Origin of the sequence: Halomicronema sp. CCY15110, assembly GCF_016888165.1 — a bacterium.
Taxonomy (GTDB): domain Bacteria; phylum Cyanobacteriota; class Cyanobacteriia; order Phormidesmidales; family Phormidesmidaceae; genus Halomicronema.
The window spans coordinates 57,672-167,367 of the sequence record NZ_JACSWC010000433.1 but is presented as its reverse complement, the minus strand read 5'-3'; the positions used below and the strand labels follow the sequence as shown (position 1 = coordinate 167,367).

The 109,696-nt window shown below is 55.0% G+C and carries 95 protein-coding genes, 1 tRNA gene and 1 pseudogene (1 of these 97 running past the window's edge); 45 read left to right on the top strand and 52 right to left on the bottom strand.

From position 1 onward, the window contains the following. Positions 1 to 298 precede the first annotated feature (298 nt). Entirely contained in the window at positions 299 to 685 is a 387-nt protein-coding gene (locus JUK32_RS25550; RefSeq protein WP_204141693.1) for a hypothetical protein, read from the bottom strand. Positions 686 to 808: 123 nt separating this feature from the next. Here JUK32_RS25550 and JUK32_RS25545 point away from each other — a divergent pair, with 123 nt between their 5' ends. Then, positions 809 to 1,621, top strand: a complete 813-nt coding sequence (locus JUK32_RS25545) for a TIGR01548 family HAD-type hydrolase (protein ID WP_204141692.1) — start codon at positions 809 to 811, stop codon at positions 1,619 to 1,621. Then, on the top strand, positions 1,618 to 2,364 hold the full coding sequence (locus tag JUK32_RS25540; RefSeq protein ID WP_204141691.1) for a class I SAM-dependent methyltransferase: 747 nt from the start codon (positions 1,618 to 1,620) through the stop codon (positions 2,362 to 2,364). The genes JUK32_RS25545 and JUK32_RS25540 overlap by 4 nt, the downstream gene beginning before the upstream one ends. Before the next feature lie 57 nt (positions 2,365 to 2,421). Here the strand turns inward: JUK32_RS25540 and JUK32_RS25535 are convergent, their stop codons facing one another. The 6 genes from JUK32_RS25535 to JUK32_RS25515 all read right to left on the bottom strand — a co-directional run bounded on the left by JUK32_RS25535 (position 2,422) and on the right by JUK32_RS25515 (position 13,301). After that, positions 2,422 to 4,320, bottom strand: coding sequence for a bifunctional diguanylate cyclase/phosphodiesterase (locus JUK32_RS25535; protein WP_204141690.1), 1,899 nt, complete (start codon positions 4,318 to 4,320; stop codon positions 2,422 to 2,424). A gap of 107 nt (positions 4,321 to 4,427) precedes the next feature. After that, a complete protein-coding gene (locus JUK32_RS25530; RefSeq protein WP_204141689.1) occupies positions 4,428 to 5,129 on the bottom strand; it encodes a PAS domain-containing protein in 702 nt (233 codons plus the stop codon). Between the two features lie 348 nt (positions 5,130 to 5,477). Beyond that, positions 5,478 to 8,426, bottom strand: a complete 2,949-nt coding sequence (locus JUK32_RS25525; RefSeq protein ID WP_204141688.1) for a chemotaxis protein CheB — start codon at positions 8,424 to 8,426, stop codon at positions 5,478 to 5,480. A 141-nt stretch (positions 8,427 to 8,567) separates the two neighbouring features. Further along, positions 8,568 to 12,650 (bottom strand): CHAT domain-containing protein, encoded by a 4,083-nt coding sequence (locus JUK32_RS25520; RefSeq protein WP_204141687.1) that lies wholly within the window; start codon positions 12,648 to 12,650, stop codon positions 8,568 to 8,570. Between the two features lie 381 nt (positions 12,651 to 13,031). Beyond that, positions 13,032 to 13,145 carry a hypothetical protein gene (locus tag JUK32_RS28880; protein ID WP_375541608.1) on the bottom strand — a complete coding sequence of 38 codons (114 nt, stop codon included), beginning with the start codon at positions 13,143 to 13,145 and terminating at the stop codon, positions 13,032 to 13,034. 12 nt (positions 13,146 to 13,157) lie between these two features. Further along, a complete protein-coding gene (locus JUK32_RS25515; RefSeq protein ID WP_204141686.1) occupies positions 13,158 to 13,301 on the bottom strand; it encodes a hypothetical protein in 144 nt (47 codons plus the stop codon). Between the two features lie 307 nt (positions 13,302 to 13,608). Here JUK32_RS25515 and JUK32_RS25510 point away from each other — a divergent pair, with 307 nt between their 5' ends. Continuing rightward, the gene (locus JUK32_RS25510; RefSeq protein ID WP_204141685.1) at positions 13,609 to 14,868 is read left to right on the top strand and encodes a response regulator; all 1,260 of its coding nucleotides are present in this window, start codon (positions 13,609 to 13,611) and stop codon (positions 14,866 to 14,868) included. 193 nt (positions 14,869 to 15,061) lie between these two features. On the opposite strand, the gene JUK32_RS25505 is transcribed toward JUK32_RS25510, so the two are convergent. The 8 genes from JUK32_RS25505 to JUK32_RS25470 all read right to left on the bottom strand — a co-directional run bounded on the left by JUK32_RS25505 (position 15,062) and on the right by JUK32_RS25470 (position 23,761). Next, complete coding sequence (locus JUK32_RS25505) at positions 15,062 to 17,281, bottom strand: AAA family ATPase (RefSeq protein ID WP_204141684.1); 2,220 nt, start codon at positions 17,279 to 17,281, stop codon at positions 15,062 to 15,064. Positions 17,282 to 17,512: 231 nt separating this feature from the next. After that, positions 17,513 to 17,932 carry a peptidylprolyl isomerase gene (locus tag JUK32_RS25500; protein WP_204141683.1) on the bottom strand — a complete coding sequence of 140 codons (420 nt, stop codon included), beginning with the start codon at positions 17,930 to 17,932 and terminating at the stop codon, positions 17,513 to 17,515. Between the two features lie 215 nt (positions 17,933 to 18,147). Beyond that, positions 18,148 to 19,476 (bottom strand): dicarboxylate/amino acid:cation symporter, encoded by a 1,329-nt coding sequence (locus JUK32_RS25495; RefSeq protein ID WP_204141682.1) that lies wholly within the window; start codon positions 19,474 to 19,476, stop codon positions 18,148 to 18,150. Positions 19,477 to 19,578: 102 nt separating this feature from the next. Continuing rightward, on the bottom strand, positions 19,579 to 20,586 hold the full coding sequence (locus tag JUK32_RS25490) for an ABC transporter substrate-binding protein (RefSeq protein ID WP_204141681.1): 1,008 nt from the start codon (positions 20,584 to 20,586) through the stop codon (positions 19,579 to 19,581). Positions 20,587 to 20,600: 14 nt separating this feature from the next. After that, a complete protein-coding gene (locus JUK32_RS25485; RefSeq protein WP_204141680.1) occupies positions 20,601 to 21,392 on the bottom strand; it encodes an aspartate/glutamate racemase family protein in 792 nt (263 codons plus the stop codon). 528 nt (positions 21,393 to 21,920) lie between these two features. Then, positions 21,921 to 22,721 (bottom strand): DUF1350 family protein, encoded by an 801-nt coding sequence (locus JUK32_RS25480; protein WP_204141679.1) that lies wholly within the window; start codon positions 22,719 to 22,721, stop codon positions 21,921 to 21,923. Positions 22,722 to 22,858: 137 nt separating this feature from the next. Next, positions 22,859 to 23,092 carry a hypothetical protein gene (locus JUK32_RS25475; protein ID WP_204141678.1) on the bottom strand — a complete coding sequence of 78 codons (234 nt, stop codon included), beginning with the start codon at positions 23,090 to 23,092 and terminating at the stop codon, positions 22,859 to 22,861. A gap of 363 nt (positions 23,093 to 23,455) precedes the next feature. Beyond that, positions 23,456 to 23,761: a Uma2 family endonuclease gene (locus JUK32_RS25470; RefSeq protein WP_239113072.1), complete on the bottom strand. Its 306-nt coding sequence runs from the start codon at positions 23,759 to 23,761 to the stop codon at positions 23,456 to 23,458. A gap of 218 nt (positions 23,762 to 23,979) precedes the next feature. Between JUK32_RS25470 and metH the strand changes: the two genes are divergently transcribed. The 3 genes from metH to JUK32_RS25455 all read left to right on the top strand — a co-directional run bounded on the left by metH (position 23,980) and on the right by JUK32_RS25455 (position 29,426). Continuing rightward, entirely contained in the window at positions 23,980 to 27,687 is a 3,708-nt protein-coding gene (gene metH, locus JUK32_RS25465) for a methionine synthase (RefSeq protein ID WP_204141677.1), read from the top strand. Positions 27,688 to 27,778: 91 nt separating this feature from the next. Continuing rightward, positions 27,779 to 28,894 carry an AI-2E family transporter gene (locus JUK32_RS25460; RefSeq protein ID WP_204141676.1) on the top strand — a complete coding sequence of 372 codons (1,116 nt, stop codon included), beginning with the start codon at positions 27,779 to 27,781 and terminating at the stop codon, positions 28,892 to 28,894. A 73-nt stretch (positions 28,895 to 28,967) separates the two neighbouring features. After that, positions 28,968 to 29,426 carry a GatB/YqeY domain-containing protein gene (locus JUK32_RS25455; protein ID WP_204141710.1) on the top strand — a complete coding sequence of 153 codons (459 nt, stop codon included), beginning with the start codon at positions 28,968 to 28,970 and terminating at the stop codon, positions 29,424 to 29,426. A gap of 255 nt (positions 29,427 to 29,681) precedes the next feature. Here the strand turns inward: JUK32_RS25455 and JUK32_RS25450 are convergent, their stop codons facing one another. The 7 genes from JUK32_RS25450 to JUK32_RS25420 form a co-directional block, all read right to left on the bottom strand. After that, complete coding sequence (locus JUK32_RS25450; protein ID WP_204141675.1) at positions 29,682 to 29,879, bottom strand: hypothetical protein; 198 nt, start codon at positions 29,877 to 29,879, stop codon at positions 29,682 to 29,684. Between the two features lie 210 nt (positions 29,880 to 30,089). Continuing rightward, on the bottom strand, positions 30,090 to 31,235 hold the full coding sequence (locus tag JUK32_RS25445) for a low-complexity tail membrane protein (RefSeq protein ID WP_204141674.1): 1,146 nt from the start codon (positions 31,233 to 31,235) through the stop codon (positions 30,090 to 30,092). 5 nt (positions 31,236 to 31,240) lie between these two features. After that, on the bottom strand, positions 31,241 to 34,198 hold the full coding sequence (gene infB / locus JUK32_RS25440; RefSeq protein WP_204141673.1) for a translation initiation factor IF-2: 2,958 nt from the start codon (positions 34,196 to 34,198) through the stop codon (positions 31,241 to 31,243). Positions 34,199 to 34,459: 261 nt separating this feature from the next. After that, positions 34,460 to 34,753: a YlxR family protein gene (locus JUK32_RS25435; protein ID WP_204141672.1), complete on the bottom strand. Its 294-nt coding sequence runs from the start codon at positions 34,751 to 34,753 to the stop codon at positions 34,460 to 34,462. Positions 34,754 to 34,772: 19 nt separating this feature from the next. Continuing rightward, positions 34,773 to 36,317, bottom strand: coding sequence for a transcription termination factor NusA (nusA, locus tag JUK32_RS25430; protein ID WP_204141671.1), 1,545 nt, complete (start codon positions 36,315 to 36,317; stop codon positions 34,773 to 34,775). A gap of 98 nt (positions 36,318 to 36,415) precedes the next feature. Continuing rightward, complete coding sequence (gene rimP, locus JUK32_RS25425) at positions 36,416 to 36,886, bottom strand: ribosome maturation factor RimP (protein ID WP_204141670.1); 471 nt, start codon at positions 36,884 to 36,886, stop codon at positions 36,416 to 36,418. A gap of 157 nt (positions 36,887 to 37,043) precedes the next feature. Next, positions 37,044 to 38,477, bottom strand: a complete 1,434-nt coding sequence (locus JUK32_RS25420; protein WP_204141669.1) for a hypothetical protein — start codon at positions 38,475 to 38,477, stop codon at positions 37,044 to 37,046. A gap of 235 nt (positions 38,478 to 38,712) precedes the next feature. Between JUK32_RS25420 and JUK32_RS25415 the strand changes: the two genes are divergently transcribed. Next, on the top strand, positions 38,713 to 39,615 hold the full coding sequence (locus JUK32_RS25415; RefSeq protein ID WP_204141668.1) for an alpha/beta fold hydrolase: 903 nt from the start codon (positions 38,713 to 38,715) through the stop codon (positions 39,613 to 39,615). Positions 39,616 to 39,703: 88 nt separating this feature from the next. Here the strand turns inward: JUK32_RS25415 and JUK32_RS25410 are convergent, their stop codons facing one another. The 5 genes from JUK32_RS25410 to JUK32_RS25390 all read right to left on the bottom strand — a co-directional run bounded on the left by JUK32_RS25410 (position 39,704) and on the right by JUK32_RS25390 (position 45,655). Beyond that, positions 39,704 to 40,657 (bottom strand): aldo/keto reductase, encoded by a 954-nt coding sequence (locus JUK32_RS25410; RefSeq protein WP_239113071.1) that lies wholly within the window; start codon positions 40,655 to 40,657, stop codon positions 39,704 to 39,706. 297 nt (positions 40,658 to 40,954) lie between these two features. Further along, on the bottom strand, positions 40,955 to 41,158 hold the full coding sequence (locus tag JUK32_RS25405) for a phycobilisome linker polypeptide (protein WP_204141667.1): 204 nt from the start codon (positions 41,156 to 41,158) through the stop codon (positions 40,955 to 40,957). A gap of 253 nt (positions 41,159 to 41,411) precedes the next feature. Further along, entirely contained in the window at positions 41,412 to 41,897 is a 486-nt protein-coding gene (gene apcB / locus JUK32_RS25400) for an allophycocyanin subunit beta (RefSeq protein WP_204141666.1), read from the bottom strand. 57 nt (positions 41,898 to 41,954) lie between these two features. Then, positions 41,955 to 42,440: an allophycocyanin subunit alpha gene (gene apcA / locus JUK32_RS25395; RefSeq protein ID WP_204141665.1), complete on the bottom strand. Its 486-nt coding sequence runs from the start codon at positions 42,438 to 42,440 to the stop codon at positions 41,955 to 41,957. A gap of 524 nt (positions 42,441 to 42,964) precedes the next feature. Continuing rightward, on the bottom strand, positions 42,965 to 45,655 hold the full coding sequence (locus JUK32_RS25390; RefSeq protein WP_204141664.1) for a phycobilisome rod-core linker polypeptide: 2,691 nt from the start codon (positions 45,653 to 45,655) through the stop codon (positions 42,965 to 42,967). Between the two features lie 1,080 nt (positions 45,656 to 46,735). Between JUK32_RS25390 and JUK32_RS25385 the strand changes: the two genes are divergently transcribed. From JUK32_RS25385 to JUK32_RS25350, 8 genes are all read left to right on the top strand, one after another. Next, entirely contained in the window at positions 46,736 to 47,167 is a 432-nt protein-coding gene (locus tag JUK32_RS25385) for an ATP synthase subunit I (protein WP_309224637.1), read from the top strand. Positions 47,168 to 47,261: 94 nt separating this feature from the next. Next, complete coding sequence (gene atpB / locus JUK32_RS25380) at positions 47,262 to 48,005, top strand: F0F1 ATP synthase subunit A (protein ID WP_204141663.1); 744 nt, start codon at positions 47,262 to 47,264, stop codon at positions 48,003 to 48,005. Between the two features lie 153 nt (positions 48,006 to 48,158). Next, the gene (gene atpE, locus JUK32_RS25375) at positions 48,159 to 48,404 is read left to right on the top strand and encodes an ATP synthase F0 subunit C (RefSeq protein WP_039725670.1); all 246 of its coding nucleotides are present in this window, start codon (positions 48,159 to 48,161) and stop codon (positions 48,402 to 48,404) included. Between the two features lie 92 nt (positions 48,405 to 48,496). Continuing rightward, on the top strand, positions 48,497 to 48,961 hold the full coding sequence (locus JUK32_RS25370; protein ID WP_204141662.1) for a F0F1 ATP synthase subunit B': 465 nt from the start codon (positions 48,497 to 48,499) through the stop codon (positions 48,959 to 48,961). A gap of 62 nt (positions 48,962 to 49,023) precedes the next feature. Next, on the top strand, positions 49,024 to 49,542 hold the full coding sequence (locus JUK32_RS25365) for a F0F1 ATP synthase subunit B (RefSeq protein WP_204141661.1): 519 nt from the start codon (positions 49,024 to 49,026) through the stop codon (positions 49,540 to 49,542). Between the two features lie 6 nt (positions 49,543 to 49,548). After that, the gene (atpH, locus tag JUK32_RS25360; protein WP_204141660.1) at positions 49,549 to 50,094 is read left to right on the top strand and encodes an ATP synthase F1 subunit delta; all 546 of its coding nucleotides are present in this window, start codon (positions 49,549 to 49,551) and stop codon (positions 50,092 to 50,094) included. An 88-nt stretch (positions 50,095 to 50,182) separates the two neighbouring features. Then, complete coding sequence (gene atpA, locus JUK32_RS25355; RefSeq protein ID WP_204141659.1) at positions 50,183 to 51,700, top strand: F0F1 ATP synthase subunit alpha; 1,518 nt, start codon at positions 50,183 to 50,185, stop codon at positions 51,698 to 51,700. Positions 51,701 to 51,775: 75 nt separating this feature from the next. Beyond that, the gene (locus JUK32_RS25350; protein WP_204141658.1) at positions 51,776 to 52,723 is read left to right on the top strand and encodes a F0F1 ATP synthase subunit gamma; all 948 of its coding nucleotides are present in this window, start codon (positions 51,776 to 51,778) and stop codon (positions 52,721 to 52,723) included. Between the two features lie 135 nt (positions 52,724 to 52,858). Here JUK32_RS25350 and JUK32_RS25345 read toward each other — a convergent pair whose 3' ends face one another. After that, positions 52,859 to 55,441, bottom strand: a complete 2,583-nt coding sequence (locus tag JUK32_RS25345) for a GH116 family glycosyl hydrolase (RefSeq protein ID WP_204141657.1) — start codon at positions 55,439 to 55,441, stop codon at positions 52,859 to 52,861. 388 nt (positions 55,442 to 55,829) lie between these two features. Here JUK32_RS25345 and JUK32_RS25340 point away from each other — a divergent pair, with 388 nt between their 5' ends. Next, positions 55,830 to 57,764, top strand: coding sequence for an ATP-binding protein (locus JUK32_RS25340; protein ID WP_204141656.1), 1,935 nt, complete (start codon positions 55,830 to 55,832; stop codon positions 57,762 to 57,764). A 26-nt stretch (positions 57,765 to 57,790) separates the two neighbouring features. Here JUK32_RS25340 and JUK32_RS25335 read toward each other — a convergent pair whose 3' ends face one another. Beyond that, entirely contained in the window at positions 57,791 to 59,461 is a 1,671-nt protein-coding gene (locus tag JUK32_RS25335; RefSeq protein ID WP_204141655.1) for a CocE/NonD family hydrolase, read from the bottom strand. Positions 59,462 to 59,742: 281 nt separating this feature from the next. Beyond that, positions 59,743 to 60,249: a hypothetical protein gene (locus tag JUK32_RS25330; RefSeq protein WP_239113069.1), complete on the bottom strand. Its 507-nt coding sequence runs from the start codon at positions 60,247 to 60,249 to the stop codon at positions 59,743 to 59,745. 158 nt (positions 60,250 to 60,407) lie between these two features. Here JUK32_RS25330 and JUK32_RS25325 point away from each other — a divergent pair, with 158 nt between their 5' ends. Further along, positions 60,408 to 61,139 (top strand): GAF domain-containing protein, encoded by a 732-nt coding sequence (locus JUK32_RS25325; RefSeq protein ID WP_204141654.1) that lies wholly within the window; start codon positions 60,408 to 60,410, stop codon positions 61,137 to 61,139. Positions 61,140 to 61,458: 319 nt separating this feature from the next. Here the strand turns inward: JUK32_RS25325 and JUK32_RS25320 are convergent, their stop codons facing one another. From JUK32_RS25320 to JUK32_RS25305, 4 genes are read right to left on the bottom strand one after another with little or no spacing between them, the layout of a single operon-like run. Beyond that, a complete protein-coding gene (locus JUK32_RS25320) occupies positions 61,459 to 62,013 on the bottom strand; it encodes an alpha/beta hydrolase (RefSeq protein ID WP_204141653.1) in 555 nt (184 codons plus the stop codon). Next, complete coding sequence (locus JUK32_RS25315) at positions 62,010 to 62,705, bottom strand: hypothetical protein (protein WP_204141652.1); 696 nt, start codon at positions 62,703 to 62,705, stop codon at positions 62,010 to 62,012. Before JUK32_RS25315 ends, JUK32_RS25320 begins: the two co-directional genes overlap by 4 nt. Positions 62,706 to 62,712: 7 nt before the next feature. Further along, positions 62,713 to 63,987, bottom strand: coding sequence for a sulfite exporter TauE/SafE family protein (locus tag JUK32_RS25310; RefSeq protein ID WP_204141651.1), 1,275 nt, complete (start codon positions 63,985 to 63,987; stop codon positions 62,713 to 62,715). A gap of 7 nt (positions 63,988 to 63,994) precedes the next feature. Next, positions 63,995 to 64,753, bottom strand: a complete 759-nt coding sequence (locus JUK32_RS25305) for a tetratricopeptide repeat protein (protein ID WP_204141650.1) — start codon at positions 64,751 to 64,753, stop codon at positions 63,995 to 63,997. Between the two features lie 310 nt (positions 64,754 to 65,063). On the opposite strand from JUK32_RS25305, the gene JUK32_RS25300 reads away from it, so the two are divergent. The 7 genes from JUK32_RS25300 (at position 65,064) to JUK32_RS25270 (ending at position 70,303) form a co-directional block, all read left to right on the top strand. Next, entirely contained in the window at positions 65,064 to 65,324 is a 261-nt protein-coding gene (locus JUK32_RS25300) for an AbrB/MazE/SpoVT family DNA-binding domain-containing protein (RefSeq protein WP_204141649.1), read from the top strand. Next, positions 65,318 to 65,641, top strand: a complete 324-nt coding sequence (locus JUK32_RS25295) for a type II toxin-antitoxin system PemK/MazF family toxin (RefSeq protein WP_239113067.1) — start codon at positions 65,318 to 65,320, stop codon at positions 65,639 to 65,641. Before JUK32_RS25300 ends, JUK32_RS25295 begins: the two co-directional genes overlap by 7 nt. Positions 65,642 to 65,742: 101 nt before the next feature. Beyond that, on the top strand, positions 65,743 to 66,381 hold the full coding sequence (locus JUK32_RS25290) for a GIY-YIG nuclease family protein (protein ID WP_309224636.1): 639 nt from the start codon (positions 65,743 to 65,745) through the stop codon (positions 66,379 to 66,381). A gap of 289 nt (positions 66,382 to 66,670) precedes the next feature. Further along, positions 66,671 to 67,936: a GTP cyclohydrolase II gene (locus JUK32_RS25285; protein WP_204141647.1), complete on the top strand. Its 1,266-nt coding sequence runs from the start codon at positions 66,671 to 66,673 to the stop codon at positions 67,934 to 67,936. Continuing rightward, positions 67,936 to 69,168, top strand: coding sequence for a URC4/urg3 family protein (locus JUK32_RS25280; RefSeq protein ID WP_204141646.1), 1,233 nt, complete (start codon positions 67,936 to 67,938; stop codon positions 69,166 to 69,168). The genes JUK32_RS25285 and JUK32_RS25280 overlap by 1 nt, the downstream gene beginning before the upstream one ends. A gap of 170 nt (positions 69,169 to 69,338) precedes the next feature. Further along, positions 69,339 to 69,965, top strand: a complete 627-nt coding sequence (gene upp, locus JUK32_RS25275; protein ID WP_204141645.1) for a uracil phosphoribosyltransferase — start codon at positions 69,339 to 69,341, stop codon at positions 69,963 to 69,965. Between the two features lie 20 nt (positions 69,966 to 69,985). Continuing rightward, on the top strand, positions 69,986 to 70,303 hold the full coding sequence (locus JUK32_RS25270; RefSeq protein ID WP_204141644.1) for a DUF2283 domain-containing protein: 318 nt from the start codon (positions 69,986 to 69,988) through the stop codon (positions 70,301 to 70,303). Between the two features lie 17 nt (positions 70,304 to 70,320). On the opposite strand, the gene JUK32_RS25265 is transcribed toward JUK32_RS25270, so the two are convergent. Both JUK32_RS25265 and JUK32_RS25260 read right to left on the bottom strand, forming a co-directional pair. After that, complete coding sequence (locus tag JUK32_RS25265) at positions 70,321 to 70,638, bottom strand: type II toxin-antitoxin system RelE/ParE family toxin (RefSeq protein ID WP_204141643.1); 318 nt, start codon at positions 70,636 to 70,638, stop codon at positions 70,321 to 70,323. Next, positions 70,635 to 70,898 (bottom strand): type II toxin-antitoxin system ParD family antitoxin, encoded by a 264-nt coding sequence (locus JUK32_RS25260; RefSeq protein ID WP_204141642.1) that lies wholly within the window; start codon positions 70,896 to 70,898, stop codon positions 70,635 to 70,637. Before JUK32_RS25260 ends, JUK32_RS25265 begins: the two co-directional genes overlap by 4 nt. 87 nt (positions 70,899 to 70,985) lie before the next feature. Between JUK32_RS25260 and JUK32_RS28875 the strand changes: the two are divergent. Both JUK32_RS28875 and JUK32_RS25250 read left to right on the top strand, forming a co-directional pair. Then, positions 70,986 to 71,063 (top strand): annotated as a pseudogene (locus JUK32_RS28875) (uracil phosphoribosyltransferase); the annotation flags it as partial. Positions 71,064 to 71,175: 112 nt separating this feature from the next. Further along, the gene (locus JUK32_RS25250) at positions 71,176 to 72,204 is read left to right on the top strand and encodes a restriction endonuclease (protein WP_204141640.1); all 1,029 of its coding nucleotides are present in this window, start codon (positions 71,176 to 71,178) and stop codon (positions 72,202 to 72,204) included. 214 nt (positions 72,205 to 72,418) lie between these two features. On the opposite strand, the gene JUK32_RS25245 is transcribed toward JUK32_RS25250, so the two are convergent. From JUK32_RS25245 to JUK32_RS25235, 3 genes are all read right to left on the bottom strand, one after another. Next, on the bottom strand, positions 72,419 to 72,757 hold the full coding sequence (locus JUK32_RS25245; protein WP_204141639.1) for a type II toxin-antitoxin system PemK/MazF family toxin: 339 nt from the start codon (positions 72,755 to 72,757) through the stop codon (positions 72,419 to 72,421). After that, positions 72,744 to 72,968 carry a CopG family transcriptional regulator gene (locus tag JUK32_RS25240; RefSeq protein WP_204141638.1) on the bottom strand — a complete coding sequence of 75 codons (225 nt, stop codon included), beginning with the start codon at positions 72,966 to 72,968 and terminating at the stop codon, positions 72,744 to 72,746. The genes JUK32_RS25245 and JUK32_RS25240 overlap by 14 nt, the downstream gene beginning before the upstream one ends. Before the next feature lie 155 nt (positions 72,969 to 73,123). After that, positions 73,124 to 73,795, bottom strand: coding sequence for a glutathione S-transferase family protein (locus JUK32_RS25235; protein WP_204141637.1), 672 nt, complete (start codon positions 73,793 to 73,795; stop codon positions 73,124 to 73,126). A 126-nt stretch (positions 73,796 to 73,921) separates the two neighbouring features. Here JUK32_RS25235 and JUK32_RS25230 point away from each other — a divergent pair, with 126 nt between their 5' ends. Further along, positions 73,922 to 75,772, top strand: coding sequence for an ABC transporter ATP-binding protein (locus JUK32_RS25230; protein ID WP_204141636.1), 1,851 nt, complete (start codon positions 73,922 to 73,924; stop codon positions 75,770 to 75,772). Positions 75,773 to 75,986: 214 nt separating this feature from the next. Here the strand turns inward: JUK32_RS25230 and JUK32_RS25225 are convergent, their stop codons facing one another. After that, complete coding sequence (locus JUK32_RS25225) at positions 75,987 to 76,784, bottom strand: MlaE family lipid ABC transporter permease subunit (protein WP_204141635.1); 798 nt, start codon at positions 76,782 to 76,784, stop codon at positions 75,987 to 75,989. A gap of 242 nt (positions 76,785 to 77,026) precedes the next feature. Next, on the bottom strand, positions 77,027 to 77,419 hold the full coding sequence (locus JUK32_RS25220; protein ID WP_204141634.1) for a hypothetical protein: 393 nt from the start codon (positions 77,417 to 77,419) through the stop codon (positions 77,027 to 77,029). 657 nt (positions 77,420 to 78,076) lie between these two features. Between JUK32_RS25220 and JUK32_RS25215 the strand changes: the two genes are divergently transcribed. The 5 genes from JUK32_RS25215 to JUK32_RS25195 all read left to right on the top strand — a co-directional run bounded on the left by JUK32_RS25215 (position 78,077) and on the right by JUK32_RS25195 (position 85,070). Beyond that, entirely contained in the window at positions 78,077 to 79,405 is a 1,329-nt protein-coding gene (locus JUK32_RS25215) for a glycosyltransferase family protein (RefSeq protein ID WP_239113066.1), read from the top strand. Positions 79,406 to 79,574: 169 nt separating this feature from the next. Then, positions 79,575 to 80,834, top strand: coding sequence for a glycosyltransferase family 4 protein (locus JUK32_RS25210; protein ID WP_204141633.1), 1,260 nt, complete (start codon positions 79,575 to 79,577; stop codon positions 80,832 to 80,834). Positions 80,835 to 80,838: 4 nt separating this feature from the next. After that, on the top strand, positions 80,839 to 82,059 hold the full coding sequence (locus tag JUK32_RS25205) for a glycosyltransferase family 4 protein (protein WP_204141632.1): 1,221 nt from the start codon (positions 80,839 to 80,841) through the stop codon (positions 82,057 to 82,059). Between the two features lie 70 nt (positions 82,060 to 82,129). Further along, entirely contained in the window at positions 82,130 to 83,959 is a 1,830-nt protein-coding gene (locus JUK32_RS25200; protein WP_204141631.1) for an ABC transporter ATP-binding protein, read from the top strand. Between the two features lie 76 nt (positions 83,960 to 84,035). Beyond that, on the top strand, positions 84,036 to 85,070 hold the full coding sequence (locus JUK32_RS25195) for a phosphotransferase (protein ID WP_204141630.1): 1,035 nt from the start codon (positions 84,036 to 84,038) through the stop codon (positions 85,068 to 85,070). A 61-nt stretch (positions 85,071 to 85,131) separates the two neighbouring features. On the opposite strand, the gene JUK32_RS25190 is transcribed toward JUK32_RS25195, so the two are convergent. Continuing rightward, entirely contained in the window at positions 85,132 to 85,716 is a 585-nt protein-coding gene (locus JUK32_RS25190; RefSeq protein WP_239113065.1) for a fasciclin domain-containing protein, read from the bottom strand. 399 nt (positions 85,717 to 86,115) lie between these two features. Between JUK32_RS25190 and JUK32_RS25185 the strand changes: the two genes are divergently transcribed. Then, a complete protein-coding gene (locus tag JUK32_RS25185; protein WP_204141628.1) occupies positions 86,116 to 87,501 on the top strand; it encodes a cell wall metabolism sensor histidine kinase WalK in 1,386 nt (461 codons plus the stop codon). After that, on the top strand, positions 87,498 to 88,166 hold the full coding sequence (locus JUK32_RS25180) for a response regulator transcription factor (RefSeq protein ID WP_204141627.1): 669 nt from the start codon (positions 87,498 to 87,500) through the stop codon (positions 88,164 to 88,166). Before JUK32_RS25185 ends, JUK32_RS25180 begins: the two co-directional genes overlap by 4 nt. A 1,034-nt stretch (positions 88,167 to 89,200) precedes the next feature. On the opposite strand, the gene JUK32_RS25175 is transcribed toward JUK32_RS25180, so the two are convergent. Then, complete coding sequence (locus tag JUK32_RS25175; RefSeq protein WP_204141626.1) at positions 89,201 to 89,740, bottom strand: hypothetical protein; 540 nt, start codon at positions 89,738 to 89,740, stop codon at positions 89,201 to 89,203. A 386-nt stretch (positions 89,741 to 90,126) separates the two neighbouring features. On the opposite strand from JUK32_RS25175, the gene JUK32_RS25170 reads away from it, so the two are divergent. Next, entirely contained in the window at positions 90,127 to 91,368 is a 1,242-nt protein-coding gene (locus JUK32_RS25170; RefSeq protein ID WP_204141625.1) for a PQQ-dependent sugar dehydrogenase, read from the top strand. A gap of 235 nt (positions 91,369 to 91,603) precedes the next feature. Here JUK32_RS25170 and purE read toward each other — a convergent pair whose 3' ends face one another. Further along, on the bottom strand, positions 91,604 to 92,128 hold the full coding sequence (purE, locus tag JUK32_RS25165) for a 5-(carboxyamino)imidazole ribonucleotide mutase (RefSeq protein WP_204141624.1): 525 nt from the start codon (positions 92,126 to 92,128) through the stop codon (positions 91,604 to 91,606). A gap of 32 nt (positions 92,129 to 92,160) precedes the next feature. Next, the gene (locus tag JUK32_RS28165; protein ID WP_255538381.1) at positions 92,161 to 92,292 is read right to left on the bottom strand and encodes a hypothetical protein; all 132 of its coding nucleotides are present in this window, start codon (positions 92,290 to 92,292) and stop codon (positions 92,161 to 92,163) included. On the opposite strand from JUK32_RS28165, the gene JUK32_RS25160 reads away from it, so the two are divergent. From JUK32_RS25160 to JUK32_RS25145, 4 genes are all read left to right on the top strand, one after another. Next, positions 92,291 to 92,572 (top strand): hypothetical protein, encoded by a 282-nt coding sequence (locus JUK32_RS25160; protein WP_204141623.1) that lies wholly within the window; start codon positions 92,291 to 92,293, stop codon positions 92,570 to 92,572. The genes JUK32_RS28165 and JUK32_RS25160 overlap by 2 nt on opposite strands. Positions 92,573 to 92,613: 41 nt before the next feature. After that, positions 92,614 to 93,303, top strand: coding sequence for an energy-coupling factor ABC transporter ATP-binding protein (locus JUK32_RS25155; protein ID WP_204141622.1), 690 nt, complete (start codon positions 92,614 to 92,616; stop codon positions 93,301 to 93,303). A 118-nt stretch (positions 93,304 to 93,421) separates the two neighbouring features. Continuing rightward, positions 93,422 to 93,991, top strand: a complete 570-nt coding sequence (locus JUK32_RS25150) for an NYN domain-containing protein (protein WP_204141621.1) — start codon at positions 93,422 to 93,424, stop codon at positions 93,989 to 93,991. Between the two features lie 84 nt (positions 93,992 to 94,075). Next, positions 94,076 to 94,147, top strand: a tRNA-Asn gene (locus JUK32_RS25145). A gap of 5 nt (positions 94,148 to 94,152) precedes the next feature. Here JUK32_RS25145 and JUK32_RS25140 read toward each other — a convergent pair. Both JUK32_RS25140 and JUK32_RS25135 read right to left on the bottom strand, forming a co-directional pair. After that, entirely contained in the window at positions 94,153 to 95,271 is a 1,119-nt protein-coding gene (locus JUK32_RS25140) for a tocopherol cyclase family protein (protein WP_239113064.1), read from the bottom strand. Beyond that, positions 95,246 to 96,013: a M48 family metallopeptidase gene (locus tag JUK32_RS25135; protein ID WP_204141620.1), complete on the bottom strand. Its 768-nt coding sequence runs from the start codon at positions 96,011 to 96,013 to the stop codon at positions 95,246 to 95,248. Before JUK32_RS25135 ends, JUK32_RS25140 begins: the two co-directional genes overlap by 26 nt. A 402-nt stretch (positions 96,014 to 96,415) precedes the next feature. Here JUK32_RS25135 and JUK32_RS25130 point away from each other — a divergent pair, with 402 nt between their 5' ends. Both JUK32_RS25130 and JUK32_RS25125 read left to right on the top strand, forming a co-directional pair. Further along, a complete protein-coding gene (locus tag JUK32_RS25130) occupies positions 96,416 to 96,808 on the top strand; it encodes a hypothetical protein (RefSeq protein WP_204141619.1) in 393 nt (130 codons plus the stop codon). A 513-nt stretch (positions 96,809 to 97,321) separates the two neighbouring features. Further along, positions 97,322 to 97,480, top strand: a complete 159-nt coding sequence (locus tag JUK32_RS25125) for a hypothetical protein (RefSeq protein ID WP_204141618.1) — start codon at positions 97,322 to 97,324, stop codon at positions 97,478 to 97,480. Between the two features lie 169 nt (positions 97,481 to 97,649). Here the strand turns inward: JUK32_RS25125 and JUK32_RS25120 are convergent, their stop codons facing one another. Then, the gene (locus JUK32_RS25120; RefSeq protein ID WP_204141617.1) at positions 97,650 to 98,069 is read right to left on the bottom strand and encodes a hypothetical protein; all 420 of its coding nucleotides are present in this window, start codon (positions 98,067 to 98,069) and stop codon (positions 97,650 to 97,652) included. Between the two features lie 244 nt (positions 98,070 to 98,313). Between JUK32_RS25120 and stpA the strand changes: the two genes are divergently transcribed. Together stpA and JUK32_RS25110 are read left to right on the top strand one after the other, a co-directional pair. Further along, positions 98,314 to 99,573 carry a glucosylglycerol 3-phosphatase gene (gene stpA, locus JUK32_RS25115; RefSeq protein ID WP_204141703.1) on the top strand — a complete coding sequence of 420 codons (1,260 nt, stop codon included), beginning with the start codon at positions 98,314 to 98,316 and terminating at the stop codon, positions 99,571 to 99,573. Positions 99,574 to 100,159: 586 nt separating this feature from the next. Next, on the top strand, positions 100,160 to 101,248 hold the full coding sequence (locus tag JUK32_RS25110) for an aromatic ring-hydroxylating dioxygenase subunit alpha (protein ID WP_204141616.1): 1,089 nt from the start codon (positions 100,160 to 100,162) through the stop codon (positions 101,246 to 101,248). Between the two features lie 194 nt (positions 101,249 to 101,442). On the opposite strand, the gene JUK32_RS25105 is transcribed toward JUK32_RS25110, so the two are convergent. After that, entirely contained in the window at positions 101,443 to 101,892 is a 450-nt protein-coding gene (locus JUK32_RS25105) for a hypothetical protein (RefSeq protein WP_204141615.1), read from the bottom strand. A gap of 55 nt (positions 101,893 to 101,947) precedes the next feature. Here JUK32_RS25105 and JUK32_RS25100 point away from each other — a divergent pair, with 55 nt between their 5' ends. Next, on the top strand, positions 101,948 to 103,690 hold the full coding sequence (locus JUK32_RS25100; protein WP_204141614.1) for an SWIM zinc finger domain-containing protein: 1,743 nt from the start codon (positions 101,948 to 101,950) through the stop codon (positions 103,688 to 103,690). A 190-nt stretch (positions 103,691 to 103,880) separates the two neighbouring features. Here the strand turns inward: JUK32_RS25100 and JUK32_RS25095 are convergent, their stop codons facing one another. From JUK32_RS25095 to JUK32_RS25085, 3 genes are read right to left on the bottom strand one after another with little or no spacing between them, the layout of a single operon-like run. Continuing rightward, entirely contained in the window at positions 103,881 to 104,480 is a 600-nt protein-coding gene (locus JUK32_RS25095) for a Uma2 family endonuclease (protein WP_204141613.1), read from the bottom strand. 17 nt (positions 104,481 to 104,497) lie between these two features. Then, positions 104,498 to 105,049 carry a Uma2 family endonuclease gene (locus JUK32_RS25090; protein ID WP_239113062.1) on the bottom strand — a complete coding sequence of 184 codons (552 nt, stop codon included), beginning with the start codon at positions 105,047 to 105,049 and terminating at the stop codon, positions 104,498 to 104,500. A gap of 22 nt (positions 105,050 to 105,071) precedes the next feature. Beyond that, the gene (locus JUK32_RS25085; protein WP_204141611.1) at positions 105,072 to 106,208 is read right to left on the bottom strand and encodes a pentapeptide repeat-containing protein; all 1,137 of its coding nucleotides are present in this window, start codon (positions 106,206 to 106,208) and stop codon (positions 105,072 to 105,074) included. A 142-nt stretch (positions 106,209 to 106,350) separates the two neighbouring features. On the opposite strand from JUK32_RS25085, the gene JUK32_RS25080 reads away from it, so the two are divergent. After that, positions 106,351 to 109,696, top strand: partial view of a hydantoinase B/oxoprolinase family protein gene (locus tag JUK32_RS25080; protein ID WP_204141610.1) — the 5' portion only. Its footprint extends 650 nt past the window's final position; the window shows 3,346 of its 3,996 coding nt (coding positions 1–3,346); its start codon is at positions 106,351 to 106,353; the stop codon falls past the right edge of the window.

The window sequence follows — 109,696 nt, the reverse complement described above, 5'->3', positions numbered from 1 at the left end:
GGGAGCTGCAACTAAATAAAGTACCCGTTCAATCCGGTTTCGACTTCGCTCAACCTACCAGTATCGAGAGTTGAGCGAAGTCGAAACTCGGTTCATGGGGATCTTTTTTGCGCGCAAGTCCCTTATACTCAGCTCTCGCTGACCCTCGTTAGTCATCCGCATCCAAGCCGAAGAAGGCGCGACCGAGAGCCCGTGAGCATTGAGGGCCGCTGAAGTTGACGGGGGCGTGCTCGAACTGCCAGCGGGCTTTGTAGCAACGCTCATATTTGCCGCCATCCTGCCAATAGTCAATGACTGCTTACGCCGTGTTGAGTATCTCGATGCGGTACTCTTCTGGCATATCGGGACCAAAACGGGCCTGAATCGCTTCGATCTTAGCGGCTCGTTCGCATAACGATGTCCTGAGCTGTTCGATCGGATCGGGTTCTATTCGCTGACTGGGCGTTAGCGATTTTTCACTCTGGGATTTGTCCGCACTGCTATGTTTCGCCTCTGGGGGCCAACGAGTCTTGACGGAAATACAGCGAGGGTGCTCCCAGCGGATGCCGAAGTGTTTCCAATGCGGGAGTTGTGTAGTGTCGCCTTTTTTCTGCTGAACGGATAGCCAGAGGCAGTCTTCTGCCCAGCGGACATCAAGGTAATACTGGTAGCGCCAGTGCGTCCAGGTTTGCGCCAGTTCTTTCATGGGCCAGGTTGATCGTTTACTACGGCAATTGGCGGTTTATCAGACAGACGTCGAGGCCCAATTTTGGGTTGCCAATCAGGAATTCATTGTGTTTACTAGCTTAACTACGTTGAGGCAGGGCCAATGTCCGTGAAGGCGATCGCAATCTTTGACATTGATGGCGTGATTCGAGATGTGGGCGGATCGTATCGTCGAGCCTTGGCCGATACCGTTGAGCATTTCACCCAAGGGCGCTATCGCCCCACGCCGACGGACATTGATCAGCTCAAGGCGGAAGGGAGTTGGAACAACGATTGGGAAGCCTCGCAGGAGTTTATTTGGCGCTACTACGAGAGCCAGGGACAGTCGCGGGCGGCGATCGCCCTCGACTTTGACGAGATCGTGGACTTCTTTCAGCGCCGCTATCGGGGGCCAAAGCTGGAAGATCCCACTCAGTGGACGGGATACATCACCCAAGAGCCACTGCTGGTAACGCCGCAGTATTTCGAGCATCTGACAAAGGGCGGGATCAGGTGGGGATTTTTTAGTGGCGCGACTCGCGGCTCTGCGCAGTTCATCCTCGAACAGCGGTTGGGGTTGGTGGAGCCCTTGCTGATTGCGATGCACGATGCGCCGAGTAAGCCCGACCCGACGGGCTTCTTTCAAGCGGCGGCACAACTGGGGAGCGCCCCCGATTTGCCGATTCTCTATGCGGGCGACACCGTGGCGGACATGCAGACCGTGCAGCAAGCCAAAACCCAGCGTCCGGACGGGTGCTGGTTGGGAGTGGGCATTTTGCCGCCCCACGTGGTGGCAGCGGGGAAAAGCTATGCGGCTGAATACGGCGATCGCCTCCAAGCAGCCGGGGCCAATATCGTGTTGCCCCAACTCACCGCGTTGACCGTCACTGCCATTACCCACCTCGGCGAGCAGGCATCGGGCCGGGCCGAGCGATGACGTTCAAGGATTACTTTTCGGGGCAGGCTGCCGACTATGCCCAATACCGCCCCCACTATCCGGCGGAGTTGTTCACCTGGTTAGGGCAGCAGTGTGCAGCCCGCGATCGCGTTTGGGATTGTGCCACGGGCAATGGGCAAGCGGCGATCGCCTTGGCCGAACACTTTACCCAGGTGATTGCCACTGATGGCAGTGCCGCGCAACTCCGGCAAGCCCCGCCCCATGCTCGGATTACCTATCGGGTCGCCCTCGCGGCAGCTAGCGGCATTGAGGGGCATAGCCTGGATTTAGTCACGGTGGGCCAGGCGATTCACTGGTTTTCACTAGCAGCGTTTTATGCCGAGGTGCAGCGGGTCTTAAAGCCCAACGGCTGCTTGGCGATTTGGGGTTACGGGCGGCCCCAAATCGCGGTTCCGGCTCTGGAAGCGTTACTCCAAACTTACTATGGCGAAACGTTGGATGACTTTTGGACGCCAGAGCGGCGGCTGGTTGAAACGGGCTATGCGACCCTGGATTTTCCCTTTGCTGAGCTAACGGCCCCGGCTTACACCCTGCGGGTGGCGTGGACGTTGCCGGAGTTGATGGGGTATTTATTCACCTGGTCGGCAACCCAGCGGTTTATCGCCACCCATGGGGTGAATCCGTTAGCAGCATTGGCGGCGCAGATGGCCCCGCACTGGCCGGGCGATCGCGTCCCCATGACCTGGCCTATTACCCTGCGATTTGGGCGGTTGAGCGGCTGACCCACAACCCCGGAGGACGCTGGTCGCGGCTGGGGGGAGGCCAAGGCACCAGTGAGGTTATGGCGGGGACGCATGAGGTGGGGTGGGTCGCTGCCGGAGAAAATCCAAGACCTGAGCAGCGGCCATGGGGCGGGCAAACCAATCGCCTTGCATTTCCCGCAGTCCGAACTGTTGAAGAATGGGAACCTGCTCAGCGGTTTCTACTCCCTCAACGACAATTTGGAGATTGAGCTGCTGGGCGAGGGTCATGGTGGCGGCAATAATGGCCTGGTTGCAAGGGCTGGTAGAGAGGTCGGCCACAAAGGAGCGATCGATTTTGAGCTTTTGCAACGGTAGCTGCTTGACCAACGTGAGGGACGAATACCCGGTGCCAAAGTCATCCAGACTGATGGTAATGCCCAGCTCGGCCAACTGTTGAAGGGTCGTATGAGTTTCTTGGGGATGGGTAATGGCGGATGTTTCGGTAATCTCAAATTCGAGCAGCGTGGGGTCGTACTGGGCAGTTTCCAGGCATTGCTGCACGTGCATGACCAGCGACGGGGATCGGAGTTGGCGGGCCGATAGGTTGATGGCGAGCTTGATGTTCTCAAACCCAGCCTGGTGCCAGATAGTCGCCTGACGGATGCCGGCTTGCAGCACCCAATCGCCAATCTCGACAATTTGGCCATTATTTTCCAAGATGCCTAAGAAGGCGGCGGGAGCTAACAGCCCTAAGTGCGGGTGCTGCCAGCGCAAGAGCGCCTCAAAAGCAGTCACAGCTCCACTGACCACATCCACTTGGGGCTGAAAATACAGACAAAACTCTTGATGGTTTCGGGCTTCGTGCAGCTCATGCTCCAGTTGGAAGGTCTCAAGAGCATGTGCCCCCCTGTCCTCTTCAAAAAAGCAATAGCTGTTGCGACCGTGGGCTTTGGCCTGATACAGGGCTTGATCCGCATATCTGATAAGCGTTTCAGCATCTTGGCTATGGTTTGGATAGACGGCGATCCCCAGACTGCTACTAATATGCAACTCATGTTGGTGAATGGGAAAGGCGAGCGCAAAACTCGCCAAAATACGATCGCACAGGTGCTCAATTGACTGCCGAGTCATCGCTTGAATAATCACGAAGATAAATTCATCGCCGCCCCAACGCACCAGGCAATCGCCCTGCCGCAGACAGTTTTGCAGTCGCTGGGCCACCTGCTGCAAGAGCTGATCACCGGCCCAATGCCCCAAGGAATCGTTAATCCCTTTAAAGTTGTCTAAATCCAAAAAGACGATCGCCAGTCGCGTATTATCCCGCTGGGTCTGGGCGATCGCCTGCGCCAGGTAGGTCTCAAAATAGGCGCGATTCGGTAACCCCGTTAAGGCATCATGAAAGGCCAGCTGGCGAATCTCAGTTTCGGCGCGTTTTTGCTCGGTGATGTTGCGAATGAGCCAACGTAAGGTTGAGGCGTCTGCGGCCATGGGTAAACCGATGGAGGTCATGATGGCCACATCTATCGTCCCGCCCTGGCGATGCCGCAATTGGGTCTCCCAAGGAGAGGCCAGAGACACATTGGCGACAGCCGTTTGATGCAGTTGGGCTAACAGCGCGTAGAAAGCGCGGCGATCAGCCTCTGGCAAATACAGGACTAACGGCTTACCGCTGAGTTGTTCTTGGGCCACGCCGAGTAACTGGGCGATCGCGACGTTGGCAAATTGAATGACGCCTTGATGATCAGTCACCAAATAGCCATCGGGAGCCCAGTTATAGAGATCCCAGTAGCGTTGTTTTTCCACTTGCAATTGCTGCTGTACGCTGGCGAGGCGACGATTCTGCACCGCGAGTTCTTCATGGGTGGCTTGTAGTTCTTCTAAGACCAAGTGGAGATCTTGTAACGCCGCCGCCAAAGCTGGCTGAGCCGGATCGATCTGGGTCTGCAACTCCACAGTTCGTTGATAGACCTCATCAATACGATGAAAGATATCCATGCAGCCTCCAAGAGGCTAATAGTATTTGAGTAGACTCCGCATACACCCGACAGTAACTCTCGCCCCCCCCATTGACCGTAGCCAACCTCACCTTAATTTTGCCCGTTTTAGGTTTGCCCGTCTAATCGGGTTTGCTCTCCCTGGTTCCGTCTAGCAATTTCAGTTTGCAATTGCGCCTGCACTTGAGCGAGTTCAGCCTTGTACTGAGCTACCTGCTGTTCTAAGGTTTGCGTGGCCGTCTGCAACGTCTGGAGCTGCGCCTGGTGAGCAGTCATATCTCGCAGTAGCCACAATATGGCAACCCCTTCGCTGTTGGGGTTCGTCATCAAGGTGGTGGTGACAGCGACGGTAACGAGCTCGTGATCAGGACGGAGCAGGGTCACTTGCCAATCTTGCGGCGGGTTTGGCTGGGTTAAGTAATTAAGAATTCGAGGCCGATCCTCGGCGGCCACTAACACGGTCAACGGTTTCCAGATCAGCATCGGGCGGGATCGAGAAAATAAGGTTTCGGCGGCTTGGTTGGCCCGATGCACAATCCCACGACCGTCAGTCACCAGATAGGCATCGGGAGCCAGCTCAAAGAGGGCTTGGTAGCGTTGCCGTTCGGCTTGCAGGGTTTGATGCGTGGCCGCCAACTGCGCATGTTGCTGACGAATATCTTCGTCCGCCGTGTGCAATTCTTCGAGGACAAAATAAAACTCTTTGAGCGCCGCTTCGAGCAAGTCAGGCTCGACAAACTGGGCTTCAGCGCGTTCTTTCAACAGTAGTGCCCGCTGATAAACCGCTTCGATTTGTTGTGAGATTCCCATGATCGCGCCCTTCCCTGACAACGGGGGCAATAATTGCTGTGGAAGAAAACATGGTTAATTCAATACTCTTAATTCAACACTCCTAATTCCATGCTCACAGACAATCCACCAAACACTACAGATAACCTGTCAACTGTTACAGAAAATCCATCAACTGTTACAAGTTTAGTGAATTGAATAATGATCGTCCTGGCAAGGGACCTGCCACTAAATAAAGTACCCGTTCAATCCGGTTTCGACTTCGCTCAACCTTCCAGTATCGAGAGTTGAGCGGAGTCGAAACTCGGTTCATGGGAATCTTTTTTACGCGCAAGTCCCCAACCTGGCTAGCGTGATGCTGGACCAGCTTTAAGTTTCACTCGGGGGCTTGGCGGCCCGTTCTTCGATCGCGAGTAAAATCAAATCTTCCCCATCGGGTTGAGCCATGGTTTGGGCATTGAGCATCATGGTTTTGGGGCCGATGTGTTCGAAGTTGTGGGTGACCTCAAAGCCTTCGATGCGATGATTTTCGGGCAAAATTTCTTCTAGCAGCGATCGCAGTTGGGGGATATTCCACTGGCCATTGCCGAGTTCAAAAATTGAGCGATTTTCAGTATCGGTAGAGGCGACTTGAAAGGTTTGGTAAAACTGCCCATTCGCCATCACCACATGCAGGTCACCGTTGAGCACCACCAGCGCCTCCCGGACGGTTTGCACAATGGCATCGGCAAAGTCACGGGCCACCTGTAGCGCCGCCGTATTGCGTTTGAGGCGATCGATATCAATCAAAATAATGACTGCGCCATCAATCCGATGATCCAGGGTGCGATAGGGCCGCAGTTGCAGCTGGTACCAACGCCCCGTGTCGTCTTGAATTTCTTGAGTGGTTTGTGACAGGGTGTCGATCACCGCGAGGATTTGCGCCTCTAGATCGGCGATCGCCAGGCAGTGATTAATGTCGCCCAGGGGACGGCCAATGTCGCTGGGAATCAAATTAAACAGAGGCACCGCCGCTGGGGTAAAGCGCCGAATGTGCAGATCGTTGCCCACCATCAGCACGGGAATGTTGATACTGCCGAGGAGGTTTTGAAAGTCATCGCCGATGCGGGAGGCCTCGGCATTGCGCCGATACAGTTCGTCGTTGATGGTGCCCAGTTCTTCATTCGTCGCTTGAATCTCTTCTTTCGCCGTTTGCAGTTCTTCGTTCGTGCTCTGCAACTCTTCATTGCTGGAGAGAATCTCTTCATTGGCGGCCCGCAGGTCTTGATTGGCAAATTCCCGCTCTTCAATGATGGCTTGTAGGTGAGAGCGGGTGGTTTCGAGATCTTGCTGTAGCCGTTCGATCTCCTGGCGGTAGCGCGTGGCTTCGGGAGATTCCTCGGCCCCCTGGATCAAGGGCGGCAGTGTGGTCGCGGTCGCGGACGGCGGCACCGTGCAATCTTCGAACAACACGAGGTAGTAATTTTCGTAATTGCTCACGCTAAAAGGAATGACATCAATGCGAATTTGCCGCTGGCGATCGCCCTCATGAAAGGCGATGCCTTCCCGACTCTCGGCCTGCCCCGACTGCTCCGCCTGATAAATGAGGGTGCGGAGATCGAGCCGGAGGGGATCTTTGACCAGTTGCAGCAGGTTTAAGCTGGCGCGGCCGGGGGTGGGTTCTAGATAGGGGCCGGTTTGGCCGCGAAATTGCACAATGGCTAGCTTGCCATTAATCACTACCCCGGTCGGTTGATAGCGGCGGCAGATGGCGTCGTTGGTGGCTCTTTCTACATCTCTTTCCCGTTCGGATACCGAGCGGCCCTCGGGTAGCACCCCAGAGGTGATCTGGGCGAGCGGGCTATCTTGCAGATCGAGGGGAAGCCGGAAGGCAGCGGCCTGTTTGACATAGAATTTGTGGCTGCGATCGACCAGGGTAAACAAGCCACCAAAGTCACCGACGGTTTCTGACGACCCCAACAGGAGAACCCCCTGGGGCTTCAGTCCGTAGTGGAACATGGGCAGCACTTTGGCCTGCAACGCCGACCCAAAATAAATCAGCACGTTGCGACAGCTAATGAGATCAAGCCGCGAAAAGGGGGGATCGCTGATGAGATTTTGGCAGGCAAAAATGCAAATTTCCCGCACCATTGAGTTGACGTGATAACCGCCTTCAGTCGCGACAAAAAAGCGCTGTAAGCGATCGGGAGAGAGATCAGCGACCTGGGCTGACGAATAGAGGCCCTGGCGGGCAATCCCGATCGCGGTTTCGCTAATGTCGGTGGCAAAAATTTGAATCGGGGGGCTGACCGGCTGGTTGGCCAGAACCTCTAGGAGCACGATGGCAATGGAGTAAGCTTCTTGTCCCGTCGAGCAGCCGGCTACCCAGACGCGAATGGGGTCGTGGCGATCGCGGTTTTGCAGCAGTTGGGGCAACACCTTTTGTTTAAGGGCCTCAAAGGTGGCCGAATCGCGGAAAAAACTGGTGACACTAATGAGGATTTCGTGGCACAGGACTTGCACCTCTTCGGGATGCCCCTGGAGAAACTGTAAGTAGTCGGCCAACCCGGGTAAGTGGTGTAGGGCCATGCGCCGGGCCATGCGCCGTTGTAGGGTGGTGGGCTTGTATTGCGAAAAGTCGATCCCCGCTCCCACTCGGAGCATATTGAGAATCGCCGTAAAGGAGTCTGGTTCGCTGGTCTCAGCAGGCGCGGCCTTGGGGGGTATAGCCTGCGTGAGGTAAGCTTCCGACCCCATGGTGACCAACTTTTGGGCGATCTCGGCGGGGGGCAGAACAAAGTCCACTTGGTGGGTGGCGATCGCCCGTTGCGGCATCCCGCTACTCTGCGCCGAGTCTTCGGTCTGGGCCATGGTGATGCCCCCCGCCGCTTTGATCGCTTCTAGCCCTAAGGCCCCATCATCGCCAAAGCCCGAGAGCACAATGCCAATCGCCTGGTTGCCTCGATCTTGGGCCAATGACTCAAAGAAAATATCCACGACCCGATTGACCCGTTGCGACTGCTGTCGGGGTTGCAATCGCAGTTGCCCCGAGGCGATCGTCATCACAGTATTCGGCGGAATCACGTAAATCTGATTGGGGGCAACGGCGAGCCCATCCATCACGACGTGCACCGGCAGTTCAGTCACTCGGGCCAAAATTTCGCCCAAGGCGCTAGGTTGGTGAGGCTCCAAATGCTGCACTAAGACGAACGCCATACCCGGATTTGGCGGTAAGTGGCTCAGCAATTCGGTATACGCTTCTAACCCGCCAGCAGAGGCACCAATACCCACCACCGGAAATAAGTCGTCGGTATTACTAGGGACGTTTGCACTGGTCATAAATACAGAAAGTTCGCTACAGGGAAAGGAATACCCAGTGAAATCACTGGGCCTAATAGTCTAATTTTTAATCGTCGAAGTGCTCGTCAATGTTCACAACACACATGGTCAACGCCGGAACCTTGATCAGCCCATCATTCTTTACCAGGGGTTGCCCACCAGGGTAAACGCCGCCCAGTAGTAAGGATGCTGAGTATCGGCCAAACCTCGTCCGCTAAATGCATCTGGCAGAGGTTCGCTGCCGCCGCTCCAGATCAGGGTGTCATCTTGAATGACGACATCGCCGCGCAACATGGCGAGCTGTGCCTGCTGCAATGCCGCTGCCTTGTAGGTCACCTGCCCCACCTGGGTATAGAGTTCGGCCATGAGGCCAGCGGTTTCCAGGTCGCTCACTTGCCAGAGGGCCGCGATCGCGCTTTTCGCCCCTGACTTAATCGCCAGTCCGGCAAAGCCCAGTTCGGCCTCGGAGTCTCCCAAGACAGTGCGGCAGGCGCTCAGCACCATCAGTTCGACAGCGGGATCCCCCAGTTGTAGTTGGGGCAACTCATCGAGCCCCAAGCGCTGATCCCAAAACTGAATGTAGGAGTTGCTCAATTCGCCACTGGTAAATTGACCGTGGGTGGCTAAGTGCAAGATGGGATAGGCCGCTGCGGAACGCTGTGCCACCAGGGTCTCGGGCGTAAATGTTTCGTTGAGATAGGCTTCACTCACGCGCAACTCACCGATGGTCGCGATTTCGAGGGGCACGGCGGGCAGCGGCGGCTGATCGCTAAATTCTGAAGCCCCCATCGCCAGCACCGCCGCATTCCGGATGTTGCCAATGCGCGTATCGGTGAGGGAGAGACTCGGCATGAGCCCCACACTGTAGGTTTCGATGATGAATTGCTCGCCATCATGCAGCGCCGCGATGGGGAGCGATCGCAATCCTTCATCCAACACAAACGAAATATGACCGATATCCTCTGCTTCCAGGGCAGTAGCTAAGGGCGTTACTAGCCAGCGATACAGCGCTTGGGATGGCACCAGGTAATTATCCAAACGGCGGCGGGTGCGGTCAGTGAGTTCGATTTGCAATTGCTGCACGGCGGCCAAGACTTCGCTGCGGGGCACGCCCGTGTTGATGCGCCGGGGCGTGTTATCAGCAGTGACGAGCACCAACTGCAAGACATCTTCATCGGCGATCGCGGCGGTACGCTCTTGCCGTCCCTCCGCCTGGGCCACAATCTGCTGCCCGAGGGCATCATCAATAACCAGTGACTTGTTGGCAGCCCTGGCATCTGCAATCAGCGTGGTATCTAGGGTGGCGATTTCGACCTCGTCGCTAGGGGGCACAAAGCTGGCATAGATGATGGCGGGGGTCACGCCCGTAATGGTGCGAGCGCGATCGAGGGCGTCAAGATCTTCAAAGGCGCTGGCCTCTACCCCCAGGTGCTCTTCAAATTGCTGTACGTAGCTGGCCTCTGAGTTGCCCCGACGAGCCCGAGGCCCAGTCTCAAAAGGTAGTGTGGGCGGATTGCAGTCCCCAGCGATGCATTCAAAGTCATCCCCACTACCTTCTTCGCTACCGCCTGAGTAGCCGCTACTGCCCTGAAACTCAAACGCCCCGATGTCACGGGTCCCCACCAGCGGCAAGCCCCGTTGGTCAGTTCCCGAGCCGCTGCCAGTATCAATCGCTGGACTGCCTGCGACGAGGGCCAGGGTTGGGGTGGAGCCGCCGTTATCGGCCAGCGTGGTAGAAATGATGGCCGATAATGGCACGGCTGGCACGATATCACTCGCCGCTGGCGAAAATCCCAGAACCCCCGCTGTGTTGTTAGCCCCAAACAGATTGTTGCCGCCAGCCAGACTGCCACCATTGAACACATTACTGCCCGAGCCACTGGTCGCCGTGTTGCCACTAATCAAGCTGCTGGTAATGGTCAGTGTGCTGCCGTTGAGGGTGTTCGAAACGCCACCCCCGATCGCCGCTGTATTGCCCACGATGGTGCTGTTAGCGATCGTCATCAAGCTATCGTTTTCGATGCCACCGCCCTCCCCAGCGGCGACGTTGTTCACAATAGTGCTGTTGCGAAGGGTGACAGTGCCGCCATCATTGTTGTTATCCACGCCACCGCCATCATCGCCAGCCGTATTGTTGTGAATCGTGCTGTTATTGATCGTGACAGTACCCCCTGCATTGCGGATGCCGCCGCCATCTCCCACCGATTGGTTGTTGCGAATGGTGGAATTGTTGATGACCAGGGTGCCTTCATCGGGGGTGAAGGTAAACTCAGAGCGCGTATTGGCAATGCCGCCGCCAGTCGTGGCCTGGTTATCGCGAATCACACTGTTGTTGATGGTGAGGTTCCCAAAGTTGCTAATCGCCCCGCCCGCCCCAGTACGGTTCACGCTGTTGGCGATCGTCAGGTCATTGATTTGGGTCGCCAGCACGTCAGGTAGGCTGACCGCAGAGACGGAAATCGGGCCGCTCCGTGAACCGTCAATGATGGTGTTAGCCGCCCCACTGCCTTGCAACCGCATGCCGGAACTCAGGAAAATTTGTTCGGGTTCTTGATAAGTGCCAGGGCCGAGGTTAATTTCGGTGATGCCATCCACGGAACTGATGGTTCGCAGAGCGTCGTTGATGGTCGGATTCGTGGGGGCTGCCAACCCTTCTTGGTTGAGACTGAGCACCAAGTTACCGCCTGTAATTGAGATAAACGGGAATACCCCATCGTCCTCGACAGCTTGAATGTAGCGGGAGGCCGTCAGCGTCAGCGTCGCGTTGTTAGTGGCAGTCGCATTGATATCGCTCAGGAGAAAAATATCGCCATTGCCAGGGGTGCCAATCGCATCTGTTGGAGCTCCGTCAATCGTCGATGCAGTGAAATTAGTCCCTGCCGCTAGGGCATTTTGAATCGTGATGGCGAGGGCGGCATCAATATTGATGTCATTGGGGTCAACGAACCAGAGGCCCGCTGTGCCTTGGGTGGCGCTGGCGTTGACGCTGCCGCCGTCGATGTCGATCGCTTGACGACCGGACGTTTCCACCAGGCCCCCATCACCGCCGTTGGGGCCGCCACGAGCCGTAATCAGCCCCTGAAATAGAGTGGTGTCATCGGCCCAGACAATGACTTCACCACCATTGCCAGTGTCAAGGGCGTCCGCCTGAATCTGGCTGTTGGCATCAATCCAAGTGGTCTGAGCGCGGGGCAATACGCCCTGGCCCTGGTAGTTGCCGCCAATGCGGACAGTGCCGCCAGCGTCTGCACCAGAGGCGGCAATCAGCGCATCGGTGAGGGTCAGGTCACGGCCCAGCACCAGCACCTGACCGCCTTGCACTTGTTCCACATCGATCGCCCCTGAGACGATCGCGCTCCCCGGCTGCGCCTCCAACGGCGTCGCGCCCAGTTGAATAGTGCCGTCGGCATTGACCGTCACGTTCGTTGCCGCCGCGATCGCACTGCCCGTCAACAACTCCGGCAACGTCAGCGGCGAAAACGGCGTCGCCCCACCCTCCGCCGTCGCCAAAGTGGCGAGTTCGAGATTCAGCAGCGATCCCGTTTGGGTAATGCGGACTAGATTGCTGCCTGCCACGGCACTGATCACAACCTCCCCACCGGGCGCGGTGAGCGTGCCCGTGTTCAACACTTGCCCGCCCAGCAGCAGAATAGTTTCGCCTGGGGCGACGGCCAAATCGCCTGCATTGACCACACTGGCGGGGTTCTCTAAGGTGAAGCCAAAGCTTTGTGGCGCACCGACGAGCGTGGCGTAGTCGGAGGTGCCGGCCAGATCCAACAGACCGTCGGCGAAGTTTACCTGATCAGCCGTCGTCGCCGTAAAGCTGCCCTGGAGATTCAGCGCCGAATTTGGCCCCATGAGGATGCCATTAGGGTTGATCAAAAACAGGTTGGCATTGGAGCCGCTGACCTGCAATAGCCCATCAATGAGGGACGGGTTGTTGCCGGTGACGCCACTTAAGATGTTGAGAATTTCCGGCTGGGTGATAAAAGTGGCAGTTTCGCCCGTGAGCAAATTGAAGTCGGTGAAGCGATGAAACAGATTTTGCTGGTCGGCGGCGGTGCTACCCCCGGTGATGATGTGGTTAGGGCCATTGGGGGTGACTTGGGTGCCCGTGCCGTCTGCCGCTGGCACGATGCCCTGGGCCTGGGCGGGCCATCCATTGAGCGTGAGTAAAAGGGTGGCGCTCGTGCTGGCGATCGCCCCCATTATTAGGAATCTCATGTTTCTTTCCCCGCGATCGCCCCGTTGGCGTTGATATCAATGCAATGGTACCCAGGGTTATTACAGACGATTTATCGGGCCATGGGTGCTGTTCGCAACGAGAATTAGTAATTTTTAGCGATCAAAAACTATGAATGGGATGCCCTAGGACTCACCACGGATTGCCCACCCGCGTGAACGCGGCCCAGTAGTCCGGCGGTTGAGGATTCCCGAAGCGCCGGTTAGCTCAGGGACGTGCTTGCAATAAAAGTACCGGCTCCTCACTTGAATCGATCCCACCGACCCACCACCTCATCCACTCACCGACCCTCACCACCGGGATCTTATTTTCCCGCTAATCCCTAAGTGCTCCGGCAGCGGCCTGGCCGCAGCACGCCAGGTCTACACGCCATCTGGCATCCTGACCTCCCCCCACAACATGGTCACCTGGGCTTGGCGCAGGGCTGCGGCTTTGTCGGGCTGCTGACGCAGCTGGGCCTCAAACTCGGCCATCAGGGCGGCGGTTGCTCAATCGCTCACCGGCCAGAGGGACGCCAGGGCGGAGCGGATGCCCGCCAGCAGCAAATCCACGCCATACTTCCGCTCCCATGAAGGTGGCCCTTTGTAGCATTTCTTTGCCGCCGCGAGATTCGGCGCGTCATGACCGGACAAACCGCATGACCTCAACCGCTAGCGTCGTTGCTCAGGCTCCGGTCGGGGGGGCGATCGCCAAGCCGAATGCCGACTCGCGAGACATTCCCCCTCGAAGGCCATATGATTGTAGACAACTCAAGCAATCCGGGGGTTAATTACCGTCGGAAGCCTGCCCCCGATCAAGTGCCTACCTAACGCAACTCGTGAGTCGGCGAAGGAAAATCCGCTCAATTGATTTGAGCTCGGCTATCCATCAGCATTTCTTTCCGACCCTAACGACGTTAAATTGAACCCACAGCTTTTTACAGAACACGGTCACAGATTTATGCAGGGCCAGCTGGCAGAAATTGATATTCGGAGCATTTTGCAGCTCATAGAACTCGGCCAACGCACTGGCGAACTCTATGTCGAAGCCTACATGCCAGCGCTGCCTGCCATGGGAGCTGACAGCGCTCAGCCCAAGACCCAGTCGCCCCATTCCTGGTTGGTCTTTTTTCTCAATGGGCAAATCGTCTACGCGGGCACCACTGACGGCAATCTCGATCGCCTGCGGGGGTACTTGCATCGTTACAACCTGGACAAATCGCTCAAAGATTTGGATGTGCCCGCGATCGCGACCTTCAACTCGCCAGAATATGGCTACTTGTGGGCACTGCTCGAAAACCACCGCCTGACCCCAGAACAAGGACGGCAAATTCTCAATGGCATGGTGCAGGAAACCCTGTTTGATCTGCTGAGTCTGCATCAAGGGGCGTTTGTGTTTAAGCTGTCTGCTGCGTTGAGCCCGCAGCTCACAACCTTTGAAATTAGTTCGCTCGTCGCCACCATTACCACGCAAATTCAAGCGTGGAACCAGTTCTACCCCCACATTCAATCGCCCCATCAGTGCCCCAGCATTTTGCAAAAATTGCATTCCCAGGACGCCGATGATGAAAAAACGGCGCGCATGTTGCGCTGGATGGATGGTCAAACGTCCATTCAACAGATTTCGCGGTATTGGAATAAGGGCGTCGTGACCGTCGGGAAGGCGATTTATCCTTACGTGCGGCAAGGCATCATCCATCTATCAGAAGTCACGAGCCCACTCGCCCCGCCAGAATCCGTCGAAGATTGGCAGGCCACCCAAGTGCCACGCATTGTCTGTGTAGATGATGGGGTGACCATTCGCCAAGCGATCGAGCAAATTTTGGACGAGCACGGTTACGAAGCGACCTCCATTGGCAATCCGCTCCGCGCCCTCAGTTTGCTGTTTCAGCTCCGGCCAGACTTGATCCTCTGTGACATTGCCATGCCTGAGTTGGAGGGGTACGAACTCTGCGCCATGCTGCGCCAATCCAGCGTGTTTCGGCAAACGCCCATCATCATGCTGACCGGCAAAGATGGCTTTATCGATCGCGTCAAGGCCCGCATGGCTGGTGCCACCGACTACTTAACCAAACCCTTCGGTGCCCATGAGTTGCTCACCCTGGTGGAAAAGTACGTGGGCGTCGGCAATCCCACCCGCCCCCAACCCAATCGCCTGCTCGAACAAGCCATTCAAGACGATCTGGAGCTAGAGCCACGTTCTTCAACCCCCAGCCGCTAGCCGTCTGACGCAGCCATTGCTCTGGCTGATGCAGCTCGGCAAGCTGACACACCACTCAAGGCCAGTTTGGGACACGTTTTCGATGGGTAGGCCAGGGATCACCAATTGGCGTAATGACTGGCTCAACAACCCATCAGCCGTGAAGTTTACCAGGTGATGACGACGCGCTCCCGCGATCGCCGCTGGGAACCCATTAGTCGGCATACCAGCCCGTGAGCAAGAGTTGGGTAGACTGCCAGCTCACGGTTTGATTTTGGACTTGGCGGCGCAGTGCGGGCTCAATCGCCTGCCGATCTTCAGGCGCTAACGTGACCGCCAGCTTGGCACTGTAACTGTGGGGGTTACTCATGTCGAACCAGCGATCGCAGAGCTTTTCGCTAACCAATAAGTCACTGTGGACAGTTTCTTGAGTCCACGTCACGGCTAGCCCCGCCGCTTCTAGCTGCTGCACCAGCGTCTCTGCCGTCCAGGCAAAGCGGGGATCGGTGTCGTCGGTATAGAGCTGTTCTTCGGCATGACGCCAGCGCCCATGGAGCGAGTCAGGCAATTTTTCCGCTGGCACCAGTTGCCACAACCGTTGACTGTGGCAGGGGATGGTCTCTGCCAGGGCACAGCTACCAGCGGGATGCAGTACTGCGACGATCGCCTCGATTAAGCCCGGAGTCGGGGCGATCGCCCCAAACACATTGCGCCCGATGATGCGATCGAACTTAATGCCGGGGGCGATCGGGCTGAGCTGGGCCGTCAGAGCCGACAACTCGGCTTGAAAAATGATGGGGCGAGCCAGCGCTGGCAAGACGTTGGCCTGCTCCGTGAGCGCGGCAAAATCTTGAGCCGTCTCCGTCCGGCTGTAAACGCCGCCTTCGGGCACTTGTCGCACAGCTTCCCAGGTGAGCAAACCGCTGCGAGCATTGAGATCCAGCAGGGTGTGATGGCGCTGGATCGCTAGCGAGTTGAAGAGGCGATCGCGCACCTGCCCCAGCCGTTCGCCGGCTTGGCTCAGGGTGCGCTGTAGCCAGCGATCGCGGGCCGGATCCTGGGGACTGTAAGTGAGCGCTTCCGTGGTCGGCGTACTCGTGCCTTCCACCATGGCGGCGAGTTGGGCCTCCCGTCGTCGCACCACCTGCTGCTGAATCGAGCGCTCATATCCCTGATCCGACGGCTGGTAAAACACCTGCCCCTGCAACCCCGACGGCAAATACTGCTGCGCCACCCAATGCTCGCGGTAGGAATGGGGATAGAGATAGCCTTTGCCATGACCGAAGCCCTCTTTATCCCGGCTGGGATCGCGTAAGGGATTGGGAACTTCTTGCTGTTGCTCCTTTTCCACCGCTGCCAGCGCATCAAAAAAGGCCATCGCACTGTTGGATTTGGGGGCCGTCGCCAAATACAAGGTCGCTTGGGCCAGGGGATAACGACCTTCGGGCATGCCCACGCGATCGAACGCTTCCGCACAGCTCATGGCGACTGCCACCGCTTGGGGATCGGCCAAGCCCACATCCTCACTCGCCAGAATGATCAGCCGCCGGAAAATGTAGCGCGGGTCTTCTCCGGCATAGATCATCCGCGCCAGCCAGTACAAAGCGGCATCCGGGTCGGACCCGCGCAGACTTTTGATGAAAGCGCTGATGGTGTCAAAGTGGGCGTCGCCTTCTTTGTCGTACAGCACCGCCCGCTGTTGAATCGACTCTTCGGCCACGGCCAGGGAAATCCGCAGGGTACCGTCGGGCTCTGGCTCAGTGGTTTCGACGGCGAGTTCCAGCGCATTCAGCAGTGCCCGCGCATCGCCATTAGCCACATTGACGAGATGCGCGATCGCCTCCTCATCCATTTGTACAGAGCGATCGCCATATCCCCGCGCCCCGTCTGCCAAAGCTTGCGCCACCACTCGATACAAGTCGTCCCGCTCTAAAGATTTGAGCTGGAACACCCGCGATCGACTGACCAGCGCCTTGTTCACCTCAAAGAACGGATTCTCCGTTGTTGCCCCAATCAGAATCACCGTGCCATTTTCCACCCACGGCAACAGCGCGTCCTGCTGGGCTTTGTTGAAGCGATGGACTTCGTCGATAAACAGAATCGTGCGACGACCAAATTGCCCGCGCAGCGCTTGGGCTTGGGCGATCGCCTCCCGAATATCTTTGACTCCCGCCAGCACCGCATTCAGCGCAATAAATTGGGCACTCGTCGTATTCGCAATAATTCGCGCTAGCGTCGTTTTGCCCGTCCCGGGTGGGCCAAAAAAGATGAGGGAAGAGAGCTGATCCGCCTGAATCGCCCGTCGCAGTAACCGCCCCGGCCCCACCACCGCATCCTGACCAATAAACTCGTCCAACGTGCGCGGTCGCAGCCGCGCCGCTAAGGGAGCCTCGGCGTCAATCTGCGCTTCACGATGGTGATCAAACAAATCCATACAGCCATGCTAAACGCGAATGCTGACTTTCCTACCAACAACGGTACCGAATGGGAACACTGACTCAGGCAGACTTGACATCCGCTGCCATCGTTGGCTGGATAGGCGGGCGATCGCCCCTCAAAATTGTCCCCCATCAAAACCAAAGCCCTCGAAGCGCCAATGTCTTCGAGGGCTAGTTCACGACTTTAATTGGTGTGATTCATCACCAATGTGATCCGACAGCGCGCCTTAGGCGGCCTCGACGAGGGTGAGGTCAAAGATCAAATCTTTTCCTGCCAGGGGATGGTTACCATCAATCACCACGCCTTCGTCTTTAACGTCGGTGACCCGGACGGGCAGGGCTCCCTCTGGGGTTTTGAGCTGTAGGGTTTGCCCAACTTCGGGATTGATCCCTTCGGGAAACTGGGTATGGGGCACGACCGCAATCATCTCTTCGCGCACCTCTCCATAGGCTTCATTGCTGGGAATGGTAATGGTCTGAGACGCGCCCACATCCATTTGCTGAATGGCGGCATCAAAACCAGGAATGACTTGTCCAACGCCGACCTGAAATTCTAAGGGGTCGCGCCCTTCCGAAGAATCGAAGACGGAGCCGTCGTTTAACTTACCCGTATAGTGAACTTTGACTGTTTTGCCACTTTCTACCATGAAAAATATCTCTTGAGTGAATTTACACTAAGGGTAAGCCTAGCTTACATTTTGGCAAGCCGGGGAAGATTAGTTTGCGAAAGATGAAGCATCGAGACCACCGCTAAGGGCGGGTAGCAACCGCAGATTGAATCATCGGCGATCGCCCACCTCGTGCTCATTCAAGCATGGTTGCATGGTGCGCCCAGGGCGATCGCGTTAGCTGACTTTGCCCATTACACAGATTGATTAATCGGCGCGACGTCGAGTTGCGGCTCCGTCTGCACATTGGCGATCATCGCCGTGGTGGCCATGCCCGTTTGCACGATGCTGAGGGTTCTAAAGGGATTGATGATGGGGTCGATCGCTACAAACAACACCAAAACCGCATCCAGCGGCAGCTTGAGGGGATCGAGTACCAGCCCCAACATCGTCAACGTCAAAATACCCGTGACTCCAGAGGTTGCCATACCCGCAAATACGGAACCGACGATGATGATAAAGAGGGTGCCAACATCGAGCGGTTTTTGATAGAGCTGCATGACGAATACAGTGGCCGCCGCAAAGTAAATGATGGAGCCAAAGCGGCAGAGGGTAATGGAGAGCGGGGTCACCAAGTCGGTCGTTTGCCGATCAAAGTGCAAATCTTCGTGCAGGCTAGCGATCGCGGCGGGCAGGCAAGCCAGACTACTGGTGGTGGCCAGCGCCAAAATAGTCGGATCTTTTTGGGCTCTGAGTACAGCCAGGAGCGATTGCTGCGCTCGCCAGCTAATGATGAACGTGCTCAACACATACACCGCCGCAAAAACCGCTAAGGTGACGACCACAAAATTGACCATGGAAAACAAGACATCCAAGCCAATGCGTGAGAGTTGCACCGCCAGCAAACTGCACAGACCAAACGGCAATAAATAGGTCAGCCAGTGAATGACTTGGTTAAAGGCGCTGTAAATGCTGTCCAAAATATTGAAGAGTGGTTCTGTGTTGGCGTTTTTGATCAGGCCCAGAGAAATGCCAAACACAATGGCAAAAATGAGCACTTTCAGCGTTTGCCCTTCACTCAAGGCGAGGAAAATATTTTCCGGCACCATGTTGAGGATAAAGGACGCCAGATTAGTGCCCGACTCTTCCACCGGAATCGGTCCCGTCAACGACATTTCCAAATCAATGCTGGATTGGTTGACCAAGCCTCCCAAGCTCTCCAACGTCGCGGCAGACAGGTTACGACCCGGGCCAGTCAAAATTGCGATTACAGCGGCTAACGCACTCATGCCAAACATGGCGACGGGAAACACAATTAAGATGCGCTGCACATATTGCTTGGCATCATGGCTCTGCATCAGCCGCCCAATACTGTTGGAAATTGCAGATAACAAAATCGGCAGCACACACATTTTCAATAAGCCGAGATAGAGATTGCCAATGGGGGCGATCGCTTCCGCGACCGGGGGGAGTGAGGTGCCAATGTAAACCCCCAAAACAACACTCACCAAAATGCACCACGGACTCCGTAACCATTCCACCGAAATGTGGGGCAGTCGGCTTTTTTTCAGATAAGTCGTCATGGCAGTGAGATGTCCAGTGATGGTTTGGGGCAGCGTTCAGGGGGCGACTTCAGGCGTGGGCAAGTGTTTTGCCAACAAGTTCCGTAGCTTATGGGGCGATGATTAAAGGGTGGGTGGCTGAGTGTTTAAGTAAGTGGCAAATTCTTCCAAAATGCTGTCGACGGTGTATTCCGCATCCAAAGTGTCGAGGTACTGATTGGCAAACGCCAGCAGATGGGCGCTTTCCCACGGAAAGACCATAGCGAGGGCGTCTTGGGTATCCGTGAGGACGGCAGTCTTCAGCTGTAGGGCCGCGTCCGGTTTCGTTTTGACCACCTTTTTGATTTCCAATTCATCGCGGTAGCCCGCCAAAATATCTCCTTGGCTCACGGCGGTCACAATGTCCTCCCAAGAGTCCAGTTCCACAATGCTGGCTTGCGGAAATCTTTGCTGTAAGAACCCCACGTAAGAAGATCCCTTGATGACGCCGACATCCCCCGTCAACTCCCGAATGGTTTCAATCACGTTGTCGCTGTTAGTCTGTTGAGCCAGCAGCAAGCGGTTGATCAATAACCCCTGACGCATGGTGAGGTAAGGATGGGAAAAGCGCACCCGCACGGCACGCTTCATCGTGCGGCTGATTTTGGAAATCGCCATGTCGGCACCGCGATAGTAGACGGTATCGACCACGGCATTGAAGGTATCGGGCGAGCGGTTCAGTTCCAGATCAACGCCCAACTGGTCGGCTAGGGCTTGCGCCAATTGAATATCGAGTCCTGCTGCTTGGCCGGTTTCGTCAGTCATAAAAAAAGGCGCGTTGCTGTTGCCCAATACCGCCACGATCAGCTTGCCCCGGTCCACAATGCGTTGGATATCGGGAGGCATGAGGGCGATTTCAGCTTGCTCGTTGTTGACCGCTGCCGCTGCCGACCGGGAAGCCTGATCGCTTGCGGCAGCGCTGCGATTGGTTTGGGCGATCACCGTGGGCGGCTGGGCGGCGATCGCCGTCGGCGTAGTCAGGCTGCTCCCACCGCCCCATAGCAAGAGGCAACAGACACTAATGGTCGCACAGCGTTTCAAGAGTCTTGCTAGCACAGCCAGCGGTTGGGGGGCAAAAAAGCAGCTATACACGATGCAACACCTCATTAGGCAGCCAATAAAGAATGGACAGCGCGATCGCCATGGGCCAAATCCAGCGTGATATCGGCGATCGCCGTTAACGGATCAATCCACGGCAGCGATAGGGACTCAATTTGGGCGAGCCCCACCGAGAGCTCAGTACAGCCAGCAATGACAATGTCAGCGCCTTGTTCTTTGAGCCAGTGGGTCGCATGGGCGAGAGCCGCTAAAGCCTGCTCAGTGACCTTGGCCCCAGTGGTTTTGATGCCCCATTGGGGATGATAAATCGACTGCATCACCCGCTTTTGCATGGGCGAACCCACCGCCGGGCAAATGGACGTGAGGCCCGCCCGGCATAAGCTCTGGTGATAAAGTTGAGTCTGCAATGTGCCATCCGTCGCTAATATGCCCACATTGAGTGCCGAAGGAAACTGTTCTACGATCGACTGAGTGGTCGCCTGCATCAGCGGAATCCAAGGAATGTCAAGCTGGGTCTGCACTTGGGCGTAAAAAGCATGGGCGGTATTGCACGTCACAATCAAAAAATCGGCCCCGGCTCGCTGTAGCCTTTGTCCATATTTCACGAGGTACGGCGTACAGTCAGGAACAATCCCTTTGATACTTTTGGTGCGATCGGGGATCTGGGTCGCATTCATCAAGATCCACTCGGGATGGGCTTGGTCACACGTCGCCCCCCGCCGACAGCTACGCTCCAACAAAATCTGCTCAAATTGAATGTGGGCTAGCGGCCCTAAGCCACCAATAATGCCCGGCAGGGCGATTTGCTCATTGACCGCTGTGGAAACATAGAGTGTCATAGGATTTTCCCGGAAGGAGGAGCAACAGCAGCAGGTGTCTGGCGAGTCACCTCGCATTGGCCAGGGCAACCCAGCCAATTCGCAACACCCCACAGTCAGAACTACTCGTATATTTCCCTGTCATCCAGAGAAATTTGAGTGTTCTTGATCACGTAACACCACAATCAACACTGAGATAACGACGCCATCTCCCCATTCGTAACCGCTTTAAATTGTGGCAACTTCCTAAAATCCCCCCGGAAGTTAGACAAGAAACAATATCAACCGACACATCTGGATACTGGCTAGGCGAACAACTCTCGCCGTAAGTAGTCCTTGCCGATGGACAGAAATGCCAGTCAGAAGAGAGAAAATTGGCGGCGTTGGAGAAATCTAACGCCCTAACGCTCGCACCTCGTCTTTCAGGCATGGCAGTCCTAACCGCCCCGTCAAATTTAATACAGGGCTTTCGCATGGATGCCCTGCACACTAATTGCCTATGTTTTCTGAAAAGGGCGCGCTCAGTGCTCAGTATGAACGCATGGCTCTTTAGAAATCGCGGCGCGATCGCATAGCCCCGAGGGGATTCAGCCACATGAGAATGGTGTCTTCTAATTGTCGGAGGTCACGGGTGAATTCTTGTTTAACAAACTGCCCGATCGCATCCAACGCGCTGAACTGCCGCCCCGGCTGCCAGGACAAATCTTGGGCCATGGGGGTGGTGTGAGTGCCAGCCAAAATTTGCACCGTCGTCAGGTCGGCAAAGTGGTGATACAGCACCTCATGCAAGGGCCGGGTCTGATCGAGGTCGTCTTTACGGAATTTGATTAGCAGGTTGCGCTCAACGGGGTAGTAGCGATCGATTAACTCCAGCGTCTCCGCCGGCGAGGGAGTGAATTCCATGGTGGTCATCGCCTCTTTAACCGGGGTAAAGGCCATCATCTGCTCTAAAAAGGGAATCGAGCGCTGTGCCGAGTAGTTGTTGAACGCCATGAATATGTTGCCAGCCCGCTCGACTTCGTACAGGCTGTTGATGAGTAGATGAACTTTGCAGCCCATGCTGTGGCCCAGGCCATAAATGGGGAGGCGTTTCAGGGTGACGCGATTTTCGAGATAGTACCGAGCTTGGTCAAAGGTGACGAGCACTTCGTGGGCGATCGCTTTGTGGTCAAAGGTGTTGATAAACGGGGTCGCCACAATCACATAGCCCCGCTGGCCCAGCGCCTCTAGCAATAGCTTGTAGGTCACGTTGGGAGCAGCCGCCACAAACGCCCCACCCAGAAAGTGAATGATGGCTCGGGGACTCTGCGGCACGTATAGCCAATTGCCCGATACCTCACGCCATGCCATCGCGATCGCTCCGCTCATTCTTCTGCTCTAGTGTGGCGCAAATCAGCGAGGGCGGGGAAGAACCCCGGTGGCTCGGATCGCGAGCCCCCCATTGGGGCAACGCCTAGTTACGAAACCGGGATTCTGCGGCAGCTTGGTTACGACAGAGTGCGCTTGCGGGTCATGACGCTGATGTACTCACCATGACGCCCGGTCGGGAGCGGTTCGCTCCAAGCGAGTCTTTCGCAGTAGCCGAGCACAGTCATGCGGTTAATGCTGTCGACAATCGCGCCATAATCGCCCAGCAAAATATGGCGCACGGCCTCTTGATTAAAGGCAGGTAAATTAAACTGGGGTGCAGTCTGCACTGCCCCGGTGGGTGGTTGAAACATACGGGTGTCTCCGGTTTCGGGTTGAAGGAAAACGGGGAACTCTCCAGATCCCTGATTGAGACGTAAGGACAACACAGCGGAAATACAATAGATTCCAGTCATCCCGACTTACTCGCACTAAGCGGGATGATGAGGGGAAGAGAGAAGCGGCAACTTCTCTCTTCCCCACCTAGAATCATTCCCCGTGCAACAAAATTACACGATGTCCGGTGAGAGTGCAAGCCTGGTGATGGTGCTGTTGACGCAGGCCGCTCATCCCGACATGACCATCACTGGCATGTAAAACCTGCTCAGAAACTCCGCGCCGGGGACCCTTCACCCCAAAAGAGCGCGACTACAACGATCTCGCCCTCGTCATCACCCTCAATCACATCCTCGAACACCTCGAGACTTTGGTGGTCGGCGATCGCGCAGCGTCTCTGAAGGAAAATCGAAGGCTGCCGTTGAGTCCGACAACACCGCCACCATTAGCTGCGGCAAGCGCTTGTAGGTCGAGGTCTCCGCGTCACAGGTGACCACCACATCAGGATAGTAGAGGCAGTTCCGTGCTTCAACGCGCACTTTCATAGCAGCAATGTAAACCCGACATCCCGTCCCCCGAACGTGACTGCGCAAGAGGGCGAAAAGGTTGACCGCGATCGCGACAGGCACATCGCTCGCCCCCGCCATCGAAAACGCTTAGCCATCAATATGTTCGGGCTCTCCGCTTCTAGACCCAGACACTCATCCGGCGTCAGTATGGGAGACGCCATCATCGGGCCATCACCAAATCACTGACTCGATTTTAAGCAGCATTCACTGGGAGAACCTGCATCGCCTAAACAATCGTGTAAAAATGGATTTTATCGCGATTTTTTTGACCATCACCTACGGCTGACGCTTCTGCTATGACCCACGCCTTTTTACAGCACCTTCATCGCCCCGATCGCCCCGTTGTGGTATTTGACGGCGCAATGGGCACCAACCTGCAAGTGCAAAATCTGACCGCCGAAGATTTTGGTGGCCCAGAGTATGAAGGCTGTAACGAGTATCTGGTGTTTACCAAGCCCGAAGCCGTCGCCAAAGTGCATCGCGGCTTTTTAGAAGCCGGGGCCGACGTCATCGAAACCGACACCTTCGGCGGTACCTCCATCGTGCTGGCGGAATATGACCTGGCCGACCGAGCCTACGAACTCAACAAAGCCGCTGCCGAACTCGCGAAAAGCGTCGCCGCTGAATTTTCGACCCCCGCCAAACCCCGCTTCGTCGCCGGTTCCATGGGGCCTGGCACCAAGCTGCCCACCCTCGGCCACATCGACTTCGATACGCTGAAAGCCGCCTACGTTGAGCAGGCGAAAGGACTCATCGACGGCGGCGTCGATCTGATGCTGGTGGAAACCTGCCAGGACGTGCTGCAAATCAAAGCGGCGCTGAACGGCATCGAAGAAGCGTTTGAGGAAACGGGCGATCGCCTGCCCATCATGGTCTCCGTCACGATGGAGCAGCAGGGCACCATGCTCGTCGGCACCGAAATGGCCGCCGCCCTCGCCATTCTCGAACCCTACCCCATCGACATTCTGGGCCTGAACTGCGCCACCGGCCCCGACTTGATGAAAGACCACGTCAAGCATCTGGCCGAGCAGTCCCCCTTCGCCATTTCCTGCATTCCCAACGCGGGACTGCCGGAAAACGTCGGCGGCCAAGCCGTCTATCACCTTTCCCCGATGGCGCTGCGCATGGCGCTGATGCACTTTGTGGAAGATCTCGGCGTGCAGGTCATCGGCGGCTGCTGCGGCACCCGACCGGAGCACATCGCCCAACTGGCGGAGCTGTCGAAGGATCTGCACCCGAAGGAACGACCCGTGAGAGGGTGTGAGGGTATGAGGGTAGTAGGGTATGAGGGTAGCAGCGTAACCGAGTCACCCAGTCACCCAGTCACCCCGACCCCCAGCCACCCCGACCCCCGTCCGGCCTTCAACTACATCCCCTCTTCCGCGTCCATCTACAGCCCCCAGCCCTACGACCAGGACAATTCTTTCCTGATTGTGGGGGAGCGGTTGAATGCCAGCGGTTCCAAGAAGTGCCGCACGATGCTGAATGCCGAAGACTGGGATGGACTGGTGGCGCTGGCGCGATCGCAGGTGAAAGAGGGAGCCCACGTCCTCGATGTGAACGTGGACTATGTGGGCCGCGATGGCGAGCGCGACATGCACGAACTCGTCTCCCGCCTGGTCACCAACGTCACCCTGCCGCTGATGCTCGACTCTACCGAGTGGCAAAAAATGGAAGCAGGGCTGAAGGTGGCGGGGGGCAAGTGCATCCTCAACTCCACCAACTACGAAGACGGCGACGATCGCTTCTTCAAGGTGCTGGAGCTGGCAAAGACTTACGGCGCGGGCATCGTGGTCGGCACTATCGACGAAGATGGCATGGCCCGGACGGCGGAGAAGAAATTCCAGATTGCCCAACGCGCCTATCGCGATGCGTTGGAGTACGGCATTCCGGCCCGCGAGCTATTCTTCGATACCTTGGCACTGCCCATCTCTACCGGCATCGAAGAAGACCGGGTAAACGGCAAAGAGACCATCGAATCGATTCGCCTGATCCGTGAAAATCTGCCCGGCTGCCACATCATGCTGGGGGTGTCCAACGTGTCCTTTGGTCTGAATCCGGCGGCGCGGGTGACGCTAAACTCCGTGTTTTTGCACGAAGCGATGCAGGTGGGGTTGGATGGGGCGATCGTCAGCGCCGCCAAAATTCTGCCCCTCGCTAAGATCGATCCCGATCACCAAAAGATTTGCCGCGACCTGATCTACGACAACCGGGATTACGACGGCGATATTGTCACTTACGATCCCCTGACGAAGCTGACCACGCTGTTTGAAGGCAAAAGCCTGAAGAAGAAAGAGGCGATCGCCAAAGACCTGCCCATCGAAGAACAGCTCAAGCAGCACATCATCGACGGCGAACGCATCGGTCTGGAAGACGCCCTGGCCAATGCCCTGAAACAGTACGAACCCCTCCACATCATCAACACCTTTTTGCTCGACGGCATGAAGGTCGTCGGTGAACTGTTCGGCTCCGGGCAGATGCAGCTGCCATTCGTACTGCAATCCGCCCAGACTATGAAAGCCGCCGTCGCCTATCTGGAGCCCTTCATGGAGAAATCCGAGGATGACGACGACTCGGGCAAGGGCATCTTCATCATCGCCACGGTCAAGGGCGACGTGCACGACATCGGCAAAAACCTGGTGGACATCATTCTTTCCAACAACGGCTACAAGGTGGTCAACCTGGGCATTAAGCAGCCCGTGGAGAACATCATCCAGGCGTACCGCGAGCACCACGCCGACTGCATCGCCATGAGCGGTCTGCTGGTGAAATCCACCGCCTTCATGAAAGACAACCTGGCCACCTTCAACGAAGCGGGCATCAGTGTGCCCGTCATCCTCGGCGGCGCGGCCCTCACCCCCAAATTCGTCTACGAAGACTGCCAGAACACCTACAACGGCAAGGTCGTCTACGGCAAAGACGCCTTCGCCGACCTGCACTTCATGGACAAGCTCATGCCCGCGAAGTCAGCGGGGAACTGGGATGATCTCCAGGGCTTTTTGGATGAAGCGGCAGCAGAAATTCAAAATGCCAAATTAGAAATGCAAAATTCGGAGGAGGTAGAAACGGTTGCTGAAGACCCAGCCACCCAGCCACCCAGCCACCCAGCCACCCAGGACACCACCCGCTCCGACGCGGTCGAGATCAACATCCCCCGGCCCCAACCGCCGTTCTGGGGCACCAAAATTCTCAATCCCGAGGACATTCCCCTGGACGAAGTGCTTTCGTATTTGGATTTGCAGGCGCTATTCGTCGGGCAGTGGCAGTTCCGCAAGCCCAAAGAGCAGTCGCGGGAAGAGTACGATGCCTTTTTGCAGGAAACCGTGCATCCGATCCTGGACAAGTGGAAAGCTCGCATTCTGGCCGAAAAGCTGTTGCATCCGCAGATTGTCTATGGCTACTTCCCCTGTTTAGCAGAGGGAAATTCGCTGCACATCTACGATTCTGAGCTAGTGACCCATCCGGAGGTGGCGAAAACTATTTCGGCGTTGCCCGACCCGATCGCGACCTTCACCTTTCCCCGCCAAAAATCCCTGCGCCGCCTCTGTATCGCTGACTTCTTCTTGCCCAAGGATCAGGCGAAGCCGGGCGAATTTGACGTGTTTCCCATGCAGGCGGTAACGGTGGGCGAAATTGCGACAGAATTTGCCCAAAAGCTGTTTCAGGCCGATCAGTACACCGACTATCTCTACTACTACGGGCTGTCGGTGCAGACGGCGGAAGCGATGGCGGAATGGTGCCATGCCCGCATCCGGCAGGAACTAGGCTACGGCGATCGCGAACCCGATACCCTCCGCGAGATCCTCCAGCAGCGCTATCAGGGATCGCGCTACAGCTTTGGCTACCCCGCCTGTCCCCACATTCCCGATCAGTTTATTCAGCTCGACTTGCTCAAGACCGATCGCATCGGCATGCACATGGACGAGAGTGAACAGCTCTATCCCGAACAGTCAACCACCGCGATCATCACTTACCATCCCGTGGCCAAATACTTCAGCGCTTAACGTGTGACCGCGCATTGTGACTCATTTGCCGCGCAACTTTCCAAGAGTCGCGTAGAATCCAGTCATGCCGATGTGCTGGAGGAGTGATGCTGTGAAACTTTCAGATTGGATTAGCCTCATCTGTTTCGTACTGTCTTTGATTATTCTTTGGCAGTTTCGCGGCATTTTGCTGCTAGTGTTTGCCGCAATTGTCTTAGCCATTGCCCTCAACAGTTTGGTGCGGCGCTTCATGCAGCGGTACAATTTGCCGCGATCGCGGGCCGTGCTCATGTCCATGGGAATTGTGCTCATCTGCCTGGCGCTGTTTAGCGTCCTGGTCGTACCGTTGTTTGCCAACCAGTTTGAGCAGTTGCTGGCACTGGTGCCCCAGGGGTTCAATCGCCTGGATGGGTGGGTGACCGGGTTGTCAGAAACGCCCCCCGACTGGGTACCCGAATTTTTCACCGAATTTGAACTCCCCCGGCTGAACAATCTGATCCAGCAGTTTCTGTCATTTAGCGGTCAGTTCTTTGGGAACTTCGTTAGCTTTTTCTCGGGTTCGGTCGTGACCATCCTGCAGGTTTTGCTGCTGTTTGTGCTCACGATGATGTTCCTGAGTGATCCCACCGCCTATCGCAACCTGCTGCTGCGACTGTTTCCGTCACACTATCGGCGGCGGGCCGATGAGATTTTGTCGAAATGTGAATGGTCGCTGCTGTCCTGGCTGGGGGGCGTCTCGGTCAATTCGGTGTTTGTGGCAACCCTGAGTTTTGTGGGGTTGGTAGTGCTGCGAGTCCCCTATCCCTTCCCCAATGCCATGCTGGCGGGACTGTTTAACTTTATTCCCAATATTGGCCCGGCCCTAAGCGCAATTTTTCCCATCATTGTGGCGCTGTCGCAATCTTTTGGCAGCGCGATCGCCGTGCTCATTCTCTACGTGGTCATTCAAAACCTCGAAAGCTATTGGTTCAGCCCGATGATGATGCGCAAGCAAGTGTCGCTGCTGCCCGCCGCAACGTTGGTGGTGCAAATCTTCTTTGCCAACTTTTTAGGGCCGGTCGGGTTGATTTTGGCGCTGCCTCTGGCGGTAGTGTGCAAAACTTGGATCGAGGAAGCCTGGATTATTGACATCTTAGATATCAGTCGGGCGGACTCGCCGGAAAACGCCACCATCTCTCTGGCATCCGAAACGGAACCAGCCATTGAAGCCGCGAGCCAATCGGAATAGCGATCGCAGTGATAGACGAGATAGGAGGCGATCGCTACGATAAAGAATGGATTTTGTTCAACCAATTACCATCATGAGCCTCAAAGACCGCATTTCTGAAGACATCAAAACCGCGATGAAGGCCAAGGATAAACTACGACTGGAAACGGTGCGCAGCATCAAAAAGGTCATCCTCGAAGATGAAAGTACGGCACGGGGCAAGGGACAGGAGGGGCTGACTGAAGAGGCTGAGCTGGGCATTTTGACCCGATTGGCCAAGCAGCGCAAAGATGCGATCACGCAATACACCGATGCCAACCGTACCGACCTGGCTGATAAAGAAGCTGCCGAACTCGCCATCATTGAAGAGTACCTGCCCACGCAAGTCTCTGACGCCGAAATTGAGGCGATCATCGACGGCCTAATTACGAAAACCGGAGCCGCGTCAGCCAAAGACATGGGCAAAGTGATGGGGCCAGCCATGAAAGAACTGCAAGGCCGTGCTGATGGAGGTAAAGTACAGGCCCTGGTCAAAGCCAAGCTAGCAGGGTGATCCGGCCAACACGATGCTGCATTACTTGACACATGCTCAGCTGGCAATCGAGCTGATCTGCCCCAGAGGGTCGCCATAGCGGGGGATCGAGCCGTAGCGGCTGTTCTGTAGCATTCGCAAACCATCCATCAGCAACGCTTGACATCAAGTAGCGTTGCCCCCAGAACAACACCCTCGACCTTAGGGAAAACTCCGATAGATCGAGGGTGCTACTGAAGCTGATGGGTTTTAAACGCCGCAACCCAGGATGAAGGGTTAGTAAGCAAGAGTTTCTAAAGTTTCACGCAAATAGAGGCGAACTTGCTTATCGAGGGAGAAATTGACAAGATCTGTAGATTGTTGCTGCTTCCAGCCTTGAAAACCAGAGCTGTTGGCGATCGCCTCTCTGAGATTAGCCCAAATTTCGCTATCTTCAGAGGCGTTGCGCATCGATACCGAAGGAAAACTGGCCATACGCGCTTCCATAGTGAGAGAACAAACGGTGATTAAGTCTTGGCCCAGCGGATCTCTTTATAGTCTCGCCCAGCATTAACTCATCAACCTCAGCATAACGCACCTAATCTCGGCTTCATTGTGCGTAGAACCACACTTTCATGACAAATTAGGGCGGAAATTAAGATTTCCTAAACAGGTTTTTAATTTATGACATTGACTAACTTTTATCTAGCTCGGGTCTAGACCTGAATGTACTGAATGCCAACCATTCATAGACTGCTCCGATGCACAGTTGCTATTGCCTGGGGGAGTTACCAACTCAGACTCATCTAGTGCATCAGTCCGTTCCTCGGCTATGTCGGCATCAGTGTGGATAGCCTCTGCGTTCTGAAGTGGAGCCTCGAGCTGAGTCGGCTCTTCTAAACGCGCGATCGCATCAGCCGAGTGGGAGTATGGAAGCGCTGGGCTGTAAGCTATTGCTGCCGTTGTCGGTATATCGACCAACTGCGAGTCATCATCCATTCCATCCCTGGACTCTGCCGCCGCCGTGTGAGTAATGCTGTCTTCTTCAGCATCAGATGACGACCCTGTGTGGTGAGCATAACGGGATAACTTATGCGAGGAAACAGTCGAAAAACTCTCCCTTGATTCAGCACTGTCAGGCTCTTCAGGTGGGGCCTCAGCTACCTCATCCGTGCCCAACAGGAAAGATTGCATGTCACCACTGCCAGCATCAGCTTTGAGCGAGGGCGCTATAGACTCCGAGTCCGAGCTCTCCGCTGCTGGGCCGACCTCGGGCAAAATCCGGCTCAGCCGCAAGCCCAGCACCAAAAACTTCGACAAAATGTGACTGACTTCAAAAGGTGTAGTGTTTTCCAGTTGCCGAGGTGACGCCAGCAAGAGAGGCACAACTGTCGCAGGCACTAATGCGAATAAGTTGGCTAGCCCAAACGCGCCCGCACAAATCGCCCATCCTGTCGCCCGAGATTGACCCGCTAATCCCGGCAGGTCAATCGCCATCGGGGCCATCTGATACAGACGATACAGAACCCCCCAAAGCGCTATCGCAGTGAGTAAAAGCAGCCCTCGACTCCACCAACTTCGCTGGAGAGTCAATAAACGTCGCCGCTCTTCCGACAGTCGATCAGGGCGCAGGGCGAGCCCCGGCACACCAAAGACATAAACCGGACGCCGCAATTGCAGCCACAGAATTGGCAGCGTACCGATCAACGTCAATGTCGTGATCTCTAGCCACGGAGGAGCAATAGGCTCGCCGATCGCTAACCCTGCCAGACACACATCTAACCACAGCGGCACCGTAGCCAGACCCGCCAGATGTAGCCAAAGGTAGGGATCGCGACGATGAGAAGACATGAAGGTTATACCGGTGACAGTTTACGGCGTTGAGTGACAAGCTTAAAGGCTTCAATGCGATCGCCTTCTTGCCAACCGTTAAAGTTATCTACACCGATACCACATTCAAAGCCCGAGGCCACTTCTTTGACATCATCTTTCATCCGCTTGAGGGAATCAAGGGTGCCTTGATAGACCACCTCATTGCCGCGGAGAACCCGAATCCGGCAGTTGCGAGTCACTTTACCTTCTGTGACATAAGAGCCCGCTATCGTGCCCTTGCGCACTGAGAACACGGCCCGAACTTCGACTGCCCCCAAGGGCTCCTCGACCAGTTCCGGTTCCAACAAACCTTCCATTGCCCCTTGAATATCATCCAAGAGGTTATAGATGATGTCATAGTCACGGACATCTACGCCTTGGCGATCAGCCGCTTGACGCGCCCCCGAGGCCAAGGTTGTGTTAAAGCCAATCAGCACGGCACCGCTAGCCGCAGCCAGATCGACATCCGTTTCACTAATTTCGCCAGGAGCCCCTAGCAATACGCGAATCTGCACCTCATTTTGAGGCATTTGCTGCAGCGCGGCCAAAATTGCTTCGACTGAACCCTGAACATCCCCTTTCAGAATGATGTTCAGCTCTTTGAGTTCACCTTCTTGCGCCTGAGCTGACAAGCTGCTTAAAGTGACCCGGCGAGACGCCATAGCCTGTTGCAAACGAGAACGGCGCTGTTCATCGGAACGAGAATTCGCGACACTGCGAGCCTCGCGCTCATCCGCAAACACTTCAAACTCATCCCCAGCGGCCGGCACATCATTGAGACCAAGCACCTCCACCGCAAAGGATGGCGTGGCTTCTTTGACGCGATCGCCGCGATCGCCGATCATAGCCCGGACTTTACCAAAGACGGAACCCGCCACGACGCTATCCCCGACTCGTAGGGTGCCATTTTGCACCAGCAAGGAAGCCACCGGGCCACGGGCTTTGTCCAGGTTGGCCTCAATGATCGTGCCTTTGGCCAAACTATCCGGGTTGGCGTGCAAGTCTTCAACTTCCGACACCAAGAGAATCATTTCCAGCAGGGTGTCGAGGTTATCGCCATTAATGGCACTTACCGGCACCGTGATGGTGTCACCGCCCCATTCTTCTGGGACTAGACCATGTTCCATCAGCTCCTGCTTAACGCGATCCGGCTGAGCCGACTCTTTATCAATCTTGTTGATCGCCACCACGATAGGTACTTCTGCGGCCTTCGCGTGACTGATGGCTTCGATCGTCTGGGGCCGGACACCATCATCAGCGGCAACCACCAAAATCGCAATGTCAGTGACTCGCGTTCCCCGGGCTCGCATCGCGGTAAAGGCTTCGTGCCCCGGTGTATCGAGAAAGACAATCTGCTGTTTATTGCCATCATGCTCCACATCAACGTGGTAAGCACCGATGTGCTGGGTAATGCCACCCGCTTCCCCTTGAGCGACTTTAGTTTGTCGAATTGAGTCCAGCAGCGTAGTTTTACCATGGTCAACGTGGCCCATGATCGTCACGACTGGGGGTCGCTTCGACAGGTTCTCCAAATCTGCCGCCGAGAGCATCTCGGTGACTTTCTTCGCCTCCGATTCAAGTTCAGCAGTTTCCACTAGGATTTCAAACTCTTCTGCCACCATCTTGGCCGTTTCGACATCCAAGGTTTGGTTGATATTGGTCGCAATTCCTTTGAAGAAAAGTAGCTTAATGATTTCCGTTTCGGGCACGAGGATCTGATCCGCCAATTCATGGACGGACAAACCACCCCTCAACGTAATCATTTCAGGCCGCTCGGGCTCATTATTCTGATTACGGCGATCGCGCCGCTGACTGCGACTGCTATCGCGCTGCTGGGGCTTGTGAGATTTAGGCGTGCTGACAGGTTTAGGGCCACCACCCTTTGACTTGGGTTTTGGCGGCCGCGCGAGGGACATACTCAGGGCAGCGGTCGCACCGTTGCTACTGTTTTCCCCCGTCACCTCGTCAAGATCAGCCAGGATTTCCTCTTCCTGATCCTTGAGGAGATCATTGCCCCGTCGCTTGGTCTTCTTAGTTGTCTTCTGCTGTTCTTGCTCGTCGTCCTCGCGCTCTTTAGTCTTACGCTTGTGGCGCGGGGGCGAGGGACGGCGTAGGATAGGCTCTTCAGTGGCCGAATCAGGGGCTGACGTGTTGTCCTCATCCGCTGATTCGCTGGCCTCATTCAGGGCTTCAGAGCGCTTTGGCCGAGGTCGTTTAAGCTCGGGCTTAGGCTTCAGCAGTGTTGCTTCATCATCGTCATCAATTTCGCGAATTTCAATCCGCTTGGGTTGCCCATCATCATCACCGCGCGCATCCGAGCGATCGCGTTTCTTCAAAACGGGCCGAGTCGGCTTGGCCGGTTTGGTCGGTCTTTCGGGCGGCCCAACCAGTTCCAAATCAGGCTTCGCTGGCGAGGGTGCGGAGGGTGCCTCGGGTTTCACAGGGGGCTGCATGTCAGCCTTAGCGGCTGGCATTGCTGGGGGACCGGCTAGCTCCTCAGGCTCGGGCGAACTACCAGGTCGCTTAAGCTTGGGCTTAGACAAGGTAGTCGGCGTCGCCGGACGGCTAAGCTCGACTGGGGCTGAAGATTCTTCCGCCGCATTAGCTGCTGGTGGCGAGGCCTCAGGAGGCGTCGGAGCCACTGCCGACTTGGGACGATGACGACGAATCTCTAAAATTTGCTGCTTCTTCGGGCGGGGCGTTTCATTGCCTTTCGCAGCAGGCTTACGAGGCCGGGGTGGCGAGGGCTTAGTGGGCTTGCTCAACAGTTTCCCAGAGGTCTCCTTGACCTCATTGCGAATGCGTTGGGCATCCTCACCCGCGATGGTGCTGCTGTGGCTTTTGGCAGCAATCTCCAACCGTTCACAGATGGTCAGAATATCCTTGTTTTCCAAGCCAAGATCCTTTGATAATTCGTATATTCTGACTTTGCCGTTGTTCATTCAAATCTCCCTCGCCAATATCGTTATTTCATAAACAAACCTGCTTTGTTAGACAAACCTTACATTGACTCGCTGTGGCAGGTAGCCGCAGTTCCGAAATTCAAGCTATCAAAATCAGGTCTATAACTTCAAAAAGTTGAAGCTATCAACTCTTTCGTCATGCACTTACAACCGCTAGGGCGTTGCCCTATCAGCCTCTTACAATAGCGCACCTAACAGTAGGCCGCACATTTCAGCGAAATGTCTTAAGAGTATAGAGGGTTAGTCGCAAGTGGCAGTGCTACTAGAGGTTGCCCCTTGATGAGATGCCGATTGCAGTCGTCGTCCCAGCTGCTGGTAAATTGCTTGGGGGACTGGCGCTCTCAATGATCTGCTTAGGCGATTTTTCTTTTGCGCCAGACTTAAACAGGTGACATTGGGGCAAAGGTAAGCCGAGCGTCCCATCCCTTGATTGACCTGAACCGTGCCAGCACCATACTGACGGACTACCCGCCACAGTGCTGACTTAGGTGCGATCTTACGACAACTTACACAGCGTCGATGATTAGGTTTCATGACGTTAGTAAAGGAAAGCTCATTCCTCCTCTTGGGCGACTTCTGCCGTCAACTCATCATCTGCGGAAGCTGCGGGCTCTGAGGCTTCATCCTCGACCGAAGTGGCAGTGGCTTCCGCTGAGTTCTCTTCCGAGCCTTTTTCCATGGTAGCGGCTGGTGACTCTTCTGTTGCCGTTGTGTCCGGATCATCTGTCAATGTGGCCTCAGTTTGACCGTTGGCGGCCGCTAAGGCAGCGGCTTCCGCTGCTTCCCGCGCGTCTTCCTCTTCAGCGGCGGCCGCGATCGCTGCCAAACGGGCCGCTTTAGACGCCTGCCGCGCCTCTTCCTCTTCTCGGCGGGCCGCTGCCGCCGCTTCGCGAGCCGCTTCTTCCGCTTGCCTCGCCGCTAGTTGCTCAGTGAGTTTGCGGTCTTCTTCGGCATAGTCATATTTCGCCGTGTCTTTGATGTCGATTTTCCAGCCCGTCAACTTAGCGGCCAAGCGGACATTTTGCCCTTCTTTACCAATGGCTAAGCTGAGCTGATCCTCAGGCACCAGCACATGGGCTTGCCGATCTTCAGGATTCATCAGGCGCACTTCATCCACCCGTGCTGGGCTCAGGGCATTCGCAATGTAAGTAGCGGGGTCGAGCGAGTAGCGGATCACGTCAATTTTTTCGCCGCGTAGTTCACTCACCACTGCTTGAATCCGGGAGCCCCGCGCCCCGATACAGGCTCCCACCGGATCAACGTCTCGTTCGGCGGTATCAACGGCAATTTTGGTGCGTGGCCCCACCGATCGCGAGGGCGGACTCGCTTCCCGAGCGACAGCGACAATGCGGACGATTTCATCCTCAATTTCGGGCACTTCGTTGGAGAATAGCTCCACCACCAAGGCCGCATCGGCCCGAGACACCAAGAGCTGTGGCCCGCGATGCGACCCTTCCGAAACCTTTTTCAGCACGGCACGGAACTGGGAGTTAGGGCGATAATTATCATTGGGCAGTTGGTCGCGCTTGAGCAACTCGGCCTCCACTTCTGGCTGCCCGGTACCGCTGCTGACGGTCATGATGACGGACTGGCGCTCGAACCGCTGCACCTTGGCGGTGAGCACTGTGCCTTCTAAATCTTGGAACTCTTCCTGGATGAGTTTGCGCTGTTGGTCGCGGAGCTTTTGCGCGAGCACTTGCTTGGTTTGGATGGCGGCCATGCGGCCAAAGTCTTTCTGCTCGGGGGTCACATCCAGTACCACCACGTCACCCACTTGCGCTTCTGGGGCGACTTCAAGGACTTCTGCCAAGGCGATTTGGTGATCGGGGTTTTCGACCTCTTCCGCAATGGTTTTGCTGGCTAATACGCGAAATCCTTGTTCGTCTTCGTATTCGATATCGAGTTCAATATCAAAATTGTCAAAGTAGCCTTCCTCAAAGTTGGCACCATCAGTGGCCCGATGGGTCCGGCGAAAGCGCTCATACCCTTTGAGTAAAGCTTCTCGCAACGCATTTTCCACGGCATATTTGGGAAGATTACGCTGCGCACTAATTTCATCAATAGTTTCTTTTAATTTTGGCAGGCTAACTAAAGACATCGCTGGATTTTCCTCAACTCCCTCAAAAACAGTGGCGATCGCGGTAGCCACGTAATACTTAACTGTAGAGACCTCTGGGTCTGTCGGGCTCTAGCGATCTACTCTATGGCCTGATTGCTCAACTCCACCTGGGCGACGAGCGATCGCGGTAATTTAGTCGACTTTCCCTTGCGCGTTAAATAAACATAATCATCGTCGCGTTTGAGTAATTGACCGATCCAGGTTTGGCGCTTTTTATACACTTCTGTCAGCTTGACCTCAACCATAAAGCCTTTGAAGACCATGAAATCGCGATCGCTGGTGAGCGTTGTTGAAATCCCTGGACTGGATACTTCGAGAACGTAGGCATCAGGGATGAGATTAGTCTCATCAAGGACAGCCGCCAGCGACTGACTCATGTGCGCGCAATCCTCCAAACTGGTATCTTCGGCCTGGTGATTGCGCACATCAACCCGCAAAACCGGGGGCGCATGGTTCGTCTGAAAGACCGCATCCACGACCTCTAACCCCAGGTGCTCAGCGATGGGGGTCGCTAAGTCCAAGATTTGAGGCACCAGCGGATGAACCATACAAAACTCCAATAAAAAAAGTGGGTGCGAAGCCCACTTCCTAGAACGTTCAGTATCAGGAAGGAACGGATCAAACTTGAACCGCTCGGCTTACAATACTAACGCAAAATCGCCGCATGATTATCGCTGGACGGTACCTTAAAAGGCTACACCCCAATCATCGTCGGGTTTGAGTCAAGTCATACAGTTTGTAATTCTCGTCTCGTAAGCGATCGATATCCTCAGACGAAAGCTGTTGGACATAGTTGATTTTGATTTCTTCCAACAACGCGACTGTCCACTGTTCCAGTTCATCCACCGTATTATCTTGCTGCACCTCGTTCCGTAGCGTCTCACCAATCTTAGAGAGCAAATCGCGAGTCAAAGCCGCTCCTTGCTCATCTTCGATCGCGCCGGTCGCTGTCTGATACAGCGTTTGCGATAGCTGGCTAATCACCTGCTGTGAAATCTGCTCGGGCAAGTTACCGATGCCGGGCAAACCGCGAAAGCTCTGAAATCCAGGGGCTTGATTCAGCGCCTGCATGACACTGTGCTGCAACCAAGCATCCACTTCTGGTTTGATGTGGGGCAACACCTGATAAATCGTAATCGTGGTCAGCTTGGAAGTAATGGCTTCGACTTCATCCACGCCATTGATATCGATGTATTGATTTTTTGCGCCGATCGCTAACAGCCATTTGGCGACATCACCATCACGAATGAGGTTTTGCACTTGATCCACAATGCGCAAGACGACAATTTCCGTCAATTCCACCGCAAAGGTGGACACGAAGATGCGATTAATGCGATTGCGTAGGGGAATCAGGTTCACCAGTTGCGAATGATTGACTCGCACCGACACCGGAATCACTCGCAGCCAGCGCCAAAACGGCAGAAAGAACAGCAAGTCGTACCAGCGCAACAGGACGGCATCTAGCAAAGTGTAGTTCTTATAGCGGCGGCTGATGTAAAGCGACCGCAACAGCATTTCGGCGGCGAAAAAGGCGATAAACCAAATATCCAGTTTCCAGAAGAAATAGTCGGCAGGCTGACCATTTTCACCAATGCCACGGAAGTAGTTAGTTTCAAACAACGGCACGATGTCTTCGTTGAAGTAGGTGATTTCTTGAGTCCACCCTTGGGTGGTGAGATAGTCTTCACTCCAGAAGGTGTCGAATGCCGCTTTAGAAGACTCCAACTCGACGCGATCGCGCACACTATTTTTGATCCGCTCTAGGGTGCCTGATTTGCTAGCAATGCTGAACGGATCTTCATCGATAATGGCACTGCTCTGTTCCCGCAAATCCGCCAGCAGTGACTGAGCTTGCACCGATTGCAAGCCAGTTTGGGCGACTTGCTCTTCTAATTTATCAATCGTGTTGAGATAGTTAACAGTGGTGCGTTCCGGGGTGATGCCTTTGAAGACTTCGCCATACCACTGGGTAAATTCGGGAAAGAACCGCAGGTAGATGTCGCGAAAGCGGATGTAGCTGAGATCAAATAGAACCAGCATGAAATTGATCACCGCCAGGACGGCGACCAAACGCTCAAACCAGAGCGCTGTCGTTCTGATAATGGGACGACGTTTTTTAGTGCGGGTGAGTGCTGCCATAGCGATAACGGGATGCTTTAAGCGATTTGCCTAGATGATTGTTTGCCTGTTTGTGAGAATAGACTGCTTGATCCCTTTTCTCCAAGAATTCTCCCGTTTTTACTGAGCGATCGCGGCGACGGTGACCTCAAGCCACTCGGTTAGCCGGGACTGATGAGGCCATTAATCGTGTCAACATCTCGCTAAAAATTAGTAAGATACAGATTGTTACATACCTTTACAGAGGTCAGTGTTCATGACTGCCGCGATCGCCCCCAATATTCATGCTGTGTCGGCACTGCCGGGGCAGTTTTGGTCCTGGGAAGGCCATGATATCTACTACGTCGCAGCGGGTGAACCGCGCGGCGATCGCCCACCGCTGCTACTGGTACATGGGTTCGGCGCATCCACTGACCACTGGCGCAAAAATATTCATGAGTTACAGGCTGACTTTGAGGTTTGGGCGATCGATTTACTCGGCTTTGGGCGATCGGCCAAGCCTGATCGGCAATACAGCGGTCAGCTTTGGCGCAACCAACTGCATCACTTCATCCAAGAAATGATTGGCCGCCCCACCGTGATTGCGGGTAATTCCCTCGGCGGTTATGCCAGCTTATGCGTCGCTGCCGACCATCCCGAGTCCGTCGCTGGCGTGGTATTGCTCAACAGCGCTGGCCCGTTTCCAGACGGCGCAGCCGCAGCACCCCCTAATCCCTGGCAAACGGCTATTCGACAAACCATCCAGATGTTCATGCTCCAGCCATTTCCCAGTTGGCTCCTGTTTCAATACGTGCGGCAGCGGCGTAACGTTCGCAAAACCCTGCAGCAGGTTTATATTGACCAAACAGTCGTCACTGACCAACTAGTTGACGATATTCTGCGGCCAGCTAATGATCTGGGGGCTGCCCAAGTCTTTGCGTCGGTGTTCAAATCTCCCAAAGGCGATACTGTCGATGCTTTATTGGCACAGATGTCTGCCCCCCTCTTGATTTTGTGGGGAGAAGGCGACCCCTGGATGGATACCCGCCGCCGCAGCGAGCAGTTTCGTCAGCATTATCCCCAACTTCAGGAACATTTTTTGCAGGCGGGGCATTGCCCCCACGATGAAGTGCCCCAGCAGGTAAATCAGCTGATGCGGGACTGGGTCTTGAGTTTATAAGCGCCGATAGCACTCACCATTTGGGGAGCGCTGTGCTGGACCGCCAAGGTTTAGGGTAGGGCTGTGGCTGCCGGGTTATCTCACTGAATTATTCGTCCCACAGATTAGCCAGGGTGTAGGGGCCATCTTCTACCACCCAGATAGAGCCATCGACATAGCGACGGTGGCGATCCAGGGCTGCGATCGCTGCCATATCGTCGCCTGTCAATGTCATCTGGGCAGCCGCTAAATTTTGTTCGATCCGGGCCGGATTCACCGATTTAGGGATCACTGCCGTACCCCGCTGCATCGCCCACCGAATCAATACTTGCGCTGGCGTCGCTTGATGCTGGGCGGCAATTTCCACAATGGTTGGGGCTTCTAGTAACACGGGTTCATCATCAGCTTTGAGTGAAGCAGGGCGATCGGATGATCCCAAGGGGGAGTAGGCCGTGAGGAAAACATTTTGAGCTTGTGCGAACTCCAGCAGATCTGTCTGTTGTAAATAGGGATGCAGTTCGACTTGATTCATCACCGGGCGAATGGTGGCGGTGTCTAGCAGCGATCGCAGCTTCATAATGCTGAAATTAGAAACCCCGATCTGTCGAGTCATGCCCGCTTGCACCAGAGACTCCATCGCCTGCCAAGTCGTCGCGATCGGCAGCTCTTCCAGGCTCACCAGCTTTTCTTTCGTAAGCGGAAAGCCCTCCCCCGACTTGATCGCCACAGGCCAGTGCATCAGATACAAATCCAAATAATCTAACTGCAAATCAGCCAAAGTCTGCTTCAAACCAGCCTGAACATCCCCAGGCGCGTGTGAATCGTTCCAAAGTTTAGACGTAATCCACAATTCATCACGGGTGACAATACCAGACTGCAGAGACTCCGCCAGCGCCCGACCAATCTCGGCCTCATTGCCATAGATGAGCGCACAGTCAATATGTCGATACCCTAGACTAAGCGCGGCTTTCACCGCTTCATACACTTCTCCAGGAGCCGACTTCCAGGTTCCTAAGCCGATCATCGGCATCGTGTCACCGTTCGGATACCGTAGGGTCTGCATTGTGACCGCCTCATACACAAACAACGGTCTGACTCTAGCGAATTCTTTCCCCAAGGGACAGCACCAGCCTCGCTCTTGAAGACACCAGAGGCTCCATTGGCACAGCCCTTAGCCATGGGAGCGTGAATTTTGTGAATAAAGCATGATAATCAGCCCCAAGCTCTAATCCATGGCGGCACATCACCACTTGAACCCTTGGGAGAGCAATCACCACTATCCATAAGCCACAAAAAAGCAGGCATGCATCACACACACCCGCCTTAATCACTCACATTACCCAAAGCAAAAGTTTGAAGCTTACTGCAATCCGGCGTTGGTACCGGGCTTACCTGTTGCCATTTCGACCTTAACAATTTTGCCACCCATTTTTTGGATGCGCTGCTGCTCACGAAACCAGTTGTCGTAGGGAACCAGTTTGGTGAAAAAGGTGTTTTGCAACTCTCGCTGGGTGCGAATGCGAGTTTGACTCGGGACACAGGCCGTAATCTTAAACATTCGCATGGCTAATCAGCTCTCCTAAAACCTAATGTCAATCGACAGCAAAGAGAAGGGCGCATTAATAGGCGATCGCGCTTTCACTCAGAAAGTCTGCAAAAACCGATTAAGCCCTCAAAACCGGAAACATCTCCCGCAGAAGGCCTGTGTCTAAAGCCAATGCCATACTCAGAACTTCTTAGTAATAACACTCACCCCAGACAGAGTTTCTGCGGGAGCCCATCTACAAGATGGGAGACGAAGCTACTCAGATCTACGTCTAGCTCAAGCCAGAACAGATGTAGTCGAAGTAGACGCCCATTTCCTTACCAGCGTCAGCGCCAACCAAACCAGCGGTGACTTCCTTCATTGCTTGAATCGCGTTCACAGTTGCACCAATGGGCACACCCAGAGAGTTGTAGGTCTCTTTCAAGCCATTCAGTACACGCTCATCCAAGATAGAAGGATCACCCGCCAACATGGCGTAAGTGGAATAGCGCAGATAGTAGTCCAAGTCGCGAATGCAAGCAGCATAACGACGAGTGGTGTACATATTGCCGCCGGGACGGGTGATATCGGAGTAAAGCAGAGACTTAGCAACTGCTTCCTTGACAATATCAGCCGCATTGGCGCTAATCGCGGTAGCTGCACGAACCCGCAGCTCACCCGTTTGGAAGTAAGCCTTCAACTTGTCCAGGGAGCCACCATCTAGGTACTTGCCCTGCACATCGGAGGCGTTAATGACTGCAGTAATTGCGTCTTGCATGATTTGATTCCTTAAATGTTCTTACTTGCGTTAAAAACGTCTTAGTACTTTGCAGAATTACTGCATTGCACCCACGACATAGTCAAAGTAAGCAGAAGCTTCCGCTGCATCTTCACTAGACAACAAACCAGAAGCCACCGCCTTCATGCAGCGAATAGATTCTGCAACTGCAGGAATGGGAGTGCCGAGGGAGTTATACATTTCCCGCACACCGACCAAACCGATCTCTTCGATGGGGGTCACATCGCCCGCAACCACCCCGTAAGTGATGAGACGCAGGTAATAGTCCATGTCACGCAAGCAAGTTGCGGTCATTTCTTCGCCATATGCATTTCCACCAGGGGAAACCACATCAGGGCGCTTTTGGAACATTTGATCGCCAGCTTGCTTGACGATGCGCTCACGCGACTCAGTCAAAACCTGAGCGATCCGAAGACGCTTTTCACCAGAAGTCACAAAGGACTTAATACGGTCTAGTTCGCCGGGGCTGAGGTAACGGGCCTCTGCATCGGCGTTCACGATGGATTTCGTGACAATGCTCATTGGATGGATTCCTCCGAAAAATGTAACCAGATATCAAATTAATAGCTGGCAATCACTGAATCTAAACAGCCAGCAGCTACTCCTAAGAGGCAGTGAAAATCACCTCTGCCGACTTAAAACTTGAGCCCATTAACTGACAGCATGACAACAAATAACGCTTTACTTTGCCAAGAGTGGCAAGGTTTCGTAAAGTCCTCATTTGCTCTCTGGAACTGCTAAGTAATAGGCACCTTACCGAATTATTGTCCGGTATCAGACTCGCCTTCTTGGATGAGTGAAACATTTTGTAATAGTGCTACTCATCTTCTCAAAGCCTTGCCCATAGAAGCTTTTAAAGTACACAAACAGAGATGATCACCTGATCGCTAGGTGGTCATCTCTGCCAAAAAGTCAACACCTTAGGTGGGTCGTTGACGAACAATCAGCCCTAAGCCCTCTAGTACCTCAAACCTTAACAACATAAGGTTTCCTGCCCGAAAGTCTGGCAATGGATTAAGCCGGCCTAGAGCTAAGTGTGTCTTTGCCTAGACAGGTTCAAAGCTCGGCACGACCAGTTCCTTATTTTGCTTAGTTAACTGATTGTAAAGCCGTTCTGTGTTGGGGAAGTTGGCTGCGGGCAAAGTGGGGAAGCGTCGATAAGGGACAGTGTCTTCACCAAAACACTCAGCGTATTCTGGGTTGCTCAGCATCTCTTGGATAAAGCCCCTCAGACCTTGCGTGGCCAGAATCTGGTTGTACTTCCGAATTTCACCCTGATCAACAGGGGCTCGACCCAGGAAGTGCTTAGTTCCCAACTCAATCACTTTCGTATTGGGATAAGGAGCGTAAAACTCACGTAGATATAGCTGCGAACATCCCAACCCTTCGATGAACTCTTTCAGATTGATTTCATCGTTGCCGAGCTTACTCTCCAGCGCGGTGAACTCATTCTGCACCACGTAAGGAGCAATATCGCGCTCAAAAATTTGTCGGTAAGCCGCTTGAATAATTACCTTCAAGGCTGGCTTATCGGCCAAATTGGTGAGTTTGAAGATCTTGGTTTCTTGACGCTGACGGCTCACACCCTGGGCGACTCGCATTTGCAAATCGGGCTGAGAGCGATCGCTATCAGATTGACCAAGCTCAACAAAACGAGGGATCCCCTCCGGCATGTTTTGGGCCATGCCACGAGCCGCCATTGTGGTTGCCCGCATTGTCCGCATCGATAGCCCAGCAGGGGTCAGATAACGCTCATAGGGAATGGTGTCTTCCCCAAAAGCCTCATTGTATTCTGGGCTGTCAATAATGGCGTCTACCAGGGCATAAAAGCCCTTCTTCGCACAGATATCAAAGTACTTGTTAGTCTCTTGACGACCATAAGTAGGACGCCCTAACAAACGCCGATGGATGTACTCAACCGACTTCATCACATACAAAGAAGTCCAATACATCTTGCGGAAAACTTCCGACTTCGCCAAGCTGCGGATAAACTCACGAACCGTGATGTCGCCATTTTCCAACTTGATTTCTGCAGTCTTCAGCCTTTGTCCATCGTACAAGTCACGTCCAAAGACCTGCCGATATGCCGCATTAATTACAGCCTGCGTCGAGGTTTCTGAGAACCGGACACTCGCCTGAGTATTCCCAGTAGCTGGTATCTGGTCGAGCTTAAAGACCTTAGGCCCCAAAGAACCTGGGGCTTTTGGCCGGGCCGCAGGGTTACTCAATTGGTTATCAATCCCCGCTCCCCGACGAATCAAGATGCGGCGAGTGTCTTTATTAAAGAATGCCGGTGTCGCATCTGGATTACGAGTCTCTTTGGGGAAGATCGCCCCAAACTGGATTTCTAACGGATCGTTGCCAGAACCATAAACATGCTGATCCGGCAGCGGCTGGTCATAAGCCGCAAACAGCGTAATAAACTGAGGAACTTTCCGGAAAGGTGCACTGTAGTTGAACAAGTCAAACTGGGGTCCCCAGTTGCGGCATTCTTGTGCCTCTTGCCCTAACCCTCTCAGATAAGGCACCGTCTCTTCACCGAAGTAATCTGCGTACTCCCGTGAATCCACCAAGGCATCAACCAGCGCTGGCAAACCACCAGCGGACACGACGGAGAAATACTGCTGCACCTCTTCACGAGAACTCGGAGCCCGACCAAGAATATGACGGAACGCCAGTTCAAGGGCGCGACTATTGATATAGGGCTCAAAAAAGTTTTTGCGATACAGAGGCGACTTACACAGACGACGAATGAACTCCTTCATGGAGATTTCGCCATTCTTAACCTTAGACTCTAGGTCGCTGAGGTTCAGTGAATAGGCCCGAGTAATATCACGCTCAAAGACTTGACGATAAGCTGCTTTGACAACGTCCTGCTTTTCCAAGATCGACAGCCCAGGCTTCATCGCATATTTGGGTCGCCGCTCAGCCGCATTAAAGTAGATTTGTGGCAGTTCCAGACCTTGCTGATCACTCGAAGGCCGCTGTCGCAACTTATTAGAAGGAGTCGGAGCCTTGAATTCACTCAGAAGGACATCGAAGTATTGAGAAACAATCTCGGTTGCTTCTTGATCGCTGCGGAAGTAGCGTAAAGCCGCAAACCGCATTGTCTGAATTGCCACGATAGTGGCAGCCGTCGAGCAAGCATTCTCAATGATTTCTCGCAGACCCCGAACGTTGACTGAGATAATATTCGGATCACCAGCCACAATTGCGTAGCTGAGGTATCGCAGAAACCAGCTCATGTCTCGCAACGATTTCTGCATGTTGCTGGGGCCGTAACGAGAGACATTGATCGGCCGGAATCCAGGTGGAATTGGCCCAGTAGGCGTCCCAACGCTGAAAATTGACCGCAATCCCTCGAAAATACCACCACCATCGTCATCAACGTAGGTGGCAGTGCCCAACTTGGTCGCCGCTGCCGCATCCATGACTTCCCCGCCCATGGTCATCTGGGGAGCATCACTTTCAGCTGGGCGCTCCAAGTAAGACAGCGGTGAGCCGCCCGTAAAGATTCGGTTGGCCGCTTGAGAAACAATCAACTCAGAATATCGAGTGAGCGCTTCAGCGATCGCAATCCGCTTGCCTCCCGAGTTAAAGAAACCGACAAGTTCCTGCAGTTCTCCCTTGCTCATATAGCGGTCTTGCTGTTCCGCTTGGGAGATAGTCGCGACTGGCAGCGTTTGATACAGCTGGGGGCGCGCCACAACGCTCCCGCCACTAGCTTTTAGAGTCATTCTTTCTCAACGGCTCCCTACTCAACCTTCAAAAACAGATTGCGCCAGGCACTCAAAACCCACCGCAATTACGGTGATAGGAAGAAACCTAGCGGCGATCAAAAACAATGAATAAATCTGGGACATCAACCAACAAGTGATCGATCCAGACTTCAGATTAAAACGATTTGGGATAGAAACCAGTCAATGTTAAAAACTGTGTAACATCAGCAGCTTCTTCAGCTAAACGTCATCCTACAAGGCTCAGCGCCAAAAGATTAGAAAGGTGTAAAGCTCTGTAACGTTTGAGGGATGACTGTCAGGGCCATTGATTGTCACCACCAGGTTTGAGCCCGTCAGTGCGCCATCAACCCTAGAAGAAACTTGGGGGCTTAGGCGGCAGTGAAAAAGGTCTTTAGCATGCGGTGCATGTTCTTAATTGGCTTAGTCCTGACAGGTAATCCAGATTCCTTGTAGAGATTTATGGAGATGAGGCGCTGAACCCACGACGTAAAGGTAAAAAATGAATTTAAATTCTTGGATTACGGATTGTACTCACGGGCAAGATGTCCACCCCAAGCCATATTGCCAATTTGCAAGCAGGCTTTGGAGCTTAACTCTGACTGGTCAGACATGTCGACATCCTCGCGCCCCCTAGAATTGATATTGCCAATAGCCCCCATCCCTGAATCGGTGGTTCGCGTCACTATGCATGATCGGCAATAAACTGGCACTGCAGAGCATACTGCTCACTACCCTTCATGCTGGCCTGTCAATTGCAGGGTGCTATAGATCACGAACTCCTCTCAAAGTGACCGACCAATCATTAGAGGTCACACTCAAATCAGACCAGGGCTCCCCCCCGCACAACATACGCTGAGATTGCTGCCAGAAGCCGCAGCGATAGTTCGGTAGAGTTCGGTAGTACTGGGCGACTGGCAATCAATCTGAGTTTCAGCCAAATTCCATACAATTTTTAGGTAGATCTGGCATATCGCAAAAATTAAAGATTATTACCGTGATATGATCTGCTTTGGCCTTGAACACAGCTAGACTGCGGTGGTTCTGGGCCAAACATTCTGAATTAGCCGGATAAGCTACGTGCAGATTCCTTCCAATTCTGAAATATCTGATGCGGTAGAGACCGAAAAGCCTGAAGTCGCATCTTCCTCTGAAGCATCGATGGACAGCTTTTACAGGCTGCAGGCACAGTTGCTGAAGACAACAATTGCCTTCTCTGGGGTGGTTTTTGCGGCAACTTGCTTCACGTATTCTTTGCATATCGGCCTCAACTATTTGCTTGGTGCATGCACAGGCGTGGTTTACTTGAGGATGTTATCCAAGAACGTTGAGGCAATAGGTAGAAGCTCTACTCGGATATCCAGTAGCCGTTTGGCTTTAGTCGCGGCAATGGTTTTGGTTGCTAGCCAATGGAATCAGCTTGAGGTTATGCCTGTATTTTTAGGCTTTCTAACTTACAAGGCTGCCCTTGTTGGATACATCATATGGACTGTTGTCCCTGGAGAGAAATAGCTTTGCTTTCTTTACACAGTTCAAGCCTTGGTTAAGAGAGTCTAGCACCATTTTTCCGGCAACCTTTTGTGCAAATCTTAAGAATGGCTTAGAGATGATTGATTTAGTGCCGATGTCACTGCTGTTGGCTAAGTTGGAGGTGGGAGAGCATTTTTATTGGGAAATTGCTGGCCTCAAAATCCACGGCCAAGTCTTCATGACATCTTGGTTTGTCATTGCTTTGTTGCTCTTGTTTTCGGTGTTAGCGACTCGGAAAATAGAACGTATTCCATCAGGTCTGCAAAACTTTATGGAATATGGCCTGGAGTTCATTCGCGATTTGGCAAAAGGTCAAATTGGCGAAAAGGAATATCGTCCTTGGGTGCCTTTTGTCGGAACCCTATTCCTTTTCATTTTTGTGTCGAACTGGTCAGGTGCTCTGCTTCCGTGGAAACTCATCCACATTCCAGGAGGTGAGTTGGCTGCACCAACTAATGACATTAATACGACCGTGGCACTTGCTTTGCTGACTTCTTTGGCATACTTTTATGCAGGATTCAGAAAGCGGGGTTTGGGGTATTTTGCTCGCTACATTGAGCCAACTCCAATCCTTCTGCCCATTAATATTTTGGAAGATTTCACCAAGCCTTTATCGCTGAGCTTTCGTCTCTTTGGAAACATTCTGGCAGACGAGTTGGTGGTTGCTGTATTGGTGCTGCTCGTCCCATTATTCGTGCCCTTGCCGGTCATGATTCTGGGGCTATTTACGAGCGCCATCCAGGCACTGATTTTTGCAACTCTTGCTGCTGTTTACATTGGTGAAGCGATAGAAGGCCATGGTGAGGAAGAGCATGGATAGTTTACAGGCTATCCAGATGATCCTAAGTTGATGCGTGGATTTCTAAGCGCAATATCAACAAGGCGGTCCTTAGGGCCACATTTAAGAGCGAACCAGATGGTAAGTTCGATTCTGTAGTTGTTTAGTAGAACATCCACACTTTGAGGTAAGGAAATGGAACCTATTGTTGCTGTTGCATCTGTGATTGCTGCTGCATTGGCCGTTGGGCTAGCTGCTATTGGCCCGGGCATTGGTCAAGGTACTGCAGCTGGTCAAGCAGTAGAAGGTATTGCTCGTCAGCCCGAGGCTGAAGGTAAAATTCGCGGAACTTTATTGCTTTCTTTGGCATTCATGGAAGCGCTGACCATCTATGGTCTCGTTGTAGCTCTGGTTTTGCTCTTTGCGAATCCGTTTAGCTAGAGGCTATCGCTCTCAGCCGGGATTTTTCTCGGCTGAGAGGCCTTGGAATATTGGACTTTCTCTAGATAATGACGCTGTAAGGTTTGAGTGCGATGAGTTGGACGTTGCTACTGGCAGTTGAAGAAGGTGGTGGCCTTTTTGACATTAATGCCACCCTCCCTTTGATGGCGATTCAGTTCCTCATTTTGGCTGTGGTATTGAACAAGGTTTTTTACAGTCCCTTGGGAGATGCAATTGACGAAAGGGATGGTTATGTAAATTCCAGTATTGTTGGTGCCAAAGAGAAATTGGCTAAGGCTGAAAAGATCGCGCAGCAGTATGAGCAAGAGCTTGCTGAATCGCGTAGGCAGGCTCAGGCAATTATTGCTGAAGCACAAGCCGAAGCGGAGAAAGTCGCAAGTAGTCAAATTGCCGCGGCTCAGCAAGAAGCTCAGGCAAATAAGGAGCAGGTTCAGAAAGAAATTGATGCACAAAAAGCTTCGGCTTTTGAAGTTTTAGAGGGACAAGTTGCTTCTTTGACACAGCAAATGTTGGATAAGCTCTTGAGTGCCGCGTAAGCTGCTGGGCGTTTACAGCATTTGAATTTAACTCTTTGGATTGTGTTAGGGAATGAGGAATTATGATTAGTCTTTCACTGCTGGCAACTGAAGGAAGTGGTTTTGGCTTAAATTTTGACCTGCTAGAGACAAACCTCATTAACTTAGTGATTATTTGGGGTGTGCTGTTTTACTTTGGGCGTAAATTTCTGGGAAAAACTTTATCGACTCGTCGTTCTTCCATCGAAGAAGCGATTCTGGATGCTGAGCGTCGCCAGCAAGAAGCCCAGGAATCGTTAAAACAGCAAGAAGAAAATCTGGCGCAAGCCCAATCCAAAGCGAAAGAGATCGTAGCAGCGGCGAAGGAAAATGCGTCTAAGGTTAGCGAAGAGATTTTAGCGCAGGCAAAAGCTGACGTTGAGAAAATGAAGGCTGCTGCAGATCAGGATGTTACCTTCCAGCAGGAAAAGGTGATGCGGGAGCTAAGGCAACGAATCGCTGAGTTAGCTTTGCAGCGTGCAGAAGAAGAATTACCTTCACGACTGACACCAGATCTTCAGACTGCTTTGGTTGATAAAAGTATTGCACTGCTGGGGGACTAATTATTTATGAGTGCGACAACTGTTTCTCTAGAAGTTTCCGATCCTTATGCTCAGGCCTTGATGTCTCTTGCTCAAGATCAGAACCTTGAAGATCAGTTTGGTGAAGATGCACAGGCCGTCTTGGAGCTTTTATTGGCTTCGGAAGAGCTTGAGCAGTTCTTGAAGAATCCTCTCATGAGTGAGGATGCGAAGAAGGGAGTGTTGGAAGAAATTTCAAGCGATCTGAATCCACTCTTTAAGAACTTTCTAAAACTGTTGGTTGATAAGGGCCGTGTTGGATTTATCGTCCCAGTTTTACAGCGCTATCAAGAACTGCTAAGACAGCTGCGAGGCATTGTACTAGCTGAAGTAGCTTCAGCCATTGACTTGTCAGAATCACAGCAGGATCAGATTCGTCAGAAGGTCGTTGCGATGACTGGTGCTGAGCGGGTTGATTTAGCCGTTAGCATCGAACCTAATTTGCTAGGTGGCGTCATTATCAAAGTCGGTTCTCAAGTCGTTGATGCTAGTCTGCGCGGTCAGTTGAGGCGTCTGAGTATGCAGTTGACTTAAGAGACTTGATGGTGGTCTCATATTCAGCTTGAGTTTGTAAGATTGTTTTCGTTTTTTATCGTTCATTCAGTTCAGTAGAGCAATTCCAATGGTAGCTATCAGACCTGACGAAATCAGTAACATTATTAAGCAGCAAATTGAACAGTATGATCAATCTGTTCAAGTTTCCAATGTCGGCACCGTGCTGCAGGTGGGTGACGGTATCGCTCGGATATATGGCCTTGAAAAAGCTATGGCCGGTGAGTTGCTAGAGTTCCAAGATGGTACCGTTGGTATTGCCTTAAATCTAGAGGAAGACAACGTTGGTGCTGTGCTGATGGGGGCTGGCTATGGCATTCAGGAGGGCAGTCCGGTAACAGCGACTGGAAAAATCAATTCAATTCCTGTAGGTGATGCTCTAGTGGGTCGAGTCGTTGACGCTTTGGCTCGTCCGATCGATGGGAAAGGTGACATCGAGACTGGTGAGACTCGATTAACCGAGTCTATGGCACCCGGCATCATTGCTCGTAAGTCGGTATGTGAGCCGATGCAAACGGGAATTACTGCTATCGACGCCATGATTCCTATCGGGCGAGGACAGCGCGAGCTTATTATTGGCGATCGCCAGACTGGCAAAACCGCAGTAGCGATTGACACCATTCTGAATCAGAAAGGTGAAGATGTTATCTGTGTGTATGTTGCCATTGGGCAAAAGGCAGCTTCAGTTGCGCAGGTTGTGAATACCTTGGAAGAGCGCGGAGCAATGGATTACACCATTGTGGTTGCGGCTAATGCCAGTGACCCTGCCCCGCTACAGTATTTAGCTCCCTACACAGGCGCAACCTTAGCCGAATACTTCATGTATAAGGGTAAGCATACTCTGGTCATCTACGATGATCTGTCTAAGCAAGCTCAGGCTTATCGTCAGATGTCGCTGTTGCTACGTCGTCCACCGGGACGTGAAGCTTACCCTGGCGACGTGTTCTACTTACACTCGCGTTTGTTAGAGCGGGCGGCTAAACTCAGCGATGAACTCGGCGGCGGTAGCATGACGGCTCTGCCGATTATCGAGACTCAGGCTGGAGACGTCTCTGCGTATATTCCGACCAACGTTATTTCGATTACTGATGGCCAAATCTTCCTGTCATCTGATCTGTTTAACTCGGGTCTGCGTCCAGCGATTAATGCGGGTATTTCTGTGTCCCGAGTTGGCGGGGCTGCCCAGATCAAGGCAATGAAGAAAGTCGCCGGTAAGTTGAAGTTAGAACTGGCTCAATTTGACGAACTGCAGGCCTTTTCTCAGTTTGCATCAGATTTGGATAAAGCCACTCAAGATCAATTGGCGCGAGGAGTTCGCTTACGTGAGCTACTGAAGCAGCCTCAGAATTCACCTTTGCCTGTAGAAGAGCAAATTGCGATCATCTATGCCGGTATCAACGGATTATTAGACGATATTCCGGTGGATAAGATCACTGAGTTTTCTAAGCAGCTGAGAGATTATCTCAAGACTAGTAAGCCTCGGTACGCCGAGATTGTTAAGACTGAGAAGAAGCTCACCGATGAGCTGTTAGAAATTCTCAAAGGGGCCATTGAGGAAACTAAGCAAGCCTTTATGGCGACTGCTTAGAGTTGTAGATTGGCATCTGGTGGCTATACTTCTTAGTTGGTCATCGGATGCTTCGTTGGTTGGGAAGGTAGAGGAATGGCTAACCTAAAAGCAATTCGAGATCGCATTAAGTCAGTTAAAAATACTCGCAAGATTACGGAAGCGATGCGTCTGGTCGCTACTGCTAAAGTGCGGCGGGCACAGGAGCAGGTGATTGCGACTCGCCCGTTTGCTGATCGCTTGGCGCAGGTCTTGCATGGTTTGCAAATAAGGCTCAAGTTTGAAGACGTTGATTTGCCTTTGCTGCAGGAACGTCCGGTGGAAAAGGTCGCGTTGCTGGTGATTTCCGGCGATCGCGGCTTGTGCGGGGGCTACAACGGTAATGTGATTCGGCGTGCCGAAAACCGGGCGAAAGAGCTGACGGCCAGCAATATTGAGTACACCTATATTTTGGTGGGACGTAAAGCCGTTCAGTATTTTAGTCGTCGAGATCGGCCCATCGACTCTAAGTTCACTGAGTTAGAGCAAATTCCCACTGCGGACGAGGCAGCTCAAATTGCGGATCAGCTTTTGTCCCTATTTTTGTCGGGCACTGTTGATCGAGTTGAACTGGTGTATACGAAGTTCGTTTCTCTGGTCAGTTCTCGGCCGGTCGTTCAAACGCTACTGCCCCTTGATCCCCAGGGTTTAGAAGCAGACGACGACGAAATCTTCCGACTGATTACTCGCAGTGGTCGCATTGACGTCGCCCGTGAGAAGGTGGCTGTCGGCGATCGCACTTTTCCGAAGGATATGCTGTTTGAGCAAGATCCGGTGCAAATTCTGGATGCGTTGCTGCCGCTGTACTTTAGCAATCAGATTTTGCGAGCGTTGCAGGAAGCTGCGGCTAGTGAGCTAGCGGCTCGCATGACCGCCATGAATAATGCTAGTGACAATGCTAGTGATTTGGTGAAGTCCCTGACTTTGGATTACAACAAAGCGCGTCAGGCTGCTATTACTCAGGAAATCCTGGAAATCGTGGGTGGTGCAGAAGCACTGAACTAAGGACAAAATCTAAGCTGATTGTAAATTCATAGCTATGGTCTCGAAAGTGTAGGCCATGGCTATTGTCTTTTTTGGGCCATCTCTAAGTGCGCTGGATAGAAAGGTGTGGCGATCGCGGGTATCTCGACTCGGCCATTAGCCCTCAGGCATCGCATCAGCTGGTCGATCATGGGGGAGATACCATTCCACTAACATGCCGTAGAGTCCCCAAATGGCGAGGGGACGTAGGTAGTGGCAAGCGCGAAACGTCCCAAAAGCAGTGATGGCTTCAGGGGTGCGGAACTGGAGTCCGTGGGCGTAAATTTGCCGAACGACCGCTTCGGTGATGGCAAAGGCTCGCTCTGGCTGATTCATTTGAGCAAAGAAAGTCGCCAGACCAAAGTTGATCCCCGTCCAGACTTCGAGTTGGTGGGTGCCATCCGGATCTTCTGGCACACCGGAGGGCAAGACTCCGTTAGCAGCCCCGATCGCCTGCTCTGGCTGGGCTGATCGAAAGGTGCCTGCCTGTGCTCCGGCAAACTTCTGCGTTTGGGGGATGGCGGCCTGAGCTGCATAGGCGTTGAACTTTACGAAACAAGCGTCGTAGATTGCATCGAGGGCCGATCGCACATATTCTGCTTCCACCAAATCGGGTAAACCCAGTAGGCGCGCACAAAATTGACCACAGAGTTGATCGGCCATAACGACATCAGAGCCGCTACCTGTATCCAGCCGGTAGTACTGACCATTCCACAGCTTTTGATGAAAGTGATTACGACTTTGTTCGAGCCAGCGCTGATACTGGGTCGCCAAAATCGGCGTATTACCGGGAGCCATGCCTGCTTCCGTGAGGGTTGTGGCGATCGCGATCGCGCTTTCCAATGCCGCCATCCAGAGACCGCCGCAGTAAGCACTCACGCCCTTAAGCTGCCAGTCATCAAAGGTTTGGTCAGGGGCACCGCCGTTTTCGGGCAGGCCATCGCCGTCGGTGTCAAAGCGTTTGAGATACTTCAGCGTTTCCGTCACCGCCGGCCAGCAGTCGGCCAAAAATTGCGTGTCCTGTTCACCCGTGAGCTTGTAAGCCCGGTAAACCTGAATCACGAAGTCGCTGGATAAATCCTTCCACTGATTGCAGTCTTGATAGCTGGTGTAATTGGTTTGCACAAAGGGGTGCTCGTTGGGGGCTCCCAAATCATGAGGAGTGGCCCCCTTGAGCTTGCGCGGGGCGTAGTGATTCGCCTCGCCGACAGTGTAGTAGTAGCCAATAATGCGCGTTCGCTCATCCGCAGTGGGAATCGCTCGGGCAAACGCACGAATCACGGCTTTTTCTAACTCGGGCCAGAGCAATAAGGTGGCAAAGCCGCCATAGAGTCGCACATCGAGACTCTCGTACCAGCGGTAGTCTACACATTCGAGCACTGCGAATTGGCCGACCGGATCTTTTTCCGTGGCCGCCGTCCACAGCGTGCCGCCGCTGGTCAGGTCATACAGTTCATTAAAGAGCGCCATTTTGAACCAATCGGAAAAATCCGAACGGTCTAAAATCGGCTGCTGCCAGTCAATAATCTGTTGCTGCCAATGACGAAATTCCTTCAGCGCAGTGCGGGCGATCGCCCATCCATGGCAGCCTTCGCGCCCAAAAAAGTCGGTGTAGCGGCGAAATTCTGATACCCCGGCGGCATATTCGGTGACCGGTAAGTCCCACGCTAACGTGAGGGGAATCTGTCGCGTTTCCCCCGGTTGCAGGGTAAATCTCAGAGCGATCGCACAGCCGATCTGTTCGTCTGCTGCAGCGGGCTGATCCGCCATGTCATTCGACAACGAACCGTCAGTTGCAAAGCTTTGCCAGAGGTCACTGCCGTCGCCAATCGGATTCCAGCGGATGTGGAAAAAGAGTTCGGTGTCGGTCTGTACGGGAGTCGCGATCGCCCAACTGCCGTCCCCCTCCTGGGGCGATCGCCCCAGTTGCGACCAGGTGCCATTCATGACGCAGCCGACCGCATCGCCCGTCTGCACAAACAGGTTGTGGTTGCCAGCACTTTGCCCCAGCGCGGGCACGTAATCGTAGTAGGGGCTGCCGTCATCGCGTTGCAGCACCTCTGGCGACTTTTCCGTATTGGTGAACCAGCCCACCATATTTTGCCAGCTCAGCATGATGCTGAGGGTGATTGGCTGGTCGGTTGGATTGTGCGCCGTCCACAAAAAGACCGCGACGGGATAGCTGGTTTCCTGATAATTGTGAGCCCAAATGGGCGATAGCTGTTCGCAGGTCAGCTCAGCATTAAAAACGTTTTGATAAACAAACCAACTGCGGGGGTAAAGGGCATGGTAAGTGCCAGTGTGGGCTTGGTCAGGGTCGGCATTAGCGGTGGCGGCGGGTTGAGAAGACCGCTGACCGATGGTTTTGGGATACCACTGCCAGGTGCTGAGCGAGCTGTCTGACGGCGCTTCAGTACACAGGGCGTAGGCTTGGGTGCGATCGCCGCTCTGCTCAAACACGCTGAACTGACAACCGGGGAAAGTTTGAAAGATATGTTCCCCGCCATCCAAATGCCAGAGGTTAAAGTCACCTCGGGGCGATCGCCCAATACACCCCGCTCCAAAACCCCCCAGGGGCGCACCATGCCAAGGGCCATCATCTAAATTGCTGGCATAGCGCACGAGGTAATGATGTTCCCAGTCTTGACCAATGGGATGTTGCCAAGCACAAGCAGGAATTGACCCAGGAGAATCTGCCATATTGCCGAAGTAACGGGAAAGAAATATCGTTGCCTGTTCAATAGTAGAGGTTAGGCTTCCCCTCTCTACAGTCAGTTCGGTAATTGCTGCTGGCCCCAAGACCGTGGACGGACCGAATCATGCCCACCACGCCTTGGCATACCTCAAACGGCGGTGAGCTGAAGCGAACGAGGGTGGGTCAGCCGCCACCCGTCGGGGCCAAGGCTGGGAGCCATGCTGCGACCTCAACGACTAGCGCTGTCAGCATGGTTATGTCACCCATCGCCAGCCCCTGATTTCACCTGATTGAAATTGCCGGTGTTCGCAACTTTTGCTACCTGACGATTTCCGGTGGATCGCCACCATGATCGGGAAATCTAGGGTAGTTATTGTCTGAAGTCGCCAAGCCATGAGCAATGAAGACCGAGTCCAGCATGGCATTCCCCATCGATGGCTCAACATCCAACCAGGGATCACACTGCCGTTTGGGAACATGACTCCATTCGGGGCGATCGCCCAAGCCCGGTCAGCAAGCACTTCCGAACTACCGCGATGGCTGATCATCGCCATTGTTCTGGTCTGCATTCTGCCGTTCTCCCTTAACCAGCTGGGGGTAGATTTCAGCTCAGCCACAGTGGCCCTCGATTTAGCCACAACAGCGCAACTTGCCCCAGAGGCCGCCACTGACGCCCTACACCGGGCCATGGAGGGCAGCTATACCCACACCATTCTGGAGTGGAGTGCTTTCTGCGCCGCTATTTTCACGGTCATCTTGGCCTTTGCCCACTTCAACATCAAGCATGATGTGACCACCCCCGTGATTGGGGTGGCCCTACTCTGCGCGGGATTGATGGATGCGTTTCACACCCTGGCTGCTGACCGCCTGATCGACGCAGTGGCCAGCAACCAGAACTTGATTGCCTTCACCTGGGCGCTTTGTCGCCTCTCGAATGCGGCCTTAACTATCATCGGTGTGAGTCTGTTTTTCGTAGGCTCAACCCATCGGAAATGGCAAGGCAACACGATCTTTGTCACGGTGGTCAGCGCAACTTTTGGGCTCTTGGCTTACGGCATTATCCACATTTGTGCCACTAGTGCCAGTTTGCCGACGACGATGTTTCCCGATGCCTTGATTACCAGACCTTGGGATGTGCTGCCGCTAGTTTTATTCGTGATTGCCGGCATCTGGATTTATCCCCAGTTTTATCGTCAGAATCCCAATCTTTTCTCCCATGCCTTGGTGATCAGCACCATCCCCAACATTGCCACTCAAGCCCACATGGCATTTGGTTCGACCGCCTTATTTGATAACCACTTCAACATTGCTCACTTTCTCAAAATCATGGCCTATTTAGTCCCTTTAACGGGCTTAATTTTGGACTATATCAGGACTCATCAAACCTTAGAAAAACGCAATCACGAGCTCGATCTCGAAATCAACGATCGCAAACAGGCAGAACAAAATCTACAGTCGGCAATTCACGAACTTAAAACGACCCAGCTACAGCTCGTGCAAACTGAGAAGATGTCGGGTTTAGGACAATTGGTTGCAGGGGTCGCCCACGAAATCAATAATCCGGTCAACTTTATCTATGGCAATATTCAGCCCGCCAAAGATTACGTTCACGATCTGTTTAGCCTTTTAGAACTCTATCGTGAGCATTATCCTGAACCGCCTGCCAAAATCACCGATGAGATTAACGCCATCGATCTGGATTTCATGGAACAGGATTTGCCCAAGCTATTAGGATCAATCGATGTCGGGGCCGATCGCATTCGCCAGATTGTCATGTCGCTGCGGACTTTTTCTCGACTAGATGAGTCGGAAGTCAAAGATGTCAATATTCACGAGGGAATTGATAGTACCTTAGTAATCCTCACTAACCGTCTTAAGGAAAACGGTCATCGATCGGCCATTAAAGTCGCTAAGTTGTATGGCGAGCTGCCCTTAATCGAATGTTATGCCGGTCAGCTCAATCAAGTCTTCATGAATATTCTGGCAAATGCGATTGATGCCATCGAAGAAAAGTATGAGTCGAATTCAGCCAGCGATACAAACTACCAAGGACAAATTTCTATCGAAACCAGCTTGACCGGTTCGGACAGCATTCTGATTACCATCACGGACAACGGCGTTGGGATGTCAGCCCAGACTCAGCAGAAAGTCTTCGACCCTTTCTTCACGACAAAAATTGTTGGCAAAGGTACCGGTATGGGCATGCCCATTAGCTATCAGATTATTACTGAAAAACATCGGGGAGAACTGATTTGCGAGTCGAGCCCTGATGAGGGCACAACGTTCAAAATCACCATTCCGAAAGCTGTCCAGCATCGCTCGATTTAAAGACACTGGATTGCTCCATTTAGGGCTCAGCCACTGGTCAACAAAAGGTAGGACTGGGGGTGATTACAGTTGACGCTGAGGGTAATGATTTGGGCGTCGATAAGGGATGAGTCGGGATGGGCGATCGCCCCGCCGAGGTTGACGGTATAGGCCGGAAAACTCGCGGCGCTGATACTGACCCGTAACGCCTGCCCGGGAGCACAGCTAAAACAGGTGGGCTGTAATTTCACCCGGTGAGTTTGCCAAACGTTGGGGGGACCAGTGAAACGACCATATCCCTGGGTCAAGTTATACACAGTGCCATCGGGTCGCACTTCTGACAGGGTGAGGCTGAGGTCAAAGCTGGGGCGATCGCACTGGCAATATAGGCTGATTTCCCCATGCCCCGCTACGGCCAAGGTTTGGGGCAATGGATCAGAGGTGTAAGTGAGCACATCGCTGCGACCATCGATCGCGGCGCGATTAAACGACCCTGCCGGTAACGCCGCATGGCCCCCTTGGGAGGGCACTGGTCGCCACGGATCGTGGACCCAAGTGTCGATGCTGGGCGTCGCCGTGGCCGAGGCGGGGGACGCATCGACTAAAGGCACTGTTACCTGGAGGAGTTTGCCATCGCCACTGTGCATGGCGGCGAGCCCGCTACTGGAGAAGTGCCAGCACTGGAGATCGCCCTCGGGCCAGTGGTCAAAAGCTCGCCAGCGATTGTGACCCATCTCAAAAAAATTAACCGGGGGTTGGTTGAGTAGTTGCGCCGGTTCGTCCCGGAGCCAGTGGGCAAACCACTGGATTTGGAGGCGATCGATAGGGCTATTGGCCGCAGTACCAAAATTGCGTCCCCCGACCTGTTGGCTCCAGGGCAAATGGCCCCAAGGCCCAATCCACAGCGGTTGGGGAAACTGACTGCGGGCCGCCATTTCCTGATACAGTCGCACGTCGCCCCGCAGATACGGATCAAACCAGCCGCCAATGTGTAACATCGGCAGGTCAACGGCCTGGAGTTGAGGCGTGATGCTTTGCCAGTAGGGCGCATCCGGCGGGTGCTGTCGCCAGTCGTGAAAAAATGAGTCGGGGGCATAGCGCTGGAGCACCTCGGGGCAAGCGGGGTTCGCGTCATGCACAGGCAACTGTCGCGACGCTTGGTACAGCGCCTGAAACGCGACTTGATCGCCCTGGCGGCGAGCCGTTTCCGCCGCGAGTTGGATGGCCCACCCCACCCCCGCTTGGAGCAGCAAAGCGCCATTTTCGTAGGCCCAATCTTCACCGGGGTGATAGCCCACCATGGCGGGGGCGATCGCTCTCAACGCTTTGGGGTGGGCCTGGGCCGCGAATAACTGGGTCATGCCCTGGTAGGAAAAGCCATACATGCCCACCCGACCATTGCTGCCCGGCAAATGAGCCGCCCATTCCACCGTGTCAAACCCGTCGTTGACCTCGTGGGCAAAGAGCTGAAACTCACCTTCGGAGGTGCCGCGCCCCCGCACATCTTGGATGACGACGATGAACCCGTGGGCGGCGTACCAACTAGGGTGCGCATAGACGACCGTCGAGGCGATCGCGCGGCCATAGGGCTGCCGCATCAGCAATACCGGGAATTTGCCCGCCGCGTCAGGACGATAAACGTCGGCATCTAAGCGGACGCAATCGCGCGTGAGTATAGAGACGCTTTCTTTCGGTAAGACGGAATATCGGGGTCGCACAAATTTTTCGGAGTCAACTTAGCAAAGGACTTTTACCCATCGTTGCTGGTGATGCGGAAACACTTTGTAGCCAATGTGCGATCGCCTCACAGTGAACGTTGATCACTATCAGGTCAGGGGAAATCTGCCATTTAACGACATGCTTCCACGCGGGAGGCTGATTCAACTTACGACACTGTCCCAGAAATATCGGGTCGTTTTAGCTCAACCTCCAGAAACGATGGTGAGGTGGTGAGGCCTGGGTTAATCTAAGCGGGCGATCGCCGATCACGGAGCTCACACTAATCGGAGCCCCCCCACGTCCAGCGGGGGTTGCCTTCCCGGAGTCCCCCAAACAGCAGCGTTGAGGTGTAGCCGTTGGCATCGGGGATGCCGGTCATGTCAAGGGTCGCGGTCACTTCACCGTCGGCCAGCTGCACTTGCAAGTAGGCGTGACCGGCGTAAGGTTCGTCATCAATGCGGTTGATGATGGCCGAGCCTTCGCAGTTGCGAAACTCTGGCTTGAGGGTGGCGACCCAGGTGATGCTGAAGGGGTCAGTCGTAGCGACGCGGACGGCGGTCGCGATATCCCGCAGTTTGATCATGCCATCCCAGGCATAACTGCCTTCCACGTAAGGACGCCGGGTTTCGTGGGCAATCAGTTGAGGGGGACAGCTATCCAAGGGGGCGTCGAGGGTGGGCAAAACGTCGAGTTCAAGGGTGGTGGCCAGAGCCGCCGCACCAAAACTGGTTAACACGCTAAAGGGGATGGCCCAGAGGAGCGATCGCCGGAATTGCATAGATCTCATCTCCTATCGAGGGTAGGGGGATAGATTTATTCAACCAGGTTATTGTGACGAGAATGACGGCTGCACATTAAGCACTGTCAACTTTTACGTTCACCGGTCAGGGATACCAGGTGGGATTTCTAGAATGAGACAATGATTTTAAACGTGGAGTCGTGACGATGAAGCCACCAGTTCTCACGCAGGAAGCGAAACGACTCGAAGCTCTCCGGCAGTACCAAATTTTAGATACCCCGGCGGAACAGGCCTACGATGACATCACAGCGCTGGCTGCATTTATTTGTGATGTGCCGATCGCCCTGATCAGCCTGGTAGAAGAACATCGCCAGTGGTTTAAGTCGAAAGTCGGGTTAGCCGTTAGCGAAACGAGTCGGGACGTATCGTTTTGTGCCCATGCGATCGCCCAACCCGAGACCTTGGTGATTCCCGATGCCTTATTGGACGAGCGGTTTGTCGACAATCAATTGGTGACTTGTGCTCCCAACATTCGATTTTACGCGGGCGTGCCATTAGTGACCCCATCTGGCGTCGCGATCGGCACTCTGTGTGTGATTGATCATCAGCCGCGTCAGCTCTCGCCCCAGCAGCTCAAAACGCTCGAAGCTTTGGCCCGCCAGGTCGTCATGCAGTTAGAACTCAAGCGCACCTCAGCACAACTGGCCGATTCCCTACAAAAGCTCAAGCTTATGGAGGGGCTGATTCCCATTTGCTCTTATTGCAAAGGCATTCGCAATGATGAGGGCTTTTGGCTCACAGTCGAGCGATTTATGGCAGCCCACGGCGATGTGAACTTTACCCACGGTGTTTGCGACGACTGTATGCGCCAGCAATTTCCCGAAGTGGCTGACGTGCTGCTGCCCCGAGATTCCGTTCAGAAGCGACCTGAAAGCTAGTACTCAACGGACACCAATTCACCCTTATCCCCCATTCCCCTCTTCCAGCTACTACGTATACACAAGTTATCCGTCATGACTTGCCAGCGATTCAGCCCCCTAAATCCCCCAAGTTTGGGGGACTTTGAATTCGGGTCTCCCCCCAGAATTGGGGGAATAAAGGGGGGCCAATGCCGCATTTTGAGGGAGCCATCGAGATGTGTGTACGCAGCAGCCTTCGCCCTCTGGGAGAAAGGGAGCCGGGTCGAAAGTCCCTCGCCCCTCGGGAGGGGGATTTAGGGTGAGGGGTTAAAGGTATGCGCAGTTACGCCGAGCAGTACTAGCGCAGGATGTCGGTTTCGAAGATGTCGGCTAGGGCTTCTAACGGCTCCAAAATGTCGTAAAGCTGGTTGTAGGTTTCGAGCAGGCGATCGCCCCGCACCATCAACTCTGGCGTGGGATAAGCCTGCATGACTTCTAGCAGCGTAATTTCGTTATCGTCAGCGGCGGAAGCAATGATGGCAGAACGCAAGGCCTGGCGACTGCCCGCCCCGGACGCGGGGTGAATAATTTCCCCCACCTGATCCAGCGCCCATTCCCCTGGCAGCGAGTTCAGCGCAAAATCAAGCACCGTGAGATTAACCGGCACGGGATCCGTTAAGGTGGTTTGCACTGATGCCGGTTCCTGGTTAGCCAGTTTCAGTAGTTGCTCTAATTGTCCAGAAGGCTCGCCCGTGGCCGCCAAGTCTTCCAACTCAGTGATGGGCACTTGCATCGAAATCGGGCCGTAAGTCAGCACAATTTTTTCCGCAGCGATCGCCCCTGACGCCTGGCCCAATAGTGCAGCGACACCGCCCGCGAGGCCCGTTAATAATACTTTTCCCGTCAATTTCATTCCTCACCTCTGGGCGATCGTCCGCCACTGATTATGGCGATAGCTAAGCCTACAACAATAACAAGGCCGACCCCAATGGCCGGGGCTATCCAACGCGTAGACGATACAGGAGGCATCGGAGTTTCCGCAGTTTGAGAAACTTCTGATTCTGAGGCGGCGATCGCGGTCTCCGAGGGCGGCGGTTCATCACTGATAGCCACATCAGGAGCCGTGGCCGGGGTCTCGTCATGGGCCGACGGCGCGGCGGCCGCACCGGGGGCAAGGCTGGCCACAGTCACCTCAAAACTCAGCTCAAAGGGGGTGAATGCTCCGGCCTGTTGAGGACTGCCCGCCAGCCGCAGTTCATAGGCTCCCACCTGGGGAAAGGTGACCGTCGCACCGGGAATATTTTGGAACCCCTCGGCGGACATGGCCGTCAGCGTGGGTGTCTCGACGGCGGTCGCTTGGCTGTCGTAAAGGGTGAGGGTACAGTCACAGGCGGCTAACGGAATGACCTGGCCGCCGGCTTGGGTCAGGGCAAACCACAGATCGGTCGCTTCTCCAGCCCGGGCGATATCGTTGGGCTCGATGTGCAGGGTGGCACCCACATCATCGGCAATTTGGACGTCGTGGGCGATCGCAGGGGCCATGGCCGCGCCACCCAGCAGCGTCGCGAGCAGCAGTGAACGGTGAAGAGGAAAGAGTACAGCCATTAGCGGGTTAGTGACATTGAGATGTGGAGGACGGAGTGGCTGGCCGCGATTTGGCCGCTGGCGCATACCACTGCTTAAGGTTGAAGAGTCGCCAGCAATAGGGCGATCGCAACGCCATCACCAACAGCAAGCTCCCCGTTAGTAAGCCGGAATGCACCAGCGGTCGCCCTTGTAGTTGCAGACTGCCGAGATAACTCGATCCAGCGACGATCGCGTGCAGCCCGCCCAGGAACAAAGCTGGAATACTCAGCAGATGCAGCGATCGCCAAGCCTGGCCCAAGCGCCGCTGGGCCGGATCGGTACTGGTTAGCGTCAGCGGCACCATCAGCAGGAGGGCGATCGCGCCAGCGAGCATCCCCCACTGGTGCGGCGGCAGCATAAAGCGCACCGCTGCGGGTTGCCAGTTCCAGCTATGTTCGAGCATGTGGACAGTGTGCGCCAAGGCCATCACAAACGCCCCGACGCCCAATAAGCGGCGAAATCGCAGGGGCTGGGACCAAACTTTGCTGATGGGCCGAGCAATTAGAGCCAGGGCCAGCAACAGGAGCGACCAATGGCCCGCATAATCCACCATGAGGTCGCCCGTTCTGAGCAGGGTCAAAATGCCAATCAGCAGGGTAATCCAACCGCCGAGTTGAAAGAGCTGACTGCGGCGATCGCGGCTCAACCAGGCGCTATAGGTGCCCAGGCCCACCATCATTGGCAGCGTGCCCAAACCAAATGCCCCCATGGTTGCCGCTCCCGCCAGTAGCGAACTAGTTTCCGCCGCTTTGATCTGCGCCGTATACAGAAAGCCACAGGGAATCAGCCCCCAAGCGAGGCCCAGCAACAGCGGCGTCCACCAGCGGCGAGACTGGGCAGTATGCCCCATGACGTGCTGGAGGCGATCGTGCAGCGCCCCCTGCAACGGATGTAGGAATGGCAGTTGGGGCAACAAGCCTGGAGCCACCTGCCGCAAACCGATGAAAATCAACAGCGTGCCCGTGAACAGCGCCATGCCCCGCCGGAGCCCACTGCCCACTCCGGCCATGTGACCACTGGCGACCAAGACAGAGCCCAACCCACCAATAGCGGCTCCCACCAATACATAACTGGCGAGCCGTCCCAAATTCAGGCACAGGTGGAAACCGAACTGTTGGGCTTTCGTGGGGAGTGCCGTCGTCGCTGCGGACTGAGTCCGAGCGGCAAGGGCAAACGCGACCGTAATGGGGCCGCACATGCCCACACAGTGGCCAAAGCTTCCCAAAAACCCTAAAGCAGCGATGAGTGACAGTTCCAACACGCGGGTCTTAGCCCTCCAGGGTCAAAAACTGCTCCAGGGCATCCGCCATCTTCGGGGGCCAACGGCGAATGTTGCGCACCCAATCCACATCTTTATAGCGGCTATCCAAGCCCTCAACGGCAACCCACTGGCTTTCCGCTTCCCCCCTTTTGTTGCTAGCCCACAATCCGGCGGTCAATGCTGCCCGCGCATCGGGAAAATTGGGATACTTGCGCACCACGCCTCGCAATACCTTTAGGGCTTCATCACTGCGATCAACTTGATAGAACGCGAGTCCCTGGTTTACCCGCGCCAGCGCAAAATTGGGATCAAGGTCGGCGGCTGTTTTGTAATCTGCGATCGCGGCCTCCCAGTCTCCCAGCCCCGCTTCGGCATTGCCGCGATTATTCAGCGCCCCCGCTTCTTGGGGATCAATTTCCAGGACGTAGTTGTAGTCAGCGATCGCGGCCTCCCACTCTTGCTGCATTTCGTAGGCCGCCCCCCGGTTCAGGTAAGAGTCAGGTTCATCGGGGGCGAGGGCAATGGCTTGGGTGTAGTCGGCAATGGCCTCATCCAGTTGAAACTGGCTGGCCCGCACAATGCCCCGATTACTCCAAATTGCGGGTTCCTCTGGCAAATACTCCAATAGCTGCGTCCACAGCTCATCCGCTGCGGCATAATCGCCCTCGCGACTGGTGATAAAGGCTTTTTCGCGCAGGGTGGCGATTGCCTGAATGTCGGCCTGGCTAAAGTCGGCAGGGGCGGGGGCCGCGATCGCGGGCAACATCCCTCCCCATCCTAGGCACAGGCAAAGACACAAACTGGCAAACAGACGACTAAGAGTTTTTGAAAGCACTGGCTTGATAAATGATGGGAGGCACTTTTATAGACTATCGAGTCAGGCGACGAAAAGGAAATAAAGATTACCGCTAGGGGAGATTTTAGGCCAGGCGCACCCAGGTAGTAGCAGGCCAAGATTGTGAACATATTGAGCTGGGGCCGCCCAAGAAGCATGAAATTCATTTGTCGCAGTTGGAACAGCTTCAAGAATGTAATTACAATGTGATCACACCCTCGGGTTCGACCAGGATTTAGCTATGGGCACTATCGTCAGAACGCGGCTTGTCAAAATTGGCAACTCTCAAGGCGTGCGGATTCCTAAGATGCTCTTGGAGCAAAGTGGGATTCAGGAAGACATTGAAATTGAGGTTCAAGGGGATTGTCTCACCATTCGCACCGCCCAAAGTGCTCGACTCGGATGGGATGAGGCATTTGTGGAAATGGCCGAACATCAAGATGATGAACTGTTCGATGAAGTTAATCAGACAGATTGGGAGCAATCCGAGTGGGAATGGTAGTCCGGCGTTTTGATGTCTTTTTGGTCAATTTAGATCCCACAGTTGGCAGTGAAATTCAGAAAACTCGCCCTTGTGTCGTGATTTCACCAGATGAGATGAATCGCCACATTGCCACCGTGATTATTGCGCCCATGACCACCCAAGGAAAGCCATACCCCACTCGGGTTATCTGTAAGTTTCAGGGCAAAAGTGGCCAAATTGTCTTAGATCAAATGCGTACGGTTGATAAGGCGCGATTAGTCACAAAGCTGGGTCAAATCAGTCGAGATGAGCAAAAACTGCTCATGGCTACCCTGGCCGAGATGTTTGCTGAATAGATCACTTGCAAATGCTTGTACAACCAAGATTTCCGCCCCGAGCTGGGATGGCCAAAGTGCGGCTATCTTCCTTCTTCACAATTCCGTGACTTATAGCGTGGGTGCAGTATCATCAGTGGGTGCAAACGCTAGATGCAGGCGATCGCGTGGCGGACTATCAACCCTCTCTGCTCTCCACTCAAGACCTCAAAGCCGCTGAGGTGTCTTGGGCGTATAACCGTCCCGCCCAGCAAACGGTCCTGAGCGCCGCCGAACTCACCGCTTGGAAACAGCGCATTCACGAGTTTCAACAGACGGTGACAGGGGGAGCAGGCGCGACCCAAGGCAGCTTATTTGGCGAGAGTGCCCCCTCCCCTGGGGACGAAATCGATCCCTTTACCCTGCCCCAACGCAATGCGGAGTTTTGGCGCGAGCAGTTCACCGATACGGGCAATGCCGCGCTGTATTTTGTGGTGGATCATGAGGCGGATCTGCTGCTCTATGTGGGCGAGACCGTCAAAGCCAATCAGCGTTGGAAGGGCACCCACGACTGCAAACGCTACATTCTGAACTATGTGTCGGCGCACCGCGCCGCCGATTTGCCCGTGCAGGTCAACATTGGCTTTTGGCCCTACGCCCCCGACGATCGCCAGGCCCGTCAGTCCCTGGAAGCGGCGCTGATCCGCAAATGGCGATCGCCCTTCAACAAAGAAAACTGGCGCAAATGGGCCACCCCTTTCATCGGCCAGAGCGACATTTGACAGAAAGGGGACGGTTCCCTCGGCTACTTCAGAACAAAGAAAACTATGCACGATGCCAAAGGGAACCGTCCCCTGGGCGAATACCGACATTGCAATCTGCACTACAGTCTGGGCTACCCGGCGTTGTGAGGGGACGGTTCCCGGCGGGATGATCGGCAAGCCGTTTGCTAAAACCCAGGGAACCGTCCCCTTTGCACCCCCTGGGCGAATACCGACATTGCAACCGGCACTACAGTCTGGGCTACCCTGACAGGATAGGTTCAAAATTTAGTGATCAAGGGGCTCTACGATGACCTCGGCTCAGTCGCCTCGCCATAAGCACATTGTGCTTACCTCCCACCCGGCTCAATTTGGCAGTCAGCCACACCCCGTTAAGTGGGGCCATCCTGACCCGCAAGAACGCGGCCCCATCATTGCCACTTTGGGCAACCTGGCCCATCGCAACGCCATCGGCACCCATTCTGGCGGCTATGCCGTGTATCGGGCGTTGGCGATCGCCAGTGGCAGTCTCAAACGTGATCACCAGGCCGACCTCACCGACACGTCCCCGACGGTGTCCATTGGCCCTTACCCCAGTTGGGGCGACCCCGACAAAATTGTCGCCCTCGATCCTTTTGGCACGCTGGACAATAACCTGTTTGCCGATTTGCGGGCAGAAGGCTACGACATTCGCCCCTCCATCGCCATCACCAAGGCCCACATCAACATTCCCGAACTGCAAGACGCCGTCGCTCAGGGGCGTCTCAAGGTGGACGGCAAAATTTTGAAAGCCAACGGCGAACTGGTGGTGACCAAGGCGGCGATCGAGCCCGTCTGGCATCTGCCCGGCATCGCCAAGCGCTTTGGCGTGGCGGAAAGCGACTTGCGTCGCACCTTGTTTGAGCAAACTGGCGGCATGTTCCCCGAGTTGGTGACCCGGCCCGATTTAGAAGTGTTTTTGCCACCCATTGGCGGACATACGGTCTACATCATGGGCGAAATCGAAGCGATCACCGACCCCGCCAAACCCCTGGCCGTCCGCATCCATGATGAATGCAACGGCTCCGATGTGTTCGGCTCCGACATTTGCACCTGTCGTCCGTACCTGGTTCACGGCATTGAGGTGGCGATTCAAACGGCGCAAGTCGGCGGGGCAGGGGTGATTATCTACGCCCGCAAAGAAGGCCGCGCCCTGGGAGAAGTGACGAAGTTTCTGGTGTATAACGCCCGCAAACGACAGGCCGGGGGCGATCGCGCCGACACCTATTTCGCCCGGACGGAATGCGTGGCCGGGGTGCCCGACATGCGCTTTCAAGAAATCATGCCGGACGTGATGCACTGGCTGGGCATCACCCGCATTGACCAGTTCGTGTCGATGAGCAATCTGAAATATGACGCCGTGACCCAGTCCGGCATTGAGATTGGTGAGCGCATCACCATTCCCGAAGAGCTGATTCCCGAAGATGCCCAGGTGGAAATGAAGGCGAAAAAAGCGGCCGGTTACTACACCGAGGGCGAGGTGCCCGACGAAACGGTGCTGGAAACCACCATCGGTCGGCAATACGAGGAGGCATGATGACACCGTCAGAGTCCGCCGCGATCGCCTACCTCCGCACCCCCCAAGCCATCCGCGATCGCTGCCAGCAGTTATTCACCCTCTGCGAGACGGGAAAGCTAGAACATTTCGCCTGCGACCTCAGCCAGTTGGACGCTGTCGCGGCGTACGTGGTGGAAACTACCCAGCAGTTCTATCCTGACTTTGAGGTACCCTTTCACTCCCGCTGGCGACACTTTGACGCCGGGGGCACGCCTCGGCTAGCCCAGTTGGATGAAATGCTCACGGGAATGTCAAGGCCAGAAGCGGCGCGATCGCGCCTCGACCTCGCCATTGTCAGCGTGCTGCTGGATGCCGGGGCGGGGAGCCAGTGGCGCTACCACGATCGCGTTGCTGACCAGGTGCTAGGGCGATCGGAAGGATTGGCGATCGCCAGCCTCCACGCCTTTCAACAGGGCGTCTTTTCGTCCGACCCGGATCAGCCCTACCAAGTGGATGCCGCCGGACTGCAAGCCCTCACCGAGACCGACTTAGCCAACGCCTTCCAGGTCAGCGACGACAATCCTTTAGTGGGGTTGTCAGGAAGGCTGCAACTCTTGCACCAACTCGGCCACACCCTCGCCGCTCAGCCCCAGCGATTTGGCACCAACTTTGCACGTCCAGGTAACCTGCTGGACTATTGGCAGACCACGTACGGAGCCACGCTGGATGCCGGGCATCTGTTGACCGAAGTGTTGGTCAGTTTCGGCGATATTTGGCCGGGGCGCGTGGCGATCGCGGCTACCAACCTCGGCGATGTGTGGCCCCATGCCGCCCTACCCGACACCGCTCCCGGCAAGAATCTGGTGCCCTTCCACAAGCTGTCCCAGTGGCTCACCTACTCCCTGGTGGAGCCCTTGCAGTCCGCTGGCCTCACCGTTACCAACCTGAACGCCCTCACCGGACTGGCGGAATACCGCAATGGCGGTCTCTGCGTGGATCTGGGGCTGCTCTTGCCCAAACACGCTGCCGTCACTCGCGAGGCGCATTCGCCCAGTTCCCCCGTAGTGTTGGAATGGCGTGCCCTCACCGTCGTGATGCTGGATCGAATTGGCGATCGGGTGCGCCAACAGTTGGGCAAATCTCCCGACGAACTGCCCCTCATTAAAGTCCTCGAAGGGGGCACCTGGGCCGCTGGTCGCCGCACCGCCAAACACCGGCGGCCCGACGGTTCACCACCCATCACTATCCACAGCGACGGCACCGTGTTTTAATTCAAAATTTGAAATTTGAAATTTGAAATTGATTCACATCCTGTGCGGGCGAGACCTTTCGTGAACGACACATTGATTGCCCCCAATCTGTCGCACCCACCCTGCCACCCTCATCCCCTGCCACCCAACCACCCTGCCACCCACTTACTCCATCTACCCCACCGACCCTCATGACCGTCACCCTCATCGACCATCCCCTCGTCCAGCACAAGCTGACCCTGATGCGGAAAAAAGACACCAGCACCGCCAAATTTCGCAGCCTGTTAGGCGAAATCAGTATGCTGCTGGCCTACGAAGTCACCCGCGACATGCCCTTAAAAAAGGTCGAGATTGATACACCTTTATCCAAAATGAATGCGCCGATGCTGGCGGGCAAAAAAGTGGTGTTGATTTCCATCATGCGCGCGGGGCAAGGCATTCTCGACGGCATGTTGCAGCTCATGCCGTCGGCGCGCGTGGGTCACATCGGCCTCTACCGCGACCCGCGTACCCACATCGCGGTGGAGTATTACTTCAAAGTGCCGGGAGATGTCTCAGAGCGGGACATGCTGGTAGTTGACCCCATGCTGGCTACGGGCAACTCTGCCGTCGCCGCCGTCCATCGCCTCAAAGAAACCCAACCCCATTCCATCAAATTTGTCTGCCTCCTCGCCGCCCCCGAAGGCATCGAGTATTTTCACTCCGAACACCCCGACGTGCCCATCTTCACCGCCGCCATTGATGACAAGCTCGACGAGCACGGCTATATCTTGCCAGGAGTCGGGGATGCGGGCGATCGCATGTTCGGCACCAAATAAACATTGCTCCTCACTGGCTGATGAACATTCAATTTGATCCAGATTTGGATACGCTGTATCCGCGATTGGCAGAAGGCGACGTAGTTGACTCAGAAACCATTGAGTCGGATCTGGTGTACGACTACGATAGAAAAGATCAGATTATTGGCATTGAGCTCCTACGGGTCAGACCTAATTTGCCTGATTTAGCCACCAAAGCACTACCCTTTCAAACTTTCAGTCAACAGATTGAGTTCCTCAGCTTTTTAGAAACGATCGCTGACTCTGACCTGAAATCAAAGCTGACCTTTGCCCGACAAATTTTGCAGAATCAGCAGCCCTTTTTGCTCAACGCTTGAGCTTTCCAGGAGAAGCGCTATTCGCTTTCTGCAAAGAGAACCGTCACATCTTGATAGCCACTGATAATACGGAAGACCTCGATCACATCGTCAAGTAAACGATAGAAAATCAGATATTGCTTATAGGGCAAGCTTCGTAGGCCGGGATAAAGCTCATCGCGTTTACGGCCAATTTGAGGGAATTGGGCAACCCGGTTCAGCGTTGCATCAATACCGATTAGGAAGCTTTCTGCACTGGCAAGGCTGCTATGGGTAGCAAGGAAGTCGGCAATGGCTTCAATAATGGCTTCAATGTCTTGACTGGCGCGGGGCGTAATCCGGCAGATCCGGTTCATTGCTCAGCGTGGCGGTTCTGAAGCCGCTGACGAATGGCCTCAATTTCTGTCGAGGCATCCATGAGTTCGCCCCGTTCTGCTTCAATAGCACCGAGCAAGACTTCCTGACGCAATTCTTCAAAGCGGCCCTGGTAAAGATGCTCACGCTCAGCTAAGGCTTGCAAGCCAGCAAGGAGAATTTCATCGAGAGAGGTATATTTGCCATTGGCGATTTGGCGCTCGGCAAACTGCTGGAGTTCGGGGGGCAGGGATAAAGCCATCGCTGTGCTGAAAAATTTACTGAGTTGGCTATCAGTTTAGCGTGCGATCGCGGCGTGAGTGATTGCTTGATCGCCCTGCTGCCAGGGCGGCAGAACGATCTGCACAGCGTCTATATTTTGCCGGGGTTAGAGGATGCGGGCGATCGCATATTCGGCACCAAATAAATCCCTAATTTGAACCTGATTTTTGTGGTTTCCACCCGAGCTAATCCTTAGTAGTTGGACTCCAGTTATGAATCACTGCTGAGTAATTTGGGCACTCTCAACTAGCGGAGTAATGGCTGGATATTACCCCCATCAAAGTGCAGGTCGGCTTCAAAACTTGCACCGTGAACATTGCTCCATGTTCTTGCCTGCGCTGGCTCATTACACCATGACTCTGCCTACTTACGATGAACTAATGTTGCCGCTACTAAAGTTAGCGGCACAAGACGATCAAGAGCATCCGATTCGAGAATTACGTGAGCAGTTGGCTCAGAAACTCAATCTAACTCCTGAGCAACGCACAATCAAACTTCCGAGTGGCAGACAAGCCGTATTTGATAATCGTGTTGGTTGGGCATCCACGTATCTCCGCAAAGCAAAATTACTGGAAAGAACTCGACGTGGTTATGTCCGAATTACTAAACGGGGACGTAAGATTCTAGCCGAAAACCCCAACTCTATTGATGACTTATATCTCCAGCGCTTTAACGAATTTAAAGCCTTTAGGGATAGAGCTACATCCGAGAAGACTGAAACAACAATATCAGAAATACCCAAAAGCCCTCAGTCAACCACTCCAGACGAAGTGATCGGCAATGCATATTCCATCTTTGAAGCCAACCTAAGAGATAATCTATTGGATAAAATCATGCTCATGGATCCAAGCAAGTTTGAATGGTTGGTTCTGAGCTTACTCCACGCCATGGGATATGGCGGTAGCATCAAGGATATAGAAGGAGTACCTGTTGGACCAGATGGCGGTATCGACGGCCTAATTAAAGAAGACAAACTAGGTCTTGATGCAATTTACATTCAAGCAAAACGCTGGGAAAACGATAAATCTGTTGGGCGAGAAAAAATCCAAGCCTTTCAGGGTGCTTTGGCTGGAGTCGGTGCCCGTAAAGGTGTTTTCATGACAACTTCTAGCTTTACGAAACAAGCTAAGACTTATGTGGAACGACTTCGTGATAGTAAAATTGTTCTTGTTGATGGTCAAGAACTGGCCCAGCTCATGATTGAACATGATGTTGGTGTCAGTATTGAAAAAACATTTGATCTAAAAAAGATTGACGAGGATTTCTTTAGCGATGCCGATATTTAGTTCTGAGCTCTTTGCTATCGAAGTTTTAATCTAAAACTACTTGATAATCTGAAGGAGGCTTCGCAGATTTTATTAGTCTTTATGGATGCAGGCTTATGATTGCGGTTTTAATCACTAGCGAAGTAGCCATTGCTTCTGAAGCGTTGGAGTAATCCACAACGTTGGATGCGCAATCGGGCTCTCACTGACGATGCTCAGCATCCGCACGCTCTAACTAAGGCAGTGCCAGATGTAATTTCAGGGTTGCATCTACTTGCTGCATTAGTCGAGAATTTAGGCGGCCTGCGATCGCATCATCCAATCGCTGAACTGAAATCGTACGAATTTGTTGTGCCTGCACCTTCGACGGTTTTGATAGTCCGCTCTCTTCCGGTTGGAGCAACACCTCAAAGGGATAGACCCGCCTCACATTGGAAGTAATCGGCAAAATCGTCACCGTACTGGCAGCGCGATTATTCGCATCATTGCTGACGATTAACACTGGACGGCGTTTGGCCGTTTCCGACCCCACGGTGGGATTCAAATTAGCGTAATAGATATCACCACGCTTCATCGCTCAGCCCGTCTGAAATGGTTACGTCCCAGATCGGATCAACTTCCTGCGCCGCTTCCCGATAGGCGGCTTCTAACTCTTGCGATCGCAACAATTCCAATGCCTGCTCAATCACCTGTGAGCGAGACTTACATTGGTGGGCCACTTTATAGTTTTCGACAAACTCCAGCAGGAAAGCTGGCAAAGAAACCGATACTTTTGCAGCCTGCATCGTCATACCTCAAGTAGCAAAAGGCTTCCTACTCAGGGTAGCACGGCTATTTAGCCTGGTTGCATGGCCCAATCCCTGTCAGATCAGCCCCCAGAGCGCATCTGGCTCAACCCCGTTCCGGCAAGCCGAACTGCCGACAAGGTGCCGCTACTGGGCTACGAATAGGGTCGTGCTGCCGCCGCGTCAATGAAGGGTAAGGTTTCTGCCTCGTGGGCGGCATCGCGGCACCAGGCTTGCACGGACTCCAGTGCTTGCGTGCGGGTGACAAACTGCTGAGCCGTGGGCTGGAGCTGAATGCCGTAGGTGACGAACCGCAATGCTACCGGCACGTACATCACATCCGCAATGGAAAACTCACCGCACAGCCAGGGGCCACCATAGCGCTCAAAGCCGTCTTGCCAAAGCCGCTCGACTCGCGAGATTTCCCGTTGGGCAGCACTGGAAAAGTCGTCGAGCGATCGCTGCTGACACACCCGCAGATTTTGCGGCAGCTCTTCCCGAATGGCCATAAAACCGGAGTGCATTTCCGTCGCGATGGAACGGGCATGGGCTCGCGCCGCGCGATCGCTGGGCCAGCCCACGGTATCGGAAAAGTTTTCCCGCACATATTCCATAATGGCCAACGAGTCCCAAACCGCGATCGCGCCATCGAGTAACACGGGCACTTTACCCGCTGGGGTATACCGCTTGATCTCGGTCTGCCACTGCTCGGTAAACAACGCGAGTTTGATTTCCTCAAATTCCACGCCGCTCTGGCGCATAAATAGCCAAGCCCGCAACGACCAGGACGAATAATTTTTATTGCCGATAATCAGCTTTAGAGACACCGCAGTGGCCTGCTCAATAAGTGGTTACCTCGGCAAGCGTCGCCGAGATTTTTTGCCAGCGTAGCGCCTCTCACGGTTCCTATCAAGCGGCAAGCACTGGGGCAGCGAGCCCAGTATGCTGAAAAGATGGTGACACGACACATAAGACGTTGGCAGCGAGCGGCGCAACGGCAGTTAGCAACTTGGCAGAGTGCGCTCGATATTTATCAATATTGTGGCCGGGCGGTTGAATTGGTGTGGCAGACCCACAGCCGCTTAACGCTGGGGCTCGCGGTTTGTACGTTGGTCTCTGGGTTGCTGCCGGGGGCGATCGCCTACTTTGGCAAACTGATTGTCGATGGGGTGATTCAAGCGGCGGAGTCAGGGACGATCGCCGATCGCAATCAAGCGCTCCAGTATTTGGCGATCGAGGCGGTACTGGTGATGGCGCTGGCGGGGGCACGTCAGGGGCTCAATCTGTGTACCTCGCTGCTGCGGGCGTTGCTGGCGCAAAAGGTCAACCTGCTCATTCTTGAAAAGGCCCAGCGACTGCCCCTGTCCTACTTTGAAGATTCAGAATTCTACGACAAGATGAATCGCGCCCGTCGGGAGGCGTCGAGTCGGCCCCTAAGCATGGTGAATCGGACCTTTGGCCTGATGCAAAATGTCTTATCGCTCCTCACTTACAGCGGTTTGCTGCTGCAATTTTCGGGGTGGGCGGTGGTGATTTTGCTCGGGGCGACGGTGCCAGCCTTTGTGGCCGAAACCCGGTTTGCGGGCCAAGCCTTTCGGCTGTTTCGCTGGCGATCGCCCGAAACCCGCCGCCAAAATTATTTGGAAGTGCTGCTCGGTCGCGAAGATTATGCCAAGGAGGTCAAGCTGTTTCAGCTGGGGCCGATGCTGCTCCAGCGGTATCAGGCGATCTTTGAGCAGTTGTATGGCGAAGACCGCGATCTCACCGTGCGGCGCAGTGGGTGGACTTACGGACTGGGCTTGCTCAGCACCGCCGCCTTCTACAGTACCTACTGCTGGATTGTGTTGGCCGCGATCTCCCGCCGCATTTCCCTCGGTGAGTTGACGATGTATCTCACCGTATTCCGTCAGGGACAGAATGCCTTTACCGCCATTTTGACCGCGATCGGCGGCATGTACGAAGACGGCTTGTATTTGTCGAACCTGTATGAATTTTTGGAGCAGCCCATTCCCCAGACCGAGGGAACGGCGCGTTCTGGCCCTGACCCCAGCGACGGCCTGCGGTTCGAGCACGTTTCGTTCACCTATCCGGGATCCAGCAAACTGGCCTTGTCCGATGTAACCTTTCGTCTGCAACCGCGCCAAAAGTTGGCGATCGTCGGAGAAAACGGTTCCGGCAAAACGACGCTGATCAAGCTGCTGACTCGGCTGTATGTGCCGACTCAGGGCCGCATTTTGCTCGATGGTCGCGATTTGCAGGAATGGGATGTGGCGGTATTGCGCCAGCGCATCGGCGTCATTTTTCAAGACTTTGTGCGCTATCAGTTCAAAGTGGGGGAAAACATTGGCGTGGGTGATGTGCAGCACCTAGAGCAAGAGCCCCAGTGGGCGATCGCGGCCCAAAAAGGGACGGCCAAGCCCTTTATCGAAGCGCTACCCGACGGGTTTCAAACGCAGTTGGGCCGCTGGTTTAAGGGCGGTCAGGAACTGTCGGGCGGCCAATGGCAAAAAGTAGCCCTGTCGCGGGCCTTCATGCGCTCGGATGCCGATTTGTTGGTACTCGATGAGCCCACCTCGGCCATGGATGCGGAAGCAGAAGCCCAAATTTTTGATCAGTTTCGCCTTGCAACGGAAAATCAGATGGCAATTTTGATCTCCCATCGCTTTTCGACGGTGCGGCGGGCCGATGAAATTTTAGTGCTATCGGCGGGCCAAGTGATTGAATATGGCACCCACGAAGCCTTGCTGGCATATAACGGTCGCTATGCTCGCCTGTTTCAAATGCAAGCGGCTGGATATCAGTGATGCCTCCAGTCAGCCTGGGGCAAATGTAGAGCCAAATGTCCCCTGACTAACATGCGGTCACGTCAGTTGAGCACCATGCCTGGCGACCTCATAGCGCTCGGCGTCGATACCATCGGGTAATCGGGCCTTCGCTGAGCTCAACAACCTGGAGAGAGATGTTGGTTTTCAGCTCGCCCCGGATGCCCCGGCCATCTGAAAAAATCGGCCTTTGGCCTTACATATTCCCTAAGACCGCACTGCCCGTGCCCTGAAACATGAGCCAGGATAAAAAGAAGTTAGTGATAAAGATCGCCAGCAGGGCAGTGACGACCGCCGTGGTGGTGGATTGGCCGACCCCTTTGGCTCCGCCGGTGGTGGTGAGTCCCCAACTCGCGCCAATAATCGCAATCAGGATGCCGAAGACAAACGCCTTGATTAGGGCTGACATCAAATCCCAAGTAGAGAGAAAGTTTTGGGCCGAATCGAGAAATACCTCTTGGGTAATGCCGTACAGGTTCGTCGCAATCAGCAGGCCGCCACTCATCCCCGTGATGAAAGACAGTAGCGTCAACACTGGCAGCATCAGCGCACAGGCCACCACCCGAGGAATCACCAAATAGTCGATCGGATCGGTCTTTAAGATTTGGAGGGCGTCGATTTGCTCGGTGACCTTCATCGTGCCGATTTCGGCGGCAAACGCTGAGCCCACGCGGCCCGCCAGCACGACCGCTGTGAGTACCGGGGCCAATTCTCGTGCCAGGGTCAACGCTAATACCCCGCCCACCGCTGTGCCAGCCCCAAAGTTGATAAACTCGCGAGTTACTTGAATAGTGAACACCATGCCGACGAAACTAGCCGTCAGCAGGGCAATCATCAGCGACTCGGGGCCAACGGCCACCATTTGCTCAATCGTGTTGCGACGATGAAGCGGGCGGGAGATCAAATGCATGACCACCTGCCCCATGAGCATCACCGCCGCAAAGGAGCGGCGGCCCCACTTGGAAAGACTGGAAAGTTCGATGGCCTGCGCCAAGAAATCACCTCTAATCAGCGATCGCCCTTACTCAGCCAGGGGAGATTGTTCCCAATGACCCGCAGCAAGAACCATCGCCATTATATAGAAATGCCCTCATTGCAACAGTCCTCTGTCCTAGCCTTCCATGCTGGCAACGGCGGCGATCGCACCGCGCCCCGATAATTCCCCACAAAAAACAGGGCAAACCCACTGGATTCACCCTGCAAAGTCAGAAGCTAGAAAACACAATCACTCAAGCGCTAGCGCTTTTTCATATCCTTCGCCATGTCTCGAAACATGTCCATACTGGTGTCGGTTTTGGCAGTGCGGCGCTGAAAATCCGAAGAAGCGGTGGACTTAGCAGCGTCAAAACTAGAAGCGCTGGTGCTGCTGCTAGACGATTGGGCGGGCAGGCCCTGCTCATCTAACTCACGCATCCCCATTGCCGAAATTTGCCGTACCGATTCCAATTCCTCTTGCCCCTTTTTGCGGGCAAAGGTGCGCTTTACTACTTTCGATGAGCGCATGTAGTCAATGTCGCCAAAAGTCTTGGCGTCATCTTCACTCAAGAAGAAGGCACCGGTTTGCTTGGGCTGAGGCGCAGAGGGTTTCGAGTTTTTACGGCTGAACAAGCCACGAATAAAGCCAGTCATGAACTTTTCCTGAGTAAGCGAGGAACGTCTATGTAATTTATCGTAACGTTAAACATTAACTTATGACTGGATTTATGAGAATTCTGAGAAAAATCTACTAGTCAGGCCGCGCGATTAGTCCTGTTAGCCAGGATGGACGGGGCATTGCTGCCGCTTTCTGTATATGAGAAGACTTTTATGAGAAGACTTTAAAGTGACGTGGTTGGCGATCACGCCTCCCCCCTCATTCTGAATGTTTCGTGCTCTGAATGTTTCGTGTTCTGATATCTGAATGTCTTGTGCCAGACTACCCCAACCCCTGAGCCGCTGATGGAGGCATCTCGTGGTGAGCACGTCCCCTGGCGTGACAGTGGAACGTTGGGCAAATTGAGCTGTAAATTCGGCAAATTTGCGGGAACTTCGAGATGAAAACGTTCTCATAAAACCTTCACGTCAGCTTTAATGAGGATCCGCATTCTGTAGATACTTAACCCAGGCTTAACCCGTCATTGGTGGTGGCCTGGCCTTCGGGGATACTGGGATCAGCTCCCTAGGTTTTCCGGTTGCCATCGGTTGGTCACGTTAGGAAACCTCTCTCCTCCCGTCTGTCCAACTGAGTGTCGAACTGAAAATCGCCCCCGAGATGCATCTATCGTTTGCGCCGTGAAGGAGCTTTCCTTGGTTTCTATTTCCTCGACCTCACCCCCCCTCGCTTCGTCCGCTCTGCATGCCGCCAATTATTCACCGCCTTTGCCGCTAGCAGCGGTGCCGTCCGAAACCGATGCGGGTGTGTGTGGTCATCCCCAGGGCAAGCGATCGCGCATCGTCCTCTATTCCCACGACACGATGGGATTGGGACATAAACGCCGCAACCTACTCATCGCCCAAGCCCTCGGCAGCTCAGACATGCCAGCCGACATTCTGATGATTAGCGGCATGCGCGATGCCAGTGATGTCCCGACTCCCGCCGGGGTGGACTGTCTGACGTTACCCGCCCTCTGCAAACGTGAAGACGGTCAGTATCAGTCCCGGCGTTTGGGACTGGAAGTAGAAGAGATCATTGGCTTGCGATCGCAGCTCATTCGCACCGCTGTCAAAAGCTTCCAGCCCGATGTGCTGATTGTGGACAACGTGCCGCGCGGCGCGATGCGCGAGCTGGACCCGACGCTGGAATATATGCGATCGCAGCCCCACAGCCGCTGTGTGCTGGGCCTGCGGGATGTGTTGGATACCCCCGAAGCCGTCCGGCGAGACTGGCGACGAGCCGACAATTGCGCCGTCTTACGCCACTACTACGACGCCATCTGGATTTACGGCGACCCCAACCTGTACGACCTGCGGCAGGAATACGGCCTGCCAACAGACATCGCCGCGAAGATGCAGCCCCTGGGCTATCTCGACCAACGCTCTCGGCTGCACTACATCCGCCCCAGCGTGCGCGCCAATCTAGATGCCCTCAACCTGCCCCAAGACAATCTGGTGGTGTGCTCAGTGGGGGGCGGTCAGGATGGGGCAGCCCTGGCTCAAGCGTTTGCCCAGGCCACCTTTCCAGAGGGCATGACCGGCGTATTGGTGACTGGCCCCTTCATGCCCCCCGAGGTGCAGCAAACTCTTTTCGATCAGGTATCCCAAAATCCTCAACTACGGATTGTGGACTATCTCGAAGAACCCACCCTGCTGCTGGCACAGGCCAGTCGGGCGATCGCCATGGGCGGCTACAACACCACCTGCGAAATCCTGTCCTTCCAAAAACCCGCCCTGCTGGTACCTCGCATCGCCCCCCGCCAAGAGCAGTGGATTCGCGCCGAACGGCTGCACCAGCAGGGCCTGGTGGATGTGCTGCATCCCGATAATCTCAGTCCAGAAGCGTTGACCAAATGGCTCCATCAACCCGTTGCCCCTAACCAGGTTCGTCCCTCGATCAATCTCAACGGCCTGGACAATCTGCTGAAAGCGATGCAGCAAATGGTGATCTCTCAACCCACTTCCACCCCAAAGGCATCTTAAAACCAGGATGCGGTGAAAGGGGGGCATTGCAGCATTTTGGCAAAGCAGCGCCCCTGGCGCTAAGCACCCGATAGCTAATCAAAATTCAAAACTCCTCATCACCCATCCCCCTCACACCCTCATACCCCCTACCCCCTTACCCTCATACCCCCTTACCCTCATACCCTCAATGCCCTCTCCCAAACTCGCCTACGTGGTCAAACGCTACCCCCGCTACTCTGAGACCTTCATCGTCAACGAAATTTTGGCCCACGAAGCCGCAGGCATCGACCTGCACATCTTCGCCCTGCGGCCCCCAGCGGATACCCACTTTCAGGACAAGATTGCGCGGGTGCGGGCTCCGGTCACCTACTTAAAGAAGCCCGCCCAGGGCCGCATGAATCCCTCAGTTACCACCCTGACCCCCAATTCCGGCACCTACTTCTGGGCGGAATTGCAAGAAGCGGCCAAGGTCATGCCGGGTCTCTGGGCCAAGTTGGGCGATGCCGCCGGAGAGCGAGCCAGTGTGGTGTATCAGGCGGCCTGGCTGGCCCAGGACATGCGACAGCAGGGCATTACCCATCTGCACGCCCACTTTGGCAGCATTGCGACCAGCGTTGCCCGGTTGGCAGCCCACTTTGCCGAGGTGCCCTACAGCTTTACGGCCCATGCGAAAGACATTTTTCACGATGATGTGGAGCCTGAGGATCTGCGGCGCAAGCTACGGGATGCGGCCACGGTGGTCACCGTCAGCGATTACAACGTGACGCATTTGCAGCAGCAGTTTGGAGCCGATGCGGGGAAAGTCCGCCGCATCTACAACGGCATCGATTTGAGTGAACTGCACTACCAACCGCCTACCCAGCGATCGCCGCGTATCCTATCCGTCTGTCGCTTGGTGGAAAAGAAGGGGCTGCTGTACCTGATTGACGCCTGCGCCCTGCTGAAGCAGTGGGGCTGTGAGTTTACCTGCCAGATTGTGGGCACGGGGCCGTTGGAGGGGGAGCTGCGATCGCGCCTCACTGATCTGCACCTGAACGATTGGGTCGAAATCGTTGGCCCTCGGCCCCAGGGAGAAGTATTTGCCCTGATGCAGCAAGCCGCTGTATTTGCCGCTCCCTATGTGATCGGCAACGACGGCAATCGGGATGGCCTACCCACCGCATTACTGGAGGCGATGGCCTTGGGCACGCCCTGCGTCGCTACGGATGTCACAGGCATTCCCGAACTCATTCACGATCGCGACACTGGGTTGCTGGTGGCGCAGCGAGATGTCGAGGGGTTGGCAACCGCGTTGCGATCGCTGCTGACCCAACCGGAAATGAGGAGTGCGATCGCGACCCAGGCCCGACACCTGATCGAAACCGAGTTCGACATTACCCGCAATGCAGCGGCGCTGAGAGCTTGCTTTCAATCCCCCACAGCAGCACCTGAACTACAGGAGGTCTAAAGCTATGCGTATTGCCTACATCTGCGCTGATCCGGGGATTCCCGTGTTTGGCCAGAAGGGATGCTCGATCCATGTGCAGGAGGTGATTCGGGCCTTTCGGCAACAGGGAGCCACAGTGGAGCTGTTTGCCGTGCGCTGGGGTGACGAACCTCCGGCAGATCTGGCCGATTTGAACACCCATCGTCTTCCTCCCGTCCCCAAAGGAGAGCCGGGGATACGGGAGCAGGTAGCGATCGCCATTAATCCTGACTTGCGGACTGACTTGGAACTCAACGGCCCCTTCGACCTGATTTACGAACGCTACTCCCTTTGGAGCTACAGCGCTATGGAGTTTGCCCAAGCCAGCGGTATTCCCGGCATTTTGGAGGTCAATGCTCCTTTGATTGAAGAACAGGCCGAGCACCGGGGCCTGGTACATCGAGAGCAGGCAGAACAGGTAGCCGATCGCGTGTTTCGGGCCGCCAGCAGCATCGTGGCCGTCTCGGAAGAAGTCAAAACCTATCTCAGCCGCTGGGACATTGCCGATAAAGTGCAGGTCATCCCCAATGGGGTAAACCATCACCGCATTGCAGCCTCTGTAGAATCTGCAATGCCTAAAAGTCCAGATACCTTTACCGTCGGCTTTGTCGGTTCTCTCAAACCCTGGCATGGCCTGTCCCATCTGGTGAACGCCTTCGCCCAACTGCATCAACGCATCCCCCAGTCGCGGCTGTTAATTGTGGGGGACGGTCCCCAGCGTGATTCCTTGCGAGCCGATTTGGCACAACGGGATTTGTCAAACGTGACTCACCTGACCGGAGCGGTTTCTCCCACCGAGATTCCCGCCCTGCTGGCGGCGATGGATGTGGCAGTCGCACCTTATCCCGCCAATCTAGATTTCTACTTCTCACCGCTGAAAGTGGTGGAATATATGGCGGCGGGGTTGCCAGTGGTGGTCAGCGACCTTGGGCAGTTGTCCCATCTGGTCACCCACGGTCAAACCGGGTGGTTGTGCCCGCCAGGGGATGAGGGGGCGTTAGCTGAAGCGCTGGAGCATCTATATCATTCTCCTGAGTTGCGCCAGCGGTTGGGGCAGGCAGGGCGGCAATACATTCTGGCCCACCACACCTGGGAAAAGGTGGTCGAGCGGATTTTGGCGATGGCGTTTGGACACTCCTCTGAACTTTGTCGGTTGGCGTTGAGCGGTAGCGAAACCCAACATTTCCGAGAACGTTGGGTTTCCTGATGTCAACCCAACCTACGGTAAGGCAGCTTTTTGCGTTTACAGACTCAATACCATTTGACGAAATCAACCGATGAACCGAACGGCTCCGATTCAACAAGCAATCCCTGGACTGGGGCGTATTGTGCGTCATTTCTGGCCGGATATTCGTCCCCAGTGGCCGCTGCTGGTGGTTTCTGGCATGGCTCTGCTAGCTGAGGTGGGGCTGCGGGTGCTGGAACCCTGGCCTCTGAAGGTGATTTTTGACTATGTGCTGATTCCGGCCCAGAGCGATCGCTTACCCTGGCCCCAGCTCACGACAGTGGACCCAGTATTACTGCTGACAGCAGCGGTGGCGAGTATCGTCGCCATTACCGGACTGCGGGCGATCGCCGCCTACTGGAGCACCGTTAGCCTGGCGATCGTGGGCAGTCGGGTGATGATGCGGGTGCGCGATCGCATCTACCGCCATTTGCAACGGCTCTCCCTGGGCTACCACTACCAGGCGCGCAGCGGAGACTTGATCATCCGGGTCAGCAGCGATGCTAGCCGCCTGCAGGAAATTTTGCTCACCGCCGCCCTGCCCCTGGTGACCAGCATTCTCACCCTGACGGGCATGGTGATCGTCATGGCCTGGCTGGATTGGAAACTGACCCTGCTCTCCCTGGTGACGTTTCCTCTGTTCTGGCTGGCGGCTACCCGGTTTAGCCAGCAGATTCGTCACGCCTCCTATCAGCAGCGGCAGCAGGAGGGGGCGGTGGCGGCGACGGCGGCGGAATCCCTGGCGGCGATCAAGCTGGTGCAGGCGTTGTCTCTGGAAAGTGCCTTTGCCGATGTCTTTTCCCAGCAAAACCGCCGCAGCCTGGAAGACAGCGTTGCCACCAAGCGCCTCGCCGCCCACCTGGAGCGCACCGTGGATGTGCTAATTGCCCTGGGAAGTGCGCTGGTGCTGTGGTACGGTGCCCGCCTGGTGATCCAGGATGCCTTGACGCCAGGGGATGTGCTGGTGTTTATGACCTACCTGAAGAATGCTTTCAAACCCGTGCAGAACTTCGCCAAGTACACCGGACGGTTGGCTAAAGCCGCGGCTTCCGGGGAGCGCATTTTAAATGTGCTGGAGCAAACCCCAGAGGTGGATGACCGGCCCCAGGCCCAACCCGCCCCCATCTTCAAAGGAGCGGTGCGGCTGGACAACCTCCACTTCGCCTACGAACCGGGCCATGACGTGCTGCAGGGGATTGATCTCTCCGTGCGACCGGGGCAGCAGGTAGCGGTGGTCGGCCCTTCCGGCAGCGGCAAGTCTACCCTGATGAGTTTGCTGCTGCGGCTCTATGATCCCACCAGCGGCAGGGTGCTGATCGACGGCCAGGATATTCGCGACTACACCCTGGATAGCCTGCGTCCCCAAATCAGCGTGGTGTTGCAGGAGAGTCTGCTGTTTGCCGCCACCATTCGGGAAAATATCGCCTACGGCATTGCCGGAGTCAGCGATCGCGAAATCGAAGCGGCGGCAAGGTTAGCTAATGCCCACGAGTTCATCACCCGATTGCCCCAGGGTTACGACACGGTGGTGGGAGAACGGGGGGCGACCCTGTCCGGTGGGCAGCGACAGCGGATCGCGATCGCCCGCGCCGCCATTCGCCGTACCCCCATCCTGATTCTCGATGAACCCACCACGGGCCTCGACCAGGCCAACGAACAGGCAGTGGTGGATGCGCTGCGCAGGCTCTCCCAAAATCGCACCACGTTTCTCATTACCCATGACTTGCACCTGGCCCCCCAGGCCGATCGCATCCTGTATCTGGAGCAGGGGCAGGTTTTAGAACAAGGCACTCACTGCGAGCTGATGCAACGCAATGGAGCTTACGCCGCTTTGTTTCGCATGCAATCGGCCATTCGCGAGGAAGTGACCCCGATGAGTTAATGGCTCACCACCCAGAACTCCGGCTTTTTGAAAAAGCCGGAGTTCTTTAGCTGCCACCCGAGATGAGATTTCCCCCGTGACCCTCAGCACCTCTGCCTTAGACCCCAAAATCCCCTTCCTAGCTGACGCCCTTGATCTGCACCAGGCCCAGACTCAGCTCCAGCCCATCTTCCCCAACCTGCGTGAGGTCACTGCTGCTACTCTGATCCGCCACAAGCCCGGACGCCGCGCCCTGATCAAGTATCAGCTCGACACCTCAGCCGGCCCCCTCACCCTGCTGGGCAAAATTCGCGCCAAAGGCACCGACTGGAACAGCTACAAAATCCAGCAAGCCCTCTGGAATGGGGGCTGGGCCGCCGATCGCCCCGATGGTTTCTCCGTGCCTGAGCCCCTCGGCGTCATCCCCAAGTGGCACATGGGGCTCCAGCGCCAGGTTCCCGGCATCCCCGCCACCGACGTACTGCTCACCGATGCAGGCATCCCCCTCGCCCGCCGCATCGCCGCCCTGGCCCACAAACTCCATCACACCCCCATCCCCACTCCCAAAACCCACACCCTCACCGACGAACTCCGCATCCTGCACGATCGCCTCCCCCTCGTTGCCGACCAACATCCCCACTGGCGATCGCGCCTCACCACCCTCCTGCAAACCTGCGACACCCTCGCCCACTCACCTACCCACCGACTTCACCTACCCACTTACCCTATTCACCGCGACTTCTACCCCGACCAAATCCTGGTCGATCGCGATCGCCTCTGGCTGATCGATCTAGATCTCTGCTGCCAAGGTGACCCGGCGATCGACATCGGCAACTTTATCGCCCACATCACCGAGCAGAGCCTGCGGCAAACGGGTGATCCCACTGCCATGGGTGACCAGGAAGCCGCCTTCAGAGAAGCCTTTATGCGAGCCTGGCTCTCCGCCGGTGCCGATAAACATACGGTTGAGATCAACCAACTTCATAGAGCCATTGAGCTTTACACCGTGCTGAGCCTCGTGCGTCACATTCACATCAGTAACCGCATCCCTGCTCGCCGTCATTTGACGGCAGCAATTCTGACCCTTTGCGAAACGCGATCGCAGCAATTGAGGCAGGAAATAAGTCACTAAAAAATCCCCAGACGATCAAAGTCTCTGGGGATTGCACCAATGCTTAAACAGCTAGGTTGGCTTAGAGCTGCAAGTCAGGCGGCAGCAGCACCTGATCGATAACGTGAATCACGCCATTACTCGCCGACACATCAGCCTGCACCACAGTGGCTTCATTCACCATGACAGTGCCAGTAGCATCATCCACATTTATCGATATCGGCGACCCCGCAACGGTGTCGACATCGCCCGACATTACCTCAGCTGCGGGCACTGCCTGGGGCAGCACGTGGTAGGCCAAAATCTGGGTGAGCGTTTCCTGATTTTCAGGCAGCAAGAGCTGATCCAAAGTACCTTCCGGTAGAGCAGCAAAGGCTTCATTGGTAGGCGCAAAGACGGTGTAAGGCCCTTCCGCCGAGAGCGTCTCAACCAGTCCTGCTGCCTGAACGGCCTGAACCAGAGTGCTAAAGGACTCGTTACCAGCGGCCACATCGACGATAGTGCCTGCGGATTCCATGCCGGCAGATTCTTCAGTAGTGGTAGGTTCTTCGGTAGCCATCCCTTCGTCTGCCGGTTCGACGGCAGTGTCAGAAGGTGCTTGGCAGGCTCCTAAGGTGGCGATCGCGCCTAATCCAATCAGGCCGACGACCAGACGCTTTGGAAACATTGAGTTTGCCATATGGTTAACCTTGAGTAACAGTGATTTTTCCTTTATAAAAGTTAACGTTGGTCATCATAAACAGGATCGCCCTTTAGACAGAGATTCGCTGAAACAGCGGCCCATGACTTCAGAAACCGGCGTCATTGATACCAAATCCTATTTGATGACCCCTGATTCGAATCTGGTGCGTTCGAGCTGAGCTTGTCGAAGCTCTATGCTGTTTCAGGGTTATGTGGGTCGGATTTGGTATGACAGGTTTTTAGTCCATCCCAGAAGTAACCAGCTCACGAGAGATAACCAAGAGACACAACCTTGCCCACATACGTTCCCCAAGCTGCAATAAGGCGATGGTGGCAAATCTTTGGAGCAGCTCGCACCCGCATTCTCATCTGGTCTTTAGTGCTGATGTCACTGTCAAGCATGTCGTCAGTGCTTGTAATCCGGCAGATCCTATTTGCCAAACTCGAAGACCGCATTCAACAATCCATGCAGCTCGAAGTTGAAGAATTTCGCCAACTCAGAGACGGCAACAATCCGGAGACCGGGCAACCTTTTGGCAACGATATTGCCGCAGTTTTTGATGTGTTCCTGTCCCGCAATATTCCGGAAGATGACGAGTATTTAATCACGATTGTGGATGGTCAATTTTACCGGGCGAGTTCCCTGGCACTGCCGACAGCCCTCCAACCCGATCGCCCCTTGATGCAACAGTGGGCCAGCCTAAACCAATCGCACCAGGGCATGGCAACCACGCCCTCGGGCAGCATTTTGTATCAGGCCGCACCCGTTCAACATGATCCGGAGTTGCCGCCCGAGCGAGCAACCGGGGCTGAAATAAATGTTTTTGTTGTCGCTTATCTGACCGCTGGCGAACGAGAAGAGGTCAATGAAGCGGTGAAGACGGTGACCCAGGTATCGCTGAGCGTGCTGGCGATCGCCTCCCTCCTAGCCTGGCTCGCTGCTGGCAAAGTGCTCGCGCCCCTGCACCTCCTTAGCCAAACCGCCCGCTCAATCAGTGACGCTAATCTCACCGAGCGTATTCCCATTCGGGGCAGTGGCGACATTGCCGAACTGGCCATCACCTTTAACGACATGATGGATCGGTTGGAAGCCACTTTTAAAAGCCAGCGGCAGTTGCTTAACGATGTCGGCCACGAACTACGTACCCCGATCACCATCATTCGCGGTCACCTGGAGCTGATGGGCTCCACTCCTGAAGAACAACAGGAAACCCTCGATATTGTGCTGGATGAGCTGGATCGCATCAGTCGGTTTATCAACGAGCTCATGCTGCTGGCCAAGGCCGAACGCCCCGACTTTTTGGCCCCCCAGGTAATCGACCTGACCCTCTTTACCGAGGAACTGTTTACCAAAATCACGACCCTGGGCGATCGCCACTGGCGGTTAGAGGCGCTGGGTACAGGGCAATTTGTCGGCGATCGCCAACGCCTGACTGAGGCGATCGTCAATCTGGCACAAAACGCGATTCACCATACCGACCCCAGCGATACGATTGCCCTGGGCTCCGCACTACGCCAGGGGCGGATTTACCTGTGGGTCACAGATACTGGCGAAGGCATTGCCGCCGCCGACCAACAGCGTATTTTTGAGCGTTTTGTGCGGGGACACAGCCGTCACCCCCATCCCGAAGGCACCGGCCTCGGTCTCGCGATCGTACAGGCCATTGCGATTGCTCACGACGGGAACGTCACGCTCACCAGCCAACCCAGTCAGGGCGCAACATTTACCCTGGTGCTGCCCTACCAGCCCCCTCCAGATTTGCCAGCATGAGTCGCCTCTTAATCGTCGAAGATGAACCCCGCATTGTCTCGTTCTTAGCTAAGGGATTGCAGGCTCATGGCTTCACCACAACCCATGCACCGAATGCCGCCCAAGCCGCGAACTTGGCCCTGGGGGGCGACTTCGACCTCATGATTTTGGATCTGGGTTTACCCGACCAAGACGGCATGGTGTTGCTCAATGAACTGCGGGGCCAAGGCTTTGCCCAGCCCATCATTGTCCTCTCTGCTCGGGATGATATCCATGACAAAGTCGATGGCTTTGCTGCCGGAGCCGATGATTACGTCACCAAACCCTTCCGGTTTGAAGAATTATTAGCCCGGATCAAGGCTCGCCTGCGCAACGCTCAGCCCCAAGCCACAATAAACGACCATATTTTGACCGTTGGGGCAATCGGGTTAGATCAACTCACCCGCCGCGTCCACGTATCCGGCCACTCGGTGGAACTTTCTGCCCGCGAATTTACCCTCACGGAAACCTTTATGCGTCACCCCGGCCAGGTGCTCAGCCGCGAGCAGTTGCTCGACTTGGTATGGGGCTATGACTATGATCCGGGTTCCAACATTGTGGATGTGTACGTGGGCTATCTGCGCAAAAAGCTCGGCGATGACTGTATCGAAACCGTGCGCGGCATGGGCTACCGAATGCGCGCATAGCTGTTGCGCTCTGAGATGTCGAGCTGGGCGCTCCCGAATATTGCTCGACTCAGGGTCGGTCAGATATCAAGGTGAAAATCGCTGTCGCTGGTCTTGATAGGGCGATCGCGAGCCTCGTGCGTACTCTCTCCAATCAACGTCTCCCCCAGCTCGTGATCCCAGCTCTCCCAGGACGAGCAAAGAGGAGCCGAAAAATCTTGTCTGGTTTGCCCCCGCTGATCACTAGAACCCCCACCGATCTGGGCACTCTATAAACAGCCATCACCAGATGGCTTTCTGACCGAAAGGTCATGCCTCCTCTGTCGCGACAGTCAGGGGAGGCTTTTTACTGCGGGATCAATCATTGCAGAGTCGAAGGTCATCCCCTAGAAAGATCAGCTTAGTGATGGAGTGCGACAGACTCACCCGAACGGTTCGGACAATCGTTGCTTAGCAGCCACCGGAGCGATCGCCGCTAGCATTTTCATGCAGCTAGAGCAACCATCAGAGCGCACTCCCAATAGGCCAAAAATAATATTTAGACTCTAGCTAAGGATTGATGAAAATCAAGATCTTTAGCTCACCAAAGTAAAAAAATCGAGGTTTAAATAAGAGATTTGGCATAAGAATTAATTTAAAACGACAACAGCACCCAGAACGGTCTCGTTGAGGGATCTCCCGACATTGATTGAGCCTTTACAGAGCCGTCTCGATAACTGTTTCGGTGACTTCGCGCCCCGCAATATCTGAGACTAAACTCCCATGCTACAAGCTAGAGGAGATATCAAAAACCTGATTGGATGCTGTTGCCTGTGATGACGTTTCAGACGTTAAATCGATAGCGAACCTCCTATTTAACGTGGACTGAACGGTCATTTGAAATCGAAGCTAAACGCTTCTTTTTATTAGAATAACCCCGACGGGATCAATTCTTTCAGACTGCAAACAAAGTTTATTTCTTCGGTGGCAAGAACTGAATCGAAGCGCATTTTATCAGTGGAGATACGTATGCTTTGCTAGTTTTATTGATGCCGTCAGCTGTGCACTCCTCAGGGTTACGGCATGTCAGTCAGTTCGGCCGCGTCTTCGCGATCGCCCTCCACCGCACCGGGCTGCGGCCCTGATCGCGACGTGCCCTTGCCCTCAACGGGAGCCGCCCCCTGACGCGGCAGGCTAAACGGTGACACCGCCTGGGGCATCAGCGAGAGTTGCAGGCCCTCGGGCCAAGCATCATCGATGGAAAGCTGGCCAAAGAACTCCGCCTTGAGTCGTCGCTGCTTGGCGCGAAACCGACTGTCGAACTGGAGATGACAGACGGTGCAGAGTGCCTTGAGATTACTGGGGTCTTGGTTGCTGGGTTGCTGATCCAAGTGCGCCACCGTGAGCAGATACCGTCGCGGGGCCACTTCAAACTTGTCGGGCCGGGGCGTCTGCGTTTGTCGCCATCGTTCCACCCGGTGTTGCAACTGAGCCAACGGTTCGCTGGGCTGACGACAGGGGCGCTGACACTGCTGACAACACCACTTCGCCTCGTGCTTAATTTGCAGTGCCAGGCTATGCCAATTTTTGGGATAGCGATCGCGAATGATGGGCATCGCTTCTATCTACACTACTCGTTGCCCGCAGGATAATCGATTTGAGCCACCCTAGAGCATTTGATCGGGCAGTTAGGGATCGGCAACTAAATAAAGTCCCCGTTCAATCCGGTTTCGACTTCGCTCACCCTACCAGCATCGAGAGTTGAGCGGAGTCGAAACTCGGTTCATGGGGAGCTTTTTTGCGCGCAAGTCCCTTAGCATCGTGCGGTGGAGCCAATGCTGACGCCCTGGGGAGAATACTTGGCGGCAGGTCGGCGAGATTTGCCCCCACCGCGAAACGGACACTTTAGAATCAAGATGACTTGACCGCCCAAAAGGATCAAAGCTTTGGGCAGTTGTGTCGGCGCTAGATGCCAAGCTGACGATTAAGCCACGGATACGCTATGAACCGCTACGGGTTGACATTGACACTGGGAATTTTGCTGGCTGCGCCCCTCCTACCGGGGTGTGCGGCTGAGTTGGCAGACGAGATGGCGACCAGTGCGCCGAACTCGTCTGCCGCCAACACCGACGAGGCCACGACAGCCGCGATCGCTGCCGATGAGTCGCCCGCCGCGATCGCCCAAGCCCCCACCATCCAGCAAACCGTGCTGGTCGATGGCCTCGCACATCCCTGGGGGCTGGACTGGTTGCCCGATGGCACCATGATTGTTACCGAGCGACCGGGACGCGTGAGCCTGATTCGCCCGGGATCGGTAGAGCCAACCCCGGTGGCGGGCGTCCCCGGCGTTTTGACCACGGGGCAAGGGGGGCTGTTGGATGTCGCGGTGCATCCGCAGTTTGCCGACAATCAGTGGGTCTACTTCACCTATGCCGAGGGCGATCGCTCGGCCAACCAAACGCGCGTGGCCCGAGCCCGACTGGTGGACGAGGCGCTCTCGGATTGGCAAGTCCTGTTTGAGGTGAATCGCTCGAAGCAGGGGGGGCAGCACTTTGGCTCGCGGATCACCTGGTTGCCCGACAACACCATGCTGATTTCCATTGGCGACGGGGGCAATCCCCCTTTGCAGCTAGAGGGCAACCTGATTCGTGAGCAGGCTCAGAATTTGGCCAGTCATTTAGGCAAAATTATCCGGCTCAATGACGATGGTTCGATCCCGGCGGATAATCCCTTTGTGGATACCCCCGGCGCGAACCCGGCCATCTGGAGCTATGGTCATCGCAATATCCAGGGGCTGATGTACGACCCGGTGAGCGATCTCCTCTGGTCGACCGAGCATGGGGCGCGCGGCGGCGATGAGCTGAATCTTGTGGAAGCTGGGGGCAACTATGGTTGGCCTGAGGTCACCCACAGCCGCGAGTATTCCGGCGGCGAAATCACCACGGAGCGATCGCGTCCGGGCATGGCCGATCCATTGATTGTGTGGACACCCGCGATCGCCCCCTCCGGTCTGCTGGTCTACCAAGGCGAGGCCTTTGCCCCCTGGCAAGGCGACCTGTTTGCGGGCGGCCTCGTTTCCCAGGACGTGCGCCACATTGAGTTGGATGACTCTGGTGCTGTGATTAACGAAACCCCCATCAACATTGGGCAACGGGTGCGCGATGTGCGCCAAGGGCCAGACGGCTTGATCTACGTCCTTACCGATGAGTCCAACGGTCGTCTGATTCGCTTGGAGCCGGGCTAAGGAAGCAGGATTGTATAAAATTCAAGTTTTGTCGGGCGGGTATTTTACCTGTTCTCAGACAGCCGAGACGGCTGTCCACACTCAATTGAATCCCCATTCCTAAGTTCGCATTTTTAAGGGGCACCCTCACCAGCGACCGACACCTGGACAGCAACCACCCAGCTACCCAGCTACCCAACCCCTCAGCCACTCCCCCTCCCGTGATGCAACTTGCCCGCCAATTTCTATGGGCCGGTTAGCGATCGCCCGCCGCCAGATATTCCCGATAACCCACCGCCTCCAGGCGTTCTTGTTTCGCCATGACCTGGGCCGATAGAGCTTGACGATAATCTTTCACTTGTTGCCGCAGGGCGGGACGAGTCGTGGCGAGTATTTGCACCGCCAGCAGCCCGGCATTTTTGGCATTGCCAATGGCGACCGTCGCCACCGGAATGCCCCCCGGCATTTGCACGATGGAATATAACGAGTCCACCCCGCTGAGGGTGCTGGTTTTCACCGGAACCCCAATCACGGGCAGCGGGGTCAACGCCGCGACCATGCCGGGCAAATGCGCCGCGCCCCCCGCCCCGGCAATAATCACTTGCAGACCGCGCTCATCCGCCTGCTGGGCATAGTCCACCATCCGCTGGGGGGTGCGATGGGCTGAGACAATCGCCACCTCGTGGGGCACGGCAAAGTCTTCGCACACCGCGATCGCCGCTTGCATGGTCGGCAAATCGGAGTCGCTGCCCATAATGATGCCAACGAGAGGAGTCGTCATGGTGTTAAGCCCTGGTGCGCTGCCCCGAAATCTTACCCCGAACAGTCGTCCCCAAAATTTGCGATCGCCACCGACTTTTTGGGCCGAGTGTGGACAATACCCGCTGCATCGGAGAGAACTTCTCTGAGATACTGGGCAAGTACCTCGTTAACTGATTTATTCATGCACACGCTCGAACTCAATTTGAAGCAGTCGCCGCTGCCCCTCATGATCCAAAAAGAAACGCTGGAAGCGGCCCAAGCCGACTATAAAAAAGTGACTGAGGCACTCACCAGTGGCAACCCCGTCGTCCTGGAACTCACCTGCGACCAAGTCACGAACAAACACATCAGCATTTTGGCGAGCGAGATTGCCGCCGTCCAGCTATACGAAAAATCGGGCACCACATCGGCTTCCGGTCGTCCCCCCGGCTTTTTCTCACTGGTGCCAGACGAGGCGAAATAACGCGATCGCCCCTGTCCAGCCCTGGCCACAATCCCGTAACTATGACTGATCACACTGGTACCGCCGATCTCCCACCCGCCATTCAGGTTGACGATGTTTCGTTTGCCTGGACGCCGACCGCCCGCGTCTTGGAGCGGTGTTCTCTCGCTGTGCCGCCGGGCGAATTTTGCATGTTGCTGGGGGATAACGGCAGTGGCAAATCGACCTTGCTCAAGCTATTGACGGGGTTGCTGGATCCCCAGCAGGGGCAGGTCAGCATTCATGGCACCTTTGGGTATGTCTTTCAAAACCCCGATCATCAGCTGGTGATGCCGACGGTCGGGGCGGACGTCGCGTTTGGCCTGGTAGCCGAAAACCTACCGTTGCCGACGGTGCGCAGTCGAGTTTCGGAAGCCCTGGCGGCGGTGAACCTGGCGCATTTAGCCCGGCGGCCTATCTATGCCCTGAGTGGGGGGCAAAAGCAGCGGGTCGCGATCGCGGGGGCGATCGCCCGCCATTGTGAAGTGTTACTGCTCGACGAACCGACAGCTTTGCTCGATCCCGACAGTCAGATTGAGCTGGTCAAGCTGGTGCAAACCCTGGTAAAAGAACGACATTTGACCGCCCTTTGGGTGACCCACCGTTTAGTGGAATTGGATTACTGCGATCGCGCCGTCCTCCTGCGCGGCGGACATGTCGTGCGGGAAGGCGAGCCCGCCAGCTTGCGCCAGATCTTAGCCGCCAGCGACTAAGGTGACTGCTAACCAGAGAGCTGCGGGCTTGGTCGCAGGCGCAACAGATAATTTCCGAAAAATAAGTTAGCTTGAGATTACGAAAGTATTAATAATTTCATTTTTATGCCTTAGAGCCATGAAATCTTCAGTTCCTCAGCCACTGCTATTAGTAGATGGTTACAACATCATCGGCGCTTGGCCTCAATTGTCACGTCTGCGCGATCGCGAGACCCTGGCTGCCGCGCGCGACCAGTTGGTTGAAGAACTCACAAATTACAGCGCGTACCAAGGGTTCCGAACCCGGATTGTCTTCGATGCTTACGAGCAACGACAGCCGAGTTGGCAGGAGCCAATCACTAATGATGTCTTAATTCACTACACCGACTACGGCCAAACCGCCGATAGCTGTATCGAAAAATGGTGTGCGGAACTGCGCAAGGATGTGCAGTATTTCAACCTGCGCTTGATTGTGGCGACCTCTGACCAAGCCCATCGCCACACCGTCACGGGCTACGGGGCCGAGTGGATGTCGGCCCAGCGCCTCGCCCAAGATTTGCGCGCCGCCGTGCAGCAGGGACGCAACAACCATCGCAGCCGGGCGGGCAAGACTCCCAAGCGGTTTAGCACCACCCTCAAGCCAGCAGTGCACGATCGCTTACGGGCGCTCCGCAACCAGTTAGAGCAACGCCCCAACGTCGGGTCTTGACGGGCTGTTTTTGAGAAAAATCGCGCAAATTTCTCGGAAGCAGTTGCCAAAGGTGACGAAATCTCGCTAATATAGCATTCGCGATCCTCAGTAGCTCAGTGGTAGAGCGGTCGACTGTTAATCGATTGGTCGCTGGTTCGAATCCAGCCTGGGGAGTTTAATTAAATCAAGCCTTTGGCAAATTGCCAGGGCTCTTGCCAGCCCTGACCACCGACTTCAAGGGCGGCCAGATGAGTCTCTGCCTCAAGCAAGAGCGTTTGGCGAAGGGGTGATCGCGGAGATCGCTCCCACACTGACACGGTTAATTGGCCCTGTGTCGTGTCCCAGCACTCAAAGCGTAAGCCTGCTCGGGTGGGCACTCTCACCTGCGCGGGAGGGCACTTGGACTGCCCTCGCAACACTATCCGGTAGCGGTGATCGGCGATCGTCATTTGCCAACTGCCCCAGGGTGCTACTTGCCAAGTGACAGCGGCCTGAAGCGAGGTCAGCGCAATGAACTTACCAGCCCAGTGCAGTCCCACTAAACCCACGGTTTCCTCTCGACCTAAAACCTGACGCTTGCCCCCGACTGCCGTGATTGTCAGATCAGGGATCGCCGCGAACGCATTTGCTTGAATCCAAAACCAACGCTGCGGAAAAGCCCCGCCCCAATTTTTTTCCAGGTAGGTGGGGGCTTGCTCAAATTCATAACGATGCCCTTGCCATTCCACCCAGCCCGTGGCGCGCCCGTGGGCCATCAGCACCTGCCAACCGGGCTCAAAAATCGGCAAATAGGATAGCCACCCCGCCGTTGCCCGTGGCGGTTGATCCGGCGCTCCCCAGCCATACACGGGCTCGATTTCGTATTGCCAACGGGCGATCGCCCCCGTCACGTCATCCACCAGACATCCCTGATGTTGGGTCGCCGTCAGTTGGTAGCCTTGCTTGACCTGCTGCCAAAACGCGGCTGGCGGCAGATAGCCCCCCCGCTGCCCGGCCCCCGCTATCCGTTGCCCATGCCCCACGCCCAAGCGATGAGGCCAAGCCCAAAACCCACGCACATCGGGCAGCCAAGCCACGTGATACTGCTCGCTAGGGCCTAAAATTTGCGCTGCCCCACCACTCAGCGCCGACTGCCCGGCGGGGTCGTCGATGGAGTACATGAACGCAAACGATTCCCCGCACTCCGGTAAAGTCAGCCGGACATACCACCCTTCAAAGAACCGTCTGGCTGATCCATCCCAGTGATAACCGCTATGGGGCGTCCAAAAGAAATCAGGCATCGACCCAGCTAGGGACATAGTGCCAACCTTTCTTGAGGTCGGTCTTGGCTTGATCTAGCTCAGGATAATATTGCCGCACCAATTGCCAGAACGCCTTGGAGTGATTCATATGCACGGTATGACACAGCTCGTGAATCAGCACATAGTCCACTAGCGGCGGCGGCAAAAACAGCAGTTTGTAATTGAGACTAATCGACTGCTTGGACGAGCAACTGCCCCAGCGAGTGCTCTGCCCGCGCACGGCCATGCGGCTATAGGCCAGGTCACACCGCTGGCTCAACTGCTGCAACCGGGGTGCCAACTCGACTCGGGCTTTGCGCTGCAGCCAATTACGCAACAATTCGCGGCAGGCGATCGCATCTTCGACGGGGCCACGCAGGGTCAACTCTTGGGGATTGCTCTGGGTCAGCGCCACCGTCGAGTCACGGGTTGCCTTGTACACCACGTTCCAGACTTCATTATTTAGCGATCGCAGCTCCAATGCCGTCGGTTTTTCCACGCTATGGGCAGCGGGCAACGTCGCCCGCTGCGTCTCAATGCGCTTCAGGGTTTTCGTAATCCACCCGCGCCGCCGCTCTAAAATGCTGGGAATTTCGGTTTCATTAAACCCGGGCGGCACCACCACCTCTAATGTGCCCTGAAAGGAAATCTTGAGAGAAACATGACGCGCCCGCTGACTTTCGCGCACCTGATATTCCGGCAAAGGGGATTGATGGTCACTCAAAGCAAATAAAGTAAGTTGCTGAACAGTTTCTGTCATGGGGGTAGCGATCGCGATCGCAGGAAACTAAATTTTATCGTTTTCTGGAAGGATGGAGTCGCCTACATTTTAGTTCAAATGCACCACTCATCCATAGCCGTTGTCAGTCTGATTTTTGCTCGGGGGGCGAACCCATTTTCCCGCATAGGGTTGTCAGTCAGCATCGTCCCGAGATTCACCTCAATCGGTTTTGCCCTTTACTCCTGTTAAACGTTACTTTACAGAAATGTCGGTAGGCGACGTCATCGCCGCTGCCCCTGAGCCCATGCCTCTCACTCAAAGTTGGCGGTGGCTTCCATCAAGGACGGTGGCCAGGAATCAGCCATGACCGTTTCACCGTCAGCCCCCTGCCTTTTGATCGACCCACTTTTTGTCATCGCGTTATCAGTTTGTTCACCACTCATGTTTACAGAACTCTTCCCCTTTTCTTTTTCGGTTGATCCATCGGCAGTCTCAGGGGCCACGCTGTGGGCGCTATCTTTGTATTTGGCCTTTTCGCCTGTGAGCGACTGGGTGACGCTACAACTCACCCGCTGGTTCAACTTTGCTGAGCGATCGCTCTACCTCTCAGAAGAAGAGTTTGAAAAAACGCGCACTGGGCGGGAATCACAAAATGCTTTCTGGGCCTCAATGTTCAGCGTCTTGCCCTTCGTTGCCTTGGGCACAGTCATCCACTATGGCGTGATTTGGGGCTTGGGCGGCAGTTGGTCAGTTAGCTTGGGGTTACTCTGCGCCGTGGGCAGTGGCGTTTATGAGTTGGGGCGTCGCGACAGCCAAGCTTCTGACTCTGACTGAATGCGTTGTCAGCAATCCTTGAAAAAATAAATTTATATCTCAATATTCAGCCAGTAAAACAGGTCGGATCGCACCACACAACCGACTTTGATTACCAGGCTTTGTTCGCTATGTCAGACTTATTCAGCGATTTTCCTAGTGCAGTCTAAACATGCTCAGGCTAATAAGAAGAACGCCAAGATTTAGTCGATCTTTTGTTAGAGGTTGATGACCTGTGCGTTTATCAGGGGGGCTCTCTGGCGCATAGACAATATCGCAAAGCTCTTACTCTATAGGGCTTTGGGGTGATTTTCAGTCGTGCCGGGGGTGATGTGCCCCAGCGTCTGTCGCTGCTGTTTTGATTGGCGTCGCGAGAGGGATCGCGCCACAATCAATGTGAGAAAAATAATGCGAGGAAAAGCGTAAAAATTTCTATCTTTCTATTTATTTTGGGTTGGGATTTGTGGAACGCTAAGAGTGAGGCTTTAAAGCTTCATTTGAGATTAAAACAGTTGTTAACCATACTTTTGAATTATGCAGGCTTTTAAAACACCTTCCCGCGATTTTGATACTTGGGCTTCAGCCGTCCGGCAGCAGATGTTGGACTCTCTGGCTAAGCGCCGTAACACCCTGGAAACTGACGATGGCCGAGCGATCGCGGCCCAGCAGCTCCGCGACTCTGACAACGAGTGATCAGCAGTGCTGTCAAAACTTGCAACTGACCGCTGCAAGCAGAAATAACTATCTATTGCCGAAAATTCTCTTGAGAGCGGCACTCCATCGCCTGACTGCGACTGTGGAGTGTCGCTCTCTAAATTTTGATCTAGGGGATCTTCCAGTGGGAGGCTTGATCCAGCAGTGGTTAGCGGTTGAGTTCTCGACCGGCGGCCTGCCAAGCTGCCGGAATATTACGAGCCACCTGAGCTACTTTGTGCGTGGCCTGTTGTAGTACTTGCCGCGATCGCTGCCAACCCTGACGCGCGGCGCCTGCGGAATCGTCATTATCTGTAATGACCTGAATGCGGCGAGGAGCAGAACAGGGTGAGTGTGCGTCTATTCCAGCAGCGTTGCCCCACTCGTTGCCCCAGTCAAAGTCGGGTAAGGGCTGCGAACAGCCCCAAAAATCTTCAAACCATTCAGCGTTAGGCCAAGATTCATCAGCGTTGAAATAGCGGACGTGACGCTGGCCATTCCAGTTGACTTCTTCCCAGCCTTGCACCGCCGGCTCACGGTTCTGGGGCTGAATGACTTGGATGTGATAACGGCGAGTTAGATAACGCATTTTGCGATCCTCCGTGACGTCTTCTTAGTACACGTCTCGTTCTTCTAATGTAAACATTCTGGCTAACGTTATGGGTTCGGTTTAGGGATCACGACGGGTCGTGATTGCAGTATTCCATCGGGACACCTGCCCATCGGGACACCTGCCATCGGCATCAATCCCCCGGCGGAGCCCTCAGGGACAGCATCCTTGATAGGCTGGGTCAGAAGCCAACCCAACATCAATCATGACCTCTGCCACCGATTTGCCCTTGCATCAGCAAACCTATTCCCTCGAACACGATCGCTTCGTGCAGCTGCTCAGTCAGACCGAGAATCTGCTGATCATCCAAGATTTAGATGGCGTTTGTATGGGATTGGTCAAAGATCCCCTTGATCGACACATTGCGACGGAGTATGTGACGGCGACGCAGGCGTTTGACGGCCATTTCTTTGTGCTGACCAATGGCGAACACATGGGCGAGCGGGGCGTCAACGGCATCATTGAGCGGGCTTTTGGTGATGCTGCAAGGGTGCAACAGGCGGGTCGATATTTGCCCGGATTGGCCGCTGGGGGCGTGCAATGGCAGACCCGACAGGGAGACCTCTCACATCCCGGTGTTAGTGAGGCCGAGTTAGCCTTCTTGCAGCAAGTGCCCGATCGCATTCGCCGCTGTTTGCGGGAATTTGTGCAGACCCATGCCCTGCCGTTGGACGCAGGCACCGTTGAGCGCTGCATTCAGTCTTCGGCGCTGGAGAATGTGGCATCGCCGACGGCTAACCTCAATACCTTTCACAGCGCTTTGGCGGGTGACCACACGACCTATCTTGCCTTGCAAAAAGCGATGCAAGCACTCATGGACACCCTGCTAGCAGAAGCGGCGGCCCAGGGGTTGGAGGATGCATTCTTTGTTCACTATGCGCCTAACCATGGGCGCGATGAGCAGGGGCAAGAGGTGATTTGGCTGAGCCAGGGAGAGGAGTCGGGGACGACTGATTTTCAGTTCATGCTGCGGGGCGCGATCAAGGAGGCGGGTGTCTTGGCATTGCTCAATCGCTATTACGCCCAGCGTACTGGGCAGTATCCTTTGGGCCAGGATTTCAGCGTGCGGGTCGCCCCCCATGATCACCAGGCGTTGATTGAACTGGTGCAAGACAAGTTTGATCCGGCGTTGATGCCGCTGATGGTCGGGGTCGGAGATACGGTCACCAGCAAAGTCATGGAGGAGGCAGGCCAACCTGTCGCCAAGCGGGGCGGCAGCGATCGCAACTTTTTACACCTGGTACAAGATATTGGGCGATCGCTAGGTGTTGGCAATGTGGTGACCTACGTAGATAGCAGTGGTGGCGAACTGAAGAATCGCCGCCCGCTCACGGTCGAGCCGCATCATGGGCAGCCCGTCGTGACTGCCGGGCCGGGGGATCCCGCTGACCAGGTCGATCCCCTCACGCTGAACGTCGTCTTTCCGGGCGGCTATCAGGAATACTGTGCCGCCTTTCAAACGGCAGCGGCCAACCGACCCTGAACCGAATCGTCGGTGACAGGTCGACAATCGCAGCCGGACAGCCAGTTACGCGACTTGGCAGGTGAGGGAGCTGCTTAAAAATAACGTCCCCGATCGTAGGGGTTTGGCAATGCCTAACCCCGACAGAAAGCGTCGTAATGTTGGGAATGTCATTTAAGCGCCATGCCCTTACGGCTCCCAATGAGCATCGTCAGCGCACAATCTTGAAGTATCCGAGTTCTCGGACTGAGCCATGTGGCCTCTCGTTAGTCTGCCTCACCCCAACCTTCTGGGCCGGCTACGCCAACCGTCTCCCTCTCCCCAAACTGCGATCGCTGGCACCATCAGCAGTGAGCAACATTGGCGGTGGTATTGGGGTCTCTCAGACCCCCAGCCCCAAAATTCGTGGAATTTCAGGGACAGTCCGTCTGTTCGCAAGTTTGCCAAATATTTCCCAGCCGGGCTAACAATGGACAATACCGCTGCCGGGTGGGAATAAGGTGGGAACTGGGTGAACCCAATACACGCATGTCAAAACCAAGCTGCTAAAATTTTCCACAACCGTTGACTATCCCCGTCATCCCCCTTCTGAGGAGTCCCATTCCCCATGGTCGCTTTGCCCTCGCCATCTGGTGCTGATCTGACTGTTGCTGCTGGCGGTCGCCAAGATGTGCGATCGCTCGGCCTCAATCCCAATCACTGGTACGTGGTGGCCCGCTCAGCTGAAGTCACCAATAAACCCGTGGGCGTGACGCTGTGGGGCGAGGCGATCGTGCTGTATCGCGACGCCAAGGGCCACATTCAAGCCCTGGAAGATCGCTGCCCCCATCGTCAGGTCAAATTGAGTGAAGGGGAAGTCGCCCAGGGTGAACTGGAATGTATCTACCACGGCTGGCGGTTTGATGCCGCTGGGGGCTGCACCCATGTGCCGTACCTCGCCGAAAATCAAAAGCTGCCGAGCTGCCAGCTAAAAACCTATCCCGTGCAAGATTTAGATGGGTTTGTGTGGCTGTTTCCCGGCGATCGCGATCGGCTCACCAGCAAGCACATCCAACCCATGGGCCTGCCCGAGTGGGATCACATCAACTACATCGCCAGCGTCACCCTCATTGATGTGGAGTCGCACTACTCCTTCCTGATCGAAAACCTGATGGACATGTACCACGGGCGCTTGCACGACGACCTGCAAGCTTGGGCCAACCCCGTCCTGGCCCACCTGGAAGCCACTGACCAACGGGTGGATGTGCTCTACAACGCCCAAAGCTATTACCGCATCGACAAAATTTGGTCGGTCTCCCAGCTCTTCATTCCGGCCCTGCGTCAGCTCCATCCCGAAGAGTTGCGCGTCAGCTATGTCTATCCCCACTGGGTCTCTACCCTGGGGCAAGATTTCAAAATTTGCTGCCTCTTTTGCCCGGTTAGCCCCACCCACACCCGCGCCTACCTGATTCATTTCACGTCGCTGCAACGATTCCATCGACTCCATAAATTGCCCATGGCCTTTCGTCGCTTTGTTAAAAACCGCCTCTTCAACGCGGCGCAAGGATTGCTCGCGGGTCTAGTGGACCAAGATGTGCTGATGCTCGAACAAGAGCAGGCCGCGTATCTCAAGAATCCTGACTACAAAGGCCCAGAACTGAATCGCGCCCTGACCAGTGTGCAAAAACTGATTTACCAGCAGGCCCACCCAAACTAGGCAACGCACTTGGCCATTGGGCAGGTACGCGGCGATCGCCCTATCCCCACCTCTCGATTCAATCCACCCCCTTTTTGCATCAGGTCACCCAACCCCTCCGCGACACTGGCTACTATCGCCACTGGGCACCAGCGGATTTAGATGCGATCGGGTTTCATGAGCGTTGAGCGGTCTGTGCAGGGAAGGCCCTCGCCTTAGTCATCTTCCTCGGCGACCCAGACGTAACGAGCCGGTTCAAACTCCAGATGCCGCTTGAAGTCATGCAGCGTCGCTAACAATTCGTCTGAGGAAGAGCTGTGATGGCCTTCGCGCCAAGATTTGCGATCAATCGTGCCAAAGACAAAATAGTCATTGCCCACCAGATGAGGGTAGAGCTGCCGACAAGCAGACTCCAACAGCTGGTCGAGTTCGTCTTGGTGGACGATCAGCAGATCACAAGCTGGGCAGTAGCGACAGGTCTTATTTAAGCTGATCGCTTGAGCGGGCTTGATGACAATCAACAGCGGCTTCTTTCGCAGTTTCGTTTTGGCATCACATTTAGGACAGCAGGTGAAGCGAGCATCCTGATGAGGATTAAGAAAAAAATCATGCTGTGGCGGTAGGTGCCCAATTTGCTCCGGTGCTTTGCCCTTTTTCTTGCCCATGGGAATTGTTGCTACTCTATGGTGATCAGAGTAGTCGGTTCACCTCAAAATATCCATGGCGGCATCTTTACCTCCCCTCACTGAAGCCCAGGTAAAAACGTTAGCGACCGAACAAAGTTGGCAAAAGGGGCGACGATATTTTCGCAATGGCGCGATCGCCCAGCCGACGCTTCAAGGTCAGCAAATTTCGGCCGACTGCCTGGGCACCCATAGTTATCGCACTCAAGCCACCTTGGGAACCGAGGGGGTGGAGGCGTCAAGCTGCACCTGTCCTTACGATTGGGGCGGCATTTGTAAGCATCAGGTGGCGTTGCTGCTGAGCTACGTTCACACTCCCGAGAGTTTTCAAACCATTCAGCCCTTGCCGGAATTATTAAGCGATCGCAGTCGCGACGACCTGCTCGCCATGATTGAGGCGATGGTGCAGCGTCATCCCGATTTGATGACCATTGTGGATGCGCCGCAGTCACCAGACCGGGGCACAGCCCCAGACCTGGCAAAATATCGTCGTCAGGCGGAACGCATTTTTCAGGGTGAGGAAATGCACGCCATGGCGGCAGGGCTAGAGGCACTGACCGACCACGGCGAGCGGTTAGGGCAAAGTGGCGACTGGCAGCACGCAGGGGAGGTGTATCAACTGCTGTTGGCGATCGCCAACGAGCGCTACGACTTCAGCGTATTTGAAATTGACTACAACGGTGAAGTAGCCTGCGTCATTCAAGATATGTCGGCGGGGTTGCAAGACTCTTTAGTTAACGCCAAGGGGCTCGATCGCAACCGTCGGCAACGCTGGCTGGCAACGGTATTTGACGCCGTATTAAAGGATCTGGAGTTCGGCGGCATTGATTATGGCTATCCCGCTAGCGAAACCCTAACCCATCACACCACCGCCACCGACTGGGAATGGCTAGAACCCCGCATTCACGAAGAACTTGCGAAACTGCCCCCAAGTCGCTCTGGCAACTGGACCCAGAGCTATCTGGTCAAACTCTTGACCGCCAGAGCCGAGTGGCAAGGCGATCAGCAGCAGGCCACAGCCACGATTTTGGAGTTGGGCACGCCCGAACAACAAGCCTATTTGCATCTCAACCAGGGCGATTTTGAGGCCGCCGTGGCGATCGCGCAGGCAAACTTCGCTGAGCTACCCGGCCTAGTCATTCAGTTTGCTGATGCGTTGGTGACGGCGGGGGCACCCGATAGAGCCTTGAAATTAGTACAAGACTTTGCCCAAACCGAGGCTCGAAGCTACGACTACCAGGACTGGTTAGCCAAGTTTTACCAAAACCACGGCTCGCCGGAGCAATTTATTGCAGCCCAGGCCGAGCTATTGCAAACTCGCTTTACGCTGGCGGGCTACCAAGACCTGCAGGCCAAAGCTGCCCCGCTGGGGCAATGGGATGCTCTGCGGCAGTCATTGTTAACCCACTTAGAAACCCAAAACCGCTCCGCACATCTCATCGACATTGCCCTGTGGGAAGAAGATTGGGAGATGGCCTTATATAATCTGCAACAGCTTACCGGCTGGCATCGTTCGCCCCATATAGAACGGGTGGCGCAAGCCGTCGGCCCGGCGCGACCAGGCACCGCGATCGCCCTTTACCAAGAATTGATCTCAGCGGCGATTGAGCGCCGGGGCCGGGACAATTACCAGCGAGCCGCTAAGTATCTCTTGGCGGCGCGGCCCCTCTTTGCCGCCGTTGATCGTCAAGACGGCTTTGGCGAGTATGTGGAACACCTGCGATCGCACCATAAGCGTCTCTCCGCTCTGCAACAAGAGCTTGACCGAGTCGGACTATAGAGACTCGGAGCTGACGGAATCTGCGCCTGACAGCGAATTGACTCAGAGTTGGGGCTGACCGTTGCTTGGGTGGCAGGAGCGATCGGGGCAGTTCTACATTCGGTACCCATGTCCACCTCCGGCAGGGGCGAGGCATTCTCGTAGTAGTCGCCTGGATTATGTGAAACGTTAATTCGAGAATGCCTCGCCCCTACGATCGTCGAATGGCATCCCGAAAATTCATCACCGCATCAAATTGGTTGTCTGGTTGTACATAAGTTGCGAGCAGGGCCAAATCTAAATCGGGCAACAGTTCGGTGGTTTCCACTGGCTCGTAACCCTCGGAGCTGAGGCGATAAATCGAGAACTCACCAGCTTGCCACTGCCAGACTTCAGCAACGCCTAAGCCTCGGTAGATCTCCAGTTTGTTTAACAATCCACTGGTAATGACGACCTCGATCGCGAGATCAGGAAACTCTTTTTTCGCGCCCAAACAGTAGCACTCATCCGGCTCCAAGCCCCGCTGTTTGGCCGCCTGGCGAAACGTCGTGGAACCGCCCGCATGGAAGCGAGTTCGCGTTTCTTGCAGATAGGCTTCGACCAACATCCCGATCATCTTTTTCAGATCTTCGTGTTCTGGAGAGTTGGTCATAATTTCGAGTGTCCCCTCCAGGTAGCTCAGGCGCAGGGTTGGAAAGTTGTTCCCCAGCGTTTCTAGCAGTGCCGTGTACTGTGTCCACTCAACACCATGCAGCAGCACCCGTTGTTCGGTGCCCGCTTCCGGCGATTGATTGACTACGGAGGAATACATTAGGCTCAGGAACTCCGCTAAACTGAATCTTCGTTGTCAAAGACCACGCCTTCGTAGACGAGGGCGATCGGCAACTCAAAACTGAGACTCTCTAACGGGAGCATATCGGAGCTTTGGTAAGCGGTATAAAGCCATAATCGCCCCTCCCCTCGACGATAAATCTCAACATTGACTTGGGTGGAACTGATCAGCACATATTCTTCTAAGCTCGGCATGGTGCGATATTCCTGGAACTTCTCGCCGCGATCGCGGGCTTCTGTCCCCGCCGACAACACTTCCACAACCAGCTTGGGAAACTGAATCGCTTTGACGGCAGTTTGGCCGCGATCGTCACAGCTCACCACCAGATCGGGATAGCGATACTTCGAGGGCGTCACCTGGACTTTGACATCGGCGATATTGACGCGGCATCCTTGAGCGCGAACATGAGGCCGCAGTGCTGTGAGCAGGTTAATTGCAATGTCGTTGTGGGGCACCGTGCCCCCAGTCATCGCGTAGACGCTGCCATTCACCAATTCATACCGCAGTTCCTGGCGTGGCTCCCACCCCAAGTAAGCTTCAACGGCCATGGACTCTAGCTTCAACAATCTTCTATGAAAAATCTTCAGGCAATATTGCATTTGAAAGGTCTGCGTCTGTCAAGTCTGCATCATCGAGCTTTGCATATAACAGATTGGCTTCTCTTAAGTTGGCACCTCTCAGAATTGAGCCTCTAAAGTCAGCATCAGTCAAGTCACTTTGACTCAAATTCGCCATTGTCAGGTCAGCTTTCGTAAAGTAGCTGCCAGTTAAGTCCGCGCCGTTCAAAAAAGCATTTCTCAGACATGCATTAGTGAAGCCGCAGCACTTTATAACAGCTTGACTAAGAATTGCACCTTCTAAGTTTGTCTGATTCATTTCAGTTCCAAAGAAATAAGATTTCCGGAGAACTGCACCTTGAAAGTTAGCTCTATTAAGCTTGCAATATATCAATTTGGCATCACTTAAATCTGCCCAAATAAAATCTGTGTCGCATAGCCATGAATCTCTGATCGTTTTTCCTTTGAGATTAGTGAAAGACAAATTTATACCTGTCAAACTAATGGTATTGGATAAATCGATTTGACTGAAATCAAATTCTCGTAATGGAAGTTTTGTTCTTTTAAGAAGCTCTACATCAAGTAGAAATCTAAAAACTGCATTCTGCCGGGCAGGGTCATTGCTAAATTGTCGCAAAATGGAAAGCGTTCTAGCTTTGATGACATCAATGCTTGTATACAAAGTAACCCTGTCAGCTTCGGTAAGCATTTCCTCGCCTTGAGGATCATTGGCAATAAAAGCTAAGTGAAAGATATTCGCTTCCAAAAGCAACTTCGAGATTCGGTCAATATAAACCTGAAGAGCTTCTTCTCTTGCTTCAGCATCCTCTTTCCTTTGCCGAATAGCTGTATCTTCTTTCGCTTTTTGTTGCTGCCACCACTGTAGGTATGTACCTAAGCCAAGCAATGACAAGGGAACCCCTAGAAGTTCTAACCATTCCCAGGCAGACTTATTCCAGAATACACATTGATCAATGTCTGTAGAAAACAGACATTGTCGTACGCCTTCTGAAAAAGGAATGCTGATGGCTGTAGCTATGACTAAACCTAAACCAACTCCTATCAGGAGTTTTTGCCATCGCTTAAAATTACCCCATGACTTGTGGATATCCCTAAACATAATCTTTAGCTTGTTGGGGTTTTTCTTCATAGACAGCAATTAGTAATTCGCTCACCACAGTACACGCTAATTACGCTTGTTCTCCCTTCGCTAAATTATAATTCGCCCCGGCTTCCCGGAAATTGACCAATAATGATCACACTGACGGTATTGGATTCTGGGGTTCGGAGATATGGCACGGTGGCAATTTTGGGTCGATCGCGGTGGCACCTTTACCGATATCGTGGCGCGGCGACCGGATAGGCAACTCGTCGTCCACAAGCTGCTGTCAGAGAACCCCGATCGCTACCCCGACGCCCCCCTCCAGGGCATCCGCGACCTGATGGGCCTGGCGACGGACGATCCCATTCCCGCTGAAGACATTGCCGCGCTGAAAATGGGCACCACCGTCGCCACCAATGCCCTGTTGGAACGCAAAGGCGATCGCACCCTCCTCGTCATCACCGACGGCTTTCAAGATGCCCTCCGCATTGGCTACCAAAACCGCCCCGACATCTTCGCCCGCCACATCGAACTGCCCGAAATGCTCTACGAGCGCGTCATCGGCGTCCCCGAACGCATCGATGCCCACGGCGAAATTCTGCAACCCCTCACCCCCCAAGCCGAACCAGTCCTCACCCAGCAACTTCAACAAGCCTACGACGACGGCATCCGCGCCTGCGCGATCGTCCTCATGCACGGCTACCGCTACCCCACCCACGAACAGCGTGTGGCTGAACTCGCCCGCCAAGTCGGCTTCCCCCAAATCTCCGTCTCCCACACCGTCAGCCCCCTGATGAAACTCATCAGCCGAGGCGACACCACCGTCGTCGATGCTTACCTCTCCCCCATCCTGCGCCGCTACGTCGATCGCATCGCCAGTGCGTTAACTCAAAACTCAAAACTCAAAACTCAAAACTCTCCTTCACCCAGCCACCCAACTACCCCACCACCCCACCACTCCTCCACTCCACCAACCTCACCCACCCCACCCACCCCATCACTCCCCCACTCCCCCACCCGCCTCATGTTCATGCAGTCCAACGGCGGCCTCACCGACGCGGCGCTGTTCCAGGGCAAGGACAGCATTCTCTCCGGGCCGGCGGGGGGCATTGTTGGCGCAGTGCAAACCAGCCTGCGAGCGGGATTTCACAACATCATCGGCTTCGATATGGGCGGCACGTCCACCGATGTCTCCCACTTCAACGGCGAGTACGAGCGCACCTTTGAAACCGAAGTCGCCGGGGTGCGGCTGCGATCGCCAATGATGGCAATTCACACCGTCGCGGCAGGGGGCGGTTCGGTGCTGCACTTTGACGGCAGTCGCTATCGGGTGGGGCCAGATTCCGCTGGGGCGTATCCGGGGCCAGCCTGCTACCGCAACGGCGGACCGCTGGCAGTGACCGACTGCAACGTGATGCTGGGTAAGCTGCAACCGGACTTTTTTCCCCAGGTGTTTGGGCCGAATGGGGATTTACCCCTGGATGCCGAGGGGGTGAAAGCGCAGTTCACGGCACTGGCCGATCGCATTCACCAGGCCACCGGGGACAAGCGATCGGCCGCCGCCGTCGCCGCCGGATTTCTCGCGATCGCCGTCGAAAAAATGGCCAACGCTATCAAGAAAATCTCGGTGCAGCGGGGCTACGACGTGGCGGAGTACACCCTCTGCTGCTTCGGCGGCGCGGGGGGGCAACACGCTTGCCAAATCGCCGCCGCCCTGGGCATGAGCGAAATTTTCATCCATCCTTACGCCGGGGTGCTGTCGGCCTACGGCATGGGACTAGCGGACATTCGCGCCCTGCGAGAGCGATCGCTGGAACTCCCCCTCCAGCCCGCCACCCTCACCGAACTCGAAACCGTCCTCACCGAACTCGCCCGGTCGGGATTGGAAGAACTGGCGCAGCAAGGCATCCCCGTCGATGGTGACGCCGCCCCCCTCGCTGCCCAGGATGGTGTGGAAGTATTGCCCCGCGTTCATCTGAAATATGTGGGCACCGATGCGCCGCTGATCGTCCCCTACGGCACCCAGCCCAAAATGGCGACCGCCTTTGCCGACCTGCACCGCCAGCGCTACGGCTTCGCCCAGCCCGACAAAGCCCTGATTGTGGACAGCGTTTCCGTCGAGGTCGTGGGCCAAACCGACGTACCCGCCGAACCCCGCCTCACCCGTCAGCGAGCAACCCCGCTCCTACCCAAAGCGACCGTGCCGGTTTACCTGGGCGATCGCTGGCACGACACCCCCATCTACCACCGCGACGACCTCTGCCCCGGCGACACCCTGCCCGGCCCCGCCCTCATCATCGAAGCCACCGGCACCAACGCGATCGCCCCCCACTGGCACGCCACCCTCACCGACCTGGGCGCACTGGTTTTGCGGCATCGTCCTCCTGTGAATCCCGACGTAGGGGCGAGGCATTCGGGCCAAAATATATCGGAAAAACCATCTCGTGATCTCCCGAATGCCTCGCCCCTACAAGACCCATCCACCCAGCCACCCAGCCACCCAACCACCCAACCACCCTCACACTCCCCCACCCCCGACCCCGTCCGTCTCGAAATCTTCAACAACCTCTTCCGCGCGATCGCCGAAGAAATGGGCGTCACCCTGCAAAACACCAGCACCTCCGTCAACATCAAAGAACGGCTAGATTTCTCCTGCGCCATCTTTGACGCCGACGGCCAGCTCGTCGCCAACGCCCCCCACATTCCCGTTCATCTGGGTTCCATGGGAGAAAGCGTCCAGAGCCTCATCCGCGCCCAAGGCCATACCCTCCGCCCCGGCGATGTCTACGCCCTCAATAACCCCTACAACGGCGGCACCCATTTGCCCGACGTCACCGTCATCACCCCCGTCTTTCTCAAGGCAGAAGGCAGAAGGCAGAAGGCAGAAGACCCCTCACCCATCCCACCGACCCCATCCACTTCACCCACCCCACCCTCCTCATCTACCCCATCACCCCATCCCCCAGCCACCCAGCCACTCCCCCACCCTCCCACTCCCCACTTCTACGTCGCCTCGCGCGGCCACCACGCCGACATCGGCGGCATCACCCCCGGCTCCATGCCCCCCCAAAGCCGCACCCTGGCAGAAGAAGGCGTGCTCATCGACAACTTTCTGCTCGTCGATCGCGGCGAATTTCGAGAGTCTGAAGTGCGATCGCTGCTCACCCATGCGCCCTATCCAGCCCGCAATGTGGATCAAAACATCGCGGATTTACAGGCCCAAATCGCCGCCAACGTGAAAGGAGTCGAGGAACTGCGCCGCATGACCGAACACCAGGGACTCGACACCGTGCAAGCCTACATGGGCCATGTGCAGAACAACGCCGAAGACTGTGTACGGCGGGTGATCGATCGCCTCTCCCCCGGTTCATTCACCTATCCGCTGGATGATGGCAGCCAGATTCAAGTCAAGATCACCATCGATGCGGCAAACCGTAGCGCCACCATTGATTTCACGGGCACTTCAGAACAGCGATCGAGCAACTTCAACGCGCCAGCAGCGGTGGGCAAAGCGGCGGTACTGTACGTCTTTCGCA

What these genes read in the sequence shown, in the direction of transcription:
- JUK32_RS25435 (WP_204141672.1), bottom strand. Translation starts at nt 34,753, where the DNA reads ATGAAACCTAATCATCGACGCTGTGTAAGTTGTCGTAAGATCGCACCT.
- atpB (WP_204141663.1), top strand. Translation starts at nt 47,262, where the DNA reads ATGATTGATTTAGTGCCGATGTCACTGCTGTTGGCTAAGTTGGAGGTG.
- apcB (WP_204141666.1), bottom strand. Translation starts at nt 41,897, where the DNA reads ATGCAAGACGCAATTACTGCAGTCATTAACGCCTCCGATGTGCAGGGC.
- JUK32_RS25415 (WP_204141668.1), top strand. Translation starts at nt 38,713, where the DNA reads ATGACTGCCGCGATCGCCCCCAATATTCATGCTGTGTCGGCACTGCCG.
- JUK32_RS25260 (WP_204141642.1), bottom strand. Translation starts at nt 70,898, where the DNA reads ATGGCTTTATCCCTGCCCCCCGAACTCCAGCAGTTTGCCGAGCGCCAA.
- JUK32_RS25140 (WP_239113064.1), bottom strand. Translation starts at nt 95,271, where the DNA reads ATGTCCCTAGCTGGGTCGATGCCTGATTTCTTTTGGACGCCCCATAGC.
- JUK32_RS25210 (WP_204141633.1), top strand. Translation starts at nt 79,575, where the DNA reads ATGCCCTCTCCCAAACTCGCCTACGTGGTCAAACGCTACCCCCGCTAC.
- JUK32_RS28165 (WP_255538381.1), bottom strand. Translation starts at nt 92,292, where the DNA reads ATGAATAAATCAGTTAACGAGGTACTTGCCCAGTATCTCAGAGAAGTT.
- JUK32_RS25470 (WP_239113072.1), bottom strand. Translation starts at nt 23,761, where the DNA reads ATGGCGGGGGCGAGCGATGTGCCTGTCGCGATCGCGGTCAACCTTTTC.
- JUK32_RS25315 (WP_204141652.1), bottom strand. Translation starts at nt 62,705, where the DNA reads ATGGCTGTACTCTTTCCTCTTCACCGTTCACTGCTGCTCGCGACGCTG.
- JUK32_RS25105 (WP_204141615.1), bottom strand. Translation starts at nt 101,892, where the DNA reads ATGGGCAAGAAAAAGGGCAAAGCACCGGAGCAAATTGGGCACCTACCG.
- JUK32_RS25340 (WP_204141656.1), top strand. Translation starts at nt 55,830, where the DNA reads ATGAGCAATGAAGACCGAGTCCAGCATGGCATTCCCCATCGATGGCTC.
- JUK32_RS25295 (WP_239113067.1), top strand. Translation starts at nt 65,318, where the DNA reads ATGGTAGTCCGGCGTTTTGATGTCTTTTTGGTCAATTTAGATCCCACA.
- JUK32_RS25480 (WP_204141679.1), bottom strand. Translation starts at nt 22,721, where the DNA reads ATGGCATGGCGTGAGGTATCGGGCAATTGGCTATACGTGCCGCAGAGT.
- JUK32_RS25495 (WP_204141682.1), bottom strand. Translation starts at nt 19,476, where the DNA reads ATGACGACTTATCTGAAAAAAAGCCGACTGCCCCACATTTCGGTGGAA.
- JUK32_RS25265 (WP_204141643.1), bottom strand. Translation starts at nt 70,638, where the DNA reads ATGAACCGGATCTGCCGGATTACGCCCCGCGCCAGTCAAGACATTGAA.
- JUK32_RS25305 (WP_204141650.1), bottom strand. Translation starts at nt 64,753, where the DNA reads ATGTTGCCCGCGATCGCGGCCCCCGCCCCTGCCGACTTTAGCCAGGCC.
- JUK32_RS25350 (WP_204141658.1), top strand. Translation starts at nt 51,776, where the DNA reads ATGGCTAACCTAAAAGCAATTCGAGATCGCATTAAGTCAGTTAAAAAT.
- upp (WP_204141645.1), top strand. Translation starts at nt 69,339, where the DNA reads ATGACCGTCACCCTCATCGACCATCCCCTCGTCCAGCACAAGCTGACC.
- JUK32_RS25500 (WP_204141683.1), bottom strand. Translation starts at nt 17,932, where the DNA reads ATGGTAGAAAGTGGCAAAACAGTCAAAGTTCACTATACGGGTAAGTTA.
- JUK32_RS25505 (WP_204141684.1), bottom strand. Translation starts at nt 17,281, where the DNA reads ATGGATTTGTTTGATCACCATCGTGAAGCGCAGATTGACGCCGAGGCT.
- JUK32_RS25170 (WP_204141625.1), top strand. Translation starts at nt 90,127, where the DNA reads ATGAACCGCTACGGGTTGACATTGACACTGGGAATTTTGCTGGCTGCG.
- JUK32_RS25175 (WP_204141626.1), bottom strand. Translation starts at nt 89,740, where the DNA reads ATGCCCATCATTCGCGATCGCTATCCCAAAAATTGGCATAGCCTGGCA.
- JUK32_RS25535 (WP_204141690.1), bottom strand. Translation starts at nt 4,320, where the DNA reads ATGGATATCTTTCATCGTATTGATGAGGTCTATCAACGAACTGTGGAG.
- JUK32_RS25095 (WP_204141613.1), bottom strand. Translation starts at nt 104,480, where the DNA reads ATGTATTCCTCCGTAGTCAATCAATCGCCGGAAGCGGGCACCGAACAA.
- JUK32_RS25185 (WP_204141628.1), top strand. Translation starts at nt 86,116, where the DNA reads ATGTCACTGTCAAGCATGTCGTCAGTGCTTGTAATCCGGCAGATCCTA.
- apcA (WP_204141665.1), bottom strand. Translation starts at nt 42,440, where the DNA reads ATGAGCATTGTCACGAAATCCATCGTGAACGCCGATGCAGAGGCCCGT.
- infB (WP_204141673.1), bottom strand. Translation starts at nt 34,198, where the DNA reads ATGAACAACGGCAAAGTCAGAATATACGAATTATCAAAGGATCTTGGC.
- JUK32_RS25245 (WP_204141639.1), bottom strand. Translation starts at nt 72,757, where the DNA reads ATGAAGCGTGGTGATATCTATTACGCTAATTTGAATCCCACCGTGGGG.
- JUK32_RS25320 (WP_204141653.1), bottom strand. Translation starts at nt 62,013, where the DNA reads ATGAAATTGACGGGAAAAGTATTATTAACGGGCCTCGCGGGCGGTGTC.
- JUK32_RS25405 (WP_204141667.1), bottom strand. Translation starts at nt 41,158, where the DNA reads ATGCGAATGTTTAAGATTACGGCCTGTGTCCCGAGTCAAACTCGCATT.
- JUK32_RS25410 (WP_239113071.1), bottom strand. Translation starts at nt 40,657, where the DNA reads ATGCAGACCCTACGGTATCCGAACGGTGACACGATGCCGATGATCGGC.
- JUK32_RS25180 (WP_204141627.1), top strand. Translation starts at nt 87,498, where the DNA reads ATGAGTCGCCTCTTAATCGTCGAAGATGAACCCCGCATTGTCTCGTTC.
- JUK32_RS25150 (WP_204141621.1), top strand. Translation starts at nt 93,422, where the DNA reads ATGAAATCTTCAGTTCCTCAGCCACTGCTATTAGTAGATGGTTACAAC.
- JUK32_RS25475 (WP_204141678.1), bottom strand. Translation starts at nt 23,092, where the DNA reads ATGTTTCAACCACCCACCGGGGCAGTGCAGACTGCACCCCAGTTTAAT.
- nusA (WP_204141671.1), bottom strand. Translation starts at nt 36,317, where the DNA reads ATGTCTTTAGTTAGCCTGCCAAAATTAAAAGAAACTATTGATGAAATT.
- JUK32_RS25390 (WP_204141664.1), bottom strand. Translation starts at nt 45,655, where the DNA reads ATGACTCTAAAAGCTAGTGGCGGGAGCGTTGTGGCGCGCCCCCAGCTG.
- JUK32_RS25345 (WP_204141657.1), bottom strand. Translation starts at nt 55,441, where the DNA reads ATGGCAGATTCTCCTGGGTCAATTCCTGCTTGTGCTTGGCAACATCCC.
- JUK32_RS25420 (WP_204141669.1), bottom strand. Translation starts at nt 38,477, where the DNA reads ATGGCAGCACTCACCCGCACTAAAAAACGTCGTCCCATTATCAGAACG.
- JUK32_RS25125 (WP_204141618.1), top strand. Translation starts at nt 97,322, where the DNA reads ATGCAGGCTTTTAAAACACCTTCCCGCGATTTTGATACTTGGGCTTCA.
- JUK32_RS25370 (WP_204141662.1), top strand. Translation starts at nt 48,497, where the DNA reads ATGAGTTGGACGTTGCTACTGGCAGTTGAAGAAGGTGGTGGCCTTTTT.
- JUK32_RS25090 (WP_239113062.1), bottom strand. Translation starts at nt 105,049, where the DNA reads ATGGCCGTTGAAGCTTACTTGGGGTGGGAGCCACGCCAGGAACTGCGG.
- JUK32_RS25200 (WP_204141631.1), top strand. Translation starts at nt 82,130, where the DNA reads ATGAACCGAACGGCTCCGATTCAACAAGCAATCCCTGGACTGGGGCGT.
- JUK32_RS25455 (WP_204141710.1), top strand. Translation starts at nt 28,968, where the DNA reads ATGAGCCTCAAAGACCGCATTTCTGAAGACATCAAAACCGCGATGAAG.
- atpE (WP_039725670.1), top strand. Translation starts at nt 48,159, where the DNA reads ATGGAACCTATTGTTGCTGTTGCATCTGTGATTGCTGCTGCATTGGCC.
- JUK32_RS25110 (WP_204141616.1), top strand. Translation starts at nt 100,160, where the DNA reads ATGGTCGCTTTGCCCTCGCCATCTGGTGCTGATCTGACTGTTGCTGCT.
- purE (WP_204141624.1), bottom strand. Translation starts at nt 92,128, where the DNA reads ATGACGACTCCTCTCGTTGGCATCATTATGGGCAGCGACTCCGATTTG.
- JUK32_RS25085 (WP_204141611.1), bottom strand. Translation starts at nt 106,208, where the DNA reads ATGAAGAAAAACCCCAACAAGCTAAAGATTATGTTTAGGGATATCCAC.
- JUK32_RS25100 (WP_204141614.1), top strand. Translation starts at nt 101,948, where the DNA reads ATGGCGGCATCTTTACCTCCCCTCACTGAAGCCCAGGTAAAAACGTTA.
- JUK32_RS25120 (WP_204141617.1), bottom strand. Translation starts at nt 98,069, where the DNA reads ATGCGTTATCTAACTCGCCGTTATCACATCCAAGTCATTCAGCCCCAG.
- atpH (WP_204141660.1), top strand. Translation starts at nt 49,549, where the DNA reads ATGAGTGCGACAACTGTTTCTCTAGAAGTTTCCGATCCTTATGCTCAG.
- JUK32_RS25160 (WP_204141623.1), top strand. Translation starts at nt 92,291, where the DNA reads ATGCACACGCTCGAACTCAATTTGAAGCAGTCGCCGCTGCCCCTCATG.
- JUK32_RS25520 (WP_204141687.1), bottom strand. Translation starts at nt 12,650, where the DNA reads ATGAGATTCCTAATAATGGGGGCGATCGCCAGCACGAGCGCCACCCTT.
- JUK32_RS25510 (WP_204141685.1), top strand. Translation starts at nt 13,609, where the DNA reads ATGCAGGGCCAGCTGGCAGAAATTGATATTCGGAGCATTTTGCAGCTC.
- JUK32_RS25135 (WP_204141620.1), bottom strand. Translation starts at nt 96,013, where the DNA reads ATGACAGAAACTGTTCAGCAACTTACTTTATTTGCTTTGAGTGACCAT.
- JUK32_RS25450 (WP_204141675.1), bottom strand. Translation starts at nt 29,879, where the DNA reads ATGGCCAGTTTTCCTTCGGTATCGATGCGCAACGCCTCTGAAGATAGC.
- JUK32_RS25530 (WP_204141689.1), bottom strand. Translation starts at nt 5,129, where the DNA reads ATGGGAATCTCACAACAAATCGAAGCGGTTTATCAGCGGGCACTACTG.
- JUK32_RS25445 (WP_204141674.1), bottom strand. Translation starts at nt 31,235, where the DNA reads ATGTCTTCTCATCGTCGCGATCCCTACCTTTGGCTACATCTGGCGGGT.
- JUK32_RS25205 (WP_204141632.1), top strand. Translation starts at nt 80,839, where the DNA reads ATGCGTATTGCCTACATCTGCGCTGATCCGGGGATTCCCGTGTTTGGC.
- JUK32_RS25190 (WP_239113065.1), bottom strand. Translation starts at nt 85,716, where the DNA reads ATGTTTCCAAAGCGTCTGGTCGTCGGCCTGATTGGATTAGGCGCGATC.
- atpA (WP_204141659.1), top strand. Translation starts at nt 50,183, where the DNA reads ATGGTAGCTATCAGACCTGACGAAATCAGTAACATTATTAAGCAGCAA.
- JUK32_RS25485 (WP_204141680.1), bottom strand. Translation starts at nt 21,392, where the DNA reads ATGACACTCTATGTTTCCACAGCGGTCAATGAGCAAATCGCCCTGCCG.
- rimP (WP_204141670.1), bottom strand. Translation starts at nt 36,886, where the DNA reads ATGGTTCATCCGCTGGTGCCTCAAATCTTGGACTTAGCGACCCCCATC.
- JUK32_RS25300 (WP_204141649.1), top strand. Translation starts at nt 65,064, where the DNA reads ATGGGCACTATCGTCAGAACGCGGCTTGTCAAAATTGGCAACTCTCAA.
- JUK32_RS25155 (WP_204141622.1), top strand. Translation starts at nt 92,614, where the DNA reads ATGACTGATCACACTGGTACCGCCGATCTCCCACCCGCCATTCAGGTT.
- JUK32_RS25540 (WP_204141691.1), top strand. Translation starts at nt 1,618, where the DNA reads ATGACGTTCAAGGATTACTTTTCGGGGCAGGCTGCCGACTATGCCCAA.
- metH (WP_204141677.1), top strand. Translation starts at nt 23,980, where the DNA reads ATGACCCACGCCTTTTTACAGCACCTTCATCGCCCCGATCGCCCCGTT.
- JUK32_RS25130 (WP_204141619.1), top strand. Translation starts at nt 96,416, where the DNA reads ATGTTTACAGAACTCTTCCCCTTTTCTTTTTCGGTTGATCCATCGGCA.
- JUK32_RS25525 (WP_204141688.1), bottom strand. Translation starts at nt 8,426, where the DNA reads ATGACCAGTGCAAACGTCCCTAGTAATACCGACGACTTATTTCCGGTG.
- JUK32_RS25330 (WP_239113069.1), bottom strand. Translation starts at nt 60,249, where the DNA reads ATGAGATCTATGCAATTCCGGCGATCGCTCCTCTGGGCCATCCCCTTT.
- JUK32_RS25220 (WP_204141634.1), bottom strand. Translation starts at nt 77,419, where the DNA reads ATGACTGGCTTTATTCGTGGCTTGTTCAGCCGTAAAAACTCGAAACCC.
- JUK32_RS25270 (WP_204141644.1), top strand. Translation starts at nt 69,986, where the DNA reads ATGAACATTCAATTTGATCCAGATTTGGATACGCTGTATCCGCGATTG.
- JUK32_RS25240 (WP_204141638.1), bottom strand. Translation starts at nt 72,968, where the DNA reads ATGCAGGCTGCAAAAGTATCGGTTTCTTTGCCAGCTTTCCTGCTGGAG.
- JUK32_RS25285 (WP_204141647.1), top strand. Translation starts at nt 66,671, where the DNA reads ATGACCTCGGCTCAGTCGCCTCGCCATAAGCACATTGTGCTTACCTCC.
- JUK32_RS25550 (WP_204141693.1), bottom strand. Translation starts at nt 685, where the DNA reads ATGAAAGAACTGGCGCAAACCTGGACGCACTGGCGCTACCAGTATTAC.
- JUK32_RS25250 (WP_204141640.1), top strand. Translation starts at nt 71,176, where the DNA reads ATGGCTGGATATTACCCCCATCAAAGTGCAGGTCGGCTTCAAAACTTG.
- JUK32_RS25325 (WP_204141654.1), top strand. Translation starts at nt 60,408, where the DNA reads ATGAAGCCACCAGTTCTCACGCAGGAAGCGAAACGACTCGAAGCTCTC.
- JUK32_RS25545 (WP_204141692.1), top strand. Translation starts at nt 809, where the DNA reads ATGTCCGTGAAGGCGATCGCAATCTTTGACATTGATGGCGTGATTCGA.
- JUK32_RS25230 (WP_204141636.1), top strand. Translation starts at nt 73,922, where the DNA reads ATGGTGACACGACACATAAGACGTTGGCAGCGAGCGGCGCAACGGCAG.
- JUK32_RS25365 (WP_204141661.1), top strand. Translation starts at nt 49,024, where the DNA reads ATGATTAGTCTTTCACTGCTGGCAACTGAAGGAAGTGGTTTTGGCTTA.
- JUK32_RS25280 (WP_204141646.1), top strand. Translation starts at nt 67,936, where the DNA reads ATGACACCGTCAGAGTCCGCCGCGATCGCCTACCTCCGCACCCCCCAA.